This window comes from Pseudomonas sp. Irchel 3E19 (assembly GCF_900187585.1).
Lineage (GTDB): Bacteria > Pseudomonadota > Gammaproteobacteria > Pseudomonadales > Pseudomonadaceae > Aquipseudomonas > Aquipseudomonas baetica.
Genome location: NZ_FYDT01000009.1, coordinates 1 through 114,786, shown reverse-complemented (window position 1 = coordinate 114,786; position 114,786 = coordinate 1). Strand labels below are relative to the sequence as shown.

At 58.8% G+C, this 114,786-nt stretch carries 99 protein-coding genes, 10 tRNA genes and 2 pseudogenes (1 of these 111 only partly in view); 33 read left to right on the top strand and 78 right to left on the bottom strand.

Annotation, left to right across the window (positions count from 1 at the left end; all coding sequences use genetic code 11):
* From CKW18_RS08390 to CKW18_RS08380, 3 genes are all read left to right on the top strand, one after another.
* Nucleotides 1-248, top strand: the 3' end of a protein-coding gene (locus tag CKW18_RS08390; protein ID WP_095188398.1) for a YbfB/YjiJ family MFS transporter. It extends 943 nt beyond the left edge of the window; 248 of the gene's 1,191 nt are visible here — the last part of the coding sequence; the start codon falls outside the window, past its left edge; it ends in the stop codon at nucleotides 246-248.
* Between the two features lie 61 nt (nucleotides 249-309).
* Nucleotides 310-1,308 (top strand): NAD(P)H-quinone oxidoreductase, encoded by a 999-nt coding sequence (locus CKW18_RS08385; RefSeq protein WP_095188397.1) that lies wholly within the window; start codon nucleotides 310-312, stop codon nucleotides 1,306-1,308.
* Between the two features lie 112 nt (nucleotides 1,309-1,420).
* A complete protein-coding gene (locus tag CKW18_RS08380; protein WP_095188396.1) occupies nucleotides 1,421-2,365 on the top strand; it encodes an alpha/beta hydrolase in 945 nt (314 codons plus the stop codon).
* Here the strand turns inward: CKW18_RS08380 and CKW18_RS08375 are convergent.
* The 3 genes from CKW18_RS08375 to CKW18_RS08365 form a co-directional block, all read right to left on the bottom strand.
* Nucleotides 2,362-4,173: an ABC transporter ATP-binding protein gene (locus CKW18_RS08375; RefSeq protein ID WP_095188395.1), complete on the bottom strand. Its 1,812-nt coding sequence runs from the start codon at nucleotides 4,171-4,173 to the stop codon at nucleotides 2,362-2,364. The two genes, CKW18_RS08380 and CKW18_RS08375, sit on opposite strands and share 4 nt — an antisense overlap.
* Before the next feature lie 120 nt (nucleotides 4,174-4,293).
* Nucleotides 4,294-4,749, bottom strand: a complete 456-nt coding sequence (locus tag CKW18_RS08370) for an anti-virulence regulator CigR family protein (protein ID WP_095188394.1) — start codon at nucleotides 4,747-4,749, stop codon at nucleotides 4,294-4,296.
* A gap of 84 nt (nucleotides 4,750-4,833) precedes the next feature.
* Nucleotides 4,834-5,163, bottom strand: a complete 330-nt coding sequence (locus CKW18_RS08365) for a hypothetical protein (protein ID WP_095188393.1) — start codon at nucleotides 5,161-5,163, stop codon at nucleotides 4,834-4,836.
* A gap of 243 nt (nucleotides 5,164-5,406) precedes the next feature.
* On the opposite strand from CKW18_RS08365, the gene CKW18_RS08360 reads away from it, so the two are divergent.
* Nucleotides 5,407-5,685 carry a hypothetical protein gene (locus CKW18_RS08360; protein WP_095188392.1) on the top strand — a complete coding sequence of 93 codons (279 nt, stop codon included), beginning with the start codon at nucleotides 5,407-5,409 and terminating at the stop codon, nucleotides 5,683-5,685.
* A gap of 133 nt (nucleotides 5,686-5,818) precedes the next feature.
* Nucleotides 5,819-6,034 (top strand): hypothetical protein, encoded by a 216-nt coding sequence (locus CKW18_RS08355; RefSeq protein ID WP_095188391.1) that lies wholly within the window; start codon nucleotides 5,819-5,821, stop codon nucleotides 6,032-6,034.
* A gap of 2,054 nt (nucleotides 6,035-8,088) precedes the next feature.
* On the opposite strand, the gene CKW18_RS08350 is transcribed toward CKW18_RS08355, so the two are convergent.
* A complete protein-coding gene (locus tag CKW18_RS08350; RefSeq protein WP_141233090.1) occupies nucleotides 8,089-8,433 on the bottom strand; it encodes a hypothetical protein in 345 nt (114 codons plus the stop codon).
* Nucleotides 8,434-8,610: 177 nt separating this feature from the next.
* On the opposite strand from CKW18_RS08350, the gene CKW18_RS29870 reads away from it, so the two are divergent.
* Nucleotides 8,611-8,868 carry a hypothetical protein gene (locus CKW18_RS29870; protein ID WP_141233089.1) on the top strand — a complete coding sequence of 86 codons (258 nt, stop codon included), beginning with the start codon at nucleotides 8,611-8,613 and terminating at the stop codon, nucleotides 8,866-8,868.
* A gap of 637 nt (nucleotides 8,869-9,505) precedes the next feature.
* A pseudogene (locus tag CKW18_RS08340) lies at nucleotides 9,506-9,688 on the top strand (site-specific integrase); the annotation flags it as partial.
* Between the two features lie 68 nt (nucleotides 9,689-9,756).
* Here the strand turns inward: CKW18_RS08340 and CKW18_RS08335 are convergent.
* The 9 genes from CKW18_RS08335 to thrS all read right to left on the bottom strand — a co-directional run bounded on the left by CKW18_RS08335 (nucleotide 9,757) and on the right by thrS (nucleotide 17,210).
* Nucleotides 9,757-9,833 (bottom strand) — tRNA-Pro (locus tag CKW18_RS08335).
* A gap of 89 nt (nucleotides 9,834-9,922) precedes the next feature.
* A complete protein-coding gene (locus tag CKW18_RS08330) occupies nucleotides 9,923-10,279 on the bottom strand; it encodes a MerR family transcriptional regulator (protein ID WP_003179985.1) in 357 nt (118 codons plus the stop codon).
* Entirely contained in the window at nucleotides 10,260-10,562 is a 303-nt protein-coding gene (gene ihfA, locus CKW18_RS08325) for an integration host factor subunit alpha (RefSeq protein WP_002553164.1), read from the bottom strand. The genes CKW18_RS08330 and ihfA overlap by 20 nt, the downstream gene beginning before the upstream one ends.
* A gap of 3 nt (nucleotides 10,563-10,565) precedes the next feature.
* On the bottom strand, nucleotides 10,566-12,944 hold the full coding sequence (gene pheT / locus CKW18_RS08320; protein WP_095188389.1) for a phenylalanine--tRNA ligase subunit beta: 2,379 nt from the start codon (nucleotides 12,942-12,944) through the stop codon (nucleotides 10,566-10,568).
* Between the two features lie 26 nt (nucleotides 12,945-12,970).
* Nucleotides 12,971-13,987 (bottom strand): phenylalanine--tRNA ligase subunit alpha, encoded by a 1,017-nt coding sequence (gene pheS, locus CKW18_RS08315; protein ID WP_003226365.1) that lies wholly within the window; start codon nucleotides 13,985-13,987, stop codon nucleotides 12,971-12,973.
* A gap of 109 nt (nucleotides 13,988-14,096) precedes the next feature.
* Complete coding sequence (gene rplT / locus CKW18_RS08310) at nucleotides 14,097-14,453, bottom strand: 50S ribosomal protein L20 (RefSeq protein WP_007913489.1); 357 nt, start codon at nucleotides 14,451-14,453, stop codon at nucleotides 14,097-14,099.
* Nucleotides 14,454-14,481: 28 nt separating this feature from the next.
* Nucleotides 14,482-14,676 carry a 50S ribosomal protein L35 gene (rpmI, locus tag CKW18_RS08305; RefSeq protein WP_002553160.1) on the bottom strand — a complete coding sequence of 65 codons (195 nt, stop codon included), beginning with the start codon at nucleotides 14,674-14,676 and terminating at the stop codon, nucleotides 14,482-14,484.
* A 60-nt stretch (nucleotides 14,677-14,736) separates the two neighbouring features.
* The gene (infC, locus tag CKW18_RS08300) at nucleotides 14,737-15,288 is read right to left on the bottom strand and encodes a translation initiation factor IF-3 (protein WP_170947229.1); all 552 of its coding nucleotides are present in this window, start codon (nucleotides 15,286-15,288) and stop codon (nucleotides 14,737-14,739) included.
* Entirely contained in the window at nucleotides 15,288-17,210 is a 1,923-nt protein-coding gene (gene thrS, locus CKW18_RS08295) for a threonine--tRNA ligase (protein WP_095188388.1), read from the bottom strand. Before thrS ends, infC begins: the two co-directional genes overlap by 1 nt.
* Nucleotides 17,211-17,580: 370 nt before the next feature.
* Here thrS and CKW18_RS08290 point away from each other — a divergent pair, with 370 nt between their 5' ends.
* Nucleotides 17,581-17,883 carry a hypothetical protein gene (locus CKW18_RS08290; protein WP_095188387.1) on the top strand — a complete coding sequence of 101 codons (303 nt, stop codon included), beginning with the start codon at nucleotides 17,581-17,583 and terminating at the stop codon, nucleotides 17,881-17,883.
* A 288-nt stretch (nucleotides 17,884-18,171) separates the two neighbouring features.
* Nucleotides 18,172-18,384: a cold-shock protein gene (locus CKW18_RS08285; protein WP_003179963.1), complete on the top strand. Its 213-nt coding sequence runs from the start codon at nucleotides 18,172-18,174 to the stop codon at nucleotides 18,382-18,384.
* 72 nt (nucleotides 18,385-18,456) lie between these two features.
* Here CKW18_RS08285 and CKW18_RS08280 read toward each other — a convergent pair whose 3' ends face one another.
* Both CKW18_RS08280 and CKW18_RS08275 read right to left on the bottom strand, forming a co-directional pair.
* Complete coding sequence (locus tag CKW18_RS08280; RefSeq protein WP_095188386.1) at nucleotides 18,457-18,771, bottom strand: I78 family peptidase inhibitor; 315 nt, start codon at nucleotides 18,769-18,771, stop codon at nucleotides 18,457-18,459.
* Between the two features lie 167 nt (nucleotides 18,772-18,938).
* Nucleotides 18,939-19,244, bottom strand: a complete 306-nt coding sequence (locus tag CKW18_RS08275; protein WP_095188385.1) for a hypothetical protein — start codon at nucleotides 19,242-19,244, stop codon at nucleotides 18,939-18,941.
* Between the two features lie 132 nt (nucleotides 19,245-19,376).
* Between CKW18_RS08275 and CKW18_RS08270 the strand changes: the two genes are divergently transcribed.
* Entirely contained in the window at nucleotides 19,377-19,583 is a 207-nt protein-coding gene (locus CKW18_RS08270) for a hypothetical protein (protein ID WP_095188433.1), read from the top strand.
* A gap of 34 nt (nucleotides 19,584-19,617) precedes the next feature.
* On the opposite strand, the gene CKW18_RS08265 is transcribed toward CKW18_RS08270, so the two are convergent.
* The 8 genes from CKW18_RS08265 to CKW18_RS08230 all read right to left on the bottom strand — a co-directional run bounded on the left by CKW18_RS08265 (nucleotide 19,618) and on the right by CKW18_RS08230 (nucleotide 27,249).
* Nucleotides 19,618-20,646: a nucleoside hydrolase gene (locus CKW18_RS08265; protein WP_095188384.1), complete on the bottom strand. Its 1,029-nt coding sequence runs from the start codon at nucleotides 20,644-20,646 to the stop codon at nucleotides 19,618-19,620.
* Nucleotides 20,647-20,688: 42 nt separating this feature from the next.
* Nucleotides 20,689-21,093 carry a D-ribose pyranase gene (gene rbsD, locus CKW18_RS08260; RefSeq protein ID WP_095188383.1) on the bottom strand — a complete coding sequence of 135 codons (405 nt, stop codon included), beginning with the start codon at nucleotides 21,091-21,093 and terminating at the stop codon, nucleotides 20,689-20,691.
* The gene (rbsK, locus tag CKW18_RS08255) at nucleotides 21,090-22,007 is read right to left on the bottom strand and encodes a ribokinase (protein WP_095188382.1); all 918 of its coding nucleotides are present in this window, start codon (nucleotides 22,005-22,007) and stop codon (nucleotides 21,090-21,092) included. Before rbsK ends, rbsD begins: the two co-directional genes overlap by 4 nt.
* Before the next feature lie 24 nt (nucleotides 22,008-22,031).
* Nucleotides 22,032-23,051 (bottom strand): LacI family DNA-binding transcriptional regulator, encoded by a 1,020-nt coding sequence (locus CKW18_RS08250; protein ID WP_095188381.1) that lies wholly within the window; start codon nucleotides 23,049-23,051, stop codon nucleotides 22,032-22,034.
* A 3-nt stretch (nucleotides 23,052-23,054) separates the two neighbouring features.
* Entirely contained in the window at nucleotides 23,055-24,032 is a 978-nt protein-coding gene (locus CKW18_RS08245) for an ABC transporter permease (protein WP_095188380.1), read from the bottom strand.
* Entirely contained in the window at nucleotides 24,029-25,582 is a 1,554-nt protein-coding gene (locus CKW18_RS08240; protein WP_095188379.1) for a sugar ABC transporter ATP-binding protein, read from the bottom strand. Before CKW18_RS08240 ends, CKW18_RS08245 begins: the two co-directional genes overlap by 4 nt.
* A 56-nt stretch (nucleotides 25,583-25,638) precedes the next feature.
* Nucleotides 25,639-26,595, bottom strand: coding sequence for a sugar ABC transporter substrate-binding protein (locus CKW18_RS08235; RefSeq protein WP_095188378.1), 957 nt, complete (start codon nucleotides 26,593-26,595; stop codon nucleotides 25,639-25,641).
* Nucleotides 26,596-26,796: 201 nt separating this feature from the next.
* A complete protein-coding gene (locus CKW18_RS08230; RefSeq protein WP_095188377.1) occupies nucleotides 26,797-27,249 on the bottom strand; it encodes a hypothetical protein in 453 nt (150 codons plus the stop codon).
* 348 nt (nucleotides 27,250-27,597) lie between these two features.
* Here CKW18_RS08230 and CKW18_RS08220 point away from each other — a divergent pair, with 348 nt between their 5' ends.
* From CKW18_RS08220 to CKW18_RS08210, 3 genes are all read left to right on the top strand, one after another.
* Nucleotides 27,598-28,686, top strand: a complete 1,089-nt coding sequence (locus CKW18_RS08220; protein WP_095188375.1) for an asparaginase — start codon at nucleotides 27,598-27,600, stop codon at nucleotides 28,684-28,686.
* 197 nt (nucleotides 28,687-28,883) lie between these two features.
* On the top strand, nucleotides 28,884-29,153 hold the full coding sequence (locus CKW18_RS08215) for a DUF1654 domain-containing protein (protein ID WP_371857618.1): 270 nt from the start codon (nucleotides 28,884-28,886) through the stop codon (nucleotides 29,151-29,153).
* Nucleotides 29,154-29,157: 4 nt separating this feature from the next.
* Nucleotides 29,158-29,847 carry an endonuclease gene (locus tag CKW18_RS08210; protein WP_095188373.1) on the top strand — a complete coding sequence of 230 codons (690 nt, stop codon included), beginning with the start codon at nucleotides 29,158-29,160 and terminating at the stop codon, nucleotides 29,845-29,847.
* 55 nt (nucleotides 29,848-29,902) lie between these two features.
* On the opposite strand, the gene CKW18_RS08205 is transcribed toward CKW18_RS08210, so the two are convergent.
* Together CKW18_RS08205 and CKW18_RS08200 are read right to left on the bottom strand one after the other, a co-directional pair.
* Nucleotides 29,903-30,814 (bottom strand): siderophore-interacting protein, encoded by a 912-nt coding sequence (locus CKW18_RS08205; RefSeq protein ID WP_095188372.1) that lies wholly within the window; start codon nucleotides 30,812-30,814, stop codon nucleotides 29,903-29,905.
* An 87-nt stretch (nucleotides 30,815-30,901) separates the two neighbouring features.
* On the bottom strand, nucleotides 30,902-31,270 hold the full coding sequence (locus tag CKW18_RS08200) for an SPOR domain-containing protein (protein WP_095188371.1): 369 nt from the start codon (nucleotides 31,268-31,270) through the stop codon (nucleotides 30,902-30,904).
* A gap of 250 nt (nucleotides 31,271-31,520) precedes the next feature.
* Between CKW18_RS08200 and csrA the strand changes: the two genes are divergently transcribed.
* On the top strand, nucleotides 31,521-31,715 hold the full coding sequence (gene csrA / locus CKW18_RS08195) for a carbon storage regulator CsrA (RefSeq protein WP_003179932.1): 195 nt from the start codon (nucleotides 31,521-31,523) through the stop codon (nucleotides 31,713-31,715).
* A 232-nt stretch (nucleotides 31,716-31,947) separates the two neighbouring features.
* On the opposite strand, the gene CKW18_RS08190 is transcribed toward csrA, so the two are convergent.
* Together CKW18_RS08190 and CKW18_RS08185 are read right to left on the bottom strand one after the other, a co-directional pair.
* A complete protein-coding gene (locus CKW18_RS08190) occupies nucleotides 31,948-32,403 on the bottom strand; it encodes a DUF2214 family protein (RefSeq protein WP_095188370.1) in 456 nt (151 codons plus the stop codon).
* 470 nt (nucleotides 32,404-32,873) lie between these two features.
* A tRNA-Val gene (locus CKW18_RS08185) sits at nucleotides 32,874-32,950 on the bottom strand.
* Between the two features lie 184 nt (nucleotides 32,951-33,134).
* On the opposite strand from CKW18_RS08185, the gene CKW18_RS08180 reads away from it, so the two are divergent.
* Nucleotides 33,135-34,418 (top strand): FAD-binding oxidoreductase, encoded by a 1,284-nt coding sequence (locus CKW18_RS08180; protein WP_095188369.1) that lies wholly within the window; start codon nucleotides 33,135-33,137, stop codon nucleotides 34,416-34,418.
* Between the two features lie 45 nt (nucleotides 34,419-34,463).
* Here CKW18_RS08180 and CKW18_RS08175 read toward each other — a convergent pair whose 3' ends face one another.
* From CKW18_RS08175 to leuC, 23 genes are all read right to left on the bottom strand, one after another.
* Complete coding sequence (locus CKW18_RS08175) at nucleotides 34,464-35,435, bottom strand: XdhC family protein (protein ID WP_095188368.1); 972 nt, start codon at nucleotides 35,433-35,435, stop codon at nucleotides 34,464-34,466.
* A gap of 1 nt (nucleotide 35,436) precedes the next feature.
* Nucleotides 35,437-36,672 (bottom strand): cytochrome c, encoded by a 1,236-nt coding sequence (locus tag CKW18_RS08170; RefSeq protein ID WP_095188367.1) that lies wholly within the window; start codon nucleotides 36,670-36,672, stop codon nucleotides 35,437-35,439.
* 2 nt (nucleotides 36,673-36,674) lie between these two features.
* Nucleotides 36,675-37,214 (bottom strand): (2Fe-2S)-binding protein, encoded by a 540-nt coding sequence (locus tag CKW18_RS08165; RefSeq protein WP_042558620.1) that lies wholly within the window; start codon nucleotides 37,212-37,214, stop codon nucleotides 36,675-36,677.
* The gene (locus CKW18_RS08160; protein ID WP_095188366.1) at nucleotides 37,207-40,038 is read right to left on the bottom strand and encodes a xanthine dehydrogenase family protein molybdopterin-binding subunit; all 2,832 of its coding nucleotides are present in this window, start codon (nucleotides 40,036-40,038) and stop codon (nucleotides 37,207-37,209) included. Before CKW18_RS08160 ends, CKW18_RS08165 begins: the two co-directional genes overlap by 8 nt.
* 488 nt (nucleotides 40,039-40,526) lie before the next feature.
* A tRNA-Asp gene (locus CKW18_RS08150) sits at nucleotides 40,527-40,603 on the bottom strand.
* Nucleotides 40,604-40,698: 95 nt separating this feature from the next.
* Nucleotides 40,699-40,775: transfer RNA gene (locus CKW18_RS08145), tRNA-Asp, on the bottom strand.
* 55 nt (nucleotides 40,776-40,830) lie between these two features.
* Nucleotides 40,831-40,906: transfer RNA gene (locus CKW18_RS08140), tRNA-Val, on the bottom strand.
* A gap of 90 nt (nucleotides 40,907-40,996) precedes the next feature.
* Nucleotides 40,997-41,773: an SDR family oxidoreductase gene (locus tag CKW18_RS08135; RefSeq protein ID WP_095188364.1), complete on the bottom strand. Its 777-nt coding sequence runs from the start codon at nucleotides 41,771-41,773 to the stop codon at nucleotides 40,997-40,999.
* Entirely contained in the window at nucleotides 41,770-42,981 is a 1,212-nt protein-coding gene (locus CKW18_RS08130) for an O-succinylhomoserine sulfhydrylase (protein WP_095188363.1), read from the bottom strand. Before CKW18_RS08130 ends, CKW18_RS08135 begins: the two co-directional genes overlap by 4 nt.
* Nucleotides 42,982-43,060: 79 nt before the next feature.
* Entirely contained in the window at nucleotides 43,061-44,566 is a 1,506-nt protein-coding gene (purF, locus tag CKW18_RS08125) for an amidophosphoribosyltransferase (RefSeq protein WP_003226416.1), read from the bottom strand.
* Between the two features lie 41 nt (nucleotides 44,567-44,607).
* Nucleotides 44,608-45,168 (bottom strand): CvpA family protein, encoded by a 561-nt coding sequence (locus CKW18_RS08120; protein WP_007913461.1) that lies wholly within the window; start codon nucleotides 45,166-45,168, stop codon nucleotides 44,608-44,610.
* A gap of 98 nt (nucleotides 45,169-45,266) precedes the next feature.
* Entirely contained in the window at nucleotides 45,267-45,923 is a 657-nt protein-coding gene (locus CKW18_RS08115; RefSeq protein WP_095188362.1) for an SPOR domain-containing protein, read from the bottom strand.
* Nucleotides 45,907-47,214, bottom strand: a complete 1,308-nt coding sequence (folC, locus tag CKW18_RS08110) for a bifunctional tetrahydrofolate synthase/dihydrofolate synthase (RefSeq protein ID WP_095188361.1) — start codon at nucleotides 47,212-47,214, stop codon at nucleotides 45,907-45,909. Before folC ends, CKW18_RS08115 begins: the two co-directional genes overlap by 17 nt.
* Nucleotides 47,211-48,131 carry an acetyl-CoA carboxylase, carboxyltransferase subunit beta gene (gene accD / locus CKW18_RS08105; protein ID WP_016984535.1) on the bottom strand — a complete coding sequence of 307 codons (921 nt, stop codon included), beginning with the start codon at nucleotides 48,129-48,131 and terminating at the stop codon, nucleotides 47,211-47,213. Before accD ends, folC begins: the two co-directional genes overlap by 4 nt.
* Nucleotides 48,132-48,335: 204 nt before the next feature.
* A complete protein-coding gene (locus CKW18_RS08100) occupies nucleotides 48,336-48,962 on the bottom strand; it encodes a phosphoribosylanthranilate isomerase (RefSeq protein WP_095188360.1) in 627 nt (208 codons plus the stop codon).
* Between the two features lie 64 nt (nucleotides 48,963-49,026).
* Nucleotides 49,027-49,851 carry a tRNA pseudouridine(38-40) synthase TruA gene (gene truA / locus CKW18_RS08095; protein ID WP_166220008.1) on the bottom strand — a complete coding sequence of 275 codons (825 nt, stop codon included), beginning with the start codon at nucleotides 49,849-49,851 and terminating at the stop codon, nucleotides 49,027-49,029.
* A 269-nt stretch (nucleotides 49,852-50,120) separates the two neighbouring features.
* On the bottom strand, nucleotides 50,121-52,760 hold the full coding sequence (locus tag CKW18_RS08090; RefSeq protein ID WP_095188358.1) for a FimV/HubP family polar landmark protein: 2,640 nt from the start codon (nucleotides 52,758-52,760) through the stop codon (nucleotides 50,121-50,123).
* Nucleotides 52,761-52,968: 208 nt separating this feature from the next.
* Nucleotides 52,969-53,979: an aspartate-semialdehyde dehydrogenase gene (locus CKW18_RS08085; RefSeq protein WP_095188357.1), complete on the bottom strand. Its 1,011-nt coding sequence runs from the start codon at nucleotides 53,977-53,979 to the stop codon at nucleotides 52,969-52,971.
* Nucleotides 53,980-54,227: 248 nt separating this feature from the next.
* Nucleotides 54,228-55,340 carry an aspartate-semialdehyde dehydrogenase gene (gene asd / locus CKW18_RS08080; RefSeq protein WP_095188356.1) on the bottom strand — a complete coding sequence of 371 codons (1,113 nt, stop codon included), beginning with the start codon at nucleotides 55,338-55,340 and terminating at the stop codon, nucleotides 54,228-54,230.
* A 66-nt stretch (nucleotides 55,341-55,406) separates the two neighbouring features.
* Nucleotides 55,407-56,489: a 3-isopropylmalate dehydrogenase gene (gene leuB / locus CKW18_RS08075; RefSeq protein ID WP_095188355.1), complete on the bottom strand. Its 1,083-nt coding sequence runs from the start codon at nucleotides 56,487-56,489 to the stop codon at nucleotides 55,407-55,409.
* A 55-nt stretch (nucleotides 56,490-56,544) separates the two neighbouring features.
* A complete protein-coding gene (locus CKW18_RS08070; RefSeq protein ID WP_095188354.1) occupies nucleotides 56,545-57,312 on the bottom strand; it encodes a class I SAM-dependent methyltransferase in 768 nt (255 codons plus the stop codon).
* Nucleotides 57,313-57,463: 151 nt separating this feature from the next.
* Complete coding sequence (gene leuD / locus CKW18_RS08065; protein WP_007913445.1) at nucleotides 57,464-58,108, bottom strand: 3-isopropylmalate dehydratase small subunit; 645 nt, start codon at nucleotides 58,106-58,108, stop codon at nucleotides 57,464-57,466.
* 12 nt (nucleotides 58,109-58,120) lie between these two features.
* Nucleotides 58,121-59,539, bottom strand: coding sequence for a 3-isopropylmalate dehydratase large subunit (leuC, locus tag CKW18_RS08060; RefSeq protein WP_016984527.1), 1,419 nt, complete (start codon nucleotides 59,537-59,539; stop codon nucleotides 58,121-58,123).
* A 140-nt stretch (nucleotides 59,540-59,679) separates the two neighbouring features.
* Between leuC and CKW18_RS08055 the strand changes: the two genes are divergently transcribed.
* The 3 genes from CKW18_RS08055 to CKW18_RS08045 all read left to right on the top strand — a co-directional run bounded on the left by CKW18_RS08055 (nucleotide 59,680) and on the right by CKW18_RS08045 (nucleotide 65,696).
* Nucleotides 59,680-60,570 (top strand): LysR family transcriptional regulator, encoded by an 891-nt coding sequence (locus CKW18_RS08055; protein ID WP_095188353.1) that lies wholly within the window; start codon nucleotides 59,680-59,682, stop codon nucleotides 60,568-60,570.
* Nucleotides 60,571-60,639: 69 nt separating this feature from the next.
* On the top strand, nucleotides 60,640-63,918 hold the full coding sequence (locus CKW18_RS08050) for a PAS domain S-box protein (RefSeq protein ID WP_095188352.1): 3,279 nt from the start codon (nucleotides 60,640-60,642) through the stop codon (nucleotides 63,916-63,918).
* 86 nt (nucleotides 63,919-64,004) lie between these two features.
* Nucleotides 64,005-65,696, top strand: a complete 1,692-nt coding sequence (locus CKW18_RS08045) for a molecular chaperone HscC (RefSeq protein WP_095188351.1) — start codon at nucleotides 64,005-64,007, stop codon at nucleotides 65,694-65,696.
* Here CKW18_RS08045 and CKW18_RS08040 read toward each other — a convergent pair.
* From CKW18_RS08040 to uvrB, 13 genes are all read right to left on the bottom strand, one after another.
* A complete protein-coding gene (locus tag CKW18_RS08040; RefSeq protein WP_095188350.1) occupies nucleotides 65,693-68,371 on the bottom strand; it encodes a DUF805 domain-containing protein in 2,679 nt (892 codons plus the stop codon). The two genes, CKW18_RS08045 and CKW18_RS08040, sit on opposite strands and share 4 nt — an antisense overlap.
* The gene (locus CKW18_RS08035) at nucleotides 68,368-69,210 is read right to left on the bottom strand and encodes a DUF1266 domain-containing protein (protein ID WP_310867753.1); all 843 of its coding nucleotides are present in this window, start codon (nucleotides 69,208-69,210) and stop codon (nucleotides 68,368-68,370) included. The genes CKW18_RS08040 and CKW18_RS08035 overlap by 4 nt, the downstream gene beginning before the upstream one ends.
* Before the next feature lie 41 nt (nucleotides 69,211-69,251).
* Nucleotides 69,252-69,698, bottom strand: coding sequence for an Hsp20 family protein (locus CKW18_RS08030; protein ID WP_095188348.1), 447 nt, complete (start codon nucleotides 69,696-69,698; stop codon nucleotides 69,252-69,254).
* A gap of 121 nt (nucleotides 69,699-69,819) precedes the next feature.
* On the bottom strand, nucleotides 69,820-70,779 hold the full coding sequence (locus CKW18_RS08025; RefSeq protein WP_095188347.1) for a tRNA-dihydrouridine synthase: 960 nt from the start codon (nucleotides 70,777-70,779) through the stop codon (nucleotides 69,820-69,822).
* A 158-nt stretch (nucleotides 70,780-70,937) separates the two neighbouring features.
* A complete protein-coding gene (locus CKW18_RS08020) occupies nucleotides 70,938-71,387 on the bottom strand; it encodes a thioesterase family protein (protein ID WP_025111177.1) in 450 nt (149 codons plus the stop codon).
* A gap of 48 nt (nucleotides 71,388-71,435) precedes the next feature.
* Nucleotides 71,436-72,269, bottom strand: a complete 834-nt coding sequence (locus CKW18_RS08015) for an alpha/beta fold hydrolase (protein WP_095188346.1) — start codon at nucleotides 72,267-72,269, stop codon at nucleotides 71,436-71,438.
* A gap of 29 nt (nucleotides 72,270-72,298) precedes the next feature.
* Complete coding sequence (locus CKW18_RS08010) at nucleotides 72,299-72,838, bottom strand: TetR/AcrR family transcriptional regulator (RefSeq protein WP_095188345.1); 540 nt, start codon at nucleotides 72,836-72,838, stop codon at nucleotides 72,299-72,301.
* A 180-nt stretch (nucleotides 72,839-73,018) separates the two neighbouring features.
* Nucleotides 73,019-73,094: transfer RNA gene (locus CKW18_RS08005), tRNA-Glu, on the bottom strand.
* Nucleotides 73,095-73,175: 81 nt separating this feature from the next.
* Nucleotides 73,176-73,251 (bottom strand) — tRNA-Ala (locus CKW18_RS08000).
* A gap of 53 nt (nucleotides 73,252-73,304) precedes the next feature.
* Nucleotides 73,305-73,380 (bottom strand) — tRNA-Glu (locus CKW18_RS07995).
* Nucleotides 73,381-73,459: 79 nt separating this feature from the next.
* Nucleotides 73,460-73,535, bottom strand: a tRNA-Ala gene (locus CKW18_RS07990).
* A gap of 203 nt (nucleotides 73,536-73,738) precedes the next feature.
* Nucleotides 73,739-75,220 (bottom strand): glutamate--tRNA ligase, encoded by a 1,482-nt coding sequence (gene gltX / locus CKW18_RS07985; protein ID WP_095188344.1) that lies wholly within the window; start codon nucleotides 75,218-75,220, stop codon nucleotides 73,739-73,741.
* A 152-nt stretch (nucleotides 75,221-75,372) separates the two neighbouring features.
* On the bottom strand, nucleotides 75,373-77,388 hold the full coding sequence (gene uvrB, locus CKW18_RS07980; RefSeq protein ID WP_095188343.1) for an excinuclease ABC subunit UvrB: 2,016 nt from the start codon (nucleotides 77,386-77,388) through the stop codon (nucleotides 75,373-75,375).
* A 337-nt stretch (nucleotides 77,389-77,725) separates the two neighbouring features.
* On the opposite strand from uvrB, the gene CKW18_RS07975 reads away from it, so the two are divergent.
* Nucleotides 77,726-78,922, top strand: a complete 1,197-nt coding sequence (locus CKW18_RS07975; RefSeq protein ID WP_095188342.1) for an amino acid aminotransferase — start codon at nucleotides 77,726-77,728, stop codon at nucleotides 78,920-78,922.
* Between the two features lie 227 nt (nucleotides 78,923-79,149).
* Complete coding sequence (locus CKW18_RS07970) at nucleotides 79,150-79,350, top strand: hypothetical protein (protein ID WP_095188341.1); 201 nt, start codon at nucleotides 79,150-79,152, stop codon at nucleotides 79,348-79,350.
* Here CKW18_RS07970 and CKW18_RS07965 read toward each other — a convergent pair.
* On the bottom strand, nucleotides 79,347-79,577 hold the full coding sequence (locus CKW18_RS07965) for a hypothetical protein (RefSeq protein ID WP_095188340.1): 231 nt from the start codon (nucleotides 79,575-79,577) through the stop codon (nucleotides 79,347-79,349). The two genes, CKW18_RS07970 and CKW18_RS07965, sit on opposite strands and share 4 nt — an antisense overlap.
* Before the next feature lie 219 nt (nucleotides 79,578-79,796).
* Between CKW18_RS07965 and CKW18_RS07960 the strand changes: the two genes are divergently transcribed.
* Nucleotides 79,797-79,872: transfer RNA gene (locus CKW18_RS07960), tRNA-Asn, on the top strand.
* A 121-nt stretch (nucleotides 79,873-79,993) separates the two neighbouring features.
* On the opposite strand, the gene CKW18_RS07955 is transcribed toward CKW18_RS07960, so the two are convergent.
* A complete protein-coding gene (locus CKW18_RS07955) occupies nucleotides 79,994-81,520 on the bottom strand; it encodes a nucleobase:cation symporter-2 family protein (RefSeq protein ID WP_095188339.1) in 1,527 nt (508 codons plus the stop codon).
* A gap of 256 nt (nucleotides 81,521-81,776) precedes the next feature.
* Here CKW18_RS07955 and CKW18_RS07950 point away from each other — a divergent pair, with 256 nt between their 5' ends.
* Both CKW18_RS07950 and CKW18_RS07945 read left to right on the top strand, forming a co-directional pair.
* Entirely contained in the window at nucleotides 81,777-82,061 is a 285-nt protein-coding gene (locus tag CKW18_RS07950; RefSeq protein ID WP_095188338.1) for a BrnT family toxin, read from the top strand.
* A gap of 3 nt (nucleotides 82,062-82,064) precedes the next feature.
* Nucleotides 82,065-82,397 carry a BrnA antitoxin family protein gene (locus CKW18_RS07945; protein WP_095188337.1) on the top strand — a complete coding sequence of 111 codons (333 nt, stop codon included), beginning with the start codon at nucleotides 82,065-82,067 and terminating at the stop codon, nucleotides 82,395-82,397.
* Here CKW18_RS07945 and CKW18_RS07940 read toward each other — a convergent pair.
* Complete coding sequence (locus tag CKW18_RS07940) at nucleotides 82,394-83,227, bottom strand: arylamine N-acetyltransferase (RefSeq protein WP_095188336.1); 834 nt, start codon at nucleotides 83,225-83,227, stop codon at nucleotides 82,394-82,396. The genes CKW18_RS07945 and CKW18_RS07940 overlap by 4 nt on opposite strands.
* A 100-nt stretch (nucleotides 83,228-83,327) precedes the next feature.
* On the bottom strand, nucleotides 83,328-84,122 hold the full coding sequence (gene xth, locus CKW18_RS07935) for an exodeoxyribonuclease III (protein WP_095188335.1): 795 nt from the start codon (nucleotides 84,120-84,122) through the stop codon (nucleotides 83,328-83,330).
* Nucleotides 84,123-84,221: 99 nt separating this feature from the next.
* On the opposite strand from xth, the pseudogene CKW18_RS07930 reads away from it, so the two are divergent.
* Nucleotides 84,222-84,410 (top strand): annotated as a pseudogene (locus CKW18_RS07930) (GNAT family N-acetyltransferase); the annotation flags it as partial.
* A gap of 11 nt (nucleotides 84,411-84,421) precedes the next feature.
* Here the strand turns inward: CKW18_RS07930 and CKW18_RS07925 are convergent.
* Both CKW18_RS07925 and CKW18_RS07920 read right to left on the bottom strand, forming a co-directional pair.
* Nucleotides 84,422-85,864, bottom strand: a complete 1,443-nt coding sequence (locus tag CKW18_RS07925) for a mechanosensitive ion channel family protein (protein WP_095188334.1) — start codon at nucleotides 85,862-85,864, stop codon at nucleotides 84,422-84,424.
* 180 nt (nucleotides 85,865-86,044) lie between these two features.
* Nucleotides 86,045-86,911 (bottom strand): pirin family protein, encoded by an 867-nt coding sequence (locus CKW18_RS07920; RefSeq protein WP_095188333.1) that lies wholly within the window; start codon nucleotides 86,909-86,911, stop codon nucleotides 86,045-86,047.
* Between the two features lie 236 nt (nucleotides 86,912-87,147).
* On the opposite strand from CKW18_RS07920, the gene dkgB reads away from it, so the two are divergent.
* Entirely contained in the window at nucleotides 87,148-87,951 is an 804-nt protein-coding gene (gene dkgB, locus CKW18_RS07915) for a 2,5-didehydrogluconate reductase DkgB (protein ID WP_095188332.1), read from the top strand.
* Between the two features lie 4 nt (nucleotides 87,952-87,955).
* On the opposite strand, the gene CKW18_RS07910 is transcribed toward dkgB, so the two are convergent.
* The 8 genes from CKW18_RS07910 to CKW18_RS07875 all read right to left on the bottom strand — a co-directional run bounded on the left by CKW18_RS07910 (nucleotide 87,956) and on the right by CKW18_RS07875 (nucleotide 99,633).
* The gene (locus tag CKW18_RS07910) at nucleotides 87,956-91,171 is read right to left on the bottom strand and encodes an ATP-binding protein (protein ID WP_095188331.1); all 3,216 of its coding nucleotides are present in this window, start codon (nucleotides 91,169-91,171) and stop codon (nucleotides 87,956-87,958) included.
* A gap of 1 nt (nucleotide 91,172) precedes the next feature.
* The gene (locus CKW18_RS07905; RefSeq protein WP_095188330.1) at nucleotides 91,173-91,808 is read right to left on the bottom strand and encodes a response regulator transcription factor; all 636 of its coding nucleotides are present in this window, start codon (nucleotides 91,806-91,808) and stop codon (nucleotides 91,173-91,175) included.
* A gap of 134 nt (nucleotides 91,809-91,942) precedes the next feature.
* Nucleotides 91,943-92,383: a chemotaxis protein CheY gene (locus CKW18_RS07900; RefSeq protein ID WP_095188329.1), complete on the bottom strand. Its 441-nt coding sequence runs from the start codon at nucleotides 92,381-92,383 to the stop codon at nucleotides 91,943-91,945.
* A gap of 202 nt (nucleotides 92,384-92,585) precedes the next feature.
* Nucleotides 92,586-92,927 (bottom strand): hypothetical protein, encoded by a 342-nt coding sequence (locus CKW18_RS07895; protein WP_256586909.1) that lies wholly within the window; start codon nucleotides 92,925-92,927, stop codon nucleotides 92,586-92,588.
* Nucleotides 92,928-93,115: 188 nt separating this feature from the next.
* Nucleotides 93,116-93,832: an MgtC/SapB family protein gene (locus CKW18_RS07890; RefSeq protein WP_095188327.1), complete on the bottom strand. Its 717-nt coding sequence runs from the start codon at nucleotides 93,830-93,832 to the stop codon at nucleotides 93,116-93,118.
* A 143-nt stretch (nucleotides 93,833-93,975) separates the two neighbouring features.
* Entirely contained in the window at nucleotides 93,976-96,675 is a 2,700-nt protein-coding gene (gene mgtA / locus CKW18_RS07885) for a magnesium-translocating P-type ATPase (RefSeq protein ID WP_095188326.1), read from the bottom strand.
* A gap of 1,006 nt (nucleotides 96,676-97,681) precedes the next feature.
* Complete coding sequence (locus CKW18_RS07880) at nucleotides 97,682-99,016, bottom strand: lysine N(6)-hydroxylase/L-ornithine N(5)-oxygenase family protein (RefSeq protein WP_095188325.1); 1,335 nt, start codon at nucleotides 99,014-99,016, stop codon at nucleotides 97,682-97,684.
* Nucleotides 99,017-99,150: 134 nt separating this feature from the next.
* Nucleotides 99,151-99,633 (bottom strand): sigma-70 family RNA polymerase sigma factor, encoded by a 483-nt coding sequence (locus tag CKW18_RS07875; protein ID WP_095188324.1) that lies wholly within the window; start codon nucleotides 99,631-99,633, stop codon nucleotides 99,151-99,153.
* 321 nt (nucleotides 99,634-99,954) lie between these two features.
* Here CKW18_RS07875 and CKW18_RS07870 point away from each other — a divergent pair, with 321 nt between their 5' ends.
* Genes CKW18_RS07870 through CKW18_RS07860 form a run of 3 tightly spaced genes read left to right on the top strand, consistent with a single transcriptional unit; the run spans nucleotide 99,955 to nucleotide 104,500 of the window.
* Complete coding sequence (locus tag CKW18_RS07870; RefSeq protein WP_095188323.1) at nucleotides 99,955-101,124, top strand: efflux RND transporter periplasmic adaptor subunit; 1,170 nt, start codon at nucleotides 99,955-99,957, stop codon at nucleotides 101,122-101,124.
* Nucleotides 101,125-103,098, top strand: a complete 1,974-nt coding sequence (locus tag CKW18_RS07865) for a MacB family efflux pump subunit (protein ID WP_095188322.1) — start codon at nucleotides 101,125-101,127, stop codon at nucleotides 103,096-103,098.
* Nucleotides 103,099-103,105: 7 nt separating this feature from the next.
* On the top strand, nucleotides 103,106-104,500 hold the full coding sequence (locus tag CKW18_RS07860) for an efflux transporter outer membrane subunit (protein WP_095188321.1): 1,395 nt from the start codon (nucleotides 103,106-103,108) through the stop codon (nucleotides 104,498-104,500).
* Nucleotides 104,501-104,763: 263 nt separating this feature from the next.
* On the opposite strand, the gene CKW18_RS07855 is transcribed toward CKW18_RS07860, so the two are convergent.
* The gene (locus CKW18_RS07855; RefSeq protein WP_095188320.1) at nucleotides 104,764-106,383 is read right to left on the bottom strand and encodes a PvdJ/PvdD/PvdP-like protein; all 1,620 of its coding nucleotides are present in this window, start codon (nucleotides 106,381-106,383) and stop codon (nucleotides 104,764-104,766) included.
* 252 nt (nucleotides 106,384-106,635) lie between these two features.
* Here CKW18_RS07855 and pvdM point away from each other — a divergent pair, with 252 nt between their 5' ends.
* From pvdM to CKW18_RS07830, 5 genes are all read left to right on the top strand, one after another.
* Nucleotides 106,636-108,006 carry a pyoverdine-tailoring dipeptidase-like protein PvdM gene (gene pvdM, locus CKW18_RS07850; protein ID WP_095188319.1) on the top strand — a complete coding sequence of 457 codons (1,371 nt, stop codon included), beginning with the start codon at nucleotides 106,636-106,638 and terminating at the stop codon, nucleotides 108,004-108,006.
* Nucleotides 108,003-109,292, top strand: coding sequence for an aminotransferase class V-fold PLP-dependent enzyme (locus tag CKW18_RS07845; RefSeq protein WP_095188318.1), 1,290 nt, complete (start codon nucleotides 108,003-108,005; stop codon nucleotides 109,290-109,292). Before pvdM ends, CKW18_RS07845 begins: the two co-directional genes overlap by 4 nt.
* Nucleotides 109,293-109,326: 34 nt before the next feature.
* Nucleotides 109,327-110,235 carry a formylglycine-generating enzyme family protein gene (locus CKW18_RS07840; protein ID WP_095188317.1) on the top strand — a complete coding sequence of 303 codons (909 nt, stop codon included), beginning with the start codon at nucleotides 109,327-109,329 and terminating at the stop codon, nucleotides 110,233-110,235.
* 145 nt (nucleotides 110,236-110,380) lie between these two features.
* Complete coding sequence (locus tag CKW18_RS07835; RefSeq protein WP_095188316.1) at nucleotides 110,381-112,030, top strand: cyclic peptide export ABC transporter; 1,650 nt, start codon at nucleotides 110,381-110,383, stop codon at nucleotides 112,028-112,030.
* A 98-nt stretch (nucleotides 112,031-112,128) separates the two neighbouring features.
* Nucleotides 112,129-114,591 (top strand): TonB-dependent siderophore receptor, encoded by a 2,463-nt coding sequence (locus CKW18_RS07830; RefSeq protein ID WP_095188315.1) that lies wholly within the window; start codon nucleotides 112,129-112,131, stop codon nucleotides 114,589-114,591.
* Nucleotides 114,592-114,786 lie beyond the last annotated feature (195 nt).

Genomic DNA, 114,786 nt, shown 5'->3' with positions numbered 1-114,786 from the left:
TGGCCCGGGTGCATGAACTGGTGCCGGATCATCATCGCCAGCAAATCGCCTGGAGCCGCGCCACCGTATCATTCGCCACGTTTCAGGCGCTGGCCGGATTTGCCTATTCAGCGTTGTTCAATGCCACAGGTGGCCATCACGCCTTGCTGTTCGTGGTCGCTGCGGGCGCGATTACGGTGGCGATTTTGTTGGAGCATGCCCTGAAATGGCTGCCCTCCTCGTCTGAATCACGCGCCTGTGAAAATTGAAGGGAATCATTGCTTCCGGGCTGCGCTCCCATCTACAGAACCTCCAGCAACAGGAATCGACATGTCCTTACCCAACGAAATGACCCGAATCGAAATCACCGAACCCGGCGGCCCTGAGGTTCTGCAAGCCAAGCGCGTGCCGTTACCGGTGGCGGCAGCAGGCGAAGTGCTGATCCGTGTGCGCGCCGCCGGGATCAACCGGCCCGACGCCTTGCAGCGTGCTGGCAAATACCCGATGAAACCCGGTATGAACCCGATTCCCGGCCTGGAAGTCGCAGGTGAAGTGGTGGCGCTCGGCGCCGACGTCAGCCAGTTTGCCGTGGGGGACAAGGTGTGTGCGCTGACCAATGGCGGCGGGTATGCCGAATATTGCACAGTCCCGGCTGGCCAGACGTTGCCAATCCCCGATGGCCTCGACTGGGTGCAAGCCGCCGCGATCCCGGAAACCTTCTTTACCGTATGGGCCAACCTGTTTGGCCTCGGCGGCGCCAGCCGGGGGCAACGTGCATTGATTCACGGCGGCACCAGCGGCATCGGCACCACCGCACTGATGCTCTGCCGCGAGTTTGGTATCGAAGCCTTCGCCACCGCCGGCAGCCCTGAAAAATGTGCGGCGATTCGTGAACTGGGCGGCGAGGCGATCAACTATCGCGATCAAGATTTTGCTGAAGTCATCGCCGAGAAGACCGCTGGCCAAGGTGTGAATGTGATTCTCGACATCATGGGCGGCTCGTACTTCAACGGTAACGTCAGCGCCCTGGCGATGGACGGGCGGTTGGTGATGCTCGGTTTTCTGGGCGGCGCCAAGGCCAACGACGTGGATTTGCTGGCGATTCTTGGCAAACGCGCGGTGGTCACCGGTTCGCTACTACGTGCGCGAACGACGGAAGAGAAAGCCGCCATCGCCGATGCGCTGCGCGAACACGTATGGCCGACGCTGAATGAAGGGCGCTGCCTGCCGTTGATCGACAAGGTCTATGCGCTCACCGACGCCGCTCAAGCCCATACGCACATGGAGGCCGGCGACCATATCGGCAAGATTGTGCTGCGGGTCGATTGAGCCGCTGCAGCATTTTGTAATCGTTGCACATGCACGGTGGTCGAAAATATCGCGCGCAGACCAAGGCATCTGGTAAAAAGCGTTCTTTGTCTGCGCCCTGGTGAAACGTTTAATGTTCCTGTCCTTCATGACTCGTCTGCGCCGTCGCCGCTTGGCGTTTGCCTGCATGGCCGCCTTGATTATCGGCGTGCCGGCGAGTTGTGCCGTGCTGGAGCACGCCGAACGCAAACTGCTGTTTCGCATCGAGCCGGGCGCGGCGGGTTGGTATCACGGCTTGCCCGGCAGCGTGCAGGAACTCGATCTGCAACCGAAGAGTTTCAAGGCCGGGCAAAACATTCATGCATGGTGGTGGCCGGCGGAGAAAGCCAATGCCCCGGCGATTCTCTATCTGCATGGCGTGCGCTGGAACCTCACCGGACAGTTGTATCGCATCGAGCAATTGCGCGCGGCGGGCTACTCGGTGCTGGCCATCGATTACCGCGGGTTCGGCAAGAGCAAGGGGGATCTGCCGTCGGAAAGCAGCGTTTACGAAGATGCACGGGTGGCCTGGGAGCGTTTCAAACTGCTGCAACCGGACCCGAACAAGCGCCTGATCTACGGTCACTCGCTTGGCGGTGCAGTGGCGGTCGATCTGGCCGCCGAACTCGGCAAGGACGCCGCCCGTGATCACACGCCGCTCCCGGTCCGCGGACTGGTGATCGAGTCCACGTTCACGACGCTGGCGGATGTCGCCGCTGCCGTGGCCAACACCTCACTGCCGGTGCGCTGGCTGCTGTCGCAGAAGTTCGACTCCATCGACAAGATCGCCGATATTCATATGCCGCTGCTGGTGGTGCATGGCCTGGCCGACGCTTTTGTGCCGGCGCGCTTCAGTGAGCAGCTATTCAACGCAGCACAACAGCCCAAACGTCTGTTACTGGTGCCGGGTGGCACGCACAACAACAGCATGGCGTTGGGCGGGCAGAATTATCGCAAGGCAATCGATGCGTTGATGCAGACCAAACCTGCACCGCGGATCGCCGGGCCGGCAACCTTGCGCAGCGCGCGGGATTCCTAGCGATAACCGCGAGCCTGCAAATCGAACAGCTGAGCGTAATGCCCTGCACCAGCGATCAGATCTTCGTGGTCGCCCTCCTCAAGAATCCGCCCCTGTTCCAGAACGATGATGTGGTCGGCATTGCGCACACTGGAAAAACGGTGCGAGATCAGCAACGTCATGCGCCCCTCAGTGTGCTGGCTGAAATGCTCGAACACCGATGCCTCCGCTGCCGGGTCGAGGGCTGAGGTGGGTTCGTCGAGAATCAAAATGTCGGCCTCGCGGCGCATATAGGCACGGGACAAGGCAATCTTCTGCCATTGTCCGCCGGACAACTCCTGACCACCGGCAAACCAGCGCCCCAGTTGTGTCGCGTATCCCCGGTCGAGTGCTTCGATAAAGGGGGCTGCCATGCCTTCGGCAGCGGCCTCCTTCCAGCGCTGCTCATCGTTGAACGCCAGTGTGTCGCCGACGCCGATGTTTTCACCGACGCTGAACTGGTAGCGGATGTAATCCTGAAAAATCACGCCAATGCGCTGCCGTAACGTGGTCTCCTCCCAATCCTGCAAATCGCTGCCATCAAGCAGAATCCGCCCTTGATCGGGGCGGTAGAGCCGGGTCAGCAACTTGATCAGCGTGGTCTTGCCGGAACCGTTCTGCCCGACCAGCGCCAGGCTTTTGCCCGGCACCAGATGCAGGTCAATACCATGCAGCGCCGCACGGCTCGCACCGGGGTAGCGGAAACCGACGTTTTCGAAACGCAGCCCGTCGCCCGGCCGCGCGCCGACAGTCAGGTGACCGCTGTCGGCGAGCACTGGCTCGGCGAGGTATTCGTAAAGACTCGTCAGGTAGAGGCCATCTTCGTACAAACCACTGATCGCACTCAGACTGCTGCTGACCGCGCTCTGCCCCTGTTTGAACAGCACCAGGTACATGGTCATCTGGCCCAGGCTGATATTGCCGTGCACCGCATCGATCACCACCCAGGCGTACGCCACGTAGAACGCCGCAGTGCCCAGCAAGCCGAGACCAAAACCCCAACTATCGCGGCGTAACGTCAGGCGCCGGTCTTCGGCATAGAGTTTGGCGAAGGTGTCGCGATAACGTTGCAATAACAGCGGCGCGAAACCAAACAGCTTGACCTCTTTGATGTAGGCCTCGTGGGACAGCAGGGTTTCGATGTAGCTCTGCTGGCGACTCTCTGGCGCGCGACGGGTGAACAGCCGAAAGGCATCACCGGAAAAATGCGCCTCGGCGAAGAACACCGGCAACGCACCGATCACCAGCAGCACGAGCGCCCACGGGGAAAAATGCACCAACAGTACGCCGAAGCTGATCAGCATGATCAAGTTCTGGATCAGCCCTAGTGACTTCATGACCAGCGCCAGTGGCCGAGTCGAGGCTTCGCGGCGCACACGCACCAGTTTGTCGTAGAACTCGGAGTTCTCGAACTGCACGAGTGACAGGGTCTGCGCCTTCTCCAGAATCAACGTGTTGACCTTCTGCCCCAACTGCACCCGCAACAGCGACTGCTGCACCGACAGTGCCCGTTGTGTGCCGGATAGCAATGCGAGCACACCCGCCTCCATCAGCACGTAACGCAACACCGGCCACAACGGCGCATCGCCCTGCTGCGCATGCAACTGCATCGCTGTCACCACCGCATCGACAATGCGTTGTCCCAACCATGCCGCGAGTGCCGGCAGCACACCTGCCATCAATGTCGCCAGCACCAGGCCCATAAACAGCCCGCGCGACGTCCCCCAAACCAGTCGCAAGGCGCGCTGCGCCTGGTCGAGCAACGAAGTGAAGCGGGAAAATGCAGGCATGGGACATCGGACTCGGCAGGTCAATAGAGCACGACATGGTACTCCGCTGCTCCGGCCAGGACTGCTTTGAGGTATTAAAAAGCCCAATCTGAAAAGGTTGGGCTGATGGCTGACTTGCGCTTAGTCAAAGGCACCATTCAGGACTTCATAAATGAGCCCCGTGGCGAGGGCGACCAGAATCAGGTCAGTACCCGCCTGCTGCCATTCATAGCCGTCATAGTGCGGGAGGTGGCCCAGTAAGCGATTATCGAGTTTTTTCGCGATACCGGGCGGTAAAGGTTTACCGCGAGCCAGATTCTTCTGAATGCCCGGAGGCAGTGCCGGGCCGGGGCTCCAGTAGTCGCGATAACCACCAATCACGCCAATCACATTACCGCGGTCGACGGATGGGCCATGGCTGCGGTCATCATGGCCAGCATTTTTGCCTTTGCTCCCTTGGCCCTGGGAGTTGTGTTGATTGCCTTTACCGTTGCCTTGCCCTTTACCGTTACCGGGGTCGGCCAGTGCCATCGAAGAGCCAGCGGCCAGTACGAGCGACATCGAAGCTGCAATCCATCGTGTTGATCTTTTGAACATATCCGTGCTCTCAGACAGTGGGATCATCCACTGAACTGTAGACCGCGATGGGTAGATTGGTCATGGCTGCCGGGAATTTCTCTTCTATCGCTGCGCCAGTTCATGCCGCACGCATTGCTCGTAGTAGGTCTGCTTGACCGCAGCGGGCTGGAGCTTCGAGGTGCTGTTGTAGGTTTGCTCGATAATCCCCATCGCCGTCATACGCATCCACGGTTGCTGGAATCGACGCACCTGCAACTGTTTACGCGCGCCATACAAAGACACCCCTGAAAGTTTTGATTTCTGTGCGCCTGCGGCGATGTCCGAGCCCCACGTACAAGCAAAGCGATGGCTTTTACTTAGCTCTTTTGCCTGAACTCCCGAAGCAAGGACAGCCATGGAAAGCGTTGCAACGGTTATGACAAACGTCCGCATATAGCTAACCTAACCTTTTGAAAAAAGGCGAGTTTGCCGATGAAAGAAGCATTAGGGGGCCAGCAATTTGCCGCTTTTTGGCAATATCTGGCGACAAAGCTGGAGCCTCACATCAGCCCAAGACACCGCCCCATCCGGCGGGCTACCATTCGTTAATTGCTACCGCTCGTCCAGCGCCGCGCACCTTTGCTACGACTCCTAATGTCCAATGCAGTACATCCCATCGCGTGGAAGGCTTAGAAGATGAACAAGAAAATTATGGCGGTATCGTTTGCCAGCCTGCTACTCATCGGCCCGGCATGTGCCTTGGCAGCCGAGAAAACCAGCGCTGACTCCTCCGCGCCACCCAATGCACTGCCTGGCGTCAACCAGTCTAAAAGCTCGCGCGCCAATGATGAAAAAGCGAACAAGAAGGGAGAAGAATCTTCAGGGGGAAATGCGGGCGCGCAAGCCCATGAAACGGAAAAGGATGCAGCAACGTCGAGTGACTCGGACGATATCGAGAAGAAGCCCGATCAGTAATGACTCGAACAGCATGACTGATATCGAGTCTTCCCTAATCAGCGACTAGCGAAGCCTGGCGCGATGGCAATATGATGCCGCCACTGGGATCCCATGAAGGGTAACCAGAGGAAAATCCATCCAAGGAATGCACATGAAAGACTTCGTTATCAGCGTTAACAACACCGTTCTCTATATCGCACTGGCAGTCATCTGGATTGCTGCACTTGTGATGCTAAGCCAGAGTTTTCTCGCCGCTGTCAGTACCTTCGTTGTAGGTACTTTGAGCTGGTGCATCATCTCTGGCTTCTGGTTCGTTCAATCCGCGACTTACGAAGAGCTGCGTAAACTGAACGCGAAAAATAGCTGATTTATCGAGAACGCTCGACTGCGCGGCACCGACGTAGAAATATCGGGCACCTGCAATCCAGATGCACAGACACGTCTTGATAGAGACCACGTTCGAACAAGTCCCGCAAATGTCAGCCCCATGAAAAAGGCCAATGCTGTGAGCATTGGCCTAAGTCATTGAATTATATGGTCGGGACGGAGTGATTCGAACACTCGACCCCTAGCACCTCATGCTGGGCACTAAATCAATATAACCTATTGTTTTTAAAAAAAATCAATTCCAGTGCAGGTAAAACACCCGCTTTTTTGTGCTTATGTAAACGGAAACTCGCCGTCTCCAGAGGAGGTTTTGCGCACAGTCCTCACGGCGTCCTGCCGACCGAACACAATCCGTCTGTAGCAGTAGTGAATTACGAATACATCGCTGGTAATCTCGCCACCACGTTCGCCAGCCATTAAAGGATGGAGGCGAAAATAGAAGCCCAGGAGCCGCGAACATTCGGGGCTTTGCATTTCTGCACTGAAGCAGATTTACACCGCGATTATGGTTATCAAGGGCAGGCTTTACATCCTCCAGCCCATGGTTGGACGTTTGCACCGAACATCGTGCGACTTGGGGAATGGAAATTGCAGTGATCTACCTCTTGCTGCATCCCGCCGCAGCGCTTGCACCACACGGCTCCATTCAACAATGACCAGCTCTGATGGCTAGGCAAGGATCTTGTCCAGAGTCGTCACTCTGCCGTTACCTGCACAAAATATAGGGTTATACAACCAACAAGCCCGGTTTGCTCATAAGCGCATCGCACGGCTCATATCCGCTACACGTTGCTTGACTTTTAAAGATCGCCGTCTAGCCTCTGTTAGGATTAAACAAAATCATAGTATGTGGTTAACTTAGCTTGAAGGGATAGATTCAATCGTCACTCCTAATGGAATAAGGAGCTCATCAAATTGCCCACCAATGCCAAAAATTTAACCGCATATTCATCAAAAACGTACGATGAGTTTCTAACTGCGCACGATCAACTGATGATGCATAAGTAAATTTTTAATCAGTACAAGCTGAAATCAATAATAAGCACCTGAACTGGAAACAGGACACCAAGCCCCTTCCTGATAAAAAATCAAAGCCCGACACACTTACTGGAAAATATTTAAAAACCATGCCTGAATGGGGCATCAGAAATAATTAACAAAGCCTATAAAAAAGGAACAATCGCATACAACCAGACACATAGAACAGCCGGAGCAAAACCCAAACCAACTATTGCAGGCGCAATGTTAATTAAATAAAAGGAATTATACCGATAGCTAAAAGAAGCGTTGATGTTTATTTTGAGAATTTCCTCGACTCCGCCTTGAGTCTAATTCAAAACTCTCTGAAGTTAGATCATGGGGAATGGGATACCTATCCTCCGCAGAAAATATTGAAGCCGAGCTCCAATGTGCCCGGCAAAGGCTATTGGAAGACGGAGTCGGACGGGTTCGCTACGGGCACGGAGGCACTTTGCTCCTACGCTTTTTATGATTTTGTCACTGAGGAAGTTTGCAATATAAATATCCACTGGGACGACCCATACGTGGGGTCTAATTCGTATGAAATCACGACCGATAGCGAAAACGTTAAAGTTTCATACAGTGGTGGAGGCGGCGATAACGCTACCGTGACCTTCAGGGCAGAAAAAAAGTAATGTAACGGCGTGAGCCTTAGTCGATCAGATAGCCGCCGAGAAAATCTCGAGCGGCTATTTCAAAACTAAATTTTAGAAAGTCGATCTCGTGATACTGCTCGCTGCAACTCATGGACTTGGAGCCGCCACCTCCTACACATACGCTTGTCACGCCGCCAGCCTGATCCCCCCCCCGGTCACCGTAGTCGGTGGTACCGACAATTCGCTGAGCATGCGCTGGGGCACGGTGCCCCCGAAACCAGCAATTGATATATAAAGAAAAACAGATCATTTAAAAAGGTACAAAACCGCCACATCACCCTATAAGAATAAATAACTTGGCGTTGGATATTCCTACAGTAGTTCACCGTTTCTCCGGCGTTCTGCCAATCGAACACAATCACACGTCCCTGCAATACCAAGACTGCGCGTACAGAACACCATTGATCTCTTCCAGGCCGCTCAGCGTGAAACCGAGCGTTGCCATGCTGAACAGGCCAGCATCAAGAAGCGGTCGAATCGGGGGCGTATCACCCGGCCAGGCACCATGCCGCAGAGACGCGGTGCTGGACGTTCTTTTGAGGATGTCAGACGGCGCACTGGAGAAAATGATATCGCCCTTCACCGGTTCGGCGCTGGGGATATCCAATTGCGCTCTGGCGACGCCTCGCTCTCTCATGGGCACAATCACGAACCGCATTGCTTGCTCTATACTGGATAAAAATACAGTATCTGTAATCAGCATGGCGAGTTTCAACGACTCACTGATCGACGGTCATCGACTCAACTCCCTGGCGTAAGGGACAGCAACACGACAGGCTAGATAGCCCTTCAACGCTACCCACTAGACATCGCCAGCAGACAAGAATTAAATTACAAATACTCTACAAACTGCCTAAGCAACCACTATGAAGGGTGTGAGATGAAAACCAAGGACATTACTGACTTAACGGTTTGCAAGGCCGTTAGAGAAATTCATTTACAGAAAACACCAATTGGCTACCGTTTTAGTCGTGCTGCGGAGTTGCTTCAAGAACAAACCGGCGCCCCAAGAAAAGTATGTGAAAGCGCTGTTAACAGGTCTATTGATAAAGGTCTCGTAGAATCGGGAATACACTCTTCAATCGGATGGCTTTCGAACAAAGGGATTGCGTATTTAGAGTCAAAATCTCACGACTAAAAATACGAAAACTGAAAATACTCCTGAACATTCGATTCAGTACTTTCTGGTGTAAGGCTGTATTAAGATACTGGCAGCATCAATGCCGTTGATTACACGTTGACGACGCGTCTCGACTACTTCCGTTTACCTGCCCAGAATAACAGTACGACAGGATCACCATCAAAGGGAATAAGTAACTTGGTTCATCCTCAAGACTGTCTAGATATGCAAGTCTTATAAAAGCATGTCCGTAACTCGTATAGGTTATCAACAGCATACATAGGCAAAGCCAGCTCTGATATAGCCGGCACTTGGCGCTGGACTGTACGTACTTCATCGCCGCCTATCGCCGACGTAATCTAGATTTTGATGCGGTACTCCCGCACCTAGGTAACTCTTATCGCCGACCGGAACCTGTCGTCGCAGCTCTTCGCAAGCGTCTACCTTGACGAGCGCGACCGCTCGCCAAGCACCAGCTGGGCGCCAAACCCTGCATACGCATCGTCTATGACTTCGTGTTTCTGCATGAGTCGCCGCAGCCGTTGAACCAGCTGCGCGAACTGATCGACGCAGCCACGACGCAGGACGCCTTCGAGCGCTGGAACGCGACACACCCTCAGCAGTAACTCCCTCCCCAGGTGACGTACCGGCCAGTCGCCTTCGAGCGGCAGGAGTAACCAAAGAAGACCGAAAGGCACTTCTGGGTCACAAGAACGGCAGCATCACCAGTCACTATTCGGGCGCTGAGCTCGGGCATCTGATTGAGGCTGCGAACATGGTATCAGCAACCAATTCGCGTGGGCCGGTGCTGACAATCTTGAAGAGGAAGCAGGCGTGAGAAATGGAGAAGTCACGCGCATGAAAAAGGCCAATGCTGTGAACATTGGCCTAAGTCATTGAATTATATGGTCGGGACGGAGTGATTCGAACACTCGACCCCTAGCACCCCATGCTAGTGCGCTACCGGACTGCGCTACGCCCCGACTGGTTTTACAACTCGCTCTTCACCTCGAAGAACGCTCAAGAATATATCGCAAGCGTTTGAAAACTGGAAGTATTCAAACGCAGCTTTTTATTTCTTGAGTACCACCAGCACATCTTCGAGCTCGGCGATCATCTGGCGGATCATTTGCTTGTATTGGGTGGTGTCGTCTTTGGCTTCATCGCCGGACAGACGCAAGCGTGCGCCGCCGATGGTGAACCCCTGATCGTAAAGGAGCGCGCGGATCTGCCGGATCATCAGCACGTCCTGGCGCTGATAATACCGGCGATTTCCGCGGCGTTTGACGGGGTTGAGCTGAGGAAACTCCTGCTCCCAGTAGCGCAGCACGTGTGGCTTTACGGCACACAGCTCGCTAACTTCACCAATGGTGAAGTAGCGTTTGCCCGGGATGACGGGTAGTTCGTCGTTATGACTTGGTTCCAGCATAAGCCTCAACTCGGGCCTTCAACTTCTGCCCTGGACGAAAGGTGACCACACGGCGAGCCGTGATCGGGATTTCTTCCCCCGTTTTCGGGTTGCGGCCAGGCCGCTGGCGCTTGTCCCGAAGGTCGAAATTGCCGAAACCGGACAATTTGACCTGCTCGTTGTCTTCAAGAGCGTGCCTGATTTCCTCGAAAAACAGTTCTACCAATTCCTTGGCTTCCCGCTTGTTCAGGCCCAGCTCTTCATACAGACGTTCCGCCATCTCAGCTTTCGTCAAAGCCCCCATACGTCACTTCCTTAACGTGGCGTTCAACCTTTGTTCGAGCGAGGTGAGGATATTTTGCGTCGTCGAATTCACCTCATCGTCATTAAGAGTGCGCGATGGATGCTGCCAGGTCAAGCCAACTGCAAGGCTTTTTCTATCAGGATCAATACCTTTACCCTGATACACGTCAAACAGCCTGAGATCTGTGAGCCATTCGCCTGCATTTTCACGGATTACGTCCAATACAGCCGAGGCTGCGACATCCTTGTGCGCAATCAGTGCAAGGTCACGACGCACTTCAGGAAAGCGCGACAACTCGTGGAATTTCGGCATTTTACCGAGCGCCACTTCAGCCAGAACCAGCTCGAACACGAAGACCGGACGGTCGAGACCGAGGGCTTTCGACAATTCAGGGTGGATTGCACCGATGAAGCCAACTTCACGACCTTCCCGCTCAATGCGCGCGGTTTGACCCGGGTGCAGCGCCGGATGTTTGCCCGGGGCGAAAGTGAACGAATCCAGCGCACCGGCGAAGCCCAGCACGGCTTCCACGTCAGCCTTTACGTCAAAGAAATCGACCGTATCGCGACCTTGCGCCCAACCTTCCGGCAAACGGCTACCGCAGACAACGCCGGACAGCATTGGCTCTTGCTTCAGCCCTTCAAGTTGACCGACAAAGCGCAGGCCGCTTTCGAACAGACGCACGCGATCCTGTTGACGGTTCAGGTTGTGCTGCAACGCCTTGACCAGACCCGGCCACAGCGACGAGCGCATGGCAGCCATGTCGTTGGAGATCGGATTGGCCAGCAGCAAAGGTTCGACGCCCGGATTGAACAGTTCGAACTGCTTTGGATCGATGAAGCTGTAAGTGATCGCTTCCTGATAACCACGAGCAACCAACAGACGACGCAGTTCAGGCAAATCGCTACGCGCTTCGGCCTTGGCTTGCGGCGCAAGACGCGCTTGCGGGTAACGAACCGGCAGACGGTTGTAACCGTACAAACGAGCCAGCTCTTCGATCAAGTCGACTTCCAGGCTGATATCGAAGCGATGGCTTGGCACTTCAACGCGCCACTGCCCTGCTCCGTCGGCGGAAATATTCAGGCCCAGACCGCTGAGCAGACGCTCGACCTGTGCCGAATCCATTTCCATGCCCAGCATCTGGGTGATGCGCTGCGCACGCAGAGTGATCGGGGCGATCGACGGCAAGTGCTGCTCGCTGACGGTCTCGATGATCGGGCCAGCTTCGCCCCCCGTGATTTCCAGCAGCAGGCCAGTGGCGCGCTCCATGGCTTCACGGGCCAGCTGCCAATCCACGCCACGCTCGTAGCGGTGCGAAGCATCGGTGTGCAAGCCGTACGAACGGGCCTTGCCAGCGACAGCGATCTGATCGAAGAACGCACTTTCCAGGAACACATCGCGAGTGGTCGCGGAGACACCGCTGTGCTCGCCACCCATCACACCGGCAATTGCCAGGGCACGGGTGTGGTCAGCGATCACCAGCGTATCGTTGCGCAGGCTGACTTCCTGACCATCAAGCAGTACCAGCTTCTCGCCCTCTTCAGCCATGCGCACGCGAATGCCGCCATTGATTTCGGCGAGATCGAAAGCGTGCAGTGGCTGACCCAGCTCGAGCATCACGTAGTTGGTGATGTCGACGGCAGCATCGATACTGCGCACATCAGCGCGACGCAGACGCTCAACCATCCACAGCGGTGTTGGCTTGGACAGATCAACATTGCGAATGACACGACCCAGGTAACGCGGGCATGCGGCTGGCGCCAGCACTTCTACCGAACGCACTTCGTCGTGTACCGCGGGAACGGCCATCACAACCGGACGGGTGACCGGAGCGTCGTACAGCGCGCCGACTTCGCGGGCCAGACCTGCCAGGGACAGGCAATCGCCGCGGTTCGGGGTCAAATCAACCTCGATGCTGGCGTCTTCCAGATCCAGATACACACGGAAATCTTCACCCACCGGCGCGTCGGCCGGCAGCTCCATGAGACCGTCATTGCCTTCACCAACCTGCAACTCGGCTTGCGAGCACAGCATGCCGTTGGATTCAACACCGCGCAGCTTGGCTTTCTTGATCTTGAAGTCGCCCGGCAACTCTGCACCGATCATGGCGAAAGGAATCTTCAGGCCCGGACGCACATTTGGCGCACCGCACACGACCTGGAAGGTTTCCGCGCCATTGCTCACTTGGCAAACGCGCAATTTATCAGCATCAGGGTGCTGCTCGGTGCTCAGCACCTCGCCTACCACTACGCCGCTGAATACACCGGCAGCCGGGGTCACGCTATCGACCTCAAGGCCGGCCATCGACAGACGAGCAACCAGCTCGTCGCGATTTACCTGCGGGCTGACCCAGCCACGCAGCCATTGTTCACTGAATTTCATCCTGCTCTCCTAAGAATTCGTTACGACTAGCGAAATTGCGCGAGGAACCGCAAGTCGTTGTCGAAGAACAGACGCAAGTCGTTCACGCCGTAACGGAGCATGGCCAGACGCTCTACGCCCATGCCGAAGGCAAAGCCCGAGAACTCTTCCGGATCGATGCCAGACATGCGCAGCACGTTCGGGTGAACCATGCCGCAGCCCATCACTTCCAGCCAGCCAGTCTGCTTGCAGACGCGGCAACCTTTACCGCTGCACATCACGCATTCCATGTCGACTTCAGCGGATGGCTCGGTGAACGGGAAGTACGAAGGACGGAAACGTACAGCCAATTCTTTCTCGAAGAACACGCGCAGGAACTCTTCGATGGTGCCTTTGAGATCGGCAAAATTGATATCGCGATCAACCAGCAGGCCTTCAACCTGATGGAACATCGGCGAATGAGTAATATCGGAGTCGCTACGGTACACACGGCCTGGGCAGACAATGCGGATCGGCGGTTGCTTCGATTCCATGGTGCGGACCTGTACCGGCGAGGTATGGGTGCGCAGCAGCATGTTGGCATTGAAATAGAAGGTGTCATGCATCGACCGGGCCGGGTGATGGCCTGGGATGTTAAGCGCTTCAAAGTTGTGATAGTCGTCTTCGACTTCAGGGCCTTCGGCGATGCCGTAGCCGATGCGAGTGAAGAACTGTTCGACACGTTCCAGAGTCCGGGTAACCGGATGCAGACCACCGGAGGTCTGACCGCGGCCCGGCAACGTCACGTCAATGGATTCGGCAGACAGTTTGGCAGCCAGTTCGGCTTCTTCAAACAGAGCCATGCGCGCATTGAGAACGCCTGTGACACGTTCCTTGGCAACGTTGATCAGCGCGCCGACTTGCGGACGCTCTTCTGCCGGCAAATTCCCCAGGGTCTTCATCACCTGAGTCAATTCGCCCTTCTTGCCAAGGTATTGAACCCGGATTTGCTCCAGGGCATTGATATCTTCAGCGCTTTGCACAGCCTCTAGTGCTTGAGAGACCAGCGCATCCAGGTTTTCCATGTACAGACTCCAGATACAAAATAGGGGAAGAGCTTGAAGGCTCTTCCCCTATTTAAGACGTTTACCACCTGGCCCCACGGAAGTGAGGCCGGGTGATTGTCGGGGGTACTTAAGCCAAGGTGGCTTTAGCTTTCTCGACAATCGCAGCAAACACCGCTTTTTCGTTCACTGCCAGATCAGCCAGAACCTTACGGTCGATCTCGATGGACGCTTTTTTCAGGCCAGCGATGAAACGGCTGTAGGACAGACCGTTAACACGAGCACCAGCATTGATACGAGCGATCCACAGAGCGCGGAACTGACGTTTTTTCTGACGACGGTCACGGTAGGCGTATTGGCCTGCCTTGATTACCGCTTGCTTGGCAACACGGAATACGCGCGAACGTGCACCGTAGTAGCCTTTAGCAAGTTTCAGAATTTTTTTGTGACGCTTACGGGCAATGACGCCACGCTTTACACGAGCCATGAGTTACTTCCTCTATTCTTGACTAAAATTAACGAAGGCGCAGCATGCGCTCGACTTTTGCCACGTCAGACGGATGCAGCAAGCTGCTACCGCGCAGTTGACGCTTACGCTTGGTCGACATTTTAGTCAGGATGTGGCTCTTGAAAGCGTGCTTGTGCTTGATACCGTTAGCAGTTTTCAGAAACCGCTTAGCAGCACCACTTTTGGTTTTCATTTTTGGCATGTTCGGATACTCCGCATTCAGTTGATAAACATAATCAGAAGGCCTGCCGTGCCCTGTTGATTACTTCTTCTTTTTCGGGGCGATGACCATGATCAGCTGGCGTCCTTCCATCTTAGGATGCTGTTCGACCGAACCGTACTCGAGCAGGTCAGCTTCAACCCGCTTGAGGAGTTCCATCCCCAGCTCCTGGTGGGCCATCTCACGGCCGCGGAATCGCAAGGATACCTTGGCCCTGTCCCCATCACTCAGGAAACGTACCAGGTTGCGCAGTTTTACCTGGTAATCCCCTTCCTCCGTCCCTGGACGAAACTTGATTTCTTTAACCTGAATCTGCTTCTGGTTTTTCTTTGCAGCGGCAACCTGTTTCTTCTTTTCGAAGATCGATTTGCCGTAGTCCATCAGCTTGCAAACAGGGGGTACTGCATCGGCGGAAATTTCCACCAAATCCAGTTTGGCCTCTTCAGCCTTAAGAAGCGCGTCTTCAATTGACACAATCCCAAGCTGTTCACCTTCAGCACCAATTAACCGAACCTCGCGTGCCGAGATATTCTCGTTGATCGGGGCTTTCGGTGCAGCTCGTTTATCTTGTCTCATTTCACGCTTAATAATAATTACTCCGAATCTGGGCGACCACGCCGGGAAACCGCTTGCGCGAGAAACTCAGCGAACTGGGCGACGGGCATCGAGCCCAGGTCAGCACCTTCACGAGTACGCACAGCGACAGTCTGCATCTCGACTTCCTTATCTCCGATAACCAAAAGATAGGGAACCTTGAGCAAAGTATGCTCACGGATTTTAAAGCCGATCTTTTCATTTCTCAAGTCGGACTTGGCACGAAATCCGCTTTCGTTGAGAGTTTTTTCAACTTCAGCGACGAAATCCGCCTGTTTGTCAGTGATATTCATGATCACTGCCTGGGTTGGCGCCAGCCACGCAGGGAACGCACCTTCGTAGTGCTCGATCAGAATCCCGACGAAACGCTCGAAGGATCCAAGGATCGCGCGGTGCAACATCACTGGGTGTTTGCGGCTGTTGTCTTCGGAGACGTATTCAGCGCCCAAACGGACAGGCAGGTTAAAATCGAGCTGCAAGGTACCACATTGCCAGACGCGACCGAGGCAATCTTTCAGCGAGAATTCGATCTTCGGACCATAAAACGCACCCTCACCCGGCTGCAGGTCGTACGGCAAGCCCGCGGAATCAAGGGCTGCAGCCAATGCAGCTTCGGCGCGATCCCACAGCTCATCGGAACCAACGCGTTTTTCCGGACGAGTGGACAGCTTCATCTCGACATCGGTAAAGCCGAAGTCACGATAAACATCCATGGTCAGCTTGATGAATGCTGCGGATTCAGCCTGCATCTGCTCTTCAGTACAGAAGATGTGAGCGTCGTCCTGAGTGAACCCACGCACACGCATGATGCCGTGCAGCGCACCCGAAGGCTCGTTACGGTGGCATGCACCGAACTCGGCCAGACGCATTGGCAGCTCGCGGTAGCTCTTCAAGCCCTGATTGAATACCTGCACGTGGCACGGGCAGTTCATCGGCTTGATGGCGTAGTCGCGGCTTTCCGACTGCGTGGTGAACATGTTGTCGGCGTAGTTGGCCCAGTGCCCGGATTTTTCCCACAGGCTACGGTCAACCACTTGCGGCGTCTTGATCTCAAGATAGCCGTTATCGCGCTGCACTTTGCGCATGTACTGCTCGAGCACCTGGTACAGGGTCCAGCCATTCGGATGCCAGAACACCATGCCCGGCGCTTCTTCCTGGGTATGGAACAGTCCCAGGCGCTTGCCGATCTTGCGGTGATCGCGCTTTTCCGCTTCTTCGATGCGCTGGATGTACGCTGCCAGCTGCTTCTTGTCCGCCCAGGCGGTGCCGTAAACGCGCTGCAGTTGCTCGTTCTTGGCGTCGCCGCGCCAGTAGGCACCGGACAACTTGGTCAGCTTGAAGGATTTCAGGAAGCGCGTGTTCGGCACGTGCGGGCCGCGGCACATGTCGACGTATTCTTCGTGATAGTACAGACCCATGGCCTGTTCATTCGGCATGTCTTCGACCAGACGAAGTTTGTAGTCTTCGCCGCGGGCCTTGAACACTTCGATCACTTCGGCGCGCGGAGTGACTTTCTTGATGACGTCGTAATCTTTCTCGATCAGCTGCTGCATGCGCTGTTCGATGGCCGCCATGTCGTCCGGAGTAAAAGGACGCTCGAAGGCGATGTCGTAATAAAAGCCTTCGTCGATGACCGGCCCGATCACCATTTTGGCGGTCGGGTACAGCTGTTTGACCGCATGGCCAACCAGGTGGGCGCAAGAGTGGCGAATGATCTCCAGCCCCTCTTCATCCTTTGGCGTGATGATTTGCAGCCTAGCGTCGCTGTCGATGATGTCGCTGGCGTCAACCAGCTTGCCATTGACCTTGCCGGCCACGGTGGCTTTGGCCAGGCCTGCACCAATGGATGCGGCGACCTCGGCTACGGAAACCGGGTGATCGAATGAACGTTGACTGCCGTCGGGAAGAGTAATAGTTGGCATGGCGCCTCCTCTCCTAGTGGTGACCCCTACCAAAGGTCACGTGGGTTGGGATGAGCCAGTACAAGATCCGATCCAGGCCATTCAATGACGAACGCCTGCCTTACAGCGGCAGGAGCCTTGCGGCCAACCGGAAAACCGAACCAGAGTGACTGGGATTCAAATCAGAGTATTCGCACGTTGACCGCTGCCGGGACTGAAGGTCTGCGGAGCCTGATAACGCTTGAGCCCGGCATGCTAGCACAGATGAGCGGTCACTTATGCCCCTGTTTCACCAGAAGGCACCTCGTCCGTTTTTATGCCAGAGTGCTGAACTTGACAGGCCATTACGCCCTCAGATAACAAGACATTGACCCACAAGGAGCATCTTCGCATGCGTCTGAATACCTTATTCGCTGTAGTCGCCCCCATTGTTCTGCTGCTGCCGCTGAGCGCCCATGCCGATTGGCCAAAGGGCGAACGCGATAAATATATGGCGCAGTGCACCCAGGCGGCTACTCCACAAATCGGCGCAGCCGCTGCCAAAGCACACTGTGCCTGTGGCGCTGATGCAATCAAGTCTTACCCGGCCAGCGACATTCAAGCGCTGATGGATAACAAGGCTACCCCTGAACTGCAGCAGAAAGCGCTGGGCCAAATCGCCAAATGCAAGGCCAACACCCCGGCGAAAAAGTAAGTAAAAAAGAGTTCTGACTAGGCTCAGCGCCCTTAAAAACGGCTGATTTTGAGCCTTTTCGGACGATTTATGCAGGTTTTACAGGTTTTTTTATTGTCTTTACGTTTCGCTCAAAGCCTTTCAAACCGGGGCTTTCAGACGAAAAAGACAGCAAAGAAAACACGACTGATTGGCAAACAGCACGTCCGGGGGGCTCCCAAAGCGAACATTTCGACTATGATACCCGGGTGTGCCCAGTTGGCCTGAGCAGCACAGTACTGAAAAATATATGTTTCTTGGAGATACACCATGTCTAATCGCCAAACCGGCACCGTTAAGTGGTTCAACGATGAAAAAGGCTTCGGCTTCATCACTCCTCAAGGTGGCGGTGACGACCTGTTCGTACACTTCAAAGCTATCGAAAGCGACGGTTTCAAAAGCCTGAAAGAAGGCCAGACCGTTTCCTTCGTGGCTGAGAAAGGCCAAAAGGGTATGCAAGCTGCACAGGTTCGCCCAGAGTAATTTCTCGGCGCACTAAAAAAACCCCGTCCATGTGACGGGGTTTTTTATGCCTGCGACAAAGGCTGTCGGCAATCAGCCACAGTTGACGCGGGTGACCACCAAAGCGTTGTCGGTGTTCAGGTTCAGACGATCAGAGCGGTACTCCAGCGTGATCATGTCGTCAGGCTTGAGGAACCGCGCGTTTTGCGCACCGGCTTTGGCTCGGGCCTGCTCCAGCAATGCGGGCGAAGCTTTCTTGCCAATGGCGAATTCCGCCGCGCTCGCTTCACAGCGGCTACCGGCTTCTGGCGCAACGGGATCCTTTGCCGACTCGCTGGAGGTGGTGCTGCAACCGGCCAACATGGCAACGGCCATAAGTGCACCCAGAGATGCGAACTTCAAAGGCATGAAGCCTCCTTATTTTCAAATAATTAGCTGAGATCGTGCGACCGCCGATATGGCGCTTGGTTTCATGACAAATGCCATCACCCTGCCCCACGCTCGGAAAAACGCAGAGTGTGCCTGAGCAACACTCATTACTTCATTACTCAATCGTGACTGAATATTAACAATGCTCAGTAGACGTCGATGTAGTCAAACGGCGGATTGGGCCAGTTGTCTTTGAGCGCGTTGAAAATCTGCATCACCCACACCTCGTCACTGGCCGCGACATTGCCGACATAGCCCGAGCCCTTGGCCCAGGTTTCGAGACGAAACAACAGGCCGTCGATATCCTGCCCGCCCGTCACGCCGCAAGAAATATAAGCCATGCCGCCCTTGGTCACGCGCAACTGCGTGTGTTCATTATCACTGGCCGAGGCCAGCAAACGGCGCACCGCCTCAAGCGTCAGGCTTTCAGGGTTGTTCAAATCGATCTGCACAGCGCAATCCTGAGATTAACCGGAAAAGACCAAGTGTCGCATAGCGCTGCGCTCATGCCTAAGTCGCAGTGCCAAACGCCCGACAAAATGGTTAACTCGGCGTACAGACCTCCCGACTTTTCGAGCCTCATCATGACCAGTCTAAGCATCGAAGCCGACATCAAAGCCAAATGGGCAGACGGACACAGCTCCTATAGCCCGGGAACCACAGAAGAGTTGGCGCTTATTGGCATTGATCTACTGGTCAAGGATTTGGGGACACAAGCGGCCCAGCAATTCATCAAACAGATTTTCGAGAGATATCCGACCGAACACGTCGAGCACGCGCAGGGGGAATAAAAAACCCGCAGGCTGGCACCTGCGGGCTGATCGTTTACTTCAAGCGCTTCAGGCGTTCTGTCAGCAGATCAAAGAAGCCCTGAGCATCACCGTTCTCGACCCAGAAGGCATTTTTCGGCTGTTTCAAGCCGTCGTACCAATCGACAACAGTCTGGCCAAACGTGATGCCTTCGCGACTATCAACGGCCACATTCACCGAGCGGCCAGTGAAAAGTTCCGGCTTGAGCAGATAAGCGATAACAGTGGCGTCATGCACCGGACCACCCGGAATGCCGTAGTGCTCCATGTCGCCTTTGATGTACTCGTTAAGAATGTCACCAACGATTTTGCTCGCGTTATTGTTCAGCGCGGCGATTTGCTTCAGGCGTGCATCGCTGGTGAGGATCTTGTGGGTTACGTCCAGCGGCAGGTAGGTCAGCTTCACGCCACTTTTGAGCACTACCTCAGCGGCTTGCGGGTCGGCAAACAAGTTGAATTCGGCCACTGGGGTGATGTTGCCGCCATTGAAGTGCGCACCGCCCATAATCACCACTTCCTTGATGCCCTGGACAATCTCCGGTTCCTGGATCAACGCCAGCGCCAGGTTGGTCTGTGGGCCGAGCATGGCGATGGTGATGCTGTGTGGCTTGGCCTTTTTCAGGGTATCGATCAGGTAGTTGACCGCGTTGCCTTCAGCCAGGCCTTTTTTCGGTTCGTGCACGGCGACACCCGACAGGCCTTCTTTACCATGGATGTTCTCGGCGTAGATCGGCGTACGCATCAGCGGCTTTGGCGCGCCTGCGTAAACCGGTACATCCTCGCGCCCTGCCCACTCACGAGCCAGACGCGCGTTACGCGAAGTCTTGTCGAGGCGAACGTTGCCAGCCACGGTGGTCAGGGCACGAATGTTCAGCTCGTCCGGCGAAGCCAGCGCGAACAGCAAGGCGACCACGTCGTCGGCACCCGGATCGGTGTCGATGATCAGGTCGATTTTTTCCGCCGCGTGAGCGCCGGTCGCGGTTATCACGGACAAAAGCAGCAGACTCCGGATTAGTTGATGCAGTTTTTGAGCATAGCGTTGCATGGCGCATTCCTTGTGCAGGTGAATCGATAGTTAAAACGTAAATTAGAACGTGACACCGGCCACCAGCACGATGTTGCAGTACGGCTGACATTCGCCTGTACGCACAATCGCCCGCGCCTGACGGCTGAGAACCTTGAATTGCTCGTGACTGAGCAGATCCCGACGACCCAGTGCACCTTCTTGATTCAACTCGTCCAGCGCAGTCAGCGCTGTCGGTTGCTTGTCGAAAATCTCTTTGGCCAGCGCATGGCTTTCGACCTGCATTTCGCTGAGCACGACCTTCAGCGTGCTGACGAAATCCGGAACACCGTGGGTCAGCGCCAGATCGATCAGTTCAACACCCGGCGGCACCGGCAACCCGGCGTCACCAATGACCACCATGTCGCCATGGCCCAGGGAGGCGATCAGCCGCGACAACGCGACGTTGAGCAAAGGAGTCTTTTTCATGCGGGTTTAAACGCCTGTACGTCGGACATTGTAGGGATAGAAGGCTGTGCGCCGGCGCGAGTCACCGACAATGCGGCGGCAATCTGCCCGTAGCGAATCGCTTCGGCCTCAGACTTGCCGGCTGCCAGCGCAGCGGCAAAACCGCCGACAAAGGTATCCCCCGCCGCCGTGGTATCGACCGCTTTCACTTTTGGCGCCGGGAATTGCTCAAAACCCTTGCCGTTGGCGAACAAGGAGCCCTCGGCCCCCAGAGTGATGATTACTTTGCCCGCGCCCATCGCAATCAGCTGACTTGCCGCGGTTTTTGCGGTTTCCAGTGAGTCGACCGGCAAGCCGCTCAACGCGGCGGCTTCGCTCTCGTTGGGAATCAGATAATCGATTGACGCGAACCACTCTGTCGGCAATGGACGGCTGGCTGGCGCCGGATTAAGGATAACGGTCTTGCCCAACTCACGGGCGCGCTTTAGCCCGTAGCCCACCGTTGCATCCGGAATTTCGAGCTGACAAATGACCACATCGGCAGCCCGCAATACCGCATCGAACTGGTCGATCACCGCTGGCGACATTGCACCGTTAGCTCCGGCGACAATCACAATGGCATTCTGACTATTGTCATCAACCACAATCAACGCCACACCACTGGAATCCTCAACGACGCTCACCGCCTGACAATCGATCTGTTCGGCCAGCAAGGCGTCACGCAATTGCACGCCATAGTCGTCGTTGCCAACGCAACCGACCATGGCCACTTGTGCCCCCAGTCGCGCGGCAGCCACGGCCTGATTGGCGCCTTTGCCGCCAGACACGGTGGCGAAGGAATGACCGATCAGTGTTTCACCGCCCCGGGGCAGCCGAGGTGCCCGGGTCACCAGATCCATGTTCAGGCTGCCTATTACCACTACATTTGCTGGCATACATCATTACTCGTCAATTCGGTTTCAGCGGTATTCGGTGAACACGCCGGACAGCGGCGCGGTCGACTCGCGCAAGACAATACTCGGGGTCACGATCCGTTGATCGGTGCCCAGGCTCGGGGTAGCAATCCTTCGCAGCAATACTTCGGCCGCCATCTCGCCCAGTTGCAGGATCGACTGGCCGACGGTGGTCAGTGCCGGGTAGACGTAACGGCTCATCTGGATATCGTCGAAGCCGATGACTGACAGCTCGGTGGGCACTCGCACATTACGCTCTGCCGCCGCGCGCAGCACACCGATACCAATCATGTCATTACCCGCGAAGATCGCGCTCGGCGGATTCTTTTCAAGCAAAACGGCCGCAGCGTTGTAACCGCCGGTACTGGTGAAGTCACTTTCCAGCATGCGCTCCTGGCGCACCTCGATGCCGGCCTCTTTCAGCGCCCGGCAATATCCGGCCTGACGCATTTGCGCCACGCTTGTGCTCGCCGGGCCACCGATGGTCGCGATGTCGCGGTGACCCAGCTCCAGCAGATGACGGGTGGCGAGGTACGCGCCGTATTCATGATCGATGCGCACCAGATCGGCATCAACGCCGTCCAGTCCACGGTCGACTATCACCATAGGCGTTTTCACCCCGGCCAACCCCTGCGCCAAGCCACTGTCACCGCCGGCAGAGGCAACGATCAAGCCGTCGATGCGCTTTTCCAGCAGAACACGCAAATAGCTTCGTTGTTTTTCCGGATTGTCGTCGGAGTTACAGAGGATCACGCAGTAGCCGTTACGCTCGCAGTAATCCTCGATGCCCCGCGCCAGTTCAGCGAAGTACGGGTTGAGACTGTTGGGCACCAATAAACCAATAGTTGCAGTGGTCTTGGCTTTCAGCGAACGCGCCACCGCACTGGGTACGTAATCGAGGCTCTTGATGGCTGCCTCGACTTTCAGCCGCACTTCCTGACTGACCGGCCGGGAGTTGTTCACCACGTGCGACACGGTCGTATAGGAAATCCCCGCGAGAGCCGCCACATCCTTGATCGTCGCCATGTCTCAGCCCCGCCGACTGGCGCGTTGGCTGCGATAGGTATCGAGCACTACCGCAATGACAATCACTGCGCCGGTGATGATGCGCTTGGTCGGCTCGGTTGCACCGATCTGCGCCAGACCGGCCGCCAGTACGGAAATAATCAACACACCGAAGAATGTGCTGATTACCGAACCCCGGCCGCCCATCAGGCTGGTGCCGCCGATCACTACCGCGGCGATCACTTGCAGCTCCAGACCGGAACCGGCATTCGGGTCAGCCGCTTCCAGACGGGAAATCTGAAACAGCGCGGCGATACCGGCCAGCAGGCCCATCAGGCTGAAGACCAGAATCTTGTAGGGCTTCGGATTGATCCCCGCCAGGCGCACAGCCTCTTCGTTGGTGCCGATGCCGATCAAGTAACGGCCGAACACCGTGCGCGTCAAAACCGCCTGCGCGACAAAGATCACCAGCAAGGCAATGATGAACGATGGCGAGATACCGAACGCGATCGGGTTCGACAGCCAGGCAAACGAATCGCCGATGTAGGCCGTGCGCGAACCCGTCATCTGGTAAGCCAGACCGCGGGCCATTTCCAGCACGCCAAGGGAAACGATAAACGAAGGTATCCGCCACGCTACGGTGATCGAGCCAGTGATGGTCCCGGCCAGAGCCGCAACTGCCATGCCGAGCAGCGCCGAGGGCAAGACGCTCCAGCCCCAGCCGAGCATGGCGACGCTGACCGTCGATGCCGCCAGCGCCAGCACCGAGCCCACCGAAAGGTCGATGCCACCGATGATCAGCACGAAGGTCATGCCCACAGCCAGAACCATCAGGTCGGGGATCTGGTTGGCCAGCGTACTGAAGGTGTTATAGGACAGAAAGTGGCTGCTCAAGACCGAGAACAGCGCGATCATCGCCAGCAAGGCACCGGCCAGGCCGAGATAGGTGCCCAGTCCGTAGAAATTGCCACTACGTTTGCTGGCAGGAGATGCAGTTTTCATGGGAGATCCCTAGGCGCCGCTTCGTTGAGCAACGCATCACGTTTTTGGTAGCCGGCGAACGCGGCGGCGAGCAAATCATCCTGGGTCCAGCTGTCACGCTCAAAGGTGTCGATCAGACGTCCGGCCGACAGCACACCGATTCGGTCGCAGATCAGCATCAATTCACGCAGGTCACTGGACACCACCACCAGCGCTTTGCCCTGGCGAGTCAGTTCACCAAGCAAGGCATAAATGTCGAACTTGGCGCCGACATCGATGCCCCGGGTCGGCTCATCGAACAACAGCACCGAGCAATCTCGCTCAAGCCAACGGCCGATCACGACTTTCTGCTGGTTGCCGCCGGACAACTCGGACACCAACTGCGTAGGGCTGGAACTGCGGATTCGCATGGCATCGATCTGACGCTGCGCCAAAGAGATTTCGTCGCCATTGTTGACGAAACCAGCACTGGAAATTTCCGACATGTTACCCAGGGCGATATTGGCGCTGATCGACTGGCTGAGCAGCAAGCCTTCGCCCTTGCGGTCCTCGGTAATCAACGCGATGCCATTGCGCACCGCATCCACCGGCGAACGCACGTTCACCACTCGCGCTGGCGAGCCCAGCGCAATCGTGCCGCTGTCGGCGACATCGGCACCGAAAATCAAACGCAGCAGTTCTGTGCGCCCTGCTCCGATCAGCCCGGAAATCCCGTAGATCTCCCCGGCCCGCACTTCGAACGAGACATCGCGCACTTTGTCGGAGCGAGTCAGACCTTTGATCGTCAACGCTGGCGCGCCAATCTTGCGCGGCCCCATGTCGATATGCTCGCCCAGTTCACGGCCGACCATCAGCGTCACCAGTTGCTCGCTGTTGTAGTTGGCCATCGGCTCGACGCAGACCAGATTGCCGTCACGCAGTACGGCAATGCGTTGCGCTACTCGCGCCAGCTCTTCCAGACGGTGGGAAATGTAGATGATCGAAACGCCCCGCGCCTGCAAACGGGTGATCTGCTCGAAGAGCATTTCAACTTCACGCGCGGTGAGCATCGCGGTCGGCTCGTCGAGAATCAGTACATGACAATCGCCGATAAGATTACGGGCGATTTCGACCATCTGCTGATGCCCGATGCCCAACTCCCCGACCAGCGTGTCCGGATCGATCGCGTCGAGCCCGACCTGCGCCATGGCTTCGATGGCGTCTTTACGCAATTGCTTGCGGCTGATCCAGCCACCATTGCTCGGCAGATTGTCGAGAAACAGGTTTTCCGCAACCGACAGCGTCGGTAACAGATTGAGTTCTTGCATGACCATGCGCACGCCGAGATCTTCAGCCTGGGTGCGACTGCCTGGGCAATAGTCCTTGCCCTGATATTGCATCTGGCCGGTGGTCGGAGTGACCAAGCCGCCAATGATCTTCGACAGGGTGCTTTTCCCGGCGCCATTCTCGCCGGTCAGCGCCAGCACTTCACCGCGCATCAGCGTCAAATCGATGCCGGCAAGCACCGGTTGCGCATAGGTCTTACCGATACCGCGGACCGAGAGGACAGCGTTCGGGGCGGAAACTGACATAAAAACTCTCCATGCGCTCGCCCGGACGGACGAGCGCCATTGTGTCGCCAGAAGACTTACTTGGTGACCAGCTCGACCGGCGTTTCAATCACGCCATTGGCACCGCTGTCGACCTTCTCGCCCTTGATGATTTTCAGCGCGGTCTCGATGCCGAACACAGCTTGTTTGGCGGCATATTGATCGGCAGTCGCCAGGACACGACCATCCCTCAACATTGGCTTGATGGCATTGATGTTGTCGTAGCCGACAACCTGCACCTGACCCGCCTTGCCGGCGGCACGCACGGCGGAAACGGCGCCGACAGCCATGCTGTCGTTACCCGCCAGCAGCGCTTTCACATCCGGGTATTCACTGAGAATCGAAGCGGCAACCTTGTTGCCTTTGTCGATTTCCCAGTCACCGGACTGCAGGGACACGATCTTGATCTGCGCCGCCTCCATCGCATCCTTGAAACCAGCGGTACGCTGCTGGGCATTGGTCGTCGTGGAGACGCCTTCAATGATGCCGACTTCGTCACCGGCCTTGAGCTGCTTGGCCAGGTACTCACCGACCAGACGTGCACCTTTGCGGTTGTCCGGGCCTACGAATGGCACGCTGATGTTTTTGCTTTTGACGATTTGCGGATCGAGCTGGTTGTCGATGTTGATCACGGTGATGCCGGCGTCGACGGCTTTCTTGATCACCGGCACCATGGCCTTGGAGTCAGAAGGTGCGATGACCAGGGCATTAACTTTGGCCAGAATCATTTGCTCGACGATGCGGGTCTGGCCCGCCGTGTCGGTTTCGTCCTTGATGCCGTTGGAGATCAGGTCGAAATCGGCGGAGTGTTCTTTCTGGTAGGCCTTGGCGCCATCTTCCATGGTCAGGAAGAACTCGTTGGCCAGAGATTTCATGACCAGTGCGACTTTAGGTTTTTCAGGGGATTCGGCGAACGCCGAAGAGACAGGTAGTGCAGCGGCTGTGGCAGCCAGCATAGCGACAGCAAGAAGACGTCCAGCAAATGGCAGCTTCATGGGTTCACTCCGATCTTATGATTATTGTGAGCAACGCTTGCGCTGGCTTAAGCTCCGTTGCTTGCACCGAGAGCATAGTGCACCGGGAAAGCCGCGCAAACGTTTGCGTAGACCGAACTATGCGAATCCCGCCGACATTTGTCAACAATCAGAAATCGTCATTTATTGTAGGTCGAATCCACCGACTCGCCCTATCAATGCTTACACCGTTGTGCTGACCAGGTTACCGCTCGTGGAGTCCTTGGACATTTCCTTGAGCAGTGCACCTGCGACTTCCATCAACGCGCCGCTGGTTTGCGCGATCTGCCCCTGAATGGACATGACCGCCTGCGACTTGGCTTCGGGCGTTGGATAGCTCGCCGCTTGTGCTGCCGCCAGTTGCTGTTGCTGCTCCTGAAGCTGCTTCTGTAATTCTTGCATCCGTTTGAGCAGCATCTTGACGGTAATGCTCAGATTATCGCCGCTGCTCTCGGCAGCCTTGCTTGCTTCCTGTGCGGGACCACCGGTTCTGACCTGATTGCTCTCTTCTTTCTCGATGCCCAGCGCCTCGGCAGAAGCGTCCGCTTCCGCTTGATTCAATGCATTGATCGTCGCTGCGGTTTTGCCGCCGATGGTGACGGCACCGGGGTTTGAAAGACCGATCGTCAGTGACATGTGAACTCCCAAAATTTCAGATTCCTTGAACACCCATCGGCCTGCGCGATGGTTTCTTTAGCAAAGAATCTGAAACTGCAATCCAGTTTGCTCGACAGAAGCAGTAGTCCTTTTCGGGGAGCCGAACGCGAAAGGAACCATTGTTCGGAAACCCGGATGAAGGATTTACCCTGCGAACTTAACACTTACAAAATCTTGATATAAATCATCAGGTTAAACATTTCCCTGGCGCAAAGTACGTCTGGTACAAATCCTGCTCCTTTCATCGCACTCCGGGCATCCAGATCGGCTCGGGGCGCATCTAGATGAACCTGCATCAGCACCGTCTCACTACTAGAGAGAAAAATAATGACATCTGCTTTCAAAACCTTCGTTCCGGGCACCTTGGCCCTCCTCCTGCTCCTGCCTACTGCCCTACAGGCAAAAGAAGCCGAAACACAGACCAAACTTGCCAACGTCGTAGTACTCGCCACTGGCGGCACCATTGCCGGCGCCGGTGCCAGCGCAGCCAACAGCGCCACTTATCAAGCCGCCAAGGTTGGCGTTGAACAACTGGTTGCCGGTATCCCCGAACTGAACAAACTGGCGAATGTGCGTGGCGAACAAGTCATGCAGATCGCTTCGGAAAGCATCACCAACGACAACCTGCTGCAGTTGGGCCGTCGTGTCGCCGAACTGGCTGACAGCAAAGACGTCGACGGTATCGTCATTACACACGGCACTGACACCCTGGAAGAGACCGCTTACTTCCTGAACCTGGTAGAGAAAACCGACAAGCCGATCATTGTTGTAGGCTCGATGCGTCCGGGCACCGCCATGTCGGCGGACGGCATGCTCAACCTGTACAACGCCGTGGCCGTGGCCAGCAGCAAAGAGGCACGCGGCAAAGGCGTACTGGTGACCATGAACGATGAAATCCAGTCCGGTCGCGACGTCAGCAAAATGATCAACATCAAGACCGAAGCATTCAAAAGCGCATGGGGCCCACTGGGCATGGTGGTTGAAGGCAAATCCTACTGGTTCCGCCTGCCAGCCAAGCGCCACACCATGGATTCGGAATTCGACATCAAAAATATCAAGAGCCTTCCTGATGTCGAAATCGCCTATTCCTACGGCAACGTGAGCGACACCGCCTACAAGGCACTCGCCCAGTCCGGCGCCAAAGCCATCATTCACGCCGGTACCGGCAACGGCTCGGTGTCCTCCCGCGTGGTTCCATCCCTGCAAGCATTGCGCAAGGATGGCGTGCAAATCATCCGCTCGTCCCACGTTAACGCTGGCGGTTTCGTTCTTCGTAACGCCGAACAGCCTGACGACAAGTATGACTGGGTCGTTGCTCACGACCTGAATCCGCAGAAAGCGCGCATCCTGGCAATGGTCGCACTGACCAAAACCAACGACAGCAAAGAGCTGCAACGGATGTTCTGGGAATACTGATTGAACTTCGCCCGACCCACTCTTGGTCGGGCATCCTTCCACCACCTGCCGACATTGGTGGGTGGTGCGACGCCTACAAAACGTCTGCATTTTTCCTACAAAAAATCGACAAGGCTCACACCAAAACAAGAAAAACGCTGTCAGAGGATTTTCTTGAATTTTAAGCAGTTGCGAAAATGCTTACAGTTAAATACTGTATGCACGTACAGCTTAATAAGGATAACCTCGTGGCCACCTCCCCTGATGCTCCTGACGCTTATGAACGCATGGGTATGCGCGTTCAGAAAATCATCAATTCCCCCACCGCACAAAAAGCCAAAGCTGCACTGATCTTCCGCCTCCCGGAAGAGCCGATGGATGACTGGGAGCGCCTGCTCGAGGAAATCGACGAGAACGACAACGTCACCCTCGCCTATCGAGACGATGGCGGCGTGCAGATTTTTTGGGTTGTGCCGAAGGAAGATTGATTCAATGATTTCCCGCTGTTTTGCTTTGCTGTTGCTGTTCATCGCCATGGGCGCCCAGGCTGGCGCGCCTCGCACCTTTACCGAAGCCAAGAAGGTCGCCTGGAAACTGTATGCGCCGCAATCCACCGAGTTTTATTGCGGGTGTAAATACACCGGCAACAGGGTTGATTTGAAAGCCTGCGGCTATGTCCCCCGCAAAAATGCCAAACGCGCATCGCGCATCGAGTGGGAGCACATCGTGCCGGCCTGGCAGTTCGGCCATCAGCGCCAATGCTGGCAGGAAGGTGGACGCAAGAACTGCACGCGTTACGACCCAACCTATCAGAAAGCCGAAGCTGACCTGCATAACCTGGTGCCGAGTATTGGCGAGGTCAACGGTGATCGCAGCAATTTCAGTTACGGCTGGCTGCCCGTGCAATCCGGCCAGTACGGCTCATGCCTGACCCAGGTCGACTTCAAGGCCAAGAAGGTCATGCCCCGCCCTTCGATTCGCGGCATGATCGCCCGCACCTATTTCTACATGAGCAAACAGTACGGCTTGCGCCTGTCGAAACAGGATCGCCAACTTTACGAGGCGTGGGACAAGACCTACCCAGTGCAAGACTGGGAACGCCAGCGCAATCAGAGCGTGGCGTGCGTGATGGGGCGCGGCAATGAATTTGTCGGCCCTGTGAACATGAAAGCCTGCGGCTGATCGCAGCACAAAAAAGAAAGGCCTCGAACGCCAAGTTCGAGGCCTTTCTTTTTGGCTAACCGCCGGATTTGTTGTAACGCCAATAGCCCATCAGATTGAGTGATTCGCGAGGGATACCGCATTCCTTGATCAAGTATCTGCGCAGGCTCATCACCGCCGCAGACTCTCCGCCGACCCAACCGTAAAATCCTTCCGGGGCCGCCTCGGCAGTTTCCCAGAGAATGTCCTTGTCTATGTCGACATTGACCAACTCGACCGCACGCCCCGCCGAAGAGATACAAACAGGCAGCTTTGCATCGCACACCGCTTTTACCATCAAAGCTCCGGCGACCGCTTCAGGCGCTTGATCCCGGATCAACCACCGCGCTGACAGCCCGGGCCAGTCAGGAATGGCAAGCCTATCCAGAGCGCTATCCACTTCGAAGAACGCCTGGACCTGGGGTGGCTCAGCGAGCCCCGCCAACTCATCAAGAATACCCATGGCAGCCGGCAGCGCAGTCGCGTCAGCGACGAGTAGAACGTGCTTGAGCACTTTCGGCGGCTTCCATTCGAATCCACCAGCATCGCGGGCGGAGAAATGACGGTCAGGCGCGAGGACCTGCATCGACTCACCCGGTTGCGCTCGCAGTGCCCAACGCGAAGCCGGGCCGGTCTCACCATGCAGGACGAAATCGATATCCACCTCCCCCAGTGAGGCGCGCAAATGGCGAATCGTGTAGGTGCGCATGGCGGGACGTCGATCCGCCAGCATCGCCCGGAAGCGAGCGTACCAACCGTCTCCTTGGGAAAGTCGTGATTGCGAACCATCGGCGGCCGGAAAAAACAGCTTCACCCGTTGATCCGGCGCCCAAGTGGCCATTTCGTTGACTGACGGGCCGCAGAGCGTGATCCGCATCATATGCGGGCTCAACTGCGTTTTACGATGCAAGGTGACATCGAACAATTTGTAGGGGTTGGCGGAGGCCATGGGGAGCTCCTTCTGGAAATCATCAGCGACTTCAAAAGGAACGAATCGCGTTGGATGACCTTTAGGCAGCTCCGCCGAATGAATCGCTTACGGCGTGAGCGGATGCTCAACCAACACCGATTCGACATTCTGCTTTTTGGCCTTCACCAATGCCGCATCGACTTGCACCTTTCGAGCTTGCGCCTCGGCCTGGGAGTTGAACGGGCCAATCAGAATCCGCGTTTTGCCGCTAGCGTCCTTGATGACCGTCGGCACGAAAGCATGTTCGATCAGCCAGCCACTCAAGTCGCTGACTGCCTGAGGCGTTTCACCGCGCACCTCGAGATCCCACTGCGGCGCAGAGGCTACCGCAGGAGCGGCGGCGACTGTCGTTTTCGGCTTTGGAGTATCAACACTCTTGCCCTCCCCACATCCTGCCAATGCCAGTGCCGCGACTATCCAGACCAATTTGCGCACAACGCTTTCCTCGAAAATCTCAAAGCGGCGATCTTATCATTCATAAATACTTCGCGAGCCCCGCAAAATGGGCACAAAACAACGAGATTGATGATTGCAGCCTCTGTATAGTTACGCCCTGGGAATTAATGCCACATCTGCGCGTCAGAAAGAGGCACCCAAACCATGAGAAGTCGCACTAATCTATACGTACCACCGACCTCTGCACTGTCTGAATCAGGTGCCCTACAAAGCAATCAAGGAGAAGACCATGCTGATACTCACCCGCAAAGTCGGTGAAAGCATAAACATTGGTGATGACATCACCATCACCATTCTGGGCGTTAGCGGCCAGCAAGTACGAATCGGTATCAACGCTCCGAAAAACGTTGCGGTGCACCGTGAAGAGATTTATCAACGCATTCAGGCCGGTCTGACCGCCCCGGACAAGCCACAAACTCCCTGAGTCGCCTCGCAGTCAGTAGCCAGTTCGTTTGCCTCGTGTAATGACTGGCTAGAGATTCACGCGCCGTATTGCCATCCGCTCCCCACTCCGTTGGGCACGGCGCCTGACACGCAACGCCCCTTCCGATCACTCTCACTTCTATATTCCTATCCCCTGTTGCCGCCCGATACTACCTGCCATTTTTAAGACTGGCTGTCGGACGTTTCCGACAGATCACAGGGAATTCGCCCTCCTAAGAGAATGTCACGCCTCGCGCCATACCTGTGGCCGCTATTACCATCAACACGAGCAACAGCGCCTCGATATGACTGATTCGCGAGTACAACTTTGCACGCCCCGTTTCGGGTGCCGCACCGCGCGCTGATGCGATTCGCCATTTGACCAATGTGATCATCGGTGCGAGCTCTATCAGCAGGATGAGCACAAACAGCGTCATCTTCAGATGGAACAGCGGCTGATGAAGATAGTAGTCAGTGCCCTTTTCATATCCACCAAACGCCCGCATCCCACCCGTCACAAGCAGAATCAACGCAGAAATACCCCATAGATTATCGGCGAGCAAAACCCGTCGGGCCTCCCCCATGCCGGCGGCCAAGCGACTGAACGCCGCTCCGCGCGTCAGCACTGCCCAAAAGCCCAAGGCAAAAGCCAATAGATGAATAGCCGCCAGAAACCAGTGAACCAGCATCGACACACTCCTTTTGAAAGCGTTGGAAATCGGCCAGTCAGTAGTAGTTGAAAATGTTCGGATTTGCCCGCGCAGGGTCGCCGGACAAAGAGGAAGCACCGCGAAAGCCAAATCGCAGGCAAAAAAAATCCCAAGCAGCTGATGGAAGCTTGGGATTTAAAAATGCATAAACCGTGGTGGTGAACGCAGGGCGGATGTTACTGAAATCCACGTTCGGTAACAACGTTTTTTTGATAACCGGTTAGTTCGTAACATCCGTAAGCCATTAAATATCCACAGTATTTTCATGGACGATAGACCAGGCGCATTGAAATATCGAGCGATTCAGATCGAAGCAGAATACCCACCTGAAAAACAACACCCAGATACCAGAAAGGAGCAAGGCCAGGAATTTCGCAAATCGCAGACAACAAAAAAGGGCCCACCTTTCGGTGGGCCCTTCTAGACCGCCCAGCAGAGCGGATTTTGTTTGGTAGGCGCGATTGGACTCGAACCAACGACCCCCACCATGTCAAGGTGGTGCTCTAACCAACTGAGCTACGTGCCTGCTGTGAGGCGGCATTCTACGGAATTCCGGAGGGGTGTCAACACCTTTTTTTCACCTAACCCTATGAATATGCAAAATATTTAATTTCCGGCCAGCCAGGAAGATTTTTCCGGTAGCTGGCGGAGGTTTTTCAACTCGGGTAGGATCAGCGCACTCGTAAAATATATTAAACAGAGGCTGCAGGATGGCGACCACCCTTTACCCAGAGTCTTATTACGCTGCGTCGGCGAATGCCGTACCGCCACGTCCGGCCTTACAGGATGATGTGGAGACGGACGTGTGTGTGATCGGCGCCGGGTATACCGGGCTATCCTGCGCGCTGTTTCTGTTGGAGAACGGTTTTCGCGTGACCGTGCTGGAAGCGGCCAAGGTCGGCTTCGGCGCATCGGGCCGCAATGGCGGGCAGATCGTCAACAGCTACAGCCGCGACATCGACGTGATCGAACGCACCGTCGGTCCCAGGCAGGCGCAATTGCTTGGGCAGATGGCTTTCGAAGGCGGGCGCATCATTCGCGAACGCATAGCGAAGTACAACATCCAGTGCGACCTGAAGGACGGCGGTGTGTTCGCAGCGCTGTCGGCCAAGCAGATGGGGCACCTGGAATCGCAGAAGCGTCTGTGGGAGCGCTTCGGTCATACACAGCTCGAACTGCTCGATCAACGCCGCATTCGCGAAGTCGTGGCCTGCGATCAATATGTAGGCGGGATGCTCGACATGAGCGGCGGGCATATTCACCCGCTGAACCTGGCGCTCGGTGAAGCGGCTGCGGTGGAGTCCTTGGGTGGCACTATCTATGAACAATCGCCGGCAGTGCGTATCGAGCGCGGCGCCAACCCTGTCGTGCATACGCCGCAAGGCAAGGTCAGGGCCAAGTTCATCATCGTTGCCGGCAACGCCTACCTCGGCAATCTGGTGCCGGAACTGGCGGCCAAATCCATGCCGTGCGGCACGCAGGTGATTACCACCGAGCCTCTGGGCGATGAACTGGCAAAGACCCTGCTGCCGCAGGACTACTGCGTCGAAGACTGCAACTACCTGCTCGACTACTACCGACTGACAGGTGACAAACGCCTGATCTTCGGCGGTGGCGTGGTGTATGGCGCACGGGATCCGGCGAACATCGAAGCAATCATCCGCCCGAAAATGCTCAAGGCATTCCCGCAACTCAAAGACGTGAAAATCGACTACGCGTGGACCGGAAATTTCCTGCTGACACTGTCGCGCTTGCCGCAGGTAGGTCGCCTGGGCGACAACATCTATTACTCGCAAGGCTGCAGCGGGCACGGTGTGACTTATACGCATCTGGCCGGCAAGGTGCTGGCTGAGGCATTACGTGGTCAGGCGGAGCGTTTTGATGCGTTCGCTGATCTGCCGCACTACCCGTTCCCTGGCGGGCAAATGCTGCGTACACCGTTTGCGGCGCTAGGCGCCTGGTATTACGGTCTGCGCGACAAGTTCGGGATGTAAAAAAGGCCGCTGAAAAGCGGCCTTTTTATTCAGCGCGAAACACTGTCAGAGCTGATCCCGAGTAATCCCGCTACGAATCCGCAAGATATCGGCAAGCACCGCCAAGGCAATCTCCGCCGGGGTCTTGCTGCCGAGGTTAAGCCCGATCGGCGCATGGATCCGCGCCAACTCGCCCTCCCCCAACCCGCCAATACGGCGCAAACGCTCGAAGCGTTTCTGCGACGTCTGCTGCGAACCCATGACGCCGATGTAGAACGCTTCGGTGCGCACAGCCTCCATCATCGCCAGATCGTCGATGCGCGGATCGTGGGTCAGTGCCACCACCGCCGTGTCGCGATGACAGCCACCGTCGGCAATGAACACCGAGGGCAATTGCCGACGAATCTCCACACCGTTGAGCACCACACCTTCCAGCACCTCATCGCGCGGATCACAGAGAATCACCTCAAACCCCAAACCCACCGCGAACTCGGCACACGCCTGCGCGACGCTGGAATACCCGGCGAGCAACAAGCGCTGAGCCGCGCCGACACGGATGCGTACACGATCAATCTCACGTTCGATCCGCGCCCCCTGCTCGCGATCAGCAAACAGACTGCGCGCACCGTTGACCAGATCTACCTCGCGAATCAGCCGACGCCGACCGAGCAGCGCCGACTCCAGCTCATGCAGATGCGCCTGCACATCACAGCCAGCGTCAAATTTCTCTACCAGCACATCGAGAATGCCGCCACAAGGCAGGCTGACCCGCGAACGCGGATCTTCACCCTCCCCGTAGCGCACCACGTTGACTGCATCGAGAAACGCACCTTCGGCGACACGCTCGAGAAAATCCTCCTCGACACAACCACCCGACAGCGACCCGATCCACTGTCCACCGTCGTTCACTGCCAGCAGCGAACCCGGCGCACGCGGTGCCGAACCATAAGTGGTCAGCACGGTGCAGAGCCAGATGCGCCGCCCCGCCAACGACCATTCCAGGGCCCGTTGCACCACTTGCAGATCAAGATGCTGCATATCAGTGCGCCTTGTGCTCGATGGCAGGTGCGTCAGCTTGCAACTTCTGCACATCGCTTACTGCCAGTTCAGCAGGCTGTCCACCCCAACCCTGACGCAGGTAGTTCAGCAGATCGGTCAGTTGCTCAGCACTGAGCTTGTCGGCAAAACCCGGCATCGGCTGCATGTGTTCGAACCCGGAGAATTTCTGCTCGCCGATGCCGTCCTCGATCACCCGCAACAGGTTACGCGGGTCTTCCAGACGCAACGTGGTGTTGCCGCGCATGGCCACCGCAATGTGCGGCTTGCCTTCGCCACCCACAGCATGGCAACCGGCGCAGACGTTCAAGTATTCCTGACGGCCGCGCTGGGCACTCGGGCTGAGTTTGTCCAGCGGCACTTCGGTCAGCACTTTTGCCGCTGGCGGTTGATCGCCGAGCAGGAAAGTCGCCATCGCCGCCAGATCTTTATCGTTCAGACCCTGGGTGCTGTTATGAAACACCGGGAACATCTCGTTGAACATCGTGCCCTGCGCACTCATGCCGTGCTTGAGGAACGTGCTCAGATCCTGATGATTCCAGCCACGTGCCGCCAGATCAGTGGCCAGCAAGCTCGGCGCCAGATAACCATTGAGGATGCCGCCGGTGAGGCGCTTGTCCATCTGCATCGCGCCCGGCAGACCACGTGGCGTATGGAATTCACCGCAGTGGCCAAGCACGTCAACCATGTATTGGCCGCGCTTCCAGGCTTCGCTTTTGCCTTCGCCAGACTCAAGCTTCACGTCTGTGCCGTACATCATGTTCCAGCCCATCAGGCCCAGACGCACATTGAACGGAAAGCTCAGGCTGGTGACCGGTGATGCGCGCTCGATCGGCTCGACGGTTTTCAGGTACGCATGAATCGCATCCGAATCTTCACGCGGCACCAGGTGATACGAGGTGTACGGCATCGCCGGATACAGGTTCGCACCGTCACGACGCTTGCCTTTGGTGAGCGCAGCGAAGAACTCGTCATCATTATACAAACCGATGCCATGCTCTTTACTCGGGGTGATGTTGGTGCCGTAGATCGTGCCGAACGGCGAAACAATCGGCAGGCCGCCGGCATACGGCGCGCCACCCGGTGCGGTGTGGCACGCCATGCAGTCGGCGGCACGGGCGAGGTATTCGCCGCGCTTGACCTGATCATCGGCATGCGCAAAAAGCACCGGCGCAGCCAGCCCGACCGCCAAGGTCAGGCGGGTCAATAAAAGCTTCATGCTTAACCCTCCTTGACCAGGCCGAGATCGGTCAGCACATTGCGGGTAGCATTGTAGTAACGCACGTACCCGGTGCAACGACAGATGTGATGGCCGAGGCTGTCCTCGATGACTTGTTCCAGTTGGCTTTTGACGATCGGCTGGCGTTGCAGCTTTTCTACCAGCACTGTCGCGGCATTGACGAAGCCCGGTGCACAGTAGCTGCACTGGAAGGCGAACTCGTCGACGAAACGCTGCTGGATCGGATTCAGCTCAGTGACCTGCCCATCTTCGTCACGCTTGGCGTGGCTTTCGATGGTGCGGACTTTCTTGCCTTCGAAGTAATGCGCGCCGGTGATGCAGGTGCGCACTTCTTCGCTGGTGCCGTCCGGGTTGTCGACGATGACGACGCAGGCGTGGCAGATACCCTGACCACAGCCCAGGCGCGAGCCGGTGAGATTCTTGTATTCGTGCAGGTAGTCGATCATCGGCAGGTCATCAGGGATGTCCACCGGGCCGACGGATTGACCATTGAGGGTCAGTTGAAGCGGACGGTTAGCCATTGAGGGCCTCCTTGATGCGCGCAGCAGTGATTGGCAGATCGCGAACACGTTTACCGATGGCGTGCGCCACGGCGTTACCGATGGCACCGACTACCGGGATCATCACCACTTCGGCGATGCCTTTGGACGGATCGCTTGGCGACAGCGGCGGCAGAATTTCCGCCGTCTGTTTCCACACCGCAACGTGACGCGCCATCGGCAGACGGTAACGGTTGAAGTTCCAGTCACCCTCCCCCGGCCCGCCTTCATACAGCGGCATTTCTTCCATCAATGCGTGGCCGATGCCCATGGCGATACCGCCCTCAAGTTGGCCCTTGACCAGCTCTTCGACCAGCACACGCCCGCACTCGACCCACGAATGGTGATTGAGCACTTCGACTTCCAGCGAACCTTTGTTGACCTTCAACTCGACCAGCGTGGCGACCGGGCTGTAGTAAGTCACGGCAGCGTTGTTCAGTTGGGTCACCGGATAGTTGATGTTCTGGCGGTCCAACAGGTGGAAACCGGCCGTGCTCATCAACGCTTGCTTGGCCTTCGGTGCGCCGTCGCCATACTTCACCGCCAGACCGTCCAGCGGCAGACGCTCTTTCACGCCGTCGATGCTGTATTCGGCCTCGGCCCAGCTCCAACGGTTGAATCCGTGAACAGTCGCGCCAGTCACCAGACCCCGCTCGTGAGCGCGCTTGGCCAGCTCTTCGAAGCTCAACGGCTGCATGCCGTTGGCGGTGAGCTTGCCGTCGACCCAATGCGCATCTTCGCGACGCACCACGTAAGGGTTGGCCTGACCGCCATACGGGCCCTGACGCCAGATCTCCAGCGCCGCCGGCCACAAACCGTGGGTGAACAGCACACGTGCTGCTTCGCGGGTGGCATGGCTGAAGTAATAAGCCGAGTTGGTCGCTGACGAGGCCGAGGCCAATTTGCCGACCCAGCGCGGGTTGCGCAGCAGGTTGTCCTGCTCGGCCTGGCTCATGATGTAAGGGTTGCCGCTGGTGATCAGCTGCATTTCCTTCCATTCGGTTTCGCCCGTCTTCACTTCGTGCGCCGGGTTGCCGAGGAAATCGGCAACGACCAGCGCTTGCGAAGTGGACATGCCGGTGCCGATTTCAATACCGATGTGGCGCAGGCTGATGCGACCTTCTGCGGTGAACTCGATGCTGGCCATCGGCGCTTCGGAACCGGTGCCGAAGTCTTTCTGGCAAATGGCGAAACCGACGCCATACCAGTTGTCCGGGTCTGCCGCTTCGCGCTGTTGCTTGATCGCGTCGCGGTTTTTCCAGACATCATGCACCGAAGCCTTGTCGAGAATCTCGTGCAGGCGCAGCGCACCGGCCGGGATCGCGCCCTGGGTGTTTTTCATGCCCGAGCGCAGAGCGTTCTTGCGGCGTAAATCAATTGCATCGACACCGAGACGATTGGCGATTTCGTCGACCATCATTTCAGTCGCCGCCATGCTTTGCAGGGTGCCATAGCCGCGCATCGAGCCCGCTTCAACACCACGTGAGTGGTAAGCGGTGACCTGCAGGTCGTTCTGCGGCATGTAGTAGATCGATTGCGCGGCCGTGGCGCCAACCGCTGCCACGGATGGGCTGTAGTTGATGCGACCGCCACCGTCGACGCTCATTTCGGCGCGGAAAATCTTGAAGCTGTAGTCGTTCTTGTCCACGGCCAACTGGTAGCGAATATCGAACGGGTGACGCTTGATGCCGCTCTGGAACTGCTCGTAGCGGTCGTTGGCCAGACGCACCGGCACACCGGCACCGTACAACGCGGCAAGAGCTGCGTAGTAGACAAAGATGTTGTGGTCTTTGGAACCGTAACCCACGGTGTAACCGGGGTGCATGTTCAGGTTGGCCAGGCCGAAGCGAGACGGCGAAATCATTTTCGCCATCTCGGTCGCGGCTTCCAGTGGGCACTGGGTCGCCACGACGAAGTGCAAAGTCTTGGTCGCTGGATCGTACCAACCGTTGCCGTTGTCCGGCTCCATGGCGGCCGGTTCGATCGACGGGGTCTTGTAGCGCTCGTCGAACACCAGCCAGTTGTCCGGCGGTGTGTCGATCTCTTTCTTCATGCGCTCAGCGTAGAACAGACCGCGCTCAGTCAGGTTGCCGTGCAGGTTCGGCTGGGAGTTCCACACCGGGCGGCGGTTTTTCAGCATCGGGAAGAGGATCGAGTCCTTGAGGCTGGCGAATTCATCTTCGTCTGCCGAGGTCGGGCCACCCACACGCACGTAGCGGAAGCTGCCATAGGGATCGCCTTCGTAGAACGGCACTTGAGCACCGTAACGAATCGCTTTGTCATTGAATTTGAGTTTGTTCTTGGCCTGGCGGAAACGCTCGAAGTCGTTCCAGATCAGGATCGCCACCGGGTGGCCGATGAACATCGGCACTTTGCCAACCGGCAGTAACGGATCGGGCGCGTGCTCCTCCGGGAAGACGATGCCGTCCTTGTCCAGATCGGCAGCGGTGACGATGCGGTCCGGCTGCAAGTCGGCGCCGAGCCACGACAGGTCGTAGCCGTCGTAGATCCGGTCAGCCTTGATGGTTTTCAGCAGCATGGCGTGGCCTTGCTGCTCCGGCCAGCCCGGCATGTCCTTGGAACGGATGTCGCGGGCAAATACTTTACTGCCGCAGACCTTGGACAGGGCATCGTTACGCTGGCGTGCCTTGCCGTTGTTGCCGAGCCACTTCTCGGACGGCACGGTCACGCTGTTTTCCATCAAGGCAGCCAGCGCCTGACTGCTGAGCGGCGTGAGCGTGACGCTCACACCCGCCACCAGTCCGCCCTGGAGGAACGAACGCCGGGATATTTCACGGTTGGACATGGATCATCCTCTGGGCGGTTATGTGTCCACCCTTCTGGTTATCTACTGGGAATCTCGAGTCTTGCAGAAGCTCTTTCTGGCGAAGCGAAGAGCTGTGTTGACAGTGCAAAGCTGACCGAAAGGTTAACTTTAAAGGTTTCTGAGCTTCCGGCAAACAACCAGTTACAAAAATTTGACTAAAGAATCAAAAAATCAATGCGACGTGGCACCGCAGCAGATCGCTGGACATATCGCCCCCCCCTTGTGGGAGCGAGCCTGCTCGCGAAAGCGTTCTTCCAGCCAATACTGATTTTGAACGTGCCGACGCCTTCGCGAGCAGGCTCGCTCCCACAGGGATTTGCGCTGGATTGAGGAGGGAGGAAGAGAGGAAAAGCCAAATTGCAGACACAAAAAACCCCGGTCTTTCGACCAGGGTCTTTGCTATCGGATCCGACTCAGCGAGGCTGACTTCGGTGCTTCAAGGCGTTCAGTGGTCCTTGAAGCAGATATGGCGCAGCGGACGGGACTCGAACCCGCGACCCCCGGCGTGACAGGCCGGTATTCTAACCGACTGAACTACCGCTGCGTATCGCTTTGAGCTTGCGCTCAAGTAACTCGTTTTGACTGTAAAGCTTCGGTGCTTTGCAATCGCGAACCAGACAGTGCCTGACTCGTAAAATATGGCGCAGCGGACGGGACTCGAACCCGCGACCCCCGGCGTGACAGGCCGGTATTCTAACCGACTGAACTACCGCTGCGCGTCGGTGCAGGCACTTTCAGCCTACCTCTTGCTTTCACAAGTTTCTCGGGGAGTGGTGGGTGATGACGGGATCGAACCGCCGACATTCTGCTTGTAAGGCAGACGCTCTCCCAGCTGAGCTAATCACCCGTTTGCATCTCCGAGGCCGCGAAATTTACGCAGATAGCGAACCTAAGTCAATAGCAGGATTGAAGTTTTTCTAAAAAAGACGAAATTGAGTCATTCCGTATAGATCATCTTCTTGGTCATACCGCCATCGACCACAAATTCCTGCCCGGTGACAAACCCGGCATTCCTCGACAACAGCCACGCCACCATCGCCGCCACGTCCTCGACCGTCCCTACCCTGCCCGCTGGATGCTGGGCATGATCAGCATCGGCCAGCGGCTCGGCCCGACGCGCAGACGGATCCCGCGCATCGATCCAGCCCGGGCTGACCGCATTGACGCGAATCTCCGGCCCCAGGCTGATCGCCAGCGCATGCGTGAGTGCCAACAAGCCACCCTTGCTCGCCGCATAGGCCTCGGTGTCCGGTTCCGACTGACCGGCACGTGTCGACGCCAGATTGACGATCGACCCATTGTGCGCCCGCAAATAGGGTGCGCAATGCTTGGCCAACAGCATTGGCCCACCGAGATTCACCGCCATCACCCGATTCCAGTACGCCAGATCAAGGCTTTCCAGCGTGATGTTGTGCGGATCAGCCACCGCCGCGTTGCACACCAGCGCATCGAGACGGCCAAACTGCCCCAACACCTCGGCCACACCTAGCGCGACCTGACCTTCATCCGCCACATCCATGGCAATGAACCAGGCGTTTTCGCCCAGCACCTTCGCCACTTTCGATCCGCGCACTCGGTCCAGATCAGTCAGCACCACTTGCCAGCCTTCGCTGATCAACCAGGCTGCAATGCCCAGACCGATACCGCGCGCGGCGCCCGTGACCAGCGCAACGCGGCCATGGGTTCCGGCTTTCGGAGTGGACAACTCGATCACAGCGCCGCCAGACCGCGCGCCAGATCGGCTTGCAGGTCGGCGACATCTTCCAGACCGACCGCAATGCGGATCAGACTGTCACGAATACCCGCCGCTTCACGCTCCTGCGGCGCCAGACGACCATGGGAAGTGGTGCTCGGGTGGGTAATGGTGGTTTTGCTGTCGCCGAGGTTGGCGGTGATCGAAATCAACCGCGTCGCATCGATAAAGCGCCACGCGCCCTCTTTGCCGCCCCTGACCTCAAAGCTCACCACGGCGCCGAAGCCCTTCTGCTGACGCTGCGCCAACTCATGCTGCGGATGGCTCTTGAGACCGGCGTAATGGACTTTCTCGATGCCTTCCTGCTGTTCCAGCCATTCAGCCAGTTGCTGGGCATTGGCACAGTGTGCCTTCATCCGCAGATTCAGGGTTTCCAGGCCTTTGAGGAAGATCCACGCGTTGAACGGGCTCAAGGTTGGCCCGGCGGTACGCAGGAAGCCGACCACTTCTTTCATCTGCTCGCTGCGACCGGCGACTACACCGCCCATGCAACGGCCCTGGCCATCGATGAACTTGGTGGCCGAATGCACAACGATGTCTGCGCCCATTTTCAGCGGCTGTTGCAACGCCGGGGTGCAGAAGCAATTGTCGACCACCAGCATCGCGCCTTTGGCGTGAGCGATTTCTGCCAGCGCAGTGATGTCCACCAGCTCGGCCAGCGGATTGGATGGCGACTCGACAAAGAGCAGTTTGGTGTTGGGCTTGATCGCCGCATCCCAGGCCGACAGCTCGGCCAAAGGTACGTAATCGACTTCCACGCCAAAGCGCTTGAAATACTTTTCGAACAAGCTGATGGTCGAGCCAAACACACTGCGCGAAACCAGAACGTGGTCACCGGCACTGCACAGGCTCATCACCACCGCCATGATCGCCGCCATACCGGTCGCGGTGGCAACGGCCTGCTCTGCGCTCTCCAGCGCCGCAATACGCTCTTCAAACGCGCGAACGGTCGGGTTGGTGTAGCGCGAGTAAACGTTGCCCGGCACTTCGCCGGCAAATCGCGCGGCCGCATCGGCAGCGGTGCGGAACACATAGCTGGAGGTGAAGAACATCGGATCACCGTGCTCGCCTTCCGGCGTACGGTGCTGACCGGCACGTACGGCCAGGGTATCGAACGCTACGCCTTCGAGGTCGCTATCCAAACGACCGGCATCCCATTCCTGACTCATGCTGTCACTCCTTGCCTGTTCTCGATAAATAAAAGTCGTTTGCCAGATACAAAACCGGCCCCTCAGGGCCGGTAGAAACTCAGTTGTTGTACAGATCGATGATCGCACTGACCGCCTGGGTCTTGACCTTGGAGGCATCGTTGCGTGCCTGTTCGATCTTGTCCAGATAAGCTTCGTCGACGTCGCCGGTGACGTACTTGCCGTCGAACACCGCGCAATCGAAGTTTTCGATCTTGATCTTGCCGCCGCCGACCGCTTCGATCAAGTCAGGCAAGTCCTGATAGATCAACCAGTCTGCGCCGATCAGATCCGCCACGTCCTGGGTCGAACGGTTGTGCGCGATCAGCTCGTGAGCGCTCGGCATGTCGATGCCATATACGTTCGGGAAGCGAACAGCCGGAGCGGCCGAGCAGAAGTAGACGTTTTTCGCGCCGGCTTCGCGGGCCATCTGAATGATCTGCTTGCAGGTGGTGCCGCGCACGATCGAATCGTCGACCAGCATCACGTTCTTGCCGCGGAATTCCAGCTCGATCGCGTTGAGCTTCTGGCGAACCGACTTCTTGCGGGCCGCCTGGCCCGGCATGATGAAGGTACGGCCGATGTAACGGTTCTTGACGAAACCTTCGCGGAATTTCACGCCCAAGTGGTTGGCCAGTTCCAGTGCCGCAGTGCGGCTAGTGTCCGGAATCGGGATGACCACGTCGATATCGTGCTCTGGACGCTCGCGCAGGATCTTCTCTGCCAGCTTCTCGCCCATGCGCAGACGCGCCTTATAGACCGACACACCGTCGATGATCGAGTCCGGACGCGCCAGATAGACGTGTTCGAAGATGCACGGGGTCAGGGACGGGTTGGTCGCGCACTGACGAGTGTGCAGCTTGCCGTCCTCAGTGATGTACACCGCTTCGCCCGGTGCCAGGTCGCGAATCAGGGTGAAACCAAGCACGTCCAGCGAAACGCTTTCCGAAGCGATCATGTACTCGACGCCTTCGTCGGTATGACGCTGGCCGAACACGATCGGACGGATGCCGTGCGGATCACGGAAACCGACGATGCCGTAGCCGGTGATCATCGCCACCACTGCGTAACCACCGACACAACGGTTGTGCACGTCGGTCACGGCAGCAAACACGTCTTCTTCGGTCGGCTGCAGCTTGCCGCGCTGGGCCAGCTCGTGGGCGAACACGTTGAGCAGCACTTCCGAGTCGGAGCTGGTGTTGACGTGACGCAGATCGGATTCGTAGATCTCTTTGGCCAACTGTTCAACGTTGGTCAGGTTACCGTTATGCGCCAGGGTGATGCCGTAAGGCGAGTTGACGTAGAACGGCTGGGCTTCGGCCGAAGTCGAGCTGCCCGCAGTCGGGTAACGGACGTGGCCGATACCCATGTGGCCGACCAGGCGTTGCATGTGACGCTGTTGAAACACGTCACGCACCAGGCCATTGTCCTTGCGCAGGAACAACCGGCCATCATGGCTGGTCACGATACCGGCAGCGTCCTGGCCGCGGTGCTGGAGCACGGTTAGCGCGTCATACAGCGCCTGATTGACGTTCGACTTACCGACGATACCGACGATGCCACACATGCGACGCAACCCCTACTTAATGGATCTGAACTGAACAACACTCACTGTGGCGTTTTGGCCGACGGCAAGAGCTGCTCCTTGAACGGAATATCAGCGGGTACGCTGATTCCGCTGGCAAGCCACTGACTGCTCCACCCGAGAATCAGGTTCTTGGACCAGTCGGCGACCAATAAAAATTTGGGCACGAGCTGTGATTCTTTCCACCACCCGTCCTGCTGTACCGGCCCCAGGCTCAACAGCCCGACTGCCACAACCACCAGCAACACGCCACGCGCAGCGCCGAAGGCCATGCCCAGGAATCGATCGGTCCCGGACAACCCGGTGACGCGAACCAACTCGCCGATAAGATAATTGATCATTGCGCCCACGATCAGTGTGGCGACAAACATGATGGCACAGCCCGCGATCACGCGAGCCGATGGGGTTTCGATGTATCCGGCCAGGTACTCGGACAATGAGCCACCGAACATCCAGGCAACGACTCCTGCGATGATCCAGGTCACCAGCGATAATGCTTCCTTGACGAAGCCGCGGCTCAAACTGATCAAAGCGGAGATGGCGATGATTGCAACGATCGCCCAGTCAACCCAGGTAAATGGCACAGTGCAGCCTACAGACGGATAAGGCGGCGCATTTTAGCAGAGCGCATGGCTGTCGGTAAGCTGCGATTTTCAGTGCATTTCAATCGAATCGATAGATCCTAGCCGCGCTCGGGCTGGAAGCGCACGACAAAACCTTTGAGGTTCTGCTGACGACCCAACAGGTCACGCAGACGATCGGCTTCGGCACGCTCGATCAGCGGGCCGACAAACACCCGATTCTTGCCATCGGCAGAACGGATGTAAGCGTTGTAACCCTGGCTACGCAGGGTTTTCTGCAAGCTTTCGGCGCTGGCGCGACTCGACAGACTCGCCAACTGTACCGACCAGCTTACCGACAGACCGTTGGCATCGACGCGGCTTTGCGTGGTGTCAGGCTTGGCCGACGCCGCCGCGATCGGCTGAGCAGGCGCCGGAATCGGCTTGGCCACCGCAGGCGGAGCAGTCGGCTTGGCGATTGCTATGGGAGCTGTCGGCGCCGGGGCAGGCGCAGTCGATGCAGCAGGTGCAGTGTCTTCTGCGACCTCTTCATCAGTTGACACAGGTTCTTGCGGCAAGGCTTGCGGCTCAGGCACGGCGACCGGCTCAAGCTGTACTTGCGGCACTGCAGGAGCATGCGGAGCGGCCGGGGCATCGACCGTCACCTGACGCTGCTCGTCCTGACGGGAAAACAGCATCGGCAGGAAAATCACCGCCAGCGCCACCAGCACCAGGGCACCGACCATGCGCTGCTTGTACGCTTTATCCAGCAAAGCCATTTGCCGCTTCCTCCGTGGAGCGCCGGGCCAGCCATTCAAGGGCCTCAGCGACACAATAAAATGATCCAAACAACAGAATCTCGTCGTCACTGGTTGCGACTGCGCACTGCCCTTCCAGAGCGGCGGCAACGCTGTCGTAAGACGCGACCGAAGCGCCAAGGTTCTGCAAGGCCGCGTGTAATTCTGCAACCGGGCGTGAGCGCGGCGAATCCAGCGGCGCTACGGCCCAGTGCTGGACACTAGCATTCAATTCGCTGAGCACACCATCCAGATCCTTGTCCGCCAGCAGGCCGAACACCGCAAGACGCTTGCCGACCGGTGGCTGCGAGGCCAGGCGACGGGCCAGATATTCTGCCGCGTGCGGGTTATGGCCGACATCGAGCAACAGATTCAGGCGCTTGCCGTTCCATTCGAACGAGCGGCGATCCAGCCGACCGACCACGCGAGTCGCCTGCAAGGCCGTTACAATCTGCCGGTCATTCCACGGCAAACCGAGCAGCAGATACGCCTGCAAGGCCAGCGCGGCGTTTTCCATCGGCAGATCGAGCAACGGCAAGTCGTGCAGCTCGACAACCTGACCCTGCGCATCGGTACCGCGCCACTGCCAGTTCTGCTCAGTGATGCCGAGATCGAAATCGCGCCCTCGCAGGAAGAACGGACACGCCAGCTCACGCGCCTTGTCGAGCAACGGCTGTGGAGGATTCAGATCGCCACACAAGGCAGGCTTGCCCTGGCGGAAGATACCGGCCTTCTCGAAAGCCACGGACTCACGGGTGTCGCCCAGATAATCAGCGTGATCGACGCCAATACTGGTGACCAGCGCGATATCGGCGTCCACCACGTTGACCGTATCCAGACGCCCACCCAGACCGACTTCCAGCACCACCGCATCGAGCCCGGCCTGTTGAAACAGCCAGAACGCCGCGAGGGTGCCCATTTCGAAGTAAGTCAGGGAGGTTTCGCCGCGCCCGACCTCGACCGCTGCAAAGGCCTCGCACAACTGCGCATCAGTGGCTTCGACGCCATTGAGCTGCACCCGCTCGTTGTAACGCAGCAGGTGCGGAGAATTGTAGACGCCAACACTCAGCCCCTGCGCCCGCAGCAACGAAGCCACGAAAGCGCAGGTTGAACCTTTGCCGTTGGTGCCGGTGACCGTAATCACCCGAGGCGCCGGCTGGCCCAGCCCCATACGGGACGCTACCTGTTGCGAACGCTCCAGCCCCATGTCGATGGCCGACGGATGCAACTGCTCAAGGTAGGCGAGCCACTCGCCAAGGGTGCGCTCGATCATAGGCCGGCAGGTACCGGAGGAACCACGATCGGCTCGATTGGCGCGGCGACGAATTTCGGCGTCGGCTTGCCAGTCATTTGTGCAAGCAGGTTACCCAAACGTGGGCGCAGTTCCTGACGGTGGATGATCATGTCGATCGCACCGTGTTCCAGGAGGAATTCGCTGCGCTGGAAGCCTTCCGGCAGTTTTTCGCGCACGGTTTGCTCGATCACGCGCGGACCGGCGAAGCCGATCAGGGCTTTCGGCTCGCCGACGATCACATCGCCAAGCATGGCCAGACTGGCGGAAACACCACCGTAAACCGGGTCGGTCAGTACGGAGATGAACGGAATGCCTTCTTCACGCAGGCGTGCCAGCACGGCCGAGGTCTTGGCCATTTGCATCAGCGAGATCAGGGCTTCCTGCATCCGCGCGCCACCGGAGGCCGCGAAGCAGATCATCGGGCAGCGATTTTCCAGCGCGTAGTTGGCAGCGCGGACGAAACGCTCACCGACGATGGCACCCATGGAACCGCCCATGAAGCTGAATTCGAACGCCGAAACCACCACCGGCATGCCCAACAGGGTGCCGCTTACGGAGATCAGCGCGTCTTTTTCGCCGGTCTGCTTTTGCGCGGCGGTCAGGCGATCCTTGTACTTCTTGCCGTCGCGGAATTTCAGACGGTCAACCGGCTCCAGGTCGGCGCCCAGCTCGTTGCGACCTTCAGCATCGAGGAAGATGTCGATACGCGCACGTGCGCCGATGCGCATGTGGTGGTTGCATTTCGGGCAAACGTCCAGGGTCTTTTCCAGCTCCGGACGATACAGCACGGCCTCGCAGGACGGGCATTTGTGCCACAGACCTTCAGGCACCGAGCTCTTCTTGACCTCCGAGCGCATGATCGAAGGGATCAGTTTGTCTACTAACCAGTTGCTCATGCTTTCTTTCTCCAGTACCGGCGGCCCGAACGCTCTGGTTCGCAGCCCCGCGTATGCCCTTGAGCTAAATTCATGTGTGTGGCGATGATTGATGAACAGCCACGGTCAGCGCGAAACATGACCTGCGTGCCATCCAGAAACCCTCAGCCGCGCCTGCTTTGTGCAAGTGCATTGATGGACGGCGGCAGACTGCCAGCCGTCACATCAATATGGTGCTTTGCGTACAGCGTTGATGAACGCCCGAATCTTTGCGTGATCCTTGATGCCCTTGCTCGCCTCTACCCCGCCACTGACGTCCACGGCATAAGGCCGAACCCGCGCGACAGCGTCGGCGACGTTCTGCGCAGTGAGCCCGCCGGCCAGAATCAATGGCTTGTTCAAGGCTTGAGGAATCAAAGACCAGTCGAACGCCTCACCGGTTCCGCCGGGCACGCCTTCGACATAAGTGTCGAGCAGCACGCCACTGGCGCTTGGGTAGGCGTCGACGGCCGCAGCAATGTCATCGCCCGCCTTGACCCGAAGCGCCTTGATGTAAGGACGATGCCAGCCTTCGCACTCGTCTGCGCGCTCGTCGCCATGGAACTGCAACAGATCCAGCGGCACGGCATCGAGGATTTCCCCCAACTCGCAGCGGCTGGCATTGACGAACAGGCCAACCGTGGTCACAAACGGCGGCAAGGCCTTGATGATCGCCCGCGCCTGCTGCACGCTCACCGCACGCGGGCTCTTGGCGTAAAACACGAATCCGATCGCATCCGCCCCGGCCTCGACGGCGGCCAACGCATCTTCTATGCGGGTAATCCCGCAAATCTTGCTGCGAACGGCTGACATGTCGATAAAAACTCCGAGGCAAATCCGGGAAAGTCCCGGATGGTAACAAAAGCGTTCGAGGGCGTCAGCCGTCAAGTTCCGAGAAACCCGTAAGGAAATGTGGCCCGATAAAACGCTCGGGCAACGGGAATTCGTCGTGATACTCGACTTGCACCAGATACAGCCCATAAGGATGCGCGGTCACACCACCGGAACGGCGCTCGCGGCTTTCCAGCACTTCCTTCATCCATTCAACCGGCCGCTCGCCGGCACCAATGGTCATCAAGACACCGGCGATGTTGCGCACCATGTGATGCAGGAAGGCATTGGCGCGGATGTCGAGCACGATCATTTTGCCGTGACGGGTGACGCGCAGGTGATGCATCTTCTTGATCGGCGATTTCGCTTGGCACTGGCCGGCGCGGAACGCACTGAAGTCGTGGGTACCGATCAGGTACTGCGCGGCTTCAGCCATGCGCTCGACATCCAGTGGACGGTGGTTCCAGGTGATTTCTTCGTTCAGATGCGCCGGGCGAATCTGATCGTTGTAGATCACATAGCGATAACGCCGGGCGATGGCTTTGAAGCGCGCATGAAAATGTGCCGGCATCACCCGCGCCCAACTGACGCTGATGTCATGGGGCAGATTGATATTGGCGCCCATCACCCAGGCTTTCAGCGAACGATCGACCGTGGTATCGAAATGCACCACTTGCCCGCAGGCATGCACGCCAGCGTCGGTACGCCCGGCGCATTGCAGGGATACCGGTGAATTGGCGACTTTCGACAGGGCTTTTTCGAGCTCTTCCTGCACCGTTGCCACACCGGTCAACTGACGCTGCCAGCCGCTGTAGCGCGAGCCTTTGTACTCAACGCCCAGTGCTACGCGGTAAAAGCCCTCGGGGGCCATTTCGGCGACCGGGTTATCTATGTTTGCCAAGGTGGGACAGCCTGCTGTTTTTGCAAAGGCGGGCATTATAAGGCTGTGGTTCAGGGATACCAGAGGTTCTCTGTCGCCTGTAACAATGCCTTCGCGAGCAAGCCCGCTCCCACACTTGGAATGCATTCCCCTGTGGGAGCGGGCTTGCTCGCGAAAGCGGTGGATCAGGCACCAATGAATCCCGCACAAACAAAAACGGCAGCCTCAATGGGCTGCCGCTTCGTTTATCGCTGGACTGATTACAAGCTCGAGAGCATGTCCTTGGCCTCACCACGCTGCTTCTCGTCACCTTCGGTCAACACTTCGTTGAGGATGTCGCGTGCACCATCGCTGTCGCCCATGTCGATGTAGGCCTGAGCCAGATCGAGCTTGGTCGCCGCTTCGTCAGTGCCGGCGAGGAAGTCGAAATCATCTTCGCCAAGATCATCACCCTTCATTGCATCGGCTTCGGTGAAGGTCGGTTCGGCGATGCTTTGCGACAGGCGATCCAGTTCGGCGTTGACGTCGTCCAACTCAGCCGCGAAGGCATCCGGTTCGGCAGTTGGGTTGCTGTCCATTTCATCGGCCAGCGACAGATCGAAATCGGCTGGCAACTCGAGATCATCCTGCGGCACATCGGCAACCACTGGCGCCTCGACCGGCGGCAGATCCTTCACGCTGTCGTCCAGATCCAGCAGAAAATCGTCGTCAGCCAATGCGGCTGGCGCTGGTTCGGCGCCAAGATCCAGATCCAGGTCGAAGTCCGACAAGTCGTCCAGATTCTCTTTGATTTCGGTCTGCTGTTGCAGCACCGATTCGAAGCTCAAATCATCGTCCGCCGGGAATTCGTCCAGCTCGACCGGGGCACCCAGCTCAATCGGCGCTTCTGGCTCAACGACCGGCGCAGGTTCTACCGGCGTAATGTTGTCGAGATCGTCCAGACTCAAGTCAAACGCGCTGTCCAGATCATCTTCAGCAGGTGTCGTTGCTGGTTCTTCCGGCTCATCCAGCAGTAAGTCTTTGACGTACTGAGCATCCAGCTCAGCAGCAACAGCCGCTGCCGCAAGACCACTGGCAACAGCTACCGCCATGGCCGGGAAGCGGCTTTTCAACTCTTCGACCTTGGCGAAGTTGTCGCCATTGGCCACCAGCTGACGCTCCTGACCAACGAACGCATCGCGGTCGCCCTGCTGACCGTAGACTTCCATCAGCTTGAGACGCAGATCGCTGCGCTGTGGCTCCAGGCTGACGCCCTCTTCCAGCAACGCGGCCGCCTGATTCAGGCGACCGGCATTGATGTGCGATTGCGCCTTGTCCAGCACGTCGTCGGAGCGCTCAGCGGCCGGCGCCACCAGCGGCGCGGCAATCGGTTCGGCCATCACGATCGGGGCGACTACCGCAGCAACAGGGGCTGGCGCCGGCGTATTCAGCTTGACGCTCGCCGCCGGTGTTTCCAGACCTTCGAAACTGCTTTCCGGCAGATCCTGGTCTTCGGCGAGGGCGCGAGCCATGCGCACATGCTTTTCGGCTTCCTGCTGAGCTTTACGGCGACGGGCCAGCAGCAACAGCAAGAGCAGCAGAACCACAGCACCACCACCGACCAGCCCCATCAGGATCGGATTGGTCAGCAGCTCGTTGAAGGTTTTTTCGTCATCGACAACCGGTTTCGGCTCTACAACGGGGGTCTCGGCAGGCGTCTCAGCCGGTGGTGCGATGGCCGACTCTGGCGTAGGCGATGTCGACGCAGCATCGGCCGGAGTGGCCGGCGGCGTGGCGGCCAGTTCGGCGGTAATCGCCGGAACCGGCGCAGCGGCAGGATTGCCGGCCGGCGCGGCGCCCGCGCCTTCGGCCTGCATCTTCGCCAGTTGATTGTTCTTCAGCTCGATCAGCTTTTGCAGCTTGTCCAGCTGACTTTGCAGATCGGACATGCGGCTTTTCAGTTCCTCGTTGTCACGACGGGTCGTGTCGAGGCTTTCCTGAGTGAGCGCGAGCTTGTTGCTCAGGGCCTTGGCATCGCCGGCCGGGCCTTTGCCGCGCGCCTTGGCGCTTTCGGCAGAGACCAGGCTCAGGTTGTCTTTGGCATCTGGCGCAGCGCCGCTATTGCCGCGACCACGATTGGTCGCATCGAGCTGCTGCTGACCGCTGCCAGGCTTGGCCACATAACGACGGCCCTGACGCCAGGCCTCGTTTTGCGCGGCGACTTCAGCAATGGCTTTGGACTGTGGCAGTGAAGTGCTCTGCACCGAGTCCGGCAGGCGCAGCACCTGACCGGTTTTCAGCCGGTTGATGTTGCCGCCGATGAAAGCGTCCGGGTTCAGCGCTTGAATGGCCAGCATGGTCTGCTGCACCGAACCGCCAGTGCGCGCCTTCGCGGCGATTTCCCACAGGGTGTCGCGCGGCGTGGTGGTGTATTGAGCCGGGTGCGTGGCGCCAGTGGTCGGCGCGGTGACGGTTTGCGACGGCGCCGGTTGCGCGGCGGCATCAGCAGTCTGCGGCGAGAACTTCGATGGATCCAGCAGCACGCTGTAATCGCGCAGCAGACGGCCGTTCGGCCACATCACCTGCACGAGGAATTTCACCATCGGTTCCGACAGCGGCTTGCTCGACGTTACGCGCAGCACGCTTTTGCCGCTGGCGTTGAGCACCGGGGTAAACGTCAGATCGTTAAGGAAAGCCTGGCGATCAACGCCGGCCTTGGCGAAATCTTCCGGCGAGGCCAGGCTCGGCACCACTTCGGCAGCGGTGAGATCCTTGACGTCGAGCAGCTCGATTTCAGCCACCAGCGGCTGGTTCAGGGTCGACTTCAGGGTCAGCTCCCCGAGCCCGAGGGCATGCGCCATACCGGAGGACAGCGCCGACGCGGCCGCTATTGCTAACACCAGTTTGCGAACTTGAACCATAGCCTCATCCTTTGTTTGAACGTTCCTCGGCCAGCGAGAAGATGTTGATTGCCGCTGCCGTAAGGCATTGCGCGCGACGACGACAGGTGTCGCGCGCGATCATTTCTTTGATGCCCCGGAAAGTCCCGGAGGGTGAAACGTTATCGAGTGCTCCGGCCAAGCATAGCGCCCGGCTAGAATCAGTCGACAAATTGTTGCCAAGTATCTTTTACAGCAGGTCTTTTATCAACAATTCAGCCACCTGCACAGCGTTAAGGGCCGCGCCTTTACGTACGTTATCTGACGTCAGCCACAGATTAAGTTCCGCCGGGTCATCGACACCGTTGCGCACGCGACCGACATAGACAACGTCCTGCCCCACCGCATCGCCGACCGCCGTCGGATAATCACCCGCCTCGACCAGTTCGATACCCGGCGCATCTTCCAGCGCGGCATTGACCTTTACCAGGTCGACAGCCTGCGCTGACTGCAAGGTCACGCTAAAGCTATCGCCAAAAAACACCGGGGCTTGAACGCAAGTTGCGGAAATCTTTAATAAAGGCTGCGCCAGCACCTGGCGCAGCTCGCGCACCAGACGTTTTTCCAGCAGCGTGTGGCCCTGCGCATCAGGCGTGCCGACCTGCGCCAACAGGTTAAACGCCATCTGGCGATCAAAGAAGGTTGGCTCCAGCGGGCGCATATTAAGCAGCTCGGCTGTTTGACGTGCCAGCTCGGTGACGGCTTCGCGACCCTGGGCGGAAACGGCGAGATTGGCGGTGACGTTGACGTACTGCAGATCGATCAGCTCAAGCAGCGGCGCCAACACTACGGCGAGCGAAGTGGCCGACGGGCTGGGGCTGCTGACCTGAAACGGCGCTTTCAAACCGGCGAGCACAGCGGCGTTGGCTTCCGGCACCACTTGCGGCGCCTGATCGGCCGGCAAGGCGCCCGACAGGTCGATCAGCGAGCAGCCGGCAGCATGGGCGCGGGCAGCGTAGCTCAGGGTGATGGCTGGACCGGCAGCGAAAAACACCAGTTTGACCTTGCTGAAATCGAACTCATCGACTTCGCGCACGCGTACGTTCTTGTTGCGGTACAGCACGGAACTGCCGGCGGATTCGCTGCTGGCCAGCAGGTGCAGGTTGCCGACCGGGAAGTCGCGCTCTTCGAGAATCTGTACGAGGGTTTCGCCGACAGTACCGGTGGCGCCGATCACGGCAATATCTAGGGTCTGGGTCATGATTCTACCTCTGGCGAAACGGGGGGAGCGGCACTTTACCGGGTGACTGGCGCACAGGCAATTTCTGCCCAGCATTTGTGGTCGCTGTACCGGCCTCTTCGCGAGCAGGCTCGCTCCCACTTTGAAATGCATTCCCCTGTGGGAGCGAGCCTGCTCGCGAAGAGGCCGGTACAGGCAATCGAGAAATCTGAAGCATAAAAAAACCCGCACCTCTCACAAGGCGCGGGCTCTTTCATTGCTGCAAGCGATCAACGCTCCAGCAAAATCCGCAGCATGCGACGCAGCGGTTCGGCCGCGCCCCACAGCAGTTGGTCGCCGACGGTGAAGGCGCCCAGATACTGGGTGCCCATGTTCAGCTTGCGCAGACGCCCCACCGGAACATTCAGGGTGCCAGTCACCTTGGTCGGGCTCAGCTCCTGCATGCTGATTTCGCGCTGGTTCGGCACCAGTTTGACCCAAGGATTGTGCTGACTGATCAGCCCTTCGATGTCGGCGATCGGCACGTCTTTGTTCAGCTTGATGGTCAGCGCCTGGCTGTGGCAACGCATGGCGCCGATGCGCACGCAGATGCCGTCGACCGGGATCGGGCTTTTGAAGCGACCCAGAATCTTGTTGGTCTCGGCCTGGGCTTTCCACTCTTCGCGGCTCTGACCGTTCGGCAGTTCCTTGTCGATCCACGGGATCAGGCTGCCGGCCAGCGGCACGCCGAAGTTCTCGGTCGGGTACGCTTCGCTGCGCATGGCGTCGGCCACACGACGGTCGATGTCGAGGATCGCGCTGGCCGGATCGGCCAGTTGATCAGCAACGGCAGCGTGAGTCGCGCCCATTTGCTTGATCAGTTCACGCATGTTCTGCGCGCCGGCACCGGAAGCCGCCTGATAAGTCATGGCGCTCATCCACTCGACCAGACCGGCTTCGAACAGACCGCCCAGGCCCATCAGCATCAGGCTGACGGTGCAGTTGCCGCCGATGTAGTTCTTGGTGCCTGCGTCCAGTTGCTGGTCGATGACCTTGCGGTTGACCGGATCGAGAATGATGACCGCGTCATCGTTCATGCGCAGGCTCGAGGCCGCGTCGATCCAGTAACCCTGCCAACCGGCCTCACGCAGCTTGGGGAACACTTCGCTGGTGTAGTCGCCGCCCTGGCAGGTCAGGATCACGTCGAGGGTCTTCAGCTCTTCAATGCTGTAAGCGTCCTTGAGCGGAGCAATGTCCTTGCCCACGGACGGGCCTTGGCCACCGACATTGGAAGTGGTGAAAAACACCGGCTCGATAAGATCGAAATCCTGCTCTTCCAGCATCCGCTGCATGAGCACGGAACCGACCATACCGCGCCAACCGATCAGACCTACACGTTTCATCGCAACTACACCTTCTTGAAAAGTGGGCCGCTGCTTTGTATTGAATTTCGCAGCGGGCCGGAGAGATTACAGATTCCGCAGCGCGGCGACTACTGCGTCGCCCATTTCCTGCGTACCGACTTTAGTGCAACCGGCCGAGAAGATGTCGCCAGTACGCAGCCCTTGATCGAGCACGACGCTGACGGCTTTCTCGATGGCATCGGCTGCTTCGTGCAGATTGAAGCTGTAACGCAGCATCATCGACACCGACAGAATGGTCGCCAACGGGTTGGCAATACCTTTACCGGCAATGTCCGGCGCCGAACCGTGGCAAGGCTCATACATGCCCTTGTTGTTGGCATCCAGCGAGGCCGACGGCAGCATGCCGATGGAGCCGGTGAGCATCGACGCTTCGTCGGACAGGATGTCGCCGAACAGGTTGTCGGTGACGATCACGTCGAACTGCTTCGGCGCACGCACCAGTTGCATGGCGGCGTTGTCGACGTACATGTGGCTCAGTTCGACTTGCGGGTAATCCTTGGCCACTTGCCCGACCACTTCACGCCACAGCTGGCTGGACGCCAACACGTTGGCCTTGTCCACCGAGCACAGCTTCTTGCCACGGACCATGGCCATGTCGAAACCTACACGGGCGATGCGGCGGATTTCGCTTTCGCTGTACGGCAGGGTGTCGTAGGCCTGGCGCTCGCCGTTTTCCAGCTCGCGAGTGCCACGTGGCGCGCCGAAGTAGATGCCGCCGGTCAGCTCACGAACGATCAGGATGTCCAGACCGGCAACGATTTCCGGCTTGAGGCTGGAAGCATCGGCCAGTTGCGGATAGAGAATCGCCGGACGCAGGTTGCCGAACAGGCCCAGTTGCGCACGGATTTTCAGCAGACCGCGTTCAGGACGGATGTCGCGCTCGATGGCGTCCCATTTCGGGCCACCGACAGCGCCCAGCAGCACGGCATCGGCAGCGCGGGCACGGTCGAGGGTTTCGTCAGCCAGCGGCACGCCGTGCTTGTCGATGGCGGCACCACCGATCACGTCATGGCTCAGCTCGAAGCCCAGGCTGTACTTGTCGTTGGCAAGCTCCAGCACCTTGACCGCTTCGGCCATGATTTCCGGACCAATACCATCACCTGGGAGAATCAGAATCTGCTTGCTCATGCTTTCCTCGTGTCTTCAGTCGGTGCGCCGTTTACTGGCACTCCCGGAAAAATGCTTACCGTTGCGCCATCAGCACGATTACATCAGTACTGAACGAGCCATCGGCATCAATCTCAAAATATTCGCGCACTTCGTTGCCCATCGACTGCTGCAACTGGCGGATCGCCGCGCGCATCACTTCAGGTGTACGCATGCGTTCGACCCAACTGCTGTACTCAAGCCGCAGACGCTGACGCGTGGTGCTACGCGTATGCAAACCGGCCTCGCTGACCTGACGCAACCACTCGCCAGCGGAATAATCGCGCACATGGCTGGTGTCGCGCAGCACTTCGACGCTTTGCAGGTAAGTGTCGAACAACGGACTGCCCGGTGACAACACGTCAACAAACGCCGCCACGCCGCCCGGCTTCAGCACCCGGCGAACTTCGCGCAGGGCCACACCGAGATCGCTCCAGTGATGCGCCGAATAACGGCTGAACACGAAGTCGAACTCGCCATCGGCAAACGGCAGGCGCTCGGCGGCGCCGTTGACTGTAGCAATGTTGCTCAACCCGCGATCTACGGCAGCCGCCGCGACCACATCGAGCATTTGCTGCGAAAGGTCGTAGGCCACCACTTCTTTTACCAGCGGTGCGACGTGAAAGCTCACGTGACCGGCGCCACAACCCAGGTCCAGCAGCCGAGCGCTGCCCTGTCCTGTCAGCTCAGCTTGTAGCAGGGCGAATTCAGTGCCTTGAGCGTGAACGGCGCTGCTCAGGTAGGCGGCGGCCTGTTCACCGAATTGCTTCTGTACGACCTGAGTGTGCTGGGCGGTGCTGGTCATGGTCACATCCTGATATTTGTGTTGTTCGGGCTGCCGTCTTCGCGAGCAGGCTCGCTCCCACCTTGGAATACATTCCCATGTGGGAGCGACGGTGCGACGATTCGACCTGCTCGCGAAGGGGCCGGCCCTGACTACATCAATCTCGAATCAATCACGCGTCGCGAAACAACCACGGCTGACTCACGCGATGTTTGGCCTCAAACGTCGCAATCGCATCGCCGTCCTGCAAGGTCAGGCCGATATCGTCCAGACCGTTCAACAGGCAGTGCTTACGGAACGCATCGATTTCAAAGCTGTAAACCTTGCCATCCGGACGGGTTACGGTCTGCGCTTGCAGATCGACCTGCAATTGATAGCCCGGCTCGGCCTCGACCTGCTTGAACAGTTCATCGACTTCAGCGTCGCTCAAGATGATCGGCAGCAAGCCGTTCTTGAAGCTGTTGTTGAAGAAGATGTCGGCATAGCTCGGCGCGATGATGCTGCGAAAACCGTATTCTTCCAGCGCCCACGGCGCGTGTTCACGACTGGAGCCGCAACCGAAGTTTTCGCGGGCCAGCAATACGCTGGCGCCTTGATAACGCTCGGCGTTAAGGACGAAGTCCTTGTTCAGCGGGCGCTTGGAGTTGTCCTGATACGGTTGCCCCACATCCAGGTAACGCCATTCGTCAAACAGGTTCGGGCCGAAACCGGTGCGCTTGATCGACTTCAAAAACTGCTTGGGAATGATCTGATCGGTGTCGACGTTGGCACGATCCAAGGGCGCGACAAGACCGGTGTGCTGGGTAAAAGCTTTCATGCTGCGCTCCTTTTAGATCAATTCACGAACGTCGATGAAACGACCGTTCACCGCTGCCGCCGCCGCCATCGCCGGGCTCACGAGGTGGGTACGGCCACCGGCGCCCTGACGGCCTTCGAAGTTACGGTTGGAGGTCGAGGCGCAATGCTCGCCAGACTCCAAACGGTCCGGGTTCATCGCCAGACACATCGAGCAACCCGGCTCACGCCACTCAAAACCGGCTTCGAGGAAAATCTTGTCCAGACCCTCGGCTTCCGCCTGCGCTTTCACCAGACCTGAACCTGGCACCACGATCGCTTGCTTGATGGTCGAAGCGACTTTACGGCCCTTTGCGATGACTGCCGCCGCGCGCAAATCTTCGATCCGCGAGTTGGTGCAGGAACCGATGAACACGCGATCGAGTTGAATGTCAGTGATCGCCTGATTGGCGGTCAAACCCATGTATTTCAAGGCGCGGACGATCGAGTCGCGCTTGACCAGATCCATCTCTTTGGCTGGATCCGGCACGTTCTGATCAACGGCCAAAACCATTTCCGGGGAAGTGCCCCAACTGACTTGCGGCTTGATCTGCGCAGCGTCGAGTTCAACCACGGTGTCGAATTTGGCGTCGGCGTCGGACACCAGATCTTTCCAGGCTTCGACCGCCATGTCCCATTCCGCGCCTTTCGGGGCGAATGGACGGCCCTTCACGTAATCGACAGTCTTTTGATCCGCCGCCACCAGGCCCACGCGGGCGCCGGCTTCGATGGACATGTTGCAGATGGTCATGCGGCCTTCGACGGACAAGTCGCGGATCGCGCTGCCGGCGAATTCGATGGCGTGGCCGTTACCGCCGGCGGTGCCGATTTTGCCGATCACGGCGAGGACGATGTCCTTGGCGGTCACACCGAACGGCAATTGCCCTTCGACACGCACCAGCATGTTTTTCATTTTCTTGGCGACCAGGCACTGGGTGGCGAGTACGTGCTCGACCTCGGAGGTGCCGATACCGTGCGCCAACGCGCCGAATGCGCCGTGGGTCGAGGTGTGCGAGTCGCCGCAGACCACGGTCATGCCCGGCAAGGTCGCGCCCTGCTCCGGGCTGATCACGTGGACGATGCCTTGGCGGACGTCGTTCATCTTGAACTCGACGATGCCGTATTCATCGCAGTTGTCATCGAGGGTCTGAACCTGCAAACGCGAGACCTGATCGGCAATGGCTTCGATGCCGCCCTTGCGCTCTGGCGTCGTCGGTACGTTGTGGTCCGGGGTCGCGATATTGGCATCGATGCGCCACGGCTTGCGCCCGGCCAGACGCAGGCCTTCGAAGGCTTGCGGCGAGGTCACTTCGTGAATGATGTGACGATCGATGTAAATCAGCGCCGAGCCATCGTCGCGCTGTTTGACCAAATGCGAATCCCAGAGCTTGTCGTAGAGCGTTTTGCCGGCCATCAGACGGTTCCTCATCAGCTTGTTTCTATGCCCTGGGCTTATCAATAACCCTTTGGCTTGTGAGGCCGATCCTATGGGGTTAGATTAAATAACTCAAATTCATATTTTTTATGCTTTGGATAACCAACTGGAATACGAACATGGATCTGGCCAACCTCAATGCTTTTATCGCGATTGCCGAGACAGGTAGCTTCTCCGGCGCCGGCGAGCGCCTGCACCTGACACAACCGGCGATCAGCAAACGCATCGCCGGGCTGGAGCAGCAACTGAAGGTGCGCCTGTTCGATCGGCTCGGTCGCGAAGTCGGTCTGACCGAGGCCGGCCGCGCCCTGCTGCCGCGGGCTTATCAGATTCTCAACGTGCTGGACGACACCCGCCGCGCACTGACCAACCTCACTGGCGAAGTCAGCGGCCGCCTGACGCTGGCCACCAGTCACCACATCGGTCTGCACCGTTTGCCACCTCTATTACGGGAGTTCACCCGCCGCTACCCACAGGTCGCGCTGGATATTCAGTTCCTTGATTCGGAAGTCGCCTACGAGGAAATTCTCCATGGCCGCGCCGAACTGGCGGTCATCACCCTCGCCCCGGAGCCGCACACGCTGGTCAAAGCCACGCCGGTCTGGGACGACCCGCTGGATTTCGTCGTCGCTCCCGAGCATTCACTGATCAGCAATGGCGCCGTCAGCCTGGCGGATATTGCCGGTCATCCCGCGGTTTTCCCCGGCGGCAACACCTTTACCCACCATATTGTCCAACGTTTGTTCGAGGCCCAAGGACTGACGCCGAACATCGCCATGAGCACCAACTATCTGGAAACCATCAAGATGATGGTCTCGATCGGCCTGGCGTGGAGCGTTTTGCCGCGCACCATGCTTGATGAACAAGTCGCGAGCATCGCATTGCCGGGCATACAGCTCACTCGCCAGCTAGGCTATATCGTGCACACCGAACGGACGCTGTCGAATGCGGCAAGGGCGTTTATGGCCTTGCTGGATGCACAAATCGATCTGCCAGGGATTCAGGGCTAACTTGTGCTAATCCTATAGAGCCGCTGTCTCTGTACCTAAATGCCACCACCCGCTCAAGGCCTGTTAACGATGCCGAAGTCTGTTGACCGAATTCCGCCGATGCCGCGCATTCAAGCCATTGACCCGCGACATTCCGAGCAGAGCTGGGAGAGCGCGCCGCAATTGCTGGCGGCGCTCAACGGCGCACGGCTCGGCGCCTGGTATTGGGACATCGAGCGTGGGCAGATCAGTTGGTCACGGGGCACCCAGGCGTTGTTCGGTTTCGATCCGCGGCAACCGTTGCCGGAAGACCTCGAATACCTCGATTTGCTGCCACCGGAAGACCGGGCGAAAACCGTACGCGCCTTCCACGCGGTGATTGCCGGCGCACCGCTGGAACAGGCGATGCACCACCGCATCCGATGGCCCGACGGCAGCCTGCACTGGCTGGAAATCAACGGCAGTCTGCTTCCGGACAAAAATGGCCGCCCCCGAATGATCGGGGTGATTCGCGAAATCACCCATCAGCGCCAGCGCGAACAGGCCTTGAGCAGCTCGGAGAAACGTTTCGCCACGCTGTTTCATCTGTGCCCGAACATGGTGTTGCTGACGCGACAGGAAGACGGTTTGATCAGCGAGGCCAACCAGTATTTCGAAAGTCTGTTCGGCTGGCCGGTGCAGAGCGCCATTGGCCGCACCACCCTGGAACTTGGGCTGTGGGTGCATCCCGAGCAGCGCGCCGAACTGGTCAAGAAGACCAAAGCCAAGGGCGAGCTGGTCAGCATGGAAGTGCAATTTCGCGCCAGTAACGGCCAAGTCCTTGACGGCATTCTCAGTGCGCAAAAGGTCGAACTCGAAGGCCAGCCCTATCTGCTCAGCACATTCCTCGACACCACCGAGCGCAAAGCCGCCGAACACGCCTTGAAAGACAGCCAGGAACGCCTCGATCTGGCGCTGGATTCGGCGCAGCTCGGCACCTGGGACTGGCACATCCCCAGCGGCATGCTCTACGGTTCTGCACGCGCTGCACAGTTGCATGGCCTTGAGCCGATTCCGTTCCATGAATCGTTCGATGAGTTTTTCGAAGGCGTGCCCGGCGAAGAGCGAGACAACATGCGCGACGCCTATCGAAGCCTGCGCGAAGGCCCGGCGGGCAACTATCAGCTGACATACCGGGTACAACTGCCGGACGGCAGCTCGCGCTATCTGGAAAGCCGCGCGCGCCTCTATCGCGACGATAACGGCGCGCCGTTGCGCATGGCCGGTACCCTGCTGGACATCACCGATCAGGTCGAACGCGAACAACGGCTGGTGGCTTCAGAAGAAAAATTCGCCACGCTGTTCCAGGTCAGCCCCGACCCGATCTGCGTCACGCGCCAGGACAGCGGTGAGTTCATTGAAATCAACTCAAGCTTCACCCAGACATTCGGCTGGAGCGCCGCCGACGTGATCGGCCACACTGCCGAAGAAATCGGCCTGTGGGATGCCTCGGCGAAAAGCCTGCAACGCATCGAACGGGTGATCCGCGAACAAGGCCTGAGCAACGTCGCCATTATCGTCCAGCACAAGGACGGCCAATCGCTGACCTGCGTGATTTCCAGCCGGCAGATCAGCGTCGGCAACCAACCGTGCATCGTCACCACGCTGCGCGACATCACCCAGCAGCAACGCTCGGAAGCGGCACTCAAGGCCAGCGAAGAGAAATTCGCCAAGGCGTTTCACTCCAGCCCCGATGCAATCACCATCACCGAGCGCGACACCGGGCGCTACCTGGAGGTCAACGACGGTTTCTGCCGCCTCACCGGCTATCGCGCCGATGAAGTGGTGGGCAAGACGGTGTATCAGGTCGGTATCTGGGCCGAGGAGAAACAGCGTTCGGCCTTGTTCGCCGAGTTGCAGATCAAGGGCCGCGTGCACCATCAGGAAATGCTCGGGCGCAACAAGCGTGGGGAAATGCTCACGGTGGAAGTCTCGATCGAGCCGATCACCCTCAACGAAACCGCATGCCTGCTATTGACCGCCCGCGACGTCAGCCTGCTGAAAAACGCTGAAGCACAAATCCGCCACCTGGCTTACCACGACCCGCTGACCAATCTGCCCAACCGCGCCCTGCTGATGGATCGCCTGAGCCAGCAGATCGCCCTGCTCAAGCGTCACAACCTGCGCGGAGCTTTGCTGTTCCTCGATCTGGATCACTTCAAACACATCAACGATTCCCTCGGCCACCCGGTGGGTGACACGGTACTGAAGATCATCACCGCACGGCTCGAAGCCAGCGTGCGCATGGAAGATACGGTGGCGCGCCTGGGCGGCGATGAGTTCGTGGTCTTGCTCAGTGGCCTGGAAGGCACGCGCAATGAAGTCAGCGCACAGGTGCGCGAACTGGCCGACACCCTTCGTGAATTGCTGTCAGAGCCGATGTTCCTCGACGGCCAGCGTCTGCAAGTGACGCCGAGCATTGGCGTGGCGCTGATTCCCGATCATGGCTCAACGCCGACCGACCTGCTCAAACGCGCGGACATCGCCCTGTACCGGGCAAAGGATTCGGGGCGCAACACCACGACGATGTATCACAACACCATGCAGAAAGCGGCCAGCGAACGGCTGCGCATGGAGACCGATTTGCGCCTGGCGCTGTCTCGCGGCGAATTCAGAGTGCATTTCCAGCCCCAGGTCGACGCGCGGGACAACCGCATCATCGGCGCCGAAGCCTTGGTGCGCTGGAATCACCCGGAGCTGGGCGCGCAGTCACCGACCGAATTCATCAAGGTGCTGGAAGACAGCGGCCTGATCCTGGAAGTCGGTACCTGGATCCTCGACGAGGCCTGCGCGGCCTTCAAACAATTGATCGCACAGAAACGGGTCGACCCGCTGGATTTCAGCCTGTGCGTGAACATCAGCCCTCGGCAGTTTCGCCAGAACGATTTCGTCGAGCGCATCGAACACAGCATGACCAGCCATGATCTGCCCTGCTCGCTGCTGAAACTGGAAATCACCGAAGGCATCGTCATCCAGAATCTGGAAGACACCATCAGCAAAATGCGTCGCCTGAAAAAACTTGGCGTGAGCTTCGCCATGGACGATTTCGGAACCGGTTATTCGTCGCTGACTTACCTCAAGCGCTTGCCGGTGGACACGCTGAAAATCGACCAGTCGTTCATCCGCGATGCGACCACCGACCCGAACGACGCCGAGATCATCCGCGCCATCGTCGCCATGGCCCGCAGCCTCGAGCTCGAGGTGATTGCCGAAGGCGTGGAGACGCCGGAGCAGTTGGCGTTCCTGCAAGGCCTGGGCTGCCATTTGTATCAAGGTTATCTGCACAGTCGGCCGCTGCCACTGGAGGATCTGAAAAAGCTGCTGCCATGAAGCGCGCAGGTTGCAACAGAGCGGCAATTGCCAGTGCTGACAGCAACCTGTAGGGTCGCGTTTTTTGCGCCGTTTCGAGATCTAGCATGCAGGATGCAACCCTTCCCCGCCCGGCCCTGCTGGGCATTGACCTTGGCACCACCAACAGCCTGATCGCCGTCTGGCAGGAGGGTCAGGCCCGGTTGATTCCCAACGCCCTCGGCGACGTGCTGACCCCCTCGGTGGTCAGCCTCGATGAGGACGACACGATTCTGGTCGGCAAAGCCGCCCGCGCCCGACTGACCACCCACCCGGAACGTACCGCGGCGGCTTTCAAGCGATTCATGGGCAGCGACAAACAAGTCCAGCTTGGCAATCGTCAGTTCAGCCCGGAAGAGTTGTCGGCGCTGGTGCTCGGCTCGCTCAAGCAGGACGCCGAAGCCTTTCTTGGCCACACGGTGTCGGAAGCAGTGATTTCCGTGCCGGCGTACTTCAGTGACGAGCAACGCAAGCGCACGCTGTTTGCTGCGGAACTGGCCGGACTGTCCGTCACCCGCCTGATCAATGAGCCGACCGCTGCCGCCATGGCCTATGGGCTGCATGAGCAGAAATTCGAACGCACGCTGATCTTCGATCTGGGCGGCGGCACCTTTGACGTCACGGTGCTGGAATATGCGCTGCCACTGATCGAGGTGCATGCGTCGACCGGTGACAACTTTCTCGGTGGCGATGACTTCACCGCCGCACTGTTACAGGCCTGTCTGAAACACTGGCAATTGACGCCATCAATGGTCGATGCGCAAGGCATGGCCAGCCTTGGCGATGCGCTGGAACAGCTCAAATGCAAACTCGCCGAAGGCATGCAGCCATTGAGCTGGCGGCATGCCGACAAGACGTTGGAGTGGTCGCTGGACGAAGCCGCTGCAGTGAAGATCTGGGAGCCACTGCTCGGCCGTTTGCGCGCACCGATCGAACAAGCCCTGCGCGACGCCCGGCTCAAGCCGCGTGACCTCGACAGCCTGGTGCTGGTGGGCGGCGCTACGCGGATGCCAGCGGTGCAGCAAATGGTCGCCACGCTATTTGGGCGCCTGCCTTATCGGCATCTTGATCCGGATACGATCGTTGCGCTGGGTGCGGCAACGCAAGCAGCGTGCAAGGCGCGCGATGGGGCGGTAGAAGAACTGATCCTGACCGATGTCTGCCCTTACACATTGGGTATCGAGACCATGCGCGGCAAAGGCATCGAAGGGGCCTTCTCGCCCATCATCGAGCGCAACACCATCATTCCGACGTCACGGGTGGAGCGCTATCAAACGACTTATCCGCAGCAGAAACAAATCCGCATCGAGGTATATCAAGGCGAACGTCCGTGGGTGCGCGACAACATTTTCATCGATGCTTTCGATGTCACGCTGACGCCGATCGATCATATTCAGGCACTTGATGTGCGCTTCAGCTATGACATCAATGGCCTGCTTGAAGTCGATGTCACGCTGCTGGAAACCGGCGAACGCCACAGCCACAACATCGACCGCAGCCCTACCGGGCTTGACCAGCAATCGCGCCAGACCAGCCACGAGCGTTTGGCCGCACTGAAAATTCATCCCCGCGACGCCCTGCCCAACCGCACCCTGCTGGCGAGACTGGAACGTGCGTGGATGCAAAGCCTCGGCGACGAGCGTCAGCGCATCGCCGAATGGCTGGACAGTTTCACTTCGGTGCTGGGTGGTCAGCGATCAGAAGAAATCGCCAGCCACCGCTCACAACTCAACAAAGTGCTGGATGAGCTGCATCTCTAACCGTTGAGTCGACGTAACGCGGCCTGCAAACCGCCGGATAACGTGTCCTCACGATCACTGTCCGGTGGTACACCGTAGCGGTTGGGCAGCTTCTCGCCGGGAAAGCCGAACAGCACCAGCGGCAGAAACGGCAAGACAGGCGTCAGACCGGCAAGCACCAGAAAGGTCGCGACACCTCGGCCCATGTCATGCAAGCGCCGCAGAATGGCGCTGAGCATGAGCATCAGCGCCGCTGCCAACACCACGAAAGCGGAAAACATCGAACCACTGAACAATGCCAGCAATGGCGTAAGCAGCACGATACCGATCACTTGACCGATAAATGCCTCGCGCCCCAGTCGTGTGCCTAGGCGCCAGAACGCGGTTGCAGGCGTCGGCCGAGTGTCAGCCTTGGCCAACAGCAAACGCTCTGACCACGACAGCAATGCACTGAAGGCAAAGCGTAAGCCGAGGCCATTGTGCGTGTCGTCCTTGGCCTGCTGCATGCGCATCAGAATTTTCTGTCGCGGCACCCCGGCGCTACCGTAACGCGCCAGATCCTTGAGCACATCCAGCGCCAGGTAAAACGCGTTGGTGTAATCAACGCCGTCATCCTCCAGCACCTCACGCGGCGGGCGTGTGGGTTCACCTTTGATCAGACTGTGGCGGAATCCGTCGAACCAATCCTGAGGATTGACGACTTCGGTAATGCTCTCAAGCAGGAATTTGCGCTGTTGCGCATTCAGCAGCGGATCGTGATACAGCACCCCGCCCAACAGCATGCGGCCGAGCAAATCATCATTGAAGCGGCTGATGTCGCTGCGCATGCACTCGTACAAACGGTCATTGCTCAACAGCCGCGTACTGTCGAGCGCCTCCTGTACGCTGAACAATTTACGCGCGAGCAAGGCATGCACCGGATCGGCTGCTTGCAGCCAGCCAAGCAGGCCACTGGCGCTTCCCTGCTCGCGATTCAATCGACACAGCAGCGGCTGCAAACGCGCCAATGGATGCTCACGCGCAACGCTCATCGAATCAATGCAGTGCGCCGATTGCGCACCCAGCCAACGTGTCGGCTCGTCGAGGGTCGCCAGCAGGTACAACGCCTGACGATGCCATTCCCAGACAGCCTCAGGGTTATCGATGGCTGGCAGCAGCATGCCCTGCTCGGCCAGCTGCGCTTGCAGCTTCAGGCCATCGAGCACGACGTCGCGCTTGTCCAGGCTGAATGCCTCGTCCAGCCGGGCCAGCGACCGCGCATCATAGGCTCGCAAGCGGCGCATCCACAGCAGACTGAGCTCCAGCGGCTCGCCCTTTTGCAGTTCCGGCGGCAGCTGCGCCGATTCTTCGCTGCTCAGAAACGCTTGCAAGGCACGCGGAATGGGGGCCTGGGTCAACCAGCAGATCTGTTGATCGGCTTGGTACTTGAAGCCTTCCAGCACCAGCTGATCAAGAACCTCCGGAGTCGCTGGTGCATCCATGACGCGTTGCAGCAACGGCACATCGCCGCGATGCAAAGCCCAGGCGTGCTGGTACAGCGTCTGAAGTGCCGGGTCGTCGCTGGCAATAATCAGCCACGCCAGCAAGGGCAATTCGTCACCGCTGATGCGCCATTCGACAAAGGCATCGGCGATGCCCTGCAAGTCGAGCTGACGCGCGCGGAACCAGCGCCCCAAGGTTTCCGGACGCTGCGAAGGACTGCCGTATTCCTGGGTGACATCACTGAGGTCAGCGGACCAGGCGCGGAAATTTTCCAGACGATCAAACGCCTGGATCAGCAGCGGCAAGCGCTGTGGTTGATGGCGCGCACACAAATCCAGCAACCAGGTGGCGGCTTTCGGATGTTGATGTTCTCGCCAGAGTTGCACCCACGCCTGAAGCGCCAACTCTTCCATGCCCAGCGCACTGCGTTGACAGGCCAGCAGATAAAGCCAGTCAACATCCTCCGGCGCCAGCCGATGCTGCTCACTGACGATGTCGAGAAAGTCTTTACTGGCAATGCCGGCCTGACTGAACTGGATCGCCAGACGTTGCACCAGTGCATCATCGGCAGGCAGCGGGATGCAGGTGTGCAGGCTGGCGAAATAGCGGAAATCGTCGAGCGAAGCGTTATGGTGAAGATGATTCAGCGTGCGCACATACCAGAGCGCTTCCAATTGCGCGACGACGGGCCAATGGCACATCAACGACGTGTCGAACGGGTCCGGCGCGGCTATCCGTTTCAAAAACTCATCGACATGCCGGGCGTTGTCGAAAGCCAGATCAAGCATCCGGCTCGCCCAGCCCAGGCGCTGCGCCAACAAGCGTGCGCAGGCGTGGGAAATCGGTCCCGCGTCGAGCAATTCACGCAACAATGGCCAGCAAACATCGTCCAGCACTTCCAGCGGCAGGCGATCCAACTCTAGATTGAATGCCTGCCAAGCTGCCGGGCTGAAGCGACGTGCCGGATCGATCAGCAGCGCTTCGAAATCTGCCAACGTCTGGTCGGCAGGACTCACCTCGTCATCGACTGGCTCGTCCGCCTCGGTAGGCTGCTCGCGGGCGAAACGCAGTGCACGTTCGTACGCTTCGCGCAGTGCCTGAAATCCTTCCGGATCGGTTTCAGGATGATGTTGCGGCAAGCGCGCGCGGTAGGCGCCGCGAATGACGTCATTGTCTTTGGTGGGCTCGATACCCAAGTGAATCCAGCAGCTCATGACCAGTCGAACTCCCCTAATGAGTCGGGCCGTTCAGGCAGATGCAAGGGCATGTCCCAGGGCAACTGGGCAAAAAATTCGCGGGCATCGCGATCAAGCTTTCTGATGACCACTGTGGTGCCGATGTAGTCGCCTTGCCGATCGTATTCGTGGGCAAGTTCCTCATCTTTATTGCCCAGGCAATGCCAGAAGGCTTTACCGATGACAAAGCCATTCAGGTAACTCGTCCAACTGTCGTAGTAGTACCGCGCTCGCGCCGCCATGCGGCCGTGCAGCCAGAGACTTTCGGTGAGATCGATCCAGCCGTGCAGCACCGCCGAGCGCAACAGAAAGCCCATTCGGCCAATGTCCCAGGCGCGAATACCGCCAGCGCCACACTCGCCGAACGTACGATTGGCCAACTCATAAAAGGCGCGCTGGCGGGTATCCAGCGTGTCGAGCAGGGCTTGCCATTCAGACGGCAGGCAACGTTCCCACTGTCGGTAGGCGTCATTCAAAGACGTCGCGTGCCCGGTGTCGGCTGTGCTCAACATATCGAGCAATTGCGCGCGTGTGGTAATGCCCCAGCCGCCTTCGACATCGACGTGTTTGAGGTCGAAGCAATAAGTGGGGGCGGCGTAGTCGGCATCGGGATTGAGGGCGACCAAAGGCGCAGAAAGCGCATATAGCCAGCGCTGTTCGATTTCGTCCATGAACAAAGGCTCCGGGCCAGCGGGAATGAGGGAGTGCCGGCCTTGTTGGCGCGGATTGTAAAGAGCCGTGGCCGCAGCGGCAAACAGTGCGTTCGGTTTCCCTGCGAGCACAAAAAAAGGCCCCGACGTATCGGGGCCTTCGTTCAACGGCTCAGCGCCTGTTCAGACAATGTGTGTCCGCAAGTGAATCAGTGCTGCAGAGCCGGTTTTTGCTCCCCGTTGATCGGGATGCGTTTGGCCTTCGCTTCTTCCGGGATCACGCGCAACAGGTCGATGCTCAGCAGACCGTTGCTCAGACCGGCGGCCTTGATCTCGATGTGATCGGCCAGGCGGAAGGACAGCTTGAACGCACGCTGGGCGATGCCCTGATGCAGGAAGGTCACGCCTTCGTTGGCATCACGCTTGCCGCCACTGATGGTCAGCACACCCTTCTCGACTTGCAGCTCCAGGTCTTCTTCCTGGAACCCGGCTGCCGCCACGACGATGCGGTATTGATCGTCACCGTGTTTTTCCACGTTGTAGGGTGGATAGCTGCTGCCTGGCTCGTTGCGCAGGGCGGTTTCGAACAAGTCATTGAAACGGTCGAAACCTACCGAGGAACGGAACAGTGGTGCGAGGGAAAATGCAGTACTCATGGTTCAAATCTCCTGAAAACAATCAGCAAGGTTTTTTGACTCCGCGACCCGAATTCGGCATCGCGTAACCCTTAGATAGGGACCGCTGATTTGATTTCAAGAGATTATTTGCAGATTTTTTTCAGGCCGCTTCGGCGGCAGGCAGACCGAGTAAACGCGAGACCTGATCCGGTTCCGTCTCACGGCGCAGGACGGTAAACAGCTCGGTGGCTTCGGGATAATTGCGCGTCAGCATGGCCAGCCATTGCTTCAGACGACCCGGGGATTGACGTGCAGTCATCTGCGCCTTGGCCTGCAACCAGAAGTCCTGGATCAGCGGCATCAGCTCGGCCCAAGTCATCTCGACCACTTCTTCGCCAGCCCGTGCAGCGGCAATCTGTTTGGCCAGATCCGGGCGCGAAACCAGACCGCGACCGAGCATGATGTCTTCCACGCCGCTGATTTCGCGGCAACGGCGCCAGTCTTCGACGCTCCAGATATCACCGTTGGCGAACACCGGAACCTTCACCACGTCCTGCACGCGAGGAATCCACTCCCAATGCGCCGGCGGTTTATAGCCGTCCATTTTGGTCCGGGCGTGAACCACGATGTGTTCGGCGCCGCCTTCGGCCAACGCAGTAGCACAGACCAGCGAGCCGTCCGGGCTATCGAAGCCCAGGCGCATCTTCGCGGTCACGGGAATGTGGGCCGGCACGGCGCGACGCACGTGCTCGACGATCTGATTGAGCAGTTCCGGCTCTTTGAGCAGTACCGCACCGCCACGGGATTTGTTGACGGTCTTGGCCGGGCAGCCGAAGTTGAGGTCGATCACTTGGGAGCCGAGTTCGCAGGCCAGCGCAGCGTTTTCCGCCAGGCACACCGGGTCCGAGCCCAGCAACTGAACGCGCAGTGGCACACCGGACGCCGTGCGCGCACCGTTGAGCAGCTCCGGGCCGAACTTGTGGAAATAGGCCGGGGTGAGCAACTGATCGTTGACCCGAATGAATTCGGTCACGCACCAGTCGATGCCGCCAACGCGGGTCAGCACGTCGCGAAGGATGTCGTCGACCAACCCCTCCATGGGCGCCAGAGCAATTTGCATGGGGAAAACACTACTTAAGGAAAAAACGTGCGGCAGTTTACTGGATTGCGCGCAAAACCGCAGATCCCTGTGGGAGCGGGCTTGCTCGCGAAAGCGCTGGATCAGCTAAATGAATGCTGACTGACACGACGCCTTCGCGAGCAAGCCCGCTCCCACATTTAGATATTCGCTGACTCGAGAGACTGGATCGCCGGGCCATAGCCCTCGATGAACTCGGCCGGCATGCGCTTGGGCTTGCCGGTGGACAGCTCGATGCAGACAAACGTGGTCTGCGCGCGCAGCAGCGTGGTGTTGTCGCTCGGACGGATCAGCTGGAAATGCCGGGTCATTTTCAGGCGCTGATCCCAATCGACGATCCAGGTCGCCAACTGCAGTTCGTCGCCTTCATAGGCGGCGGCCAGGTAATCGATTTCGTGACGCACCACCGCCATCGCCCGATCCAGGCGCCGGTACTCGACCAGATCCAGCCCCAGACGCTGCGAGTGACGCCAGGCGCAGCGCTCAAGCCAGGTCACGTACACCGCGTTGTTCGCGTGTCCCAGGCCGTCAATGTCCTCGGCGCCCACTTGCAGATCAATGGTAAACGGCGTCGCCCGATCCCAGCCCATGCCCCACTCCCGGTCAGATTTATTCAACCGGGGCAGTGTAACGGATGCTTACGCCGATTGCCGTGCCTGCAGGCTGCGGCCGGCCAGCAGTGATAACACGCCATCAATCACCCGGGGGTCGGCCAGCACACGCTGATGACCGCCCGCTTCAAGGCGCAGCAGACGGCTGTCGAACCAGGACTCGTGGATCAGTCGCGATTCTTTGACCGAGACGAGTTTGTCGTCCTCGGCATGCACGATCAGGCCCGGCATATCCAGTTGGTAGTGGGCGACGTCCAGCGTGGCCGCACGCATGCCGACATCCTGCTCGACCTGACGAATGAACGCGGAACGTGCTCTGGGCGGCATGCCGACGTAGCGTGCGAAACCACGTAGCACGCCGAGAATTCGCGCGGGAGCAGCAATGCTGACGAGGGTTTCGGTGCGCAAGCCCAGTTGCACGGCGAGCATCGCACTGGCACCGCCCATGGAGTGGCCGATCACCGCTTGCAAGGGCGGCAGTTCGGCAGCGGCTTCGAGCATCGCCCGAGCGAACAGCACGACATTGGCTTCACGCCCTGGGGATCTGCCGTGAGCCGGGCCATCGAGCGCGACGACCGTGTAACCGGCCTCGACCAGCGCGGTGATCAGCGCGGCGAATTGGGTTGGCCGCCCTTCCCAGCCGTGCATCAGCAAAACGGTCGGGCCTTGGCCCCAGCGCAGGGCTGACAGACCGAAGCGTAAAGTGATCCGTTCGGAATTGGCCAGCAACGGCAACTCCCAATCGCGCAGAGGCAGCGACCGCGGCGTCATGAACGCCAGGCGCATTTTGCTTGCCACTCGTTGCGGTGCAATCCAGCCCAAGGTGCCATTAATGCCACGAACCCACTTCAACGTGTTCATCGCTCTCTCCTCAGGCGCTTGCCTTCAGGTCAACGCACCGCCGACTTGGCGGCGCGCAGCAATCGATCGGATAAATCTCCCGGGCCGAGCGCTCTTGCGAGTGCCAGACCACCCACCATCAAGGCCACGTCGGCCAAAGCTTTGTCGGTGTCCTCAGGGCTGGACGCCAACTGCGCAAGCATCAATTCCAGGTGTTCGTTGAGCGCGATGCGGAACGAATCCGGCAAGCGGCCCAGCTCGCCGATCGAGGCCGGGATCGGACAGGCCGCGTCGCTGGAATCGCGGTGTTTGCGCGACAGGTAGAAAGCAGCGACCAAGGCGCGACGTTCTTCGCCGGTCAGTTCGCTGTCCATATCGGCGATCAGGTCGCGACGACGACCAAGCAATTGCTTGAACGCCTCGAGCATCATTGCGTCCTTGCTTTCGAAGTGCGCATAAAAACCGCCGACAGTCAGGCCGGCTGCGCCCATCACTTCGCCCACGCTGGGGTCTGCCGGGCCACGCTGAATCAGTGCGGCGCTGGCAGCCTTGAGGATGCGTTCGCGGGTTTGAGCTTTTTTATCGTTCATCGTTGCCTCCGAATATTACGACTAGAATATTATTCTCATAATAATATTCTGCAAGTCAAGGATATGACCGCTGGTCTGAAGCACAGTGTAAGGAAAAGGAGAATTGGCCAAACGCCAGACAAACAAAAGGGCCATTCAATAATTGAATGACCCTTATAAATCCCGCAGAGCGGGTAATCGTGGCGTCCCCTAGGGGACTCGAACCCCTGTTACCGCCGTGAAAGGGCGGTGTCCTAGGCCACTAGACGAAGGGGACACAAACCCTTCTATACAACTGATCAGTGCTGAGAGCTGATCGATTCAAGGACGGTGTGGCCAGACCTTGAACGTGTAAAATTGGTGGAGCTAAGCGGGATCGAACCGCTGACCTCCTGCATGCCATGCAGGCGCTCTCCCAGCTGAGCTATAGCCCCAGATTTTTCGCCTCGCGGCGGAGCGACATCTTGCAACATCGCTTCTGTAAAACTGGCGTCCCCTAGGGGACTCGAACCCCTGTTACCGCCGTGAAAGGGCGGTGTCCTAGGCCACTAGACGAAGGGGACGCAAACCCTTCTATACAACAGATCAACGCTGAGTGTTGATCGCTTCGAAGCCAGTGTGGCCAGGCATCGAAGTGTAAATTGGTGGAGCTAGACGGGATCGAACCGTCGACCTCTTGCATGCCATGCAAGCGCTCTCCCAGCTGAGCTATAGCCCCTCATCGTTGATGTCATCGCTGAGGACGGGGCGAATCTTAAGGGCGTATCGGAGGGCTGTCAAACTTATTTTTAAAATATTTCAAAGTTTTTTGTCGGCATAACAATCACTTACCGCCCTCCCCCTGAAAATCCGGGGGAAAAACGCCGAAGGCCGGAATCAAACGATCGCGGCCTTCGGCGGTTCCTGCAGAGTCAGACGCGCTTAAGCAATAGCGCCCAGCAGCTTTTCCCACTCTTTGTTTTCTTTCTTCGACACGCCACCCAGCAGGTCGATCGCCTGGCGCAGGCGGAAACGGGTCAGGTCCGGTCCGAGGATTTCCATCGCATCGAGCACCGACACCGAACTCGCCTGCCCGGTGATCGCGGCAAACATCAGCGGCATCGCGTCGCGCAGTTTCAGCTCAAGGGATTCGACCACCGCCTGGATCGTCGCGGTGATGTTGTCCTTCTCCCACTGACGCAGACTTTCCAGCTTCCACAGGATCAACTGCATCAACTGGCGAACCTGATCGCCCGAGAGCTTTTTCGATTCGAACAGTTTGGCATCAGGATTGACGCCACCCGCGAAGAAGAAGCCGCCCAGCGGTGCAACCTGGCTGAAGGTTTCGACGCGGCCCTGAACGTGCGGCGCGATCTTCATCATGTATTCGGAATTGAATGCCCACTTCTGCACGCGTGCGGCGAACTCTTCCACCGGCAGATCGCGCAGCCACTGGCCGTTAAGCCACGACAGCTTCTCGATGTCGAAAATCGGCCCGCCGAGGGAGACACGCTTGAGGTCGAAGTTGTCGACCATTTCCTGCAGCGAGAACTTCTCGCGCTCGTCCGGCATCGACCAGCCCATGCGCCCGAGATAGTTGAGCATCGCTTCCGGCATGAAGCCCATGCGCTCATAGAACGTCACCGACGTCGGGTTCTTGCGCTTGGACAGCTTGCTCTTGTCCGGGTTACGCAGCAGCGGCATGTAGCACAGCTCTGGTTGCTCCCAGCCAAAGTATTCGTAAAGCAGGATCAGTTTCGGTGCCGACGGCAGCCATTCTTCGCCGCGCAGAACGTGGGTGATGCCCATCAGGTGATCGTCGACCACGTTGGCGAGGAAGTACGTCGGCAGGCCGTCGGTCTTCATCAGCACTTGCATGTCCATGCGATCCCACGGGATCTCAACGTCGCCACGCAGCATGTCCGGCACCACGCAGACGCCTTCGCTTGGCACTTTCATGCGGATCACATGAGGTTCGCCAGCGGCCAGGCGGGCCGCGACTTCTTCCTTGGACAGCAGCAGTGCGCGGCCGTCGTAACGAGGGGTTTCGCCGCGAGCCATTTGCTCGGCGCGCATCTGGTCCAGCTCTTCAGCGGTGCAGAAGCAGGGGAACGCATGGCCCATGTCGACCAGTTGCTGGCAATACTTCTGGTAGATGTCGCCACGCTCGCTCTGGCGATATGGGCCGTGCGGGCCGCCGACGTCCGGGCCTTCGCTCCAGTCGATACCCAGCCAGCGCAAGGCGTCGAAAATCTGCTGTTCGGACTCGCGGGTCGAACGCAACTGGTCGGTGTCTTCGATGCGCAGGATGAACTCACCGCCATGCTGCTTGGCAAAGCAGTAGTTGAACAATGCGATGTAAGCGGTACCTACATGGGGATCGCCGGTAGGCGATGGCGCGATGCGAGTGCGGACGGTGGTCATGGCATGTCTCGAAAAGAATGAAAAGCAAAGATCAATAAGCGGCGAATGGTAACAGGCGACACCCGCCCCGCTCCAGCGGGCACGGCATTTAAGCCAGGTTTGTGTCTATCAGACCCGTTGGCCGCGATAAGGCCGGATAATTCACCGCACAATCAAACAGCCAAAAGCCGCTCACGCAACTTGGCAATCTCATCACGCATCTGCGCCGCCGCTTCAAATTCCAGATCCCGCGCCAACTGATACATCTTCTCTTCCAGCGCTCGAATCCGCTTGGTGATCTCGCTCGGCGAGCGCAATTCGGCTTCGTATTTGGCGTTTTCCTCGGCAGCCTTGGCCATGCCTTTGCGCTTCTTGCTGCGCGAGCCGGGCACGGTGGCGCCTTCCATGATATCGGCGACATCCTTGAACACGCCTTTCGGGGTAATACCGTTTTCGAGGTTGAAGGCGATCTGTTTGTCACGGCGCCGCTCGGTCTCGCCAATCGCCCGTTCCATAGAACCGGTCATGCGATCAGCGTACAGAATCGCCCGACCATTGAGGTTTCGCGCCGCCCGGCCGATGGTCTGGATCAGCGAGCGCTCGGAACGCAGGAAGCCTTCCTTGTCCGCGTCAAGAATCGCCACCAGCGACACTTCCGGCATGTCCAGACCTTCGCGCAACAGGTTGATCCCGACCAGCACATCAAAAGTACCCAGACGCAGGTCACGAATGATCTCGACCCGCTCGACGGTGTCGATGTCCGAGTGCAGATAGCGCACGCGCACGCCGTGGTCGGCGAGGTAATCGGTCAAATCCTCCGACATGCGCTTGGTCAGCGTGGTGACCAACACGCGTTCTTCCAGCGCCACACGCTTGGTGATTTCCGAGAGCAAATCATCCACCTGAGTCAACGCCGGACGGATTTCGATTTGCGGGTCCACCAGGCCGGTCGGACGCACCAGTTGCTCGACAACGCGACCGGCGTGTTCCGCCTCGTAATTGCCCGGCGTGGCCGAGACAAAAATCGTTTGCGGGCTGATGCCTTCAAATTCGTCGAAACGCATAGGCCGGTTGTCCAGCGCCGATGGCAGACGAAAACCGTACTCCACCAAGGTTTCTTTACGCGAGCGGTCACCTTTATACATCGCGCCGACCTGCGGCACGCTGACGTGGGATTCGTCGATCACCAGCAAGGCATCGGCAGGAAGATAGTCGAACAAGGTCGGCGGCGCCTGACCGGAGTCGCGACCCGAGAGGTAACGCGAGTAGTTTTCGATGCCGTTGCAGTAGCCCAGTTCGAGGATCATCTCCAGGTCGAATCGGGTGCGCTGCTCCAGACGCTGGGCTTCCACCAGTTTGTTGTTGCTGCGCAGGTATTCGAGACGCTCCTGCAACTCGACCTTGATACCCTCGATGGCGCCAAGCAGGGTTTCGCGCGGCGTCACATAGTGGCTCTTCGGATAGAAGGTGAAACGCGGCATCTTGCGGATGACTTCGCCAGTCAGCGGGTCAAACGCCGAAATGCTCTCGACCTCGTCGTCGAACAGTTCGATGCGGATCGCTTCCAGATCCGATTCCGCCGGATAGATGTCGATCACGTCGCCACGCACGCGGAACGTGGCACGGGCGAAATCCATGTCGTTGCGGGTGTATTGCAGGTCGGCCAGACGGCGCAGCAGTGCGCGCTGATCGAGTTTGTCGCCGCGATCGACGTGCAACACCATCTTCAAATAGGTTTCCGGGCTGCCCAGACCGTAGATGCACGACACCGTGGTGACGATGATCGCGTCCTTGCGTTCCAGCAGCGCCTTGGTCGCCGACAGCCGCATCTGCTCAATGTGGTCGTTGATCGACGCATCCTTCTCGATGAAGGTGTCGGACGACGGCACATAGGCTTCAGGCTGGTAGTAGTCGTAGTAGGAAACGAAGTATTCGACGGCGTTGTTCGGGAAGAACGCCTTGAATTCGCCATACAACTGCGCAGCCAGGGTCTTGTTCGGCGCCAGCACCAGCGTCGGACGCTGTATCTGCGAAATGACATTGGCGATGCTGAAGGTCTTGCCCGAGCCGGTCACACCGAGCAGCGTCTGGTGCGCCAGCCCGGCTTCGATGCCCTCCACCAGTTGGCGGATGGCTTCCGGCTGATCGCCGGCGGGCTCGAAGCGGGTGACGAGCTGGAATTCGGACATATACACCTCTGGGATCGCGGCATTCCGAGCAAAGCGGAACACCACGGGGACGACCGCAAACGACCGATGTCGCGCAAGAAAAAACCTGGATTGTGCTCAATGTGGTGTCGATTGCCTCAGCTTTCAAGGCAAACGTCCTACATCCGGTAAAGACTCTGACAGAGTCAATCGACTAACGGTCGAGAAATAATCGGAAAAACTTACCCTAAAAGCCGATTCGACTGTCGCCATTGCTCGCTGATGGCCTCTATACTAGCTCCCCGTTTGTGCACCGCTCTAGTGCATTCGGCTGGAGCGCGACACGTCCCTCCACTCCCCATTCAGAGCCGCCGTAATAATGAGCCTGTTCTCCGCTGTCGAAATGGCACCCCGCGATCCAATCCTGGGCCTCAACGAAGCATTCAACGCCGATACCCGGACCACCAAGGTCAATCTGGGTGTAGGTGTTTACTGCAACGAAGAGGGGCGAATTCCACTTCTGCGCGCCGTGATCGAAGCCGAAACCGTTCGCGCTGCTCAACACGCTTCGCGCGGTTACCTGCCGATCGATGGCATCGCCGCCTACGACCAGGCGGTGCAAAAGCTGCTGTTCGGCAACGACTCGCCGCTGATCAGCGCCGGTCGCGTCATCACCACTCAGGCCGTCGGCGGGACCGGCGCACTGAAAATCGGTGCCGACTTCCTCAAGCAACTGCTGCCGAACGCTGTTGTGGCGATCAGCGACCCGAGCTGGGAAAACCACCGCGCGCTGTTCGAAACCGCCGGTTTCCCGGTGCAGAACTACCGCTACTACGACGCCGCCACTCACGATGTGAACCGTGCCGGCCTGCTCGACGACCTCAACGCCCTGCCGAACGGCTCGATCGTTGTGCTGCACGCCTGCTGCCATAACCCGACCGGCGTCGACCTGAGCCCGGCGGACTGGAACAACGTGCTGCAAGTGGTCAAGGCCAAGGGGCACGTACCGTTCCTCGACATGGCTTACCAGGGTTTCGGTGATGGCATCGATGAAGACGCCGCCGCTGTGCGTCTGTTTGCTGAATCCGGCCTGACCTTCTTCGTGTCGAGCTCGTTCTCCAAGTCGTTCTCGCTGTACGGCGAGCGTGTTGGCGCCCTGTCGATCATCAGCGAATCGAAAGAAGAAAGCGCGCGCGTGCTGTCGCAAGTCAAACGCGTGATCCGCACCAACTACTCCAACCCGCCGACCCACGGTGCAAGCATCGTCGCCGCTGTGCTGAACAGCCCGGAACTGCTCGCTCAGTGGGAAGCCGAACTGGCGGAAATGCGTCTGCGCATTCGCGGCATGCGTGAGCAGATGGTTGCCCTGCTGGCCGAAAAAGCCCCGCAGCGCGATTTCAGCTTCGTTGGTCGCCAGCGCGGCATGTTCTCCTACTCCGGCCTGACCACCGAACAGGTTCACCGCCTGCGCAACGAGTTTGGCATCTACGCTCTCGACACCGGCCGCATCTGCGTGGCGGCGCTGAACCAGAGCAACATCAAGGCTGTCACGGATGCGATTGTTCAGGTCATCTGATTTCGCAGCGTGACGAAAAACGGGAAGCCTTTGGGCTTCCCGTTTTTTATTTGTCCGAAGAACTGTTGCATTCCCTCTAGACTGCACACAAATCTGAATGGTGGGAGCGAGCCTGCTCGCGAATACGGTTTGTCTGCCAGCAATGATGGCGACTGACCCAGCGCATTCGCGAGCAGGCTCGCTCCCACAGGTTATGAGACAACCTGAATTTTTCGCGAGAACTCCCCATGAAAAACGACAACCTGCGCGCCGACCGTGACGATCTGGATGACTTCATCCCTCGCCCCCCGGCCAAACGTGAAAGAAGCCTGGTGCTGCAAGTCGCGGCCGGGGTATTTCTTGGCGGTCTGGTGCTGTGGCTGGTACAACTGGCGGCCACTGCGGCTTACGCCAAACTGATGCTCGGCACCATTACGTTCGGCAGTTAAGCCAGTTCAGTCGCGCGCTGAGCGGCCGCATCGTCATAAACGACGTACAGCGATTCGGCGACTTGGCTTTTGATCGCTTTGGTGCTTTCCAGGCCGAGGACAAACCCTTCAGCCTTGCCGCCGGCGCGGTTCAGTTCTTCGGCAGTGCTTGCCTGGGTGATTGCCTCGAAGAGTTTTTCGGCATGCGGCCCTACCCCTTTAGGCAGGCTGATTTGCGTGGTGCTCATGCGAACACCTCGTTGTTACGGGCAGAATGTTTCATGGCGCGTACCTTTTCGGCGAATGGCCGGCAGCGCGTGTGACCACTTCCGGGCGGCCATGGTAGACCTCTACTGCAGTTCTGGTAACCGTCAATTGCCGATAAACCACCGTCTATCCCGAGGAATCACTTAATTTCACAATCGATGCTTGACTTCTCTTTTTGAATCAGTAACATACGCACCAATTCCGCAATAGCTCAGTTGGTAGAGCAAATGACTGTTAATCATTGGGTCCCTGGTTCGAGTCCAGGTTGTGGAGCCAAATAGCAAAGCCCCTGAATCGAAAGATTCAGGGGCTTTTTTGTGGGCGCTCGAAAAATGCGCAATAAAAAGGGCCGATCAGTCTAACCGCTGACCGGCCCTTTTCTATTCAGACACAACGGTCAGACATGCTCGCTGCTTTTCGTCTGCACCTTTGACACACCATGCCCATGGTCGTGATCCGCATCAGGCTCGATCACCGGCACTTCCTTGCCATCGCAGTCATGCAGTTTGCCGTCGCTGAAGTAGTCGCCCTCACGCAGCGCCGCCAGATCGCGATAACGCAGGGTCCGCTCTTCCGCCGCAGCAAACACCGATTGCTGGTCCGAGTTACCGGTGGTGAAGTGGTTGAACGCAAGGTTGAGCAGGATCGCCATGATCGCCGACGAGCTGATGCCCGAATGGAAAATGGTCGCAAACCAGCTCGGGAAGTGATCGTAGAAGTTCGGTGCGGCAATCGGGATCATGCCGAAACCAATCGAGGTGGCGACGATAATCAGGTTGACGTTGTTGCGGTAATCAACCTTCGACAGCGTGCGGATACCGCTCGCGGCCACGGTGCCGAACAGCACGATACCGGCGCCGCCAAGTACGGAGGTAGGCACCGCCGCGATCACCCGCCCCATGAACGGCAGCAGGCCGAGAATCACCAGGAACAGACCGCCAGTGGCCACCACAAAACGGCTCTTGATTCCGGTCACCGCCACCAGCCCTACGTTCTGGGCAAAGGCACTTTGAGTGAACGAACCGAAGATCGGCGCAAACATGCTCGACAGCATGTCCGCACGCAGACCGTTGCCCAGACGCTTGGAATCAACCTTGGTGCCGATGATTTCCCCGACCGCGAGGATGTCCGCCGAGGTTTCCACCAGCGTGACCATGACCACGATGCACATCGACAGGATCGCAGCGAAGTGGAAGGTCGGCATGCCGAAGTGGAACGGCGTCGGGAAGCCGAACATCGGGCCGGTGGTGACGCTGGAGAAATCCGCCATGCCAAGGAACACCGCCAGCACCGTACCGATCACCATGGCCAGCAGGATCGACAGGCGTGAGATGGTCGAGCTGCCGACCTTGCTCAGCAGGAGCACCAGCACCAGCGTGACCGCCGCCAGACCGATGTTCTGCATGCTGCCGAAGTCCGGCGCGTGGCTGTTGCCACCCATGGCCCAGCGCGCTGCCACCGGCATCAGCGTCAAACCGATGGTGGTGATGACGATGCCGGTGACCAATGGCGGGAAGAACTTGGTAATTCGTGAGAATACCGGGGTAATCAACAACCCGATCAGCGAGGCCGCTATCACCGCGCCAAGCACCGACTGGAAGCCGCCCTCCCCGCCACTGCTGACGATCGCCACCATGGTCGCCACGCCGGAAAACGACACGCCCTGCACCAGCGGCAACTGACAGCCAAAAAACAGCAGACCCAGGGTTTGCAGCAACGTCGCCAGCCCCCCCGCAAACAATGAAGCAGCAATCAACAAACCGATGTCCGCCGGCGACAGCCCGGCCGCCTGGCCGATGATCAGAGGCACCGCGACGATACCGCCATACATGGTCAGAACATGTTGCAGGCCGTAAGCCATATTCGCGCCGACCCCGAGATTTTCGTCCTCGGGCCGTTGGTGTGAAACATGGGGCGTTTTCATGGTTGGGGGGGTTCCCTGGTTTTTGTTATGCGCACACTGTATTCAATACTCGTGACAAATGTCCATAGAGTTGTATACAACTTATCAGTCACATAATGGATAGGTAGCCACCCAACCTTCTATCCCGCTGCTTGTATCCCCCACAAATGCGGCAACACATGCCTCGCTGCCCCTCCACCATCCCCCACTAGGCTGAAGTGTTCACGGCGACCAACGGTGTGGTCGAGCTCTTTTTTATACATATAAAGTATGCATAATGAAGTCATTCGACATTCAGTACGACAAAAGCAAGAACGCAGCCAACAAACTCAAGCACAGAGGCGTGAGCCTCGCCGAGACCGAAGCGGTTTTTCACGACGAACGAGCGCTGACGATTGAAGACAACGACCATGACGAACAACGCTGGATCACCCTCGGCCTCGACGCCAAGGGACGTTTACTGGTGGTTGCGTACAGTTACCGCGAAGCGAATGTCATACGAATCATTTCTGCGCGTGTCGCCACACCGAGCGAACGTTGCGAGTATTTTCTGGAGGCTTGACCGATGAAAGACGAATACGACTTCTCTCAGGGCAAACGTGACGCAGTGGTGTCCACCAAGGGCAAAACCCGCATCACCATCATGCTCGACGATGCAGTTATCGAGGCCGCGCGCACCGTGGCGGAGAACGAAGGGTTTGGTTATCAGACGGTGATCAATAACACCCTTCGCCATGCCTTGCTCAATGGCGCAGAGAGTCAGGGCCAGACCGAGTCTGACCACGGCGGGCAGTTCAAGAAAGGTATTACCGCCGCCGACCTCAAGAGTCTTGAGAAAAAGCTGTCGGCGGCCGTCGGGGAGATTCGCCGGGTACTGGAGCCGGAGGCGAAGCCCTAGGCTTCAGGCGCGACAATCATCCGCCCCAGCGCGTGGCGCAGTTGCGGTTGTTCGGGCAGGCGAAGAGCAAATTCCTGCTGCAGCAATTCAATCAGCTCATCAACGTCGGTCACTTCGCGCCGTTCGCTATCGGCGCCCATGCGATGGACGGCGAAGCTGCCGTTGTTCAACGTCTTGCGCCAGCCATCACCCGTGCGCGCGACCATCAGCCGGTTGGCGAACGGTGACTCGGGATGAGTCGAGACGTACCAGTTGCCGATGGTGAAATCGATGTCTTCCTGGCGCTGCAGATCGAACAGGTACATCGACCGCCATTCCCCGGCAACGTTGGCGCGCAGCATGTAGCCATCAGCCTGTTTTTCGATGCGATAAGGCTCGTGCGGGGTGGCTTGCTCGTTCTCGGTGTCGAGTATCAGCGGAGCAGTCGGCACCATGCCGCCGAAGCCGACATCCGTGATGTAGCGTTCGCCATCGAGGGTCACCAGAGTCAGGCGATGCGTGCGCGCGGTCCAGGTGCCTTCGGGCTGAGTCATCACCACCCGCCCGCTGATCGCGCGAACGTCGAAACCCAGTTCAAGCAACAGGTTAAAAAACAGATTATTGAGCTCGTAGCAGTAACCGCCACGGCTGCTGTGCAGGACTTTCTGTTCAATCGAGGGCAGATCGATCAGCACCGGGGCGCCGGTAATCGTCGCGAGGTTTTCGAAGGGGAAGACACCGGTGTGGCGCAACTGTAATTGACGCAAGGTGTCCAGCGTCGGCGCCGGTGGTGCTTCAAAACCCAACCGTTGCAGGTACAGCTTTAGATTAGTCAGGCGGGGCTCACTCATTGCTCGATCCTTATGCATGGGGCCGCAGGTCACTGCGTTGATGGTCGCCATGTATACGGGATCGGGCACTGTCTTCGACAATTGATTTCACCAATCGCTTCTAGCGTTTCTTGCGTGAACCGATGCGAATCCACGTCGGCGCATGGTCGCTCGCATGCGGCTCGTTACGCACCCAGGCGTCTACACCGGCCTCGTGCAGATAAGGACTCAGCGCCGGGTTGAGCAGCAGATGGTCGATGCGCAAACCCGAGTTGCTTTGCCAATGCTGGCGGAAATAATCCCAGAAGGTGTAGAGGCGATCGTCCGGGTACAGCTGCCGCAGCGAATCGGTCCAGCCTTGATCCAGCAGTCGCTGATAACACTCGCGGCTCTCGGGCTGCAGCAAGGCGTCCTTGAGCCATGAGCGGGTGTTGTAGATGTCCATGTCCGTCGGCACGACATTGTAGTCACCGGCCAGCACCACCGGGTGATCTCTGCTTTGCAGATCCTTCGCGTAGCTGATCAGCCGCTCGAACCAGGCCAGTTTGTAATCGAACTTCGGTCCCGGTTGCGGGTTGCCGTTGGGCAAGTAAAGACAACCGACCAGCACGCCATGCACCGCGGCTTCCATATACCGACTGTGCTTGTCATCAGGATCCCCCGGCAAGCCGCGCCGGCTCTCCAGCGGTTGCGCGTCACGGGCGAGAATCGCCACGCCATTCCACGCGGCCTGGCCGTGCCAGATTGCGCCATAACCGGCGGCCTCCAGCTCGGTAGCGGGAAACGCGCTGTCGAGCGATTTCAGCTCTTGCAGGCAAACGATGTCCGGTTGCTCGCGCTTGAGCCAATCAAGCAGATTGGGTAGCCGCGCACGCAGGCCATTGACGTTGAAGGTAGCAATCCGCAGGTTTTTCATCGTCCGGGCTCCTGCCGTCAGGAATAAAATTGTGACCCTGCGGCCACCGCACTGGTTGCATCGGATCGGTTCACTGCGGCGTAACAGGCGCTCGCCATCACCGACGAGAACAACCAGAAATCACGCAGCGCGATCCTGCGCCTCGGTGCGCAGCAGGAAGGCACCGTGCGCCACAAACGGATCATGCCGGACGGGCGCAAGCGCAACTCGGTGCGTTTCAGCATCATCGACGATGAGTGTCCGCAAGTGCGCCTGCACCTGGAACGGAAACTCGCCAGCTACGAGTAACGCAGGATCACTCAGGCGCGATTGCGCAACCACTGCAAAAAGCCTTTTTTCGGCACGACCGCCGGCTCGTCCTGAGTCAGGGCCTGGGCTTTATGCCGCCGGTAATCAAGCAAGGTTTTCATGGCATCGCTGATATCGTGACGGGCATCCAGGCACGGTTTCAGATAAGTCTTTTCGATGCGGTACAAGCCACAGAAGGTCTTAGCGATAAACGCGGCGGGCACCGACGAATCGGACAGGATGCCGGCCTCGCCAATCACTTCACCCGGCCCCATGCGCCCGGACTCGAACGGTGTGCCATGGCGCGTCAGTGTCACCGTGACCACGCCGGACTCAATGATGAACAGGTGATCGCTGACCTCCCCTGCCCCCAGAATCTGCTCGCCGGCACGGAAGGTTTGCAGGGTCATGTTCTGGCTGAAGGTGTCTTTCTCTTCCTGACGCAGCGTCGAGAAAATCGGCGAACTGTCGAGTAACGCACGTGGCCGGGACAGATTGCTTGTCGCATTGGGTTCGACACTCGACAGCAAATTGACCCCGGATGCCTGCAAGTGCCGATACGCCAGATCGAACAGTTGATTGCGCACCTCGCGTTTCTCGCTCATGGATGCGACGAAACCACTGATTTCGTACTCCACACCGCTACTGCCAGAGGCTTTCAACGCCACGCTCGGTGCCGGCGTGTCGAGCAATTGCCGACAGCCCTGCATGGCGCGTTCCAACGCATCGATCACTGAGTTTGGCCGCGAATGCGGGCTGACTTGCACCGTCACCGACACGCCGAACATATTGCTCGGCCGACTGAAGTTGATGATCTTGGCCTTGGCTGCCAGCGAATTGGGAATCACCGCCATGCTGCCCTGACTAGTTTGCAGACGTGTGGCGCGCCAGTCGATGTCGGTGACGCGGCCTTCGGTGCCGTCGATGGAGATCCAGTCATCGAGTTGATAGGGTTTGGTGGTGTTGAGGACGATTCCGGAAAACACGTCGCTCAACGTGCTCTGCAGCGCCAGACCGACGATGATCGCCAAGGCGCCCGACGTCGCCAGCACGCCTTTGACCGGCAGATCCAGCACGTAGGCCAGTGCCGCAATGATCGCGATCAAGAAAATCACCGCGCCGAGCAAGTCCTGCAACAACCGCCCGGTGTGCCCGACCCGCTGCATCATCACTGCGCCGATCAACACCGTCAGGGTGCGTGCGCCGAACAGCCACCAGCCAATCTGCAACCCGGTCGCTGCCAGGTGCAGCGGTACGTTGTCGGCCCACGGCGCGGGCTCCATCGGGTTGAGGCCTTCGTTGAACAGCACAATGCTGAACAAGGTGAATATCAGCACTCGCACCAGCAGTTTCCACTCACTGCCACGGGAACTGATCAGGCGCCACAGCCCCAGATCGAGCAGGATCAGGATCAACGCGCAAAACAGCGGGTGTTCGGTCAGCACAGACAGCATCAAACAACTCCGACGAAGGCCAATCGCGAGAAGATCGCACAGATTGGGACAGTGTAGGAGCAATTGATTTCAGAGAACGAACACCCGCCAAAAAACGCCACAAAACCTAATGTAGGAGCTGCCGCAGGCTGCGATATTTTTAAAGATCGCAGCCTGCGGCAGCTCCTACAGGGGTTAGTGTCAGGCATGCATCCGGCCAAAGCGCCCGGACTGGAAGTCGGCGAAGGCCTGATGGATTTCCTGCTCGGTGTTCATCACGAACGGGCCGTGGCCGACGATCGGTTCGTCAATCGGCTCACCGCTGAGCAGCAGCACCACCGCATCCTGGTTCGCTTCGAGGGTCAGTTGCTGGCCATCGCGTTCAAACAGTGCCAACTGCCCCTCACGCGCGACTTCATCACCGTTGATCTGCACCGTCCCTTTCAACACTACCAGCGCGGTATTGCGACCTTCGTGCAGATCCAGTGTCAGCCACTTGCCGGCATTCAGGCGCAGATCCCACACGTCGATTGGCGTGAAGGTGCGCGAAGGACCTTTCTGACCATCGAACTCACCGGCAATCAGGCGCAGATGGCCGGCATTGTCCTTGAGCGCAATGCTCGGAATATCGCCGTCGACAATCGTCTGGTAACCCGGCGCAGCCATTTTGTACTTGGCCGGCAGGTTGACCCACAACTGGACCATTTCCAGTTTGCCGCCGGTTCTGGCGAAGTTTTCCGAATGAAACTCTTCGTGCAGGATCCCGGAAGCCGCGGTCATCCACTGCACATCGCCCGGACCGATGGTGCCGCCACTGCCCGTGGAATCACGGTGTTGCACTTCGCCGTCATAGACAATCGTGACGGTTTCAAAACCCCGGTGTGGATGCTGACCCACACCGCGCCGTTCAGTGGTCGGGGTGAATTCGGCAGGCCCGGCGTGATCAAGCAAAAGGAATGGGCTGATGTGCTTGCCCAGGTTGTCGTAGGAAAACAGTGTGCGCACCGGAAACCCATCGCCGACCCAATGGCCGCGTGGGCTGGTGTAGATACCGATGATGTTTTTCATGGAGAGCTCCAAATTGATGAGTGACGCAATGAATTGATCTTAAATCCATGACGACCAATGCACTAGACGGCAAAAATCAGCCTCATCGTTCTATATGGAGAACAATGAACGCTGGCAAAACCCTGTAGGAAGATTCTTGACCTGAGATCAAAGGTGCTTTGCCCCACCAACGGTTTTTCTCACGGAAACAGACGCGGATACTCCTGCCCATTCCCACTGCAACCCTGGAGTCCTTCATGTCTGTCCCCGCTTTCGGTCTGGGTACGTTTCGCCTGCAAGGCCAGGTTGTCATCGATTCGGTGAGCACCGCCCTTGAGCTCGGCTACCGGGTCATCGACACCGCACAGATCTACGAAAACGAAGCCGACGTCGGCGCGGCGATCGCTGCCAGCGGCATCCCGCGCGAAGAACTGTTCATCACCAGCAAGATCTGGGTGGCCAATTTCGCCAGGGATCGCTTGATCCACAGCCTCAAAGAGAGTCTGCAAAAACTGCAAACCGATTACCTCGACATGACGCTTATCCACTGGCCGTCGCCGGCAAATCAGGTGCCAGTCGAAGAATTCATGGGCGCGTTGCTGGAAGCCAAACGCCTGGGCCTGACCCGGCAGATCGGTATTTCCAACTTCACCATCGACTTGATGAAACAGGCGATTGCCGTGGTCGGCGCCGACAACATCGCCACCCACCAGATCGAGCTGCACCCGTACCTGCAAAACCGCAAAGTGGTCGAATTTGCCCAGAGCCAAGGCATCCACATCACTTCGTACATGACCCTCGCTTACGGCGAAGTGTTAAAGGATCCGCTGATTCAGCAGATCGCCGAACGCCTGCACGCCACGGCCGCGCAAGTCACCCTCGCCTGGGCGATGCAATCGGGTTACGCGGTGATTCCGTCATCGACCAAGCGCGCCAACCTGCAAAGCAATCTCGGCGCCACTGCACTGACGCTGAGCGAGACCGACATGGCGCAAATCGCCACGCTGGAGCGCGGCCAGCGTCTGACCAGTCCCAACGGCATTGCGCCGCAGTGGGATTGATCGGTTAAACCTCAAGATGCCGCGCGAGACTGTGCAGGCTTTCGCCTAGCGCCTCGATCGCTGTCACGACAGCATCGACTTCGCTGGCACGGCAAGCCTGCTCCAGTTCGGCGCAGGCGCCCACCACCCGTGCGGCACCGACCATCTGCGCACCACCTTTGATGTGATGGGCCAGATCGCGCAGTGCTGCGCGGTCGTGTCCGCTGTGCAAATCGTCAAGACGACGCAGGTCGCTGCGCAGGCTACCCAAGACTTCTTTACGCAGATGTGCGATCAGCGCGTGGTTATTGCCGGCCATCTGCTCCAGCGTGCTCAGGTCGAGTTCGCTCAGGGCAACCTCCACAATCGGGTGGAACACACGCTGACAATGGCCTGCGCCACTCAACGCCTGCTGAAGATCATCCAGGCGGATCGGCTTGAACAGGCATTCATCCATGCCGGCATCGAGACAGCGAACCCGCTCCTCGACCTGCGCATTGGCGGTAAACCCGAGAATCAGACAAGACGCCCGGCCACTCGTGGCTTCTTCGTCACGAATCGCCCGGGTCAGTTCATAACCGTTGCGCCGAGGCATGTTGCAGTCGGTGATCACCACATCGAACGTCTCAGTCCGCCAGCGCTCCAGGCCCTCATGGCCGTCCTCGGTGGCGACCGTGCGATGGCCCAGCTCACTCAACTGCCAGCACAGCAACAAACGGTTCACGGGGTTATCGTCGACCACCAGAATATCCAACGCTGGCGCAGCAACGATCAGCGTTTCCGAGGGTGAAGGGGGTTGCGAAAGAGCGACCAGCAACGGTAACTCAAGTCTGACTTCGACTTGCGTACCGTGACCCGGCTCGCTGTCGAGCCGCAACGTGCCGCCCATCATTTCGCACAGACTGCGACTGATCGCCAGGCCCAATCCGGAACCGCTGCGCCCCGATTGCCCATGATTGCCTGCCTGCACGAACGGGCTGAACAAGCGTTGTCGATCCTGCGCGCTGATCCCGATCCCGCTGTCCTCGATGACCACTGTCAAGGCCAGCCGCTCGGCTGACGTTGCGCTCACCGCAAGCCGCAGGCTCACCTCGCCCTCCTCGGTGAACTTGATCGCGTTGCTCAACAGGTTCGACAGCACTTGCTTGAAGCGCGTCGGATCAATCAATACGTCGACGTCACTGCGCGCATCGAGATTGATGTGCCACAGCAACCGCTTCTGCCGCGCCAGCCCCTCAAACACCCGGCATACCGACGTCACCAGCTCGCGCAGATTGGCCCGTTCCGGGGCAAGGGAAAGGTGCCCCGACTCAATCCGGGCGATGTCGAGAATATCGCCGATCAGTGCCAGCAATTGCTGCCCGGCATTGGACGCCACCTGAATGGCCAGGCGATCGGTGACGCCCTCCTCAGCACGTTTCAAGGCTAATTCGAGCATGCCGATCAAGGCACTCATGGGGGTACGAATTTCATGGCTCATGGTCGCCAGGAACGTTGTTTTGGCCCGATTGGCATCGTCGGCCACGTCTTTGGCTTCCTGCAGTTGCTGCAGCCATCGCTGACGTTGACGAATCTGCCGGCGCTGGAAAACGATCCAGAGCAGCGCCAACAGCAGTAACCCCGCCGCGCCAGCAAAGCCAAGCAGAATCTCGCCGCGATGACGCAGCCAATAGCTCTCTTCGGTCACGACGTCATGGCTCCAGCGCTCGACCAGTTCGTCCATCTGCTGCGGCGCGATGCTCAGCAATGCCTTGTTCAGAATCGAATGCAGCGCCGTGGCCTGCGGAGCGGAGGCCAAAGCGATAAGGGCCGGTTGATCACCGACGGTGCTGGTAATGCGCAGGCGCTCGCGGTAGTGGCGACCGATCAGATAACGTGCGACCAGCAACGAACTGACCGTCGCGTCAGCCTGACCTTTGATGATCTTCTCCATGCCATCGGCGGGGCTGCTGACCTCGATAATGCGTATTTCAGGTACGCGCTGCTGCACAAACCCGTGCAAAGGATGGCCACGATAAATCGCCAGGCGCTTGCCGGCCAGATCATCGAGCGTGCGCGGACTGTCCGTCGTGTTCTTACCGACCAGCACGAACGGATTGCTGACATAGGCCCGGCTGAATTGCAGTTCGGCTTCGCGCTCGCTGCTCGGCGTCACCACTGGCAAGACGTCAAGCTCACCGATCTTGAGCTGAGCGATCTGCTGGTCGAGGGAACGTCCACGGATGAACTTGAAGTTCAACCCGCTGTGTTGACTGATCAGGTTGAGCAGTTGCGCAGAAAGCCCGTGAAGATTGCCGTTGGCATCAAAAAACGTCAGCGGCGCGAGGTCCTCGATGACACCGACTCGCACCGTCGGATGCTCGGACAGCCAGCGCTGTTCACTGGCACTCAGTTGCATCTGCGATTGAACGGCCATCTCGGCCCGACCGGCACTCCAGCGTTGCTCGATAAGCTGGCGCTGCTCCATCGCAATCGCCATCAATGCCTTGTCGACCAGACGCTTGAGCCGCACATCGCTACGCAACAAGGCAAACCCGAACGGGTTGGCATCCAGGCCCGAAGGCCCGGCCAACTGCAGGTCGTTGCGATAATTGGTGTTGATCAGGTAATTGGCGCTGATGTAATCGCCCAGATAAACGTCACAGGCGCCGAACGCCACCGCACCGAGGGCATCCATCGCCGAGCTGTGCTGTTGCACAGTGGCTTGAGGGTAGAGCGCCCGAACCATGGGCAGCGGCAAATAATCGTCGGCCATCGACAGGCACTTGCCCGCCAGTTCCGCCGGCAACGTTTCATCGAGTCGGGTCACCAGCATTGGCTGGTCTTCGGCGTAGGCTCGCGACAGGATCAATGCAGGGTCGGCGCTTTCAAAGTTGTTCGACGTGCCCAGCAGGTCCAGCTCACCACGTTTGAGCGCCATCAGCGCAGCATTGCGGTCGACGTAGCGCTGCACCTGAATCGGGACGTCGAGCAACTGCGCGATCAGATCGGCGTAATCAGCGGTCAGCCCTTCCAGCTCATGCCGGTTGCGCGTCAATTCGAAGGGTGGATAGTCGGGACCGGAGATGCCAACGCGCAACAGTGGATGTTCGCGCAGCCATTGCTGATCCTGCCCATCGAGACGAATCAAGGCATCCGGGCGAGTGCGGCTGAGCACCTCGAGAATGACCGGCTCATCGCTGGCACTGACCCACGAGCCGAACATCATCAGCAGCAGGAAAACGAATCGACACCGCGCCATGTCAGACCTCGCGGATCAGACCGTTACGCTTGGCATACTCGCGCACCATCATCAGTGACTTGAGCCCCAGCTTGGCCATCAGACGAGTCTTGTAAGTGCTGACCGTTTTGTGGCTCAGATTCAAGCGAGCGGCAATCATCTTGTTCGGCTCGCCCTCTGCCAAATGCACAAGTATGGTCATCTCACGATCGGAAAGCTGCTCGAGCAGCTGTGTTTCCGTCACCTGCGCTGAGCTCAAGCTGTGAATATTGTCCGGCAGAGCGCTGAAATAGCAATGCCCGGACTTTACTGCCTGTATGGCCTTGTACAACTGCTCCAGACTATTACTTTTGGCTACGTACGCCCTGGCGCCAGCACGTATGCAGCGCTCCTGGCAGTGCTCTGGCGGGTACGACGTGAATACCAGTATCAGACAGTCGGGATAATCAGCCTTGATGCGCGGGATGAACTCGAGACCGCTTTTCCCCGGTAAATTGAGATCCAGCACCACCAGGCGTGGCCGATGTTCGCGAATCAGCGACATCGCTTGCTCGCCGTTGGAGGCTTCGTGAATTTCTGTGAATCTCTCGGCTAGCAAAACAATTCTGACGGCGGCACGCACCGCCGGATGATCGTCGGCGATCAGCGCTGAACTCATGACCACTCCCAGGCATATACTTGACGATGGCACCATGGATACGGACGACCCGCATACATTGGCTGCGCAATGACTGTTGCACGGAAATGGAAATACATCACCTGTCAGATCTGACAGTTGCACCAAATGAATATTTATGCATTCGCTCGACGTTGCAGGGTGGGCTCATGCCAGACGCCCGACCAGAAGTGTTGCGTGGGCACATCGACCACGGCCATCAAGTGTTTGATGGACTGCGCATTCGGCAATGACGCATGACTGATCTGCACATTGTCCTGAGCGAAACCTGAAGTCACCTGTAATGGCGCCGAGGGTTCGTTGTAAATCAACGCGTGACGCACCTGTGGGTTATCGAGGAAGAACCCCAATAGATCCAGCGCGCCGGTGGCCAGTTCGGCGTTGATGACCACCACGTCGAACGGTTCGCCGCCGTAATCCACCAGGTTCAACAGCTCGGCGAGGTTCTGCACCGGCGCAACGCGGTAGTAATCGAGGCCATTGAACAGACGCTCGATTTTCATCCGGTGAAAATGCTGCGGGTCGGCGATCAGGATACGCAGGGCTTTATTGATCATGCTCAATCTCCTGGTGGTCACGGTTTCTGGGTGGGCAAGACTACGCAAGCTTGAAAGCTGATTCTGTAGGACTTTTCCTAAAAAACCGGTGATTCCTCCGAGGTCTGCTGATCCGCAAAGGCTTCGTACACCGACGCTTCACGGGCCGTAACCACCGCCTCCAAAGGGCAAACGTCAATGATTGACCTTCATCGGAAAGCACCTAAACCACGAGCTGTTCCAGCAAGGCGCCAAGCGTCTGTCGATCCGGCGTACGGATCAGACTCAATTGGCGGCGAGCGTTGGCGTAAATCGTTTCGGGTTGTGGCTGACCACGGCGCAGATCGTGGATCACCCCTTGGCGAATTTGCTTGTTGCTCTGAAAGAAGCGCACCGGATCGACGCCCATAGTGGCCAACAGTTCGCCGTTGATAATCATCAGATCGAAATATAGAAACGGGTCGTGAGAGTAGTGCGTCAGAGCCAGCAATTCTCGAAACGAACCGACTGGCGTGAGATCCCGACAACCAAGCTGGGTCAAGGTCTTCGCGATTCTGGTTTGCACAATGCTGTTCTCTTCGACAATCAGGAACCGCCAGCATTTGTAGGACATCGGTATAAACAGCGTCAGAAAAATGTACTGAGCACACTAAACAAATGTTTGTAGAACCTATGTAGGAATATTCTTAAAAACATTTGGTAAATCCCCGAAATTTGCCAAGAACAGCACCTTGGGAAATTTCCCGGGAAAGCTTACTCAGTGGTACTCGGACTCCAGAACGCCTGCACCACAAGCGATGACGTCGAGATCCGCGCCACCAGTGCATCCAGCTCATCACCATCAACCGAGGTGGTTGCCAGCGTCGCTTCGATCTCGATTTCATCGGCGCCGAAGGCATGTACGTCGACATCGCTGGCCGGGTAATTGCTGCGTTCCAGCTCCGCTTCAAGCAAGGCGAACACGGCTTTTTGCTGTGAGCGCCGGGCGATCACGTAAACGATGTTGGTGACTTCCGCCGAGACCACGTCCAGCGGCTGGCGGTTGATGTTGTTGACGATCGGCCGCAGCAAGGTGTTGGCGGCAAGGATGAACAGTGTGCCGAGCACCGCTTCGGCGAGCAGATCAGCACCCGCGCAGGCACCGACGGCGGCGGAAGTCCACAGGGTCGCGGCAGTGTTGAGGCCACGCACATTGCCTTCTTCGCGCATGATTACGCCGGCGCCGAGAAAACCGATACCGGACACCACGTAGGCAACCACGCGCACCGCGCCTTCAGCGCCGGCGAGACGGTTGGCCATGTCGACGAAAATTGCCGCGCCAACGGCGACCAGCACATTGGTGCGCAGGCCGGCGGTGCGTTGCCGGTACTGGCGTTCGAAGCCGATCAGGCCACCGAGAATGAACGCGGCGCTGAGGCTGACCAGGGTGTCGAGCAGCGAGGTGATGTTGAGGTTGTTGATGGCTTGCATAGTCTTGTCCTTGAAAACATACCAATCCCCTGTGGGAGCGAGCCTGCTCGCGAAAGCGGTGTGTCAGCCAACATAAAAGCAACTGACACGACGTCTTCGCGAGCAAGCCCGCTCCCACAGGGGGGAGCAGCGTTGTACTGCCGTTATTGCCAGCCGAACCGGCGGATGTAGAAACCTTTAACCGCCTGAGTCAGCGCCATGTACGCCAGCAGGATCACCGGCAAAAACACGAAGTACAGCGATGGCAGCGCCTGCAATTTGAAGTAGTGCGCCAGCGGGCCCATTGGCAGGAAGATACCGACCGCCATGATGATCCCCGTCATTACCAGCAGCGGCAGGGCTGCACGGCTTTGCAGGAACGGAATCTTCGGCGTGCGGATCATGTGCACGATCAGCGTCTGGGTCAGCAATCCCACCACGAACCAGCCGGACTGGAACAGGGTCTGGTGATCCGGGGTGTTGGCATCAAACACGTACCACATCAAGGCGAACGTAGTGATGTCGAAGATCGAACTGATCGGGCCGAAAAACAGCATGAAGCGCCCGACATCGCCCGGCTGCCAGCGCTGCGGCTTTTTCAGCATTTCCTCGTCGACGTTATCGAACGGAATCGCAATCTGCGAAATGTCGTAGAGCAGGTTCTGCACCAGCAGGTGCATCGGCAGCATCGGCAGGAACGGAATGAACGCACTGGCCACCAGCACCGAGAACACGTTGCCGAAGTTCGAGCTGGCGGTCATCTTGATGTACTTGAGCATGTTGGCGAAGGTCCGGCGCCCTTCGAGCACGCCCTCCTCCAGCACCATCAGGCTCTTTTCCAGGAGGATGATGTCGGCTGCCTCTTTGGCGATGTCCACCGCGCTGTCCACGGAAATACCGATGTCGGCGGTACGCAGCGCCGGCGCATCGTTGATGCCGTCGCCCATAAAACCGACCACATGGCCGTTGCCCTTGAGGATGCGCACGATGCGTTCCTTGTGCGACGGCGTCAGTTTGGCAAAGACGTTGGTAGTTTCCACGGCCACCGCCAGTTCAGCATCGCTCATGCGCTCGACGTCGTTGCCCAACAACAGGCCTTGTTGCGCGAGCCCGACTTCGCGGCAGATTTTCGCGGTCACCAACTCGTTGTCGCCGGTCAGCACTTTTACCGCCACGCCATGCTCGGCCAAGGCCTTGAGCGCTGGCGCGGTGCTTTCTTTCGGTGGATCGAGAAACGCCACGTAACCGATCAGCGTCAGCTCCTGCTCATCCGCCAGGCTGTAGGTGTCGCGACCCTCTGGCATCGAGCGGGCGGCCACGGCCACCACGCGCAAGCCTTCAGCGTTGAATGCTGCGGTGACCTGACGAATCCGGGTCAGCAATTCATCGCTCAAGGCTTCATCGACGTCGCCGTGACGCACGCGACTGCACACCGCCAGCACTTCTTCCACCGCGCCTTTGCAGATCAGTTGATGCGGCTGGCCGTGGCCTTCGACCACCACCGACATGCGCCGACGATTGAAGTCGAACGGGATCTCATCGACCTTGCGAAAGGCCGTGCCGACTTTCAGTTCACGGTGTACTTCCACGTGCTCCAGAACCGCGACGTCGAGCAGGTTTTTCAGGCCAGTCTGGTAATAGCTGTTGAGGTAAGCCATTTCCAGCACGTCGTCGGAGTCTTCACCCCAGACATCGACATTACGCGCGAGGAAAATCTTGTCCTGGGTCAGGGTGCCGGTCTTGTCGGTGCACAGCACGTCCATGGCGCCGAAGTTCTGGATCGCGTCGAGGCGTTTGACGATGACTTTCTTGCGCGACAGAAACACTGCGCCTTTGGCCAACGTCGAGGTGACGATCATCGGCAGCATTTCCGGGGTCAGGCCCACGGCAATCGACAGCGCGAACAGCAGCGCTTCGGTCCAGTCGCCTTTGGTGAAACCGTTGATGAACAGCACCAGCGGCGCCATGACGAACATGAAGCGGATCAACAGCCAGCTGACTTTGTTCACGCCTAGCTGGAACGACGTCACTGCACGATCAGTAGCGCCGACACGCTGGGCCAGGGCTCCGAAATAGGTGCTGTTGCCCGTGGTGAGAATCACCGCCACCGCCGTCCCGGACACAACGTTGGTGCCCATGAACAGGATGTTGTCCAGCTCCAGCGGATTGCGCGTGTCGCGATCGGCCTGCCGCGCAAACTTCTCTACCGGCATCGATTCGCCGGTCATCGCCGCTTGACTCACGAACAGGTCTTTGGCGTTGAGCACGCGGCAATCGGCGGGAATCATATCGCCGGCCGACAACACGATCAGATCGCCGGGCACCAATTGCTTGATCGGCAACTCGCTGCGCGGTGCGTCACGGCGCATCACCGTGGCGGTGTTGCTGACCATCGCCTTCAGCGCATCGGCGGCCTGATTGGATTTGCTTTCCTGCCAGAAGCGCAGCAGCGTCGACAGCACCACCATGGAGAAAATCACCACGGCGGCCTTGAGGTCTTCGGTCAGCCACGAGATCAGCGCCAGCAAGGTCAGCAGCAGGTTGAACGGGTTTTTGTAGCAGTGCCACAGGTGGATCCACCATGGCAGCGGTTGCTCGTGTTCGACTTCGTTCAGGCCGTATTGCGCGCGCAGGGCATCGACTTCGAAATCGGTCAGGCCTTCGGCGTGAGTTCCTATTGAAGACAGCAGCACACCGCTGTCGCAATGCGCGGCATCGACCAGCGTGTTGGCCAGGGTTGGCGGGACTTCACGGCTGACCGTGGTGTCGTTGATGGTTTCCAGCAAGGCCAGGCGACGGAAGTGCCGGGCGATGTGGCGGTTACGCAGAAAGCCTGCGAAAAATTCCTTGAGCGTAAGTTTCATGGCTGTTGCCCCTATGGTCAGCCGGGAAACCGTCAAGCAGGTACGACCGCGCCTCGTCCGCCGGAAAAACCGACACGGCAAGGCTTGGCGCGCCGGTCAGAAAAGACAGGCGTGTCGATAGGGCTGCGATCACGACGATAAAGTCGAAATCACACGCTTTCAGTGTCGATGAGAAGGACGTCGGGGGCATGACCAGGGATTGGCCATGCACGGGATGCCGCTGCTCGCTGTTACGGCGAGACAACGGCACAAAAGAGGCGCGTTATCTTGCCGAGAATCTGCCGGTTACCGAGACCGGCCGACAACTGTCACTCGAACAAGTACCCACTGTGGGTCTCCGCTATTGATGAAAACGCGCGAAGCTTACGCCCCGATGTCTGGAGAGTAAACCCGCAAAAGGAGGTGTGTCGGGGAATGTGGGGGATGTTCAGGAAGGGTTCAGGATTCAGATTTTGTGATGCTTTAAATGGCCTCTTCGCGAGCAAGCCCGCTCCCACATTTTGTCCTGCGTACACAGAACCATTGTGGGATCGGGCTTGCTCGCGAAGGCGACCGGTCAGGCGCCGCTGAACTTAGCTGGCAGTCGCCAGCAGTAAATCGACCATCGATCGATGGCCACGGTGCTTGCCATGCTCCTACAGCGAGCCGGCAAGGTTCAGGATTCAGATTTTATGGTGCTTTTGATGGCCCCTTCGCGAGCAAGCCCGCTCCCACATTTTGTCCTGCGTACACAGAACCATTGTGGGATCGGGCTTGCTCGCGAAGGCGGCCGGTCAGGCGCCGCTGAACTTAGCTGGCAGTCGCCAGCAGTAAATCGGCCATCGAACGATGCCCACGGTGCTTGCAATGCTCATACAGCGAGCCTGCAAGGTTCAGGATTCAGATTTTATGGTGCTTTTGATGGCCCCTTCGCGAGCAAGCCCGCTCCCACATTTTGTCCTGCGTACACAGAACCATTGTGGGAGCGGGCTTGCTCGCGAAGGCGGCCGGTCAGGCGCCGCTGAACTTAGCTGGCAGTCGCCAGCAGTAAATCGGCCATCGAACGATGCCCACGGTGCTTGCCATGCTCATACAGCGAGCCGGCAATTTCATCGGCACGAATCGGCAACACCGACAGCAGCGTGTCACTCAGGCCATGGCTGGCCTGGCAGAAGCCCTGCATGTAGATGCCGGCCTTGCAGCGCTCGTCGGTGATCATTTTGTAATTGCGATCGACTTCGAAGTCACCCAGGTATTCTTCCAGCGGTGCCAGCAGTTTGCGGTGCATCTGCCGCTCGTAACCGGTGGCCAGGACCACGGCGTCGTAGTTGCGCACAGTGACTTCGCCGGTGGCGTTGTTGCGCACGGCCAGTTCGATGCCGTTTTCGGTGGCGGTGGCGCTCTCGACGGTGGTCAGGGTGCGAAACGCATGACGGGCAATCCCGGAGACCTTCTGGCGGTAGAAGATGCCGTAGATGCGCTCGATCAAATCGATGTCCACCACCGAATAGTTGGTGTTGTGGTACTCGTTGACCAGACGCTCACGCTCGGCGCTGTTCTGCTGGAACACCAGATCGGTGAACTCCGGCGAGAACACTTCGTTGACGAACGGGCTGTCGTCAGCTGGCTTGAGGGCCGAGCCGCGCAGGATCATGTCGACCTGCACCGACGGGAACGAATCGTTCAGGTCGATAAAGGCTTCAGCCGCGCTTTGCCCACCACCGATGATCGCGATGCTCATCGGCTGATTGTTCACGCACGGCTGCTTGGCCATTTGCGACAGGTACTGCGAGTGGTGGAACACGCGGGCGTCGCCCTTCAGCGCCTTGAACGCCTCCGGAATTCGCGGCGTGCCACCGGCACTCACTACCACCGAACGGGTTGTGCGCACATGTTGCAGCCCCTGGCTGTCGCGGGAAATCACACGTAGCGCTTCAACCTGATGGTTGTGCAGCACCGGCTCGATGGTCAGCACTTCTTCGCCGTAACGGCTCTGCTCGGTGAACTGCCCGGCGACCCAGCGCAGGTAATCGTTGTACTCCATGCGGCACGGGTAGAAGGTGCCGAGGTTGATGAAGTCGACCAGACGGCCGTGGTACTTCAGGTAATTGACGAACGAATAGGGGCTGGTCGGATTGCGCAGGGTCACCAGATCCTTGAGGAAGGAAATCTGCAACTCGCTCTGGGTCGACAGGGTATTACCGTGCCAGCTGTAGTCGGCTTGCTTGTCGAGGAACAGCACATCCAGCTCACCCTGCGTCGGGCCGCGCTCTTGCAGGGCGATGGCCAGCGCCAGGTTCGAAGGGCCGAAACCGACGCCGATCAGGTCGTGAACGATGGGCGATGCAATTGCCTGTGTCATTTCCAGTGTCCTCTGGATGAACCCCTCAACAAGGGGCAAGGAGAGCCTAAGTGACCTGACCGGCCTTGAGCAGGACAGCAGGTCGTCTGTTGAGTAGGAACGAGGACAGTGAAATAAAATTTAACGCAGACGGCTCAATGGGCATCCCATTGTTTGATGCGCAGGCGGCAATGTTTCATGGCGTTGACGATGTACTTTTCCACCAAAGCCTTGGAAATGCCGAGTTGCTCAGCGATTTCCGGGTGCGACAGACCCTCGATCTTGCGCAGCAGAAAACTTTCGCGGCACAGCGGTGACAACTCGGCCAACGCACGCTGGAGCATCGCTAGGCGCTGGCCATGATCGAGACTGCTGTGAGGCGACGGAGTGAAATAGCGCTCTTCATTGTCGAGCACTTCCAGCGGTTCGACCTGGCGCAGGGCGTTGCGGCGATGGTCATCGATAACCAGATTCAACGCGGTCCGATAGAGGAAGGCTCGGGGTTGCTCGATCGGCGTGCCGCTGGAGCGCTCCAGCACCCGCACATAGGCGTCATGCACCACATCTTCGGCAACCTGACGGTTGCCGAGCCTGGCGTTCAGGAAACACACCAGCTCGCGATAGTAGTTTTCCAACATGACTCCCGGCCGCGAAATGCGGTTTGTGTCCTTGAGCACACCGATTTACGACGGCGCAAAACGCAGTAGCAAGATAGTGGCAACTTGAGGCGCGTAATTTATAGTAATTCTCATATAGATTTAAAGTGGTGTTTGCCGTTGACCGACAAATAGTCGTGCGCTACAGCTGTAACTTCGTGTTTCCGCACTTAAATTCCCCCGCCCTTGCAACGTTTACAGGACAGCTCCCCGTGTCTGTCGCGCCCTGCGACAGCGTTCAGCGCTGCCCGAAACTGTGTGCCAGCCGAACGACGGGCCGATTTCCACTGGCCGGAACCCTGCATGAAACGTCCCCGCCCCGCCCGACGCGCCCTGCTCGTAGTCCTCTGTCTGATCCCTGTTGTCGGCTATACCGCGTGGCAAATGCTGCCGCCGGGCCGGGATCAGTTCGCCACCGTGCAAGTGAGCCGTGGCGATATCGAAAGCAGCGTCACCGCACTCGGCACGTTACAACCACGCCGTTACGTCGATGTCGGTGCGCAGGCCTCCGGCCAGATTCAGAAAATCCATGTTGAAGTCGGCGATGTGGTCAAGGAAGGCCAATTGCTGGTGGAAATCGATCCATCGACGCAAAAGGCCAAGCTCGACGCCGGCCGCTTCTCGATCGAGAACCTCAAGGCGCAATTGCAGGAACAACGCGCCCAACATGAACTGGCGCAACAAAAATATCAGCGCCAGCAAAACCTCGCCGCCGGTGGCGCAACCCGTGAAGAGGACGTACAGACCGCTCGCGCCGAACTGAAAGCCACGCAAGCACGCATCGACATGTTCCAGGCGCAGATCCGTCAGGCCGAAGCCAGCCTGCGCAGCGATCAGGCCGAGCTCGGTTACACGCGGATCTATGCGCCCATGGCCGGCACCGTGGTCGCCCTCGATGCCCGCGAAGGCCAGACCCTCAACGCACAACAGCAGACACCGTTGATTCTGCGCATCGCCAAGCTGTCGCCGATGACCGTTTGGGCCGAGGTTTCCGAGGCGGATATCGGCCATGTCAAACCGGGCATGACCGCTTATTTCACTACCCTCAGCGGCGGCAACCGGCGCTGGAGCAGCACGGTGCGGCAAATCCTGCCGGTGCCGCCAAAGCCGCTCGATCAGACCAGCCAGGGCGGCGGCAGCCCGGCCAGCAGCAAAAGCGGTAGCGCCCGCGTCGTGCTTTACACGGTTTTGCTCGACGTCGATAACGGCGACAACGCACTGATGGCGCAGATGACCACCCAGGTGTTCTTCGTCGCCAATCAGGCCAAGGATGTCCTCACCGCCCCGGTGGCGGCCCTGCAAGGCAGCGACAAAGCCGACCTGCAGACCGCGCAGGTGGTTGCCGCCAATGGCAAGATCGAGTCTCGCGAGGTGCATACGGGTATCAGTGACCGGCTCAAGGTGCAGATTCTCGATGGCCTGAGTGAGGGTGATCACCTGCTGATCGGCCCGGCTGACGGCAACGGGGGTTAAATGCAAACGCCCCTGATCGACCTGCAGGACATCCGCAAATCCTATGGCGGCGGCGACGCGCCTGAAGTTCATGTATTGCGCGGCATCGACCTGTCGATCCACGCCGGCGAATTCGTGGCGATTGTCGGTGCCTCCGGTTCCGGCAAATCGACGCTGATGAACATCCTCGGTTGCCTCGACCGACCGACGTCCGGTGAATACCGTTTCGCCGGGGAAAACGTCGCCGGCCTCGACAGCGATGAACTGGCGTGGCTGCGCCGCGAAGCCTTCGGTTTTGTGTTTCAGGGTTACCACCTGATTCCGTCCGGCTCGGCCCAGGAAAACGTCGAAATGCCGGCAATCTATGCCGGCACGCCCGCCGCCGAGCGCCATGCCCGCGCCGCCGCCCTGCTCGACCGTCTCGGTCTCGCCTCACGCACCGGCAACCGCCCCCATCAACTCTCCGGCGGTCAGCAACAACGGGTGTCGATTGCCCGCGCCTTGATGAACGGCGGCCACATCATTCTGGCCGACGAACCGACCGGTGCCCTCGACAGCCACAGCGGCAAAGAAGTCATGGCGCTGCTCGACGAGCTGGCGAGCCAGGGCCATGTGGTGATCCTCATCACCCACGATCGCGAAGTGGCGGCTCGAGCCAAACGCATCATCGAAATCCGCGACGGCCTGATCATCAGCGACAGCGCAAAGGACAATCCCCAGGCCCAGACCAGCGCCAACCCCGGCGCTCTGCAAGCGGTCGATCTGCGCAAGCGTCTGGCCGAGGGTGCCGAAGCCACCGGCGCCTGGAAAGGCGAGCTGGTCGACGCCTTGCACGCGGCGTGGCGAGTGATGTGGATCAATCGCTTCCGCACCGCGCTGACCCTGCTCGGCATCATCATCGGCGTGGCCTCGGTGGTGGTGATGCTGGCGGTCGGCGAAGGCAGCAAGCGTCAGGTCATGGCGCAAATGGGCGCGTTCGGCTCCAACATTCTGTATCTCAGCGGCTCGGCACCGAACCCGCGCACACCGCCGGGAATCATCACGCTGGACGACGTCCGCGCGGTAGCGAGCCTGCCGCAAGTGCAACGGATCATGCCGGTCATCGGCGCCGAAGCCGGCGTGCGCTACGGCAATGTCGACCACTTGAGTTACGTCGGCGGCAATGACACCAACTTCCCGGCCATCTTCAACTGGCCAGTGGTTCAGGGCAGCTACTTCACCGAGAAGGACGAACAGAATGCCTCCGCCGTGGCCGTGATCGGCCACAAAGTCCGCAACAAACTGCTCAAGGACGTCGCCAACCCGATCGGCCAATACATCCTGATCGAGAACGTGCCCTTTCAGGTCGTCGGCGTCTTGGCGGAAAAAGGCGCGAGCTCCGGTGATTCCGACAGTGACGACCGCATCGCCGTGCCTTATTCGGCAGCCAGCGTGCGCCTGTTCGGCACGCGCGATCCTGAATACGTAGCGATTGCCGCTGCCGATGCACGCAAGGTCAAGGAAGCCGAGTACGCCATCGAACAGCTGATGCTGCGCCTGCACAACGGCAAAAAGGATTTCGAGCTGACCAACAACGCCGCAATGATCCAGGCCGAGGCGCGCACGCAAAACACCCTGTCACTGATGCTCGGTTCGATTGCCGCGATTTCGCTGCTGGTCGGCGGTATCGGCGTGATGAACATCATGCTGATGACCGTGCGTGAACGGACCCGCGAGATCGGTATCCGCATGGCCACAGGTGCGCGTCAGCGCGACATCCTGCGCCAGTTCCTCACCGAAGCCGTGATGCTCTCGGTGGTCGGCGGCATCGCCGGGATCGCCCTGGCGCTGATCGTCGGCGGCGTCTTGATCCTCAGCGAAGTCGCCGTGGCGTTTTCGTTGATCGCGGTGCTCGGCGCCTTCGGTTGCGCCCTTGGGACCGGTGTTGTCTTCGGCTTCATGCCGGCCCGCAAAGCTGCCCGGCTCGACCCGGTCACGGCCCTTACCAGTGAATGATCGATCTATGAAACCGCGCCTCAGTTTGTTGACCGTTTGCCTGATCCTCAGCGCCTGCGGCAGTCCCGTGCAGCGCCCGGACAGTGGCGTGCAAGCGCCTGCTGCCTGGCAATCGCCGCACCACGCGAGCATCACTCGCAACGACCCGCAGTGGTGGACGCAGTTCGGCAGCCCGCAACTGGATCGTTTGATCGAACAGGCGCGTGTCGGCAGCTTCGACCTTGCCGCGGCGGTTGCCCGAGTGCGCCAGGCGCAGGCCAGCACGGTGATTGCCGGCGGCTCGTTGCTTCCAGAGGTCAAGGCCGGGCTCAATGCCAATCGGCAGAAACTGTTGCGTGGCAATGGCTACAGCCAGCTCGATGCCGACAGCAGTAATAAGGCTGTGGACTACTTCGATGCCAACTTGAGCGCCACGTATGAAATCGATTTCTGGGGCGGCAAACGCGCCTCCCGCGACAGTGCGCGATTTGCATTGCAGGCCAGCGAGTTCGATCGGGCGACCGTTGAACTGACCCTGCTCAGCAGCGTCGCCAGCACGTATGCGCAAACCCTGTCGTTGCGCGAGCAGAGCCGCATCGCCGAACTGAATCTGGCCAACGCGCAGAGCGTGCTGAAACTGGTGCAGACGCGGTTTGATTCGGGTTCGGCCACCGCACTGGAACTGGCACAACAGAAAAGCCTGGTCGCGGCCCAGCAACGGCAATTGCCGCTGGTGCAACAACAGGCGCAGGACGCTCTGATCAGCCTCGCCGCCCTGCTCGGCCAACCGGTACAGCAGTTGGCGGCCAACCAGGAATCGTTCGATCGCCTGCAATGGCCGGGGATTGGCAGTGGCGTGCCCAGCGATTTGCTCACCCGCCGCCCCGACATTGCCCGCGCCGAAGCGCAACTGGCCGCCGCCCGGGCCGACGTCAAAGTCGCCCGCGCCGCCATGCTGCCCACCGTCACCCTGACAGCGCAGATAGGCTCGGGGGCCAACCAGTTTGACGACTTGATCCGCAGCCCTTTCTACAACCTGACCGCCGGCCTGCTCGCACCGGTCTTCAACAACGGCCGCCTGAGCGCTGAGCGCGACAAGGCCACCGCGCGTCAGGAAGAACTGCTGCAGAGCTATCGCGGTGCGACCATCAACGGGTTTGCCGACGTCGAGAAAGCCCTCAACAGCATTCGCGGCCTCGATGAACAACGCCAGTGGCAGAGCGAAGAACTGAATCAGGCGCAGACTGCGTTCAACATTGCCCAGAGCCGTTATCAGGCGGGCGCCGAAGATTTGCTGACCGTGCTGGAAACCCAACGCACGCTGTATGCGGCGCAGGATTTGAATGTGCAGCTACGGTTGTCGCGAGTGCAGGCGAGCATTGCCTTGTACAAGGCGCTTGGAGGTGGGTGGCAGGCGCTGTAACGTCATCGCCAGTCAAACCGCTTTCGCGAGCAAGCTCGCTCCCACAATGATCGGTGGTGTTGCCACAATCTGCGACCAACACAAAAACCCTGTGGGAGCCTGGCTCGCCAGCGATGGCGTCAGACCAGCAACCACAGATGGCGCCTGATGCACCGCTATCGCTGGCAAGCCAGCTCCCACAGGTTTTGGATGCAACACAATTTCTGTGTACACCATCAAACCCTGTGGGAGCGAGCCTGCTCGCGAAGAACGGTGGCGCGGTCTCAGACCGAGGTCTGTTTCGGCTTGAGATTGCGCGCATACCACGGGCGTTGCGGCACGCGGCGGAACAGGTTGGCGAGTTTCTTTTCGTCTTCGCCGAAGGTGATGCGCAGCGCCAGCTTCATGGTTTCCGGATCCATTTCCACCGACCGGCCCACCTGCAAACCCGGCGTGATGCTGCAACCGTGGGTGTCCGGCCCCAGCCACGGATCTGCGACCTCGACCCAGCGGCCCGGCGCAAACCACTTCACACCGTTGACCTCAAGGCGCGTGACCTGACCGGGATGAAAGCGCTCGTGCGCCCGGAACCAATCTTCGATGCGATCATCGATCCAGCCATGGAAATGCCAGAACACCGGATTCACATGGGAGGAGAACGGGTCGCCGAGAAAGTCGTTTTCCGGGGCGAACCAGCGCGCGGCAAAGTCGTCCAGATCCCGCGCCATAGGCACCGGCTGACCGTTGGAAGGGTCGCGCGGCACCGACGCCCAGCGCATATGCAGCCAGTCGTGCAGGCCGAGCTCCACTTCCGAGCCGAACTGGCCCAAGGTCAATTTCGACAGATACTGCGGATCACGGTACTGCGATTCCCAGACTTCAAAATTGCTTTGATAGGTCTCGGCGGTTTTCAGGTCGCTGACCCACTGGGTGTATTCATCATCTTCAGCCGCCAGCCACGTTGGCGGCAGCGCCGTGCCATCGTGGTTGTCGAAGTAGCGCGCGAAGCCCTGGCGATCGCGGATCAACTCCGGTTGCGGCAATGGAAAGAACTGCCACGACGGCAGATCCATCATCGAGCGTGCCGTGCCGAGCATGTGCCGGTGCATGAAAAAGAAATCGATACCGGAGCCGTTACGATCCTTGTGCACGCCACGGGCGTCACGCTCCTTGTCACGCGGTCCGGGCTGCCAGCCAAGCCCGCGCAAGGCGTTGCGCTTGTCCTCGGACAGGGTGTGCCACTTGTCACGGGTGGCGTGCCAGACCTGATGGAACAGACGATGTTCCGGCGACACCAGCCACGCCAGCAACGGCGCATTCAGCGGGGTGCGTTGACGCGCTTCGGGAAACAGGCACTTCACTGCAATGAAGCGATTGTCCTCGGCCGGCAAAGCCAACGCCCGGTCGAGACGCTGCACCGTGCCGCTGAGCGTGCCACTGCCAGCGTTGCCGAAATCGGCCCAGACCTCGTCGAGGATCATGTTCAGTTCGTAATCGACGCGTCCGTCAGTACCGAGCAAACGCCAACTGAGTTTCGCAGCCTCTGCCCCGGCCAGATCGCCAAGAATTCGGTAACGAGGTGTTTCGTCACTGCGCAAACGCTCGGCGGTGTCGAGAAAGCCGTTCACGCCCCGGCCCTTCTGGCCGATGTCGAGAAACACTTCCAGCCCCTGCGCCGGCAAGCCATCCAGGCCGGCGTCAGTGCCAACGAAGCGGATCTTCCAGACCCCGCGCAAGGCGTTGGCCAGGCGCTGCCCGGCCACGTCAGCGACATCGAACGACGCCTCACCCGGAGTGATCGTCGGGTCAGGCTTCGTCCATTCACGGTGCCCGAAATAAGCCGCAGGTACGGCAGCACCGGTCAACGCCAGGCCTGCCATGAACCATCGTCGAGAAATCCTCATTGCCCTACCTGTGTCAGCCATGAAGCAGGCTTTATCCAAGCTAGAACGTTTGCTGCGCGGGTAAATTTATGTGGGTTTGAAAAGATCGCAGCCTTCGGCAGCTCCTACATGGAATGTATATCCCTGTAGGAGCTGCCGAAGGCTGCGATCTTTTAACCCGGCGACCTAAATTCCACGGCCATCCACTCGTTCTTCCCAGATAGCAAAGGCCTCTGCGCCTGTACCTCGACGGCGAACCTGACTGAGATGGCAATGACAAAACCACGTTCGAAAAAGGCTCTTTTCATTGGCCTGCCGCTGGCTCTGGCGATCAGCGCCAGCGCCGCTTTCGCGGTCTGGGATATCTGGTTCAAGGACAATCCCGGCTATCCGCACAAGGTCATGCAGCAGGCCGAAGCGCTGCACGAACACATGCTCTCGTTCGACAGTCACATCACCGTCACCCAGGATTTCGGCACCACCGGTAACGAAGTCGACAAAGACGGCAGTGGCCAGTTTGACCTGGTCAAAGCCAACCGAGGTCGCCTGTCCGGTGCGGCGCTGACGATTTTCGGCTGGCCGGAAATCTGGAACGGTGCCAACGCGCCGCACAAACCTACCGCCGGTTTCGTCGACGAAGCGCGCAATCAGCAGGAAATCCGCTACAAGATCATTTCCGGCATGGTGCGCGACTTTCCCAACCAGGTCGGGATCGCCTACACCCCTGCCGACTTCCGTCGCCTGCACGGCGAAGGCAAGTTTGCGATTTTCATCAGCATGCTCAACGCCTATCCGCTCGGCCACGACCTCAACCTGCTGGATTTGTGGACGGCGCGCGGCATGCGCATGTTTGGCTTCAGCTACATCGGCAACAACGACTGGGCTGACTCGTCGCGGCCGCTGCCGTTTTTCAATGATTCGCCGGACGCCCTCGATGGCCTGTCGGATCTGGGCAAGCAAGCGGTCAAGCGCCTCAACGACCTTGGCGTGATCATCGATGTCTCGCAGATGTCGACCAAGGCCCTTGAGCAGGTCGCGCAACTGAGCCGCACACCTTTGGTGGCGTCGCACTCGGCACCACGGGCGATGGTGGATATCCCGCGCAACCTCAGCGACAAGGAATTGCAACTGATCAAGAACAGCGGTGGCGTGGTGCAGATCGTCGGTTTCTCGCAGTACCTGCGCCCGCTGACCCAAGGCACCCAGGACAAGCTCAACGAACTGCGCAAACGCTACGACCTGCCGCCGCTGCCGAACCTGGCCATGGCGTTGATGCCGGGCGACCCGATCATCGCCGCGTGGTCCGAGCAGAAGTTCGGCGAATACGCCGGCCAGCTTTACGCCATCCTCGAAGAGGAGCCGAAAGCCAGCCTCAAGGACTTGGGCGACGCCATCGATTACACGGTGCGCAAGATCGGCATCGACCACGTCGGCATCAGCTCAGACTTCAACGAAGGTGGCGGCGTCAAAGGCTGGGAGAACGTCGGCGAAATCCGCAACGTCACCGCCGAACTGATTTCACGCGGCTACTCCGAAGCTGACATTGCCAAGCTGTGGGGCGGCAACTTCCTGCGCGTCTGGGATCAAGTCGAGAAGTCTGCCAAACCGGCGCTGGCCACTGCCCGTGATGCGGTCAAGCCATGAGTAACCGTCGTGACTTCTTGAAGCAGGCCGGGGTTCTCGCGGCGGCACTGCCACTGGGCGCGAGCCTGCCAAATGTCGCCGCTGCCACACCCGCAGCGCCCGCCACAGCGTTGCCGCGCGACAAGTGGGCGCATTTGCAGCAGCTGTTCAATCAGGATCCTGACTACCTGCACTTCTCCAATTTCCTCATCACCACACACCCGAAACCGGTGCGCGAGGCGATTGAAATGCACCGCGCCGCGCTCGATAAAAACCCCGGGCTGGCGATGGACTGGGGCGTTGGTGTGATCGAACAGCGCGAACACGATGTGCGCGTCTGGGCCGGCCAATACCTGCAAGCCGATGCCAGGCAAATCGCACTGACCGGCAGCACCACCGAAGGCCTGACGATGATCTATGGCGGCGTGCACGTGCGCGCCGATCAGGAAATCCTCACCACCGAACACGAGCATTACGCCACGCACACGATTCTGGAACTGCGCAGCGAACGCGAAGGCACCAAGGTGCGCAAGATTCGCCTGTTCGACGACCCGCAAAAGATCAGTGAAAAAGAATTGCTGGCCAATATCGACCGCAGCATTCGCCCTGAAACCCGCGTCCTCGGCATGTGCTGGGTGCATTCGGGCAGTGGCGTGAAATTGCCGCTCGGCGCCATCGGCGCGCTGGTCGACAAACACAACCGCGGCCGCAGCGATGCCGACCGGATCATTTACGTGGTCGACGGTGTGCACGGTTTTGGCGTCGAAGACCTGAGTTTCCCGGCGATGAATTGCGACTTCTTTATCGCCGGCACGCACAAATGGATGTTCGGCCCGCGCGGCACCGGCATCGTTTGCAGCCGCACGCCGGAAGTGAAATACGTCACGCCGATCATCCCGACCTTCTCCGAGGCCGAGCACTTTTCCACGACGATGACACCGGGCGGTTACCACGCGTTCGAACACCGCTGGGCGCTGACCGAGGCGTTCAAATTGCACCTGCAACTGGGCAAAGCCGAGGTGCAGACGCGCATTCACGCGCTCAACAGTTACCTGAAAAAACGCCTGTTGCAGCGCCCGCAGATCGAACTGGTGACGCCGTTGAGTGCGGAATTTTCCGCAGGCTTCACCTTCTTCCGGGTCAAGGGCAAGGACAGCGACAAGATCGCCGCGCACCTGATGGCCAACCGCGTGGTTGCCGATGCCGTGGCGCGCGATGTCGGCCCGGTGATCCGCACCGCCCCCGGCTTGCTCAACAGCGAAGCGCAGATCGACCGCCTGCTGGACATCCTCGACCAGGCCCTGTGAAGCCGATTCCTTTTTCCTTTTAGCGAGACGCGAAATGAACAGTGAATTACCTCGTTTTTCCTTGAAAGTCCTGCCTGCCCTGGTGCTCGCCGCCCTCGCCGCCGGGCTGTTGCCGAGCGCCGCTCAGGCCGCAACACCACCCGCGCCGGGCAAAGTATTCAAAGACTGCAAGGATTGCCCGGAAATGGTCGTGCTACCGACCGGTACCTTCACCATGGGCACCCCGGAAGACGAAGTCGGCCGCGAGCCTGACGAAGGCCCGATGCACCCGGTGACGTTCGCAAAACCCTTGGCCATCAGCCGTTTTCAAGTGCTCAAGGGCGAATGGTTCGCCTACCTCAAAGACACGGGCTACCAGATGCCTGACGGCGATGACCGCCCGGGTCGCGCCTGCAAGGCCGGGATCCCGGACTACCAGGGCAGTGATCCGCGCAAGCAATACACCGACCGCCACCCGGCCGTGTGCATGGACTTTGCCGAGGTCAACGCCTATGTCGCGTGGCTATCGAAAAAGACCGGCAAGCAATATCGCCTGGTCAGCGAATCCCTGCGCGAATACGCCGCCCGTGGCGGCACCAGCGGCCCGTTCCCCTTCCCGTTCGATGAAGGCAAGGAATACAGCATCGCCAAACACGCCAATACTTATGGTGCTGCCGATGGCTACAACTTCACCGCGCCGGCTGGCAGCTTCGCGCCGAACGCCTTTGGCGTGTACGACATGCACGGCAACGTCTACGAATGGACTGCCGACTGCTACAACGAAAACTACGTCGGCGCACCGAGCGATGGCAGTGCCTGGTTGACCGGCAAATGTGAATTCAAGCGCATCCGTGGCAACGATTGGGGTGAAGCTCCGGTGTTTTCCCGCTCCGGCAACCGCAATGCACTGGTGCCCGGTGATCGCGGCGACTGGATCGGCTTCCGGGTCGCCCGCGATCTGTAACGACCACGCCGCTTAAATTAACCCCCCCTCCAGTCGTTTTACAGGTGGGCGCGCTCCAAAGCGACGTGCCCCCGCCCTCTACGTCACCCAGGTGAAGGCCGCCACCGATGCCGGCCTTCGTCGTTCTTACAAGCAGGGAACCTCCATGAGCAAACCAACACGCGGGGTGATCAATGAATTGTTCACCCTGCTCAAACCCTTTCGTCTGATTGTTGCCGGCTCGATCCTGCTGGGCATGATCGGTGGCCTGAGCGTTACCGTGCTGCTGGCGACGATCAACAATGTCCTGCATGCCGAAGGCGGCCTGACCAATACCGTGGTCGCCGCATTCGCCGGGTTGTGCCTGCTGGCACTGGTCAGTTCGATTTTTTCCGACATCGGTACCAACTACGTCGGCCAGAAAATCATTGCCAAGCTGCGCAAGGAGCTGGGTGAAAAAGTCCTCTCGGCGCCGATCGAACAGATCGAACGCTATCGCAGCCACCGGCTGATTCCGGTGCTGACCCACGATGTCGACACCATCAGCGATTTCGCCTTTGCGTTCGCGCCGCTGGCCATTTCCCTGACCGTGACACTGGGCTGCATGGGCTATCTGGCGATGCTGTCTTGGCCGATGTTTCTGATGATGGTCGTGGCGATCATCATCGGCACTGTTGTTCAGTACATCGCTCGCGGCCACGGCATCAAGGGGTTCATGGAGGCCCGCGATTCCGAAGACGAACTGCAAAAGCACTACAACGCGATTGCCGAAGGTGCCAAGGAGTTGCGCATTCATCGTCCGCGCCGGCACCGGATGTTCGTCTCGGGTATCGAGCACACCGCCGACAAGATTTGCGACACGCAGATTCGCTCGGTGAACATTTTCGTGGTCGCGAAAACATTCGGTTCAATGCTGTTTTTTGTCGTGATCGGTTTGGCGCTGGCCCTGCAGTCACTCTGGCCGAGCACTGACAAAGCGGTGATGAGCGGCTTCGTGCTGGTGCTGCTGTACATGAAAGGACCGCTGGAGCATCTGATCGGCACGCTGCCGATTGTCAGCCGCGCGCAGATCGCCTTCCGCCGTATTGCCGAGTTGTCGGAGCAGTTCTCCTCGCCAGAGCCGCACCTGCTGCTCAGCGATCAGGGCAACCGCAAAACCCCGGTGCTCAGCCTGGAACTGACCGACGTCGCCTACAGCTTCCCGGCAGTCGAAGGGGCCACGCCGTTCCGCCTGGGGCCGGTGAACCTGAAGATCGATCAGGGCGACATCATTTTCATCGTCGGTGAAAACGGCTGCGGCAAGACCACCCTGATCAAGTTGCTGCTGGGACTTTACGCGCCGCAGCAGGGTGAAATCCGCCTCAACGGGCAAGTGGTCACCGCCCTCACCCGCGACGACTACCGCCAATTGTTCACGACGATTTTCGCCGACTACTACCTGTTCGACGACGTGGTGCAGGGCGACACGCATATTCCCGAAGACGCCAACCAATACCTGCAACGCCTGGAAATTGCGCACAAGGTCAGCGTGCGTGACGGCTCGTTCACCACCACCGATCTGTCGACCGGCCAGCGCAAGCGGCTGGCATTGGTCAATGCGTGGTTGGAGGAGCGTCCGGTGCTGGTCTTCGACGAGTGGGCCGCCGATCAGGACCCGACCTTCAGACGGATTTTCTACACCGAGCTGCTGCCCGATCTGAAGCGCCTGGGCAAGACCATCATCGTCATTTCCCACGATGATCGTTATTTCGACATAGCCGACCAACTGGTGCGCATGGAAGCGGGAAAAGTGATCACGGAGCTGCAAACAGCGTAAATAGCCACAATTCTCATTCCGGTTTTTTGAGTGTCGTGCGTCTAATTAAGAATCGCTAACAACTACAACCCATTAAAAACCTGCAAGAGTGAAACACCATGCCAGCAATTCCGGGGATACCACGTTTTACCAAGGCGCTGATCATGCGTCGCATGTTGCAACCTGGCTTCAGTGCCACCGCCTTCAGCCTGGCACTCGCCTTGCCGTTCAGCGCGCATGTACAGGCTCAGGAAGTCGACCTCAATATCCCTGCACAATCGCTGGCAAGCGCACTTCAGGCCTTGGGTACACAATCGAACATGCAGGTGCTGTATAGCGCCGATGATGTGCAGGGCCTGCGCAGCCAGGCCGTGAGCGGCCGCTTATCGCCGTCGCAGGCACTGGCGCAGATGCTGGTGGGGACCGGCGTCATGTTCACCGTGCAAGACAACACCGTGACTCTGCGTGCGCGCTCTTCCGGTGATTCGCTGGAACTGGGCGCCACCACCATCAATGGCAAAGCCGTTGAATCCGCCTATGGCCCGGTCGATGGCTATGTCGCCACCCGCAGCGCCACCGGCACGAAGACCGACACGCCGATTCTGGAAATCCCGCAGACCATCAACGTTATCACCGCCGAGCAAGTACAGACCCAGGGCGCGCGCAACCTGACCCAAGCGCTGCGCTACACCCCCGGCCTGAACGTGGGCGGGTTCACCGACCGCAACGCCATCGCCGACGAAATCACCAGCCGTGGCTTCGCGCCGACCCCGCTGTACCTGGACGGCGCTTACCTGCCTTACGCCGGCAGCCTGGGCGGTGCACCGCAAATCGACCCGTACACCCTCGAGCGAATCGAAGTGCTCAAGGGCCCGTCGTCGGTGCTCTACGGCCAGAACCAGCCGGGCGGCATCATCAACATGGTCTCCAAGCGTCCGACCACCGAGCAGCGCAACCAGGTCAAACTGGGTGCCGGCAGCTACGACCGGGTCAACGGCGCGTTCGACACCAGCGGCCCGATCGACGATCAGAAAGAATTCACCTACCGCGTCATCGGCGTTGGCAAGAAAGGCGGCCAACAGGTCGATCACACGCACAGCGAGCGCATGTTGCTGGCGCCCAGCCTGACCTGGACACCCAACGACGACACTTCGCTGACCCTGCTTGCGCAGATCCAGCGTGACGACGGTCTGGAAGACTATCAGGCGCTGCCGATGATCGGCTCGCTCAAGCGCGGCCCGAACGGCGAGCGCATCGACCGCGAGTTTTTCTCCGGCGACACCAAATACAACGATTACAAGCGTGATCAGTACGTCTTTGGCTACGACTTCAGCCACAACCTCACCGATGACTTGAAGTATCGTTCCACCGCGCGCTATACGGACGTACGTGACCGCTACAAGGGCTTCTACCTGCGCAGCTTCGTCACCGATGATGCTGGCGTGACCGATTACACCCGGGCCAACCGCGTGAAACTCGACTGGCGTCAGCACAACACCGCGTACACCATCGATAACAACCTGGAATACAAATTCAACACCGGCGCGCTGGAACACACGACGCTGATGGGCGTCGACTATCGCCACTTCAACCGCAAGTACGACGGCTACAACGCCTACAACGTGTTGCCGATCAACCTCTACGGTGCGAACAACAACTACGACACCAGCAGCGTGACGCCGCAACTGGACACCAAATGGGACAACACCATTCGCCAGACCGGTGTGTACCTGCAAGACCAGATCAAACTGGACAAGTGGATCCTGACCATCGGTGGCCGCCAGGACTGGGCCGAAGTGGAAAACAAGGACCTGCTGGCGCGGACTGTCGAAGAGAAGCGTGACCACAAGTTCACCAGCCGCGTGGGCCTGACTTACGTCACCGACTTCGGCCTGGCGCCGTATGTCAGCTACTCCGAATCGTTCCTGCCAACCCTCGGCACTGCAGCGCCCGAGCGTGGCGGCAAGGGCTTCGAGCCGACCGAAGGCCAGCAGTACGAAATCGGTGTGAAGTACCAGCCGTTCGACCAGACCCTGATCACCGCCTCGGTGTTCCAGATCAAGCAGAAGAACGTGCTGACCGGCGACGTCGAGTACCCACAGTATTCGGCCCAGACCGGTGAAATCCGCTCGCGCGGCGTCGAACTGGAAGTCAAATCCACCTTCAACAACGTCGACGTGATGGCGGCCGCCAGCTACCTCGACTCGTTCTACACCAAGGACGCCTACGGCAACAAAGACAATCGCAGCGAATCCCAGGCCCCGGTCTCGGCACTGGTCTGGGCCAACTACCACTTCACCCAGGCATCGCTCAACGGCCTGACCTTCGGCGCGGGCGCTCGCTACACCGGGCGCAAACCGGGGGATGCGGCCAACTCGTTCGACGTGCCGTCGTACGTTGTCTACGACACCACCGTCAGCTACGACATGGGCAAACTGTCGCCTAGCCTGCGCGGCGTGCAAACCAGCGTGAACGTGCAGAACATCTTCGACCGTGAGTACATTTCGGACTGCAACTACTCGTTCGGTTGCTACTACGGCCAGGAGCGTGTTGCATCGGTTGAAGTGTCTTACGACTGGTAAGCCACACAGCCAACAAAAAACCGGGCGATAGCCTAATGCCAGTCAGTTAAGCTGACTGGCATTTTTGTTTTTGATCGGATACTTCGGCGATTTGAGCCTGATTGCCCGAGGATAAATGCGCTCCTCGCGTCGATGTGGCAGGACATAATGCGGGGCTGAGGCATGCAACTCTGCGAGATATTTGGGGATGTTCCC

Excerpts from the sequence above, each read along its gene's own strand:
- pvdM (WP_095188319.1), top strand. The coding sequence starts at position 106,636 with ATGACAAAACCACGTTCGAAAAAGGCTCTTTTCATTGGCCTGCCGCTG.
- CKW18_RS29870 (WP_141233089.1), top strand. The coding sequence starts at position 8,611 with ATGAAAACCAAGGACATTACTGACTTAACGGTTTGCAAGGCCGTTAGA.
- CKW18_RS08265 (WP_095188384.1), bottom strand. The coding sequence starts at position 20,646 with ATGCAACGCTATGCTCAAAAACTGCATCAACTAATCCGGAGTCTGCTG.
- CKW18_RS08235 (WP_095188378.1), bottom strand. The coding sequence starts at position 26,595 with ATGAAGCTGCCATTTGCTGGACGTCTTCTTGCTGTCGCTATGCTGGCT.
- ihfA (WP_002553164.1), bottom strand. The coding sequence starts at position 10,562 with ATGGGGGCTTTGACGAAAGCTGAGATGGCGGAACGTCTGTATGAAGAG.
- CKW18_RS08385 (WP_095188397.1), top strand. The coding sequence starts at position 310 with ATGTCCTTACCCAACGAAATGACCCGAATCGAAATCACCGAACCCGGC.
- folC (WP_095188361.1), bottom strand. The coding sequence starts at position 47,214 with ATGATCGAGCGCACCCTTGGCGAGTGGCTCGCCTACCTTGAGCAGTTG.
- CKW18_RS08165 (WP_042558620.1), bottom strand. The coding sequence starts at position 37,214 with ATGGCTAACCGTCCGCTTCAACTGACCCTCAATGGTCAATCCGTCGGC.
- xth (WP_095188335.1), bottom strand. The coding sequence starts at position 84,122 with ATGAAAAACCTGCGGATTGCTACCTTCAACGTCAATGGCCTGCGTGCG.
- CKW18_RS08020 (WP_025111177.1), bottom strand. The coding sequence starts at position 71,387 with ATGGGCTGGGATCGGGCGACGCCGTTTACCATTGATCTGCAAGTGGGC.
- leuB (WP_095188355.1), bottom strand. The coding sequence starts at position 56,489 with ATGAGCAAGCAGATTCTGATTCTCCCAGGTGATGGTATTGGTCCGGAA.
- CKW18_RS08210 (WP_095188373.1), top strand. The coding sequence starts at position 29,158 with ATGATTTCCCGCTGTTTTGCTTTGCTGTTGCTGTTCATCGCCATGGGC.
- CKW18_RS08380 (WP_095188396.1), top strand. The coding sequence starts at position 1,421 with ATGTTCCTGTCCTTCATGACTCGTCTGCGCCGTCGCCGCTTGGCGTTT.
- CKW18_RS08040 (WP_095188350.1), bottom strand. The coding sequence starts at position 68,371 with ATGAGCTGCTGGATTCACTTGGGTATCGAGCCCACCAAAGACAATGAC.
- CKW18_RS07870 (WP_095188323.1), top strand. The coding sequence starts at position 99,955 with ATGAAACGTCCCCGCCCCGCCCGACGCGCCCTGCTCGTAGTCCTCTGT.
- gltX (WP_095188344.1), bottom strand. The coding sequence starts at position 75,220 with ATGACCACCGTCCGCACTCGCATCGCGCCATCGCCTACCGGCGATCCC.
- CKW18_RS08330 (WP_003179985.1), bottom strand. The coding sequence starts at position 10,279 with ATGCTGGAACCAAGTCATAACGACGAACTACCCGTCATCCCGGGCAAA.
- CKW18_RS08215 (WP_371857618.1), top strand. The coding sequence starts at position 28,884 with ATGCACGTACAGCTTAATAAGGATAACCTCGTGGCCACCTCCCCTGAT.
- CKW18_RS08030 (WP_095188348.1), bottom strand. The coding sequence starts at position 69,698 with ATGAGTACTGCATTTTCCCTCGCACCACTGTTCCGTTCCTCGGTAGGT.
- CKW18_RS07965 (WP_095188340.1), bottom strand. The coding sequence starts at position 79,577 with ATGAGCACCACGCAAATCAGCCTGCCTAAAGGGGTAGGGCCGCATGCC.
- CKW18_RS07900 (WP_095188329.1), bottom strand. The coding sequence starts at position 92,383 with ATGATCAATAAAGCCCTGCGTATCCTGATCGCCGACCCGCAGCATTTT.
- CKW18_RS08045 (WP_095188351.1), top strand. The coding sequence starts at position 64,005 with ATGCAGGATGCAACCCTTCCCCGCCCGGCCCTGCTGGGCATTGACCTT.
- CKW18_RS08130 (WP_095188363.1), bottom strand. The coding sequence starts at position 42,981 with ATGAGTCAGGAATGGGATGCCGGTCGTTTGGATAGCGACCTCGAAGGC.
- CKW18_RS07875 (WP_095188324.1), bottom strand. The coding sequence starts at position 99,633 with ATGTTGGAAAACTACTATCGCGAGCTGGTGTGTTTCCTGAACGCCAGG.
- CKW18_RS08370 (WP_095188394.1), bottom strand. The coding sequence starts at position 4,749 with ATGTTCAAAAGATCAACACGATGGATTGCAGCTTCGATGTCGCTCGTA.
- asd (WP_095188356.1), bottom strand. The coding sequence starts at position 55,340 with ATGAAACGTGTAGGTCTGATCGGTTGGCGCGGTATGGTCGGTTCCGTG.
- CKW18_RS08180 (WP_095188369.1), top strand. The coding sequence starts at position 33,135 with ATGGCGACCACCCTTTACCCAGAGTCTTATTACGCTGCGTCGGCGAAT.
- CKW18_RS07955 (WP_095188339.1), bottom strand. The coding sequence starts at position 81,520 with ATGAAAACGCCCCATGTTTCACACCAACGGCCCGAGGACGAAAATCTC.
- CKW18_RS08355 (WP_095188391.1), top strand. The coding sequence starts at position 5,819 with ATGAAAGACTTCGTTATCAGCGTTAACAACACCGTTCTCTATATCGCA.
- CKW18_RS08160 (WP_095188366.1), bottom strand. The coding sequence starts at position 40,038 with ATGTCCAACCGTGAAATATCCCGGCGTTCGTTCCTCCAGGGCGGACTG.
- accD (WP_016984535.1), bottom strand. The coding sequence starts at position 48,131 with ATGAGCAACTGGTTAGTAGACAAACTGATCCCTTCGATCATGCGCTCG.
- CKW18_RS08175 (WP_095188368.1), bottom strand. The coding sequence starts at position 35,435 with ATGCAGCATCTTGATCTGCAAGTGGTGCAACGGGCCCTGGAATGGTCG.
- CKW18_RS08070 (WP_095188354.1), bottom strand. The coding sequence starts at position 57,312 with ATGACCAGCACCGCCCAGCACACTCAGGTCGTACAGAAGCAATTCGGT.
- CKW18_RS08220 (WP_095188375.1), top strand. The coding sequence starts at position 27,598 with ATGACATCTGCTTTCAAAACCTTCGTTCCGGGCACCTTGGCCCTCCTC.
- CKW18_RS07970 (WP_095188341.1), top strand. The coding sequence starts at position 79,150 with ATGAAAAACGACAACCTGCGCGCCGACCGTGACGATCTGGATGACTTC.
- CKW18_RS07880 (WP_095188325.1), bottom strand. The coding sequence starts at position 99,016 with ATGACACAGGCAATTGCATCGCCCATCGTTCACGACCTGATCGGCGTC.
- CKW18_RS07865 (WP_095188322.1), top strand. The coding sequence starts at position 101,125 with ATGCAAACGCCCCTGATCGACCTGCAGGACATCCGCAAATCCTATGGC.
- rplT (WP_007913489.1), bottom strand. The coding sequence starts at position 14,453 with ATGGCTCGTGTAAAGCGTGGCGTCATTGCCCGTAAGCGTCACAAAAAA.
- CKW18_RS08170 (WP_095188367.1), bottom strand. The coding sequence starts at position 36,672 with ATGAAGCTTTTATTGACCCGCCTGACCTTGGCGGTCGGGCTGGCTGCG.
- CKW18_RS07840 (WP_095188317.1), top strand. The coding sequence starts at position 109,327 with ATGAACAGTGAATTACCTCGTTTTTCCTTGAAAGTCCTGCCTGCCCTG.
- CKW18_RS08090 (WP_095188358.1), bottom strand. The coding sequence starts at position 52,760 with ATGGTTCAAGTTCGCAAACTGGTGTTAGCAATAGCGGCCGCGTCGGCG.
- truA (WP_166220008.1), bottom strand. The coding sequence starts at position 49,851 with ATGGCCCCCGAGGGCTTTTACCGCGTAGCACTGGGCGTTGAGTACAAA.
- csrA (WP_003179932.1), top strand. The coding sequence starts at position 31,521 with ATGCTGATACTCACCCGCAAAGTCGGTGAAAGCATAAACATTGGTGAT.
- CKW18_RS08015 (WP_095188346.1), bottom strand. The coding sequence starts at position 72,269 with ATGAACACGTTGAAGTGGGTTCGTGGCATTAATGGCACCTTGGGCTGG.
- CKW18_RS07830 (WP_095188315.1), top strand. The coding sequence starts at position 112,129 with ATGCCAGCAATTCCGGGGATACCACGTTTTACCAAGGCGCTGATCATG.
- mgtA (WP_095188326.1), bottom strand. The coding sequence starts at position 96,675 with ATGAAACTTACGCTCAAGGAATTTTTCGCAGGCTTTCTGCGTAACCGC.
- rpmI (WP_002553160.1), bottom strand. The coding sequence starts at position 14,676 with ATGCCAAAAATGAAAACCAAAAGTGGTGCTGCTAAGCGGTTTCTGAAA.
- CKW18_RS07835 (WP_095188316.1), top strand. The coding sequence starts at position 110,381 with ATGAGCAAACCAACACGCGGGGTGATCAATGAATTGTTCACCCTGCTC.
- dkgB (WP_095188332.1), top strand. The coding sequence starts at position 87,148 with ATGTCTGTCCCCGCTTTCGGTCTGGGTACGTTTCGCCTGCAAGGCCAG.
- CKW18_RS08360 (WP_095188392.1), top strand. The coding sequence starts at position 5,407 with ATGAACAAGAAAATTATGGCGGTATCGTTTGCCAGCCTGCTACTCATC.
- pheT (WP_095188389.1), bottom strand. The coding sequence starts at position 12,944 with ATGAAATTCAGTGAACAATGGCTGCGTGGCTGGGTCAGCCCGCAGGTA.
- CKW18_RS08365 (WP_095188393.1), bottom strand. The coding sequence starts at position 5,163 with ATGCGGACGTTTGTCATAACCGTTGCAACGCTTTCCATGGCTGTCCTT.
- CKW18_RS07940 (WP_095188336.1), bottom strand. The coding sequence starts at position 83,227 with ATGAGTGAGCCCCGCCTGACTAATCTAAAGCTGTACCTGCAACGGTTG.
- CKW18_RS07945 (WP_095188337.1), top strand. The coding sequence starts at position 82,065 with ATGAAAGACGAATACGACTTCTCTCAGGGCAAACGTGACGCAGTGGTG.
- leuC (WP_016984527.1), bottom strand. The coding sequence starts at position 59,539 with ATGGCCGGCAAAACGCTCTACGACAAGCTCTGGGATTCGCATTTGGTC.
- CKW18_RS08350 (WP_141233090.1), bottom strand. The coding sequence starts at position 8,433 with ATGCTGATTACAGATACTGTATTTTTATCCAGTATAGAGCAAGCAATG.
- CKW18_RS08240 (WP_095188379.1), bottom strand. The coding sequence starts at position 25,582 with ATGTCAGTTTCCGCCCCGAACGCTGTCCTCTCGGTCCGCGGTATCGGT.
- CKW18_RS08245 (WP_095188380.1), bottom strand. The coding sequence starts at position 24,032 with ATGAAAACTGCATCTCCTGCCAGCAAACGTAGTGGCAATTTCTACGGA.
- CKW18_RS08250 (WP_095188381.1), bottom strand. The coding sequence starts at position 23,051 with ATGGCGACGATCAAGGATGTGGCGGCTCTCGCGGGGATTTCCTATACG.
- CKW18_RS07860 (WP_095188321.1), top strand. The coding sequence starts at position 103,106 with ATGAAACCGCGCCTCAGTTTGTTGACCGTTTGCCTGATCCTCAGCGCC.
- CKW18_RS08290 (WP_095188387.1), top strand. The coding sequence starts at position 17,581 with ATGCGTCTGAATACCTTATTCGCTGTAGTCGCCCCCATTGTTCTGCTG.
- CKW18_RS08085 (WP_095188357.1), bottom strand. The coding sequence starts at position 53,979 with ATGACCCAGACCCTAGATATTGCCGTGATCGGCGCCACCGGTACTGTC.
- CKW18_RS08115 (WP_095188362.1), bottom strand. The coding sequence starts at position 45,923 with ATGGCTTTGCTGGATAAAGCGTACAAGCAGCGCATGGTCGGTGCCCTG.
- uvrB (WP_095188343.1), bottom strand. The coding sequence starts at position 77,388 with ATGTCCGAATTCCAGCTCGTCACCCGCTTCGAGCCCGCCGGCGATCAG.
- CKW18_RS08270 (WP_095188433.1), top strand. The coding sequence starts at position 19,377 with ATGACCAGTCTAAGCATCGAAGCCGACATCAAAGCCAAATGGGCAGAC.
- thrS (WP_095188388.1), bottom strand. The coding sequence starts at position 17,210 with ATGCCAACTATTACTCTTCCCGACGGCAGTCAACGTTCATTCGATCAC.
- CKW18_RS07975 (WP_095188342.1), top strand. The coding sequence starts at position 77,726 with ATGAGCCTGTTCTCCGCTGTCGAAATGGCACCCCGCGATCCAATCCTG.
- CKW18_RS08050 (WP_095188352.1), top strand. The coding sequence starts at position 60,640 with ATGCCGAAGTCTGTTGACCGAATTCCGCCGATGCCGCGCATTCAAGCC.
- CKW18_RS07890 (WP_095188327.1), bottom strand. The coding sequence starts at position 93,832 with ATGCAAGCCATCAACAACCTCAACATCACCTCGCTGCTCGACACCCTG.
- leuD (WP_007913445.1), bottom strand. The coding sequence starts at position 58,108 with ATGAAAGCTTTTACCCAGCACACCGGTCTTGTCGCGCCCTTGGATCGT.
- pheS (WP_003226365.1), bottom strand. The coding sequence starts at position 13,987 with ATGGAAAACCTGGATGCGCTGGTCTCTCAAGCACTAGAGGCTGTGCAA.
- purF (WP_003226416.1), bottom strand. The coding sequence starts at position 44,566 with ATGTGTGGCATCGTCGGTATCGTCGGTAAGTCGAACGTCAATCAGGCG.
- CKW18_RS08055 (WP_095188353.1), top strand. The coding sequence starts at position 59,680 with ATGGATCTGGCCAACCTCAATGCTTTTATCGCGATTGCCGAGACAGGT.
- rbsD (WP_095188383.1), bottom strand. The coding sequence starts at position 21,093 with ATGAAAAAGACTCCTTTGCTCAACGTCGCGTTGTCGCGGCTGATCGCC.
- CKW18_RS07920 (WP_095188333.1), bottom strand. The coding sequence starts at position 86,911 with ATGAAAAACATCATCGGTATCTACACCAGCCCACGCGGCCATTGGGTC.
- CKW18_RS07910 (WP_095188331.1), bottom strand. The coding sequence starts at position 91,171 with ATGGCGCGGTGTCGATTCGTTTTCCTGCTGCTGATGATGTTCGGCTCG.
- CKW18_RS08025 (WP_095188347.1), bottom strand. The coding sequence starts at position 70,779 with ATGCAAATTGCTCTGGCGCCCATGGAGGGGTTGGTCGACGACATCCTT.
- CKW18_RS08285 (WP_003179963.1), top strand. The coding sequence starts at position 18,172 with ATGTCTAATCGCCAAACCGGCACCGTTAAGTGGTTCAACGATGAAAAA.
- CKW18_RS07855 (WP_095188320.1), bottom strand. The coding sequence starts at position 106,383 with ATGAGGATTTCTCGACGATGGTTCATGGCAGGCCTGGCGTTGACCGGT.
- CKW18_RS08190 (WP_095188370.1), bottom strand. The coding sequence starts at position 32,403 with ATGCTGGTTCACTGGTTTCTGGCGGCTATTCATCTATTGGCTTTTGCC.
- CKW18_RS08375 (WP_095188395.1), bottom strand. The coding sequence starts at position 4,173 with ATGCCTGCATTTTCCCGCTTCACTTCGTTGCTCGACCAGGCGCAGCGC.
- CKW18_RS07905 (WP_095188330.1), bottom strand. The coding sequence starts at position 91,808 with ATGAGTTCAGCGCTGATCGCCGACGATCATCCGGCGGTGCGTGCCGCC.
- CKW18_RS08205 (WP_095188372.1), bottom strand. The coding sequence starts at position 30,814 with ATGGCCTCCGCCAACCCCTACAAATTGTTCGATGTCACCTTGCATCGT.
- rbsK (WP_095188382.1), bottom strand. The coding sequence starts at position 22,007 with ATGCCAGCAAATGTAGTGGTAATAGGCAGCCTGAACATGGATCTGGTG.
- CKW18_RS07925 (WP_095188334.1), bottom strand. The coding sequence starts at position 85,864 with ATGCTGTCTGTGCTGACCGAACACCCGCTGTTTTGCGCGTTGATCCTG.
- CKW18_RS08230 (WP_095188377.1), bottom strand. The coding sequence starts at position 27,249 with ATGTCACTGACGATCGGTCTTTCAAACCCCGGTGCCGTCACCATCGGC.
- CKW18_RS08280 (WP_095188386.1), bottom strand. The coding sequence starts at position 18,771 with ATGCCTTTGAAGTTCGCATCTCTGGGTGCACTTATGGCCGTTGCCATG.
- CKW18_RS07950 (WP_095188338.1), top strand. The coding sequence starts at position 81,777 with ATGAAGTCATTCGACATTCAGTACGACAAAAGCAAGAACGCAGCCAAC.
- CKW18_RS08010 (WP_095188345.1), bottom strand. The coding sequence starts at position 72,838 with ATGAACGATAAAAAAGCTCAAACCCGCGAACGCATCCTCAAGGCTGCC.
- CKW18_RS08100 (WP_095188360.1), bottom strand. The coding sequence starts at position 48,962 with ATGTCAGCCGTTCGCAGCAAGATTTGCGGGATTACCCGCATAGAAGAT.
- CKW18_RS07845 (WP_095188318.1), top strand. The coding sequence starts at position 108,003 with ATGAGTAACCGTCGTGACTTCTTGAAGCAGGCCGGGGTTCTCGCGGCG.